This is a genomic window from Streptomyces sp. NPDC006610 (genome assembly GCF_040611575.1).
Taxonomy (GTDB): Bacteria; Actinomycetota; Actinomycetes; order Streptomycetales; family Streptomycetaceae; genus Streptomyces.
On record NZ_JBEXOP010000024.1, the window covers coordinates 1 to 114,160 of the forward strand.

Below are 114,160 nucleotides of genomic sequence, written 5' to 3' on the forward strand. Positions count from 1 at the left end.
CGTCGGTGTGGGGGCGGCCGTCGACCGTGCCGTGCACCGTCACCGTCAGGGGGCTGTCGAGTTTCAACTGGCCCCGGTCGGGCGAGGCGGGGCGGGGAGGTGCGGGCCAGGGCCGGCGCGGTCCGGGACCGGGTCAGCGCCGCCCCTGGCCGGCCGGGCCGGCCTTCGCCGTCGGCTCCCCCTCGGCTGCCGGGCCGGTCTCCGGACCGGCAGCCGCCGGGGCGGCCGGGACCGGTTCGGGCCGCCCCGCGCAGGAGGCGCGGCGGCCGGGCAGCCGGCCCTCCAGCAGGTAGGCGTCCAGATGGCCGTTGAGGCACCGGTTGGGGCCGCCCGCCAGGCCGTGGGTGCCGGCGTCCCGCTCCGTCACCAGCACCGACCCCGGCAGCCGCCGGTGCAGTTCGAGCGCCCCCTCGTACGGCGTCGCCGCGTCCCGCTCGGCGGCCAGGATCAGCGTCGGCGGCAGCTCGCCCGGCCCGGTCCGCACGTCCAGCGGCCGCTGCCGCGGCGCGGGCCAGAAGGCGCACGGCAGGTTCATCCACGCGTTGTCCCAGGTCTCGAACGGCGCGACGCGCGCGAGCCGCGTGTTGTCCCGGTCCCACACCCTCCAGTCCGTCGGCCAGGGCGCGTCGTTGCACTCGACGGCCGTGTAGACCGCGCTGGAGTTCTCCGCCTCGGCCGCCGCCTCCTCGACCGGAGCGGCGAGGTCGATCAGCGGCTGCGGATCGCCCTTCAGGTACGCCGACAGGGCCGCGGCGCGGTGCGGCCAGTAGTCGTCGTAGTACCCGGCCTGGAGGAACACGCCCTGCAGCTGCCCCGGCCCCACCTTCCCGCCCGCGGGCTCGGCGGCCAGACGTGCCCGCGCCCGGTCGTAACTGCGCTGCACCCCGCTCGCGGTGACGCCGAGCCCGTACACGTCGTCGTGCCCGGCGATCCACTCCTTCAGGTCCTCCCAGCGGTCCTCGAACGCGGCCGACTGGTCGAGGTTGTTGCGGTACCAGATCTTGGCGGGGTCCGGGTTCACCGCCGAGTCGAACACCATGCGCCGTACGTGCGACGGGAACAGCGTCGCGTAGAGCGCTCCGAAGTAGGTGCCGTACGACGCCCCGATGAACGTCAGCCGCTTCTCGCCGAGCGCTGCGCGCAGGACGTCCAGGTCGCGGGCGTTGTTCAGCGAGTGGTAGTGCCGCAGCGCGTCGCCCGACCGTTCGGCGCAGCCGCGCGCGTATGCCTTCGCCCGCGCGACGCGCTCCCGTTTGTACGCCTCGGTGGGGTGCGTCGGCGAGAGCGTCGGCGCCTTGAAGTGCAGCTTCGGGTCCTCGCAGGAGATCGGGGCCGAGCGGCCGACGCCGCGCGGGGCGTAGCCCACGAGGTCGTAGGCGGCGGCGAGGCGCTTCCACTCGGGCACCAGTCCGGCCAGCGGGAAGTAGAGGCCGGAGGCGCCCGGTCCGCCCGGGTTGTAGACCAGCGCGCCCTGCCTGGGGACGTTGCGCTTGCTGTTGCCGGGGTCGCGGTGGGTGGCCCGGGCGCGGCTGACGGCGAGGGTGATCTGCCGGCCGTTCGGGCGGGCGTAGTCGAGCGGGACGCGGACCGTGCCGCACTCCATGTGCCCGGGCAGATCCTGGGCGTCGGCGCACTTGCCGAAGGCGATCCCGGTCGCTGCGGCCCGCGCGGCGGCCACGGCGACGCCCCGCGCCTCGGCCGCCGGGACCGCCCGGCCGGCCGGCGCGGCCGGGACGGCGGCGAGGGTGGTCAGGAGCAGGGAACCGGCGGCCGTGTACAGGGCGGCAGCTCTCATCGCGTATCCCTTTCGGAGCTCGGCGGCGACAAAAGGGATGTTTGGTTCGGGTACGGGAGAAGACAAGCACCGTCGGCCGGTGTCGCCGCCGAGTGCTTCCGTGCGCCCCCGGGGCGCGTCAGCGGCGCGACAGGACCCGGCGCGCCCGCGCCGCCACTCCGGCCCGCGCGCGTGCCGCGATGCCCGAGCGGGAGCGCGCCGCCGGTCCCGACCGCTCCAGCCACCAGTCCCGCAGCTCCCCGCGCGCCCGCGCGTCCCGGACGCGGCCCGCCCGCAGCAGCCACTCGGCGAAGGCGAGCGCGTCGTGCCGGTAGCCGCCGGTCATGGGCCGGCCCTGCGCGTAGGCGAGGAAGGCCGCGCGGTAACCGGCGCCGAGGATCGCGGGCAGCTCCGGCGCGACCCTGGCGACGACGTCCGCCCGCTTGGCGGCCAGCGCCCGCGCCTGCACCCCCAGCCGCACCCGGTCGAACCCCTCGGGCACGGGCGTCCCGGCGACCAGGGCGGACAGCAGGGCGGCCTGCGCGAGGGCGACGCGCTGCCGGGTGGCGGCGGGGACGCGGGCATGAGCGGAGGCGGAGACGGCAGCGGCGACGGGGGCCGTCGGGCCGCCGGGCGTCTTTGCCCGCGCCTCCCCGGTTCCGGCGGCGGGCCGTTGCACTTCTTCGGTTCCTGCGGCGGCGGGCCGTGCTGCATCAGTTGCGGCGGCGGTGAGTTGCCGCGCTTCTCCGGTCCCGGCGTCCGTGGGGCGTCGCGGTTCTCCGGTCCCGGCGTCCGCGGGCCGTCGCGGTTCTCCGGTCCCGGCGTCCGCGGGCCGTCGCGCCTCCCCGGCCCCGGCGTCCGCGAGCCGTCGTCCCTCCGCCACGGCTGTCCGGATCGCCGTCAGCTCGCTCTCCAGTTCCTCGGGCCGGGGGAAGTTCTCGTCGCGCTCCAGCAGGACGCCCGGCGGTGCGACGCGTGCCGCCAGGTCGGTGAGGACGTCGAGCACCGGGCGCGGGACCGGGTGGGCGTGGCTGTCGTGCCAGACGCCGTCGCGCTCGAAGCCGCCCGCGACATGGACGTACGCGATGGCCTCCACGGGCAGGTCGGCCAGGGCCTTGGCCGGGTCCTCGCCGCGGTTGACGTGGTTGGTGTGGAGGTTGGCCACGTCGATGAGGAGACGTACGCCGGTGCGGTCGGCCAGGTCGTACAGGAACTGTCCCTCGGTCATCTCCTCGCCGGGCCAGGAGATCAGCGCGGCGATGTTCTCGACGGCCAGCGGGACGGGCAGCGCGGCCTGGGCGATGCGGACGTTCTCGCAGAGCACGTCGAGGGCGTCGCGGGTGCGCGGCACCGGGAGCAGGTGCCCGGCCTCCAGCGCGGGGGACGCGGTGAGCGCGCCGCCGGCCCGGACGAACGCGATGTGCTCGGTGACCAGCGGCGATTCCAGCGCCTCGGCCCGCTCGGCGAGCGCCGTCAGCCGCCCCTCGTCGGGCCGGTCGGCGCCGCCGAGGCCGAGGGAGACGCCGTGCGGGACGACGGTCACCCCGCGGGCGCGCAGCCGCCGCAGGGAGTCGGGGAGGTGGCCGGGGCAGACGTTCTCGGCGACGACCTCCACCCAGTCGACGCCCGCCATGGCCTCCACGGCGTCCGCGATCTCCGGCCGCCATCCGATGCCCGTGCCCAGTTCCCGTTGCTGTCCCGGTCGCTCCATGATCCCCCGCCTCCGTGTCCCCGCGTGAGGAGGGTATGGCCCCGCGCCCCGGCCCCGAACCCCGCGCCGACCGCCTTCAGAGCAACATTTGAGGTTGCGTCGGTGGGCGCCGTGTCACCGCAGCGCACCCTCCGAGTCCACCGGATCGGGGCGGCCGGTGTCGACGGTGCCGGGCTCGCCCGGCGAGGGCCGGGAGGTGGTGCCGATCTCGCCGCTCGGCTCGGCGGGAGGCGCCGACGGCGCGATCTGCCCGGGAACGGGCGGCGGCGGGCCGGTCGGGCTGGCGGTGGAGGCGTTCGCGGCGTCGTCGGCGATGGCGTCGAAGTCGACCTTGCCGGTCTTCTCCAGGACGGTGATGTGGTCCAGGACGGTCAGGTTGGCGTCCGAGGCGAGCTGGCGCACCAGCGTGTTGCGGGTGCTGTTCCGCACCGCGCCGATCGCCGGGAAGATCTTGCCGTGCGCCGCGCGCAGCAGGTTGGCGAACTTGTACTCGTACTCCTCGCCGGTCGCCGCGGTCAGCTCGTCCAGCCAGCCCTGCTGCTGCTCGTTCGGCTGGTTCGGCAGTTCGACGCCGAGCTGGGCGGCGACGATCCGCACCCGCTTGTCCAGGTCGGTGTGGCCGACGATCAGATGGTCCGCGGCCTCCTTGATCGCCTCGCTGGGCGCCCGCTCCATGGCCTGCTGACCGGCGGGCAGCTCCCACAGCCCCGCCAGCCGCACCCGCACGATGAGATCCCGGTCGGCCGCCGTCAACGGCCCCCACCGGGTGTTCACGGTCCCGGCGGCGACGTTCGCCTGTCCGGTGCCGGAGCGGTCGGCGTACGACCACACGGGGAACGCGAGCGCCGCAGCGGTGGCGACGAGGGCCGCGATGATCAGGGCCGTACCGTTGATACGCCGCAAAGGTGCCTCCCGGAGACTGCTGAGCGTGGGCGCGTTCGTGCCGCGTCGGCGCCAGGAGGTACGTACGGGAGGGGCGGGGCGTTCAGCGGGCGCGGCGCAGCGCCGGGTGGTCCGCGATCACCGTGGCCGAACCGGGGGCGATCTCCGTGAAGCCCGCGTCGCGGACCACCGGCAGGCCGGACGCGGTGAGCTCGCGCCAGCGGTCCGGGGCGGCCGTGCGCACCGAAAGGGGAAAGCCCGCTTTCCGCCAGGCGGCGCGGTTCTCGTCGGACAGGGCCCACCAGGCCAGCTGGGCGCCGTGCCCGGCCTGGGCCATGGCCTTGCCGGCCGACATGGACACCTCGGGGTTGAGCCACAGCACCGGCGCGGTGCGGTCCGCCTCGACCGGCGGCTCCGGGTCGTCGAGGTCGGTGCCGGAGACCTGGAGGCGGGCGAGGTCCTTGGGCCAGCCGTCCAGCGGCACGGGAGGAAAGACCCGTACCTCCGCGGATTCGCCGGTGACGGTGATGCCGGGCAGAGCCTCTGCCCGCCGCCACTCCGCCCCGCGCGCCCGGCGCACGACCTTGCGGATCCGGGCGTCCTGCCAGTCCCGCACGGCCCGCGCCCACGCGCCCTCGCCGACGGAGCGTTCGTCGGTGAGCAGCACCAGCACCGCGCGCGCCGCCGTCTCCAGGGCGTCCGTCCGGGCCGGGCGCGCGTCGCGCTCCATCCGGACCACCAGCGGGAGGACGAACTGCGGGGCGAGGTCGCGCACGGACTGCTCGGGAGATGCGTGGGTCACGCCCCAAGTCTGCCAGGCGGAAGATCCGTTCCGTTCCGCTCCTCCCGGCCGCCGGGGTCAGCCCGAACAGGCCGTCCGCTGCGCCTCCTGCCACTCGCAGACCGGGCAGAGCGTGATGCCCTTGTACGACTCCGGGTACTCCGTCGGCTCCCTGCACAGCACGCAGTCCGCGTACGGCGGCCCGTCGGCCCTGGGCGGGCGCGTGGCGTCGATCAGGCAGTAGCCGGTCGCCTCGTCGTCCTTCGCTTCGCTCATGTCTCCAGCGTAGGACCCCGTGGCCGGGTCCGGAGGGCTCCGAGGCCGGGCGCGCAGGGCTTCGTGGTCAGGTCCGCAGGGCTCCGCGGCCGGGGCTCAGAGACCGGCCCCGGGGCGGCCGGCCGCCGTCCCGATCAGCTCCGAGACCTTGACGAAGCGGTAGCCGCGGCGGCGCAGCTCGGGCACGATCGTGCGGATGGCCCGCTCGGTCGCCGGGGCCGCGCTGCGGGTGCAGTGCAGGACGACGACCGAGCCGGGCCGTACGCCGTCCAGCACCTGGCGGGCGACCGCGCCGGCGTCCGTGGCGAAGGCGTCGCCGCCCACCACGTCCCACTGGACCGCCGTCACCCCGGCGCCGCTCAGCGCGCGCAGCGCCCGGCGGTCGTAACATCCGCCGGGAAAGCGGAAGTACGGCTTCGGGTCCCGTACGCCCGCCCTGCGGAACGCCGCGAACGCCCGCTCCACGTCCGCCCGCATCCGCTCCTCGGGGACGGTGGGCAGCCCGTAGCAGTCCCCGGTGAAGGCGTGGTGGCTGTAGGAGTGGTTGGCGACCTCGAAGAGCGGGTCGCGGCCGATGGCGCGGGCCTGCACCGGGTACTCCTCCGCCCATCGGCCCGTCATGAACACGGTGGCAGGCACGCGCAGCGCCCGCAGTGCGGCGATCAGCTCCGGGTTGTCGAAGCGCTCGCCGGCGGCGGCCCGCGCGCCCTGGTCGGCGGTCATGTCGGCGTCGAAGGTGAGCGCCACCGTCCGGTCCGGCGTGCGCGCGCCGCGCTCGAAGACCGGGGTCAGACCCGCGGGGCCGGGCGCCAGGGTGGGCGGACGGGAGGAGACCTCGGCGGGCGTCGGGACCCGGTGCACGGCCCGCCGCGGAAGTTCGGGGGCGCCGCAGGCGGTGAGGGCGGCGCCGAGTGCGCAGAGCGCGGCGAGGCGTCGTACGGGAAGGATCACCGGACGAACCTAACGATGTAAAGCGGATGATCGGTGCGACCGTCGCGCCGGGTCCGCCGGAAGTCACCCGGCCGGACGGTCCGGGGCCCGCGCGACGCCGGGGGCGGGGGCGGGGAGATCCGCGGCGCCGGGGGTGGGCGCGGGCGCGGAGGCGGGGGTCTGGGGGACGGCGGGGGAAGGCGCGAGGTGCGGGGTCTGTGTGACGCCGGAGGAGGGCGGGCGGTCGGGGATCTCTGCGACGCCGGGGGCGGCAGCGCGGTCCGCGATCTTCGTGGCGTTCGGCGCGGGCGCGTGGTCCTGCGCGGGCGCCCGCTCCAGGAACCGCAGCAGTTCCACCGGGAAGGGCAGAACCAGCGTGGAGTTCTTCTCCGCGGCCACCGCCACCACCGTCTGCAGCAGCCTCAGCTGGAGCGCGGCGGGCTGCTCGGACATCGCCTGCGCCGCCTCGGCCAGTTTCTTCGACGCCTGGAGCTCGGCGTCCGCGTTGATGATCCGGGCCCGGCGCTCGCGGTCGGCCTCGGCCTGGCGGGCCATGGAGCGCTTCATCGTGTCCGGCAGCGACACGTCCTTGATCTCCACCCGGTCGATCTGCACGCCCCAGCCCACGGCGGGGCTGTCGATCATCAGCTCCAGGCCCTGGTTGAGCTGCTCGCGGTTGGACAACAGGTCGTCCAGGTCGCTCTTGCCGAAGATGGAGCGCAGCGACGTCTGCGCCATCTGGGAGACGGCGAACTTGTAGTCCTCGACCTTGACCAGCGCGCTCGCCGCGTCGACCACCCGGAAGTACACCACCGCGTCCACCCGCACCGTGACGTTGTCGCGGGTGATGCCCTCCTGGGCCGGCACCGGCAGGGTCACGATCTGCATGTTGACCTTGTGCATCCGGTCGACGAACGGCACCACCAGCGTGAACCCGGGCGACCGCGCGTCCCCGAGGAGCCGGCCCAGCCGGAAGACCACCCCGCGCTCGTACTGCTTGACGACCCGTGCCGCCGCCGCGAGGTACACCACCCCGGCGCAGCCGGCCGCCGCGCCCGCCGCCAGCAGTTCCTCGACCATGACGACCTCCTCACCCAGAGGTCTGATGCGTCCGCTCTGCCCGCTCCTGCAACGATATGCCCGGTGTCGTCTCCCTGGCCATGGGCGGACAGGGAGACGACACCGGGCGTCGTCCCGGACGCGGACGCGGTCAGGTACTGCTCAGCTGCCGGTCGGCGGGCGCGGCCGACGCGAGCATCAGTTTCACCGGGTCGATGCCGGAGGCGCTGTGCCGCTCGGCCCAGTTCTCCAGCGCCGTACGGCAGGCGTGGTCCAGGTGGTGCAGGCCCGACAGGTCCAGCTCGATGGGCCGGTCCTGCGGGAGGGCCTCCAGGCTGTCCAGTATCTTCGGCAGCCGCAGGAACGTGGCGTTGCCCGACAGATAGGCCTGGATCGGCCCTGCGCCCTTGTCCACGACCTCCAGTTTGACGTGCGAGGCCTCCCAGGCGGTCTTCACGACCGACAGGGCCAGACCGATCAGGACGCCCTCGAACATGTTCACCGCGACGATGGACACCGCGGTGACCACCAGGATCAGCGCCTCACCCCGGTGGCCCCGCCACATCGCGGCGATCTGCCGGAACGGGATCAGCTTCCAGCCGGCGTGGACCAGGATGCCGGCCAGCGCGGGCACCGGGATCAGCGCCAGCGCTCCGGGCAGCATCGCCGCGAAGAGCAGCAGCCAGACGCCGTGCATCACCCGGGACGCCTTGGTGCGGGCGCCCGCCCGGACGTTGGCCGAGCTGCGCACGATCACCGCGGTCATCGGCAGTGCGCCGAGCACGCCGCACACCGTGTTGCCCGCGCCCTGGGCCATCAGCTCCTTGTCGTACTGGGTGCGGGGCCCGTCGTGCAGCCGGTCCACGGCCGCCGCGCTGAACAGGCTCTCGGCGGAGGCGATCAGCGTGAACGCCAGGACCGTGCCGAGCAACGCCGGGGTCGCCAGCTCGCCGAACTCGCCGAGGCCGGGCGGCTGGATGGAGTCCAGCAGACCGTGCACCTCGACGGTGGCCACGTCCAGGTCGAGGACGAGCGTGCCGACGGTGGCCAGGACCACGGCGGCGAGCGCGCCGGGCACCGAGCGCAGCTTGTGCGGCAGCCGCGGCCACAGCACCATCACGGCCACGGTGACCGCTCCGACGGTGGCCGAGATCAGCGCCGTGCCGTCGCCTGCGGCGTCGACGATCGCGCCGGGCAGGCCGAGGATCTTGCCCAGGCCGGAGTCCGGAGCCTCCAGACCGGCCGCCGCGTAGACCTGGCCGGCGATGATCACCAGACCGATGCCGGCCAGCATGCCCTCGACCACCGCGATCGAGATGGCCCGGAAGTAGCGCCCCAGTCGCAGGGCGCCCATGGCCAGCTGGAGCAGCCCGGCGGCCAGCACGATCACACCGAGCGCCGGCAGCCCGAACTCCTGGACCGCCTCGAAGACCAGCACGGTCATCCCGGCGGCGGGACCGGACACCTGGAGGCTGCTGCCGGGCAGCAGTCCGGTGACGATGCCGCCCACGATGCCGGTGACCAGGCCCAGTTCGGCCGGGACGCCGGAGGCGACGGCCACGCCCACGCACAGCGGCAGGGCGACCAGGAACACCACGAGGGAGGCCGCGAAGTCCTGCTTGAGGTAGGGGAACTCGCGGGTGAGCCTGCGGGGGGACGAGTTCATCGCGGTCCTCACAGGGCCTCGAACGCGTCGGTGGCGGCGCGGTGTTCGAGCACGGCCCCGGTGTGCACCTCGTAGTACCAGCCGTGCAGCCGGAGACGGCCGTCCGCCAGTCTCTGCTCCACGCACGGGTAGGAGCGCAGCCGCAGCAGCTGGGACAGCACATGGTGCTGCACCGCGTCGGCGACGGTCGGGTCGGCCGGGTCGGCCGACTTGGGTTCGTCGGCCGCGTGCGCGAGCCAGTCGCGCACGGCGGGCACGGCCTCGAGGTCGTCGCCGCGCACCAGCGCGCCGACCGCGCCGCAGTGCGAGTGGCCGCAGACGACGACGTCCTGGACGCCGAGCACCTCCACGGCGTACTCGATCGTGGCGGCCTCGCCGGTGGGACGCCCGGCGGTGTAGGGCGGCACGATGTTGCCCGCGGTCCGCAGCTCGAACAGCTGGCCGGGGCGGGCGCCGGTGATCAGGGCGGGGACGACCCGGGAGTCGGAGCAGGTGATGAACAGGACGTCCGGGGACTGGCCCTGGGCGAGGCCGGCGAACTCCTCAGGGCGCTGTCCGAACGTGCGGGCGTTGTCGATGAGGGGCTGCATGATGTGTCGATTCCTCCTGGCGCGCGGTACGGCGCGTCGGGCGGTAGGGACAGTGGTGGGGGAGGGCCGTCGCATGGTTGCGGGCCGCTGGGCCGCGGCCCCGCGGTGGCGGGGCATGTGCGCGTCTGCGAAGGGAGCGTGCCGAGCGAAGGGCGGGCGGGTGCACGGGTCGGCGATGTGGCCCGGGATCGGGGCCTTGACCGTCGCACCTCGAAACATGAGCACCCTTCCGGTTTCTGCACGCCTCTAGTCCGCACCAACGGTTGGTCAACGGTTGGTCAAGAAAGACATTAACCCTGCAAAGTTCTTTGCAGGGTTAACTCAGTGTCACAGAGCGCAGACCGCCTGAAAACAGCGGGTGATTGGCGTGATCCATGCTGCGCCGAACGGGTTACGGGGCTCGTGTCGGCGGCTCGGGCTCAACCGGTTCACCGGGGCTCACGTCGACTGCCGGGGCCGGACCGGTTCACCGGGGCTCACGCCGACTGCCGGGGCCCGACCCGGTCGCTGAGGCTCGACCGGCCGCCGGGGCACCGCCGTCGGCTACCGGTGCTCGACGAGCCGCTGCGCGTCGCGGGCCAGGGCGGTCAGCCGCGAAATGGCCCGGAAGTACTTCTTCCGGTAGCCGCCCTGCAGCATCTCCTCGCTGAACAGGCGGTCGAAGGGCACGCCGGAGGCGAGGACCGGCACCTCGCGGTCGTAGAGCCGGTCGGCCAGCACCACGAGCCGCAGGGCCGTCGACTGGTCCGGGACGGGGCGCACGTCGGTCAGGCAGACCGCCTTCAGGTCGTCGGTCAGCGCGCCGTAACGGCTGGGGTGGACGCGGGCGAGGTGGTCCAGCAGGTCGGGGAAGGCGTCGAGCGAGGCGCCCTCGGTGGCGTGTGCCGCCCGGGTCACCCGGTCGGCGCCGTACGGCGCCGGGGCCTCGGGCAGGCCGCGGTGGCGGTAGTCCTCGCCGTCGATGCGCAGGGCGCGGAAGTGGGCGGACAGGCCCTGGATCTCGCGCAGGAAGTCGGCCGCCGCGAACCGGCCCTCGCCGAGCTTGCCCGGCAGCGTGTTCGAAGTGGCGGCGAGCGCGACGCCCGCCTCGACCAGCTTGCCGAGGAGCGTGGAGACCAGGACGGTGTCGCCCGGGTCGTCCAGCTCGAACTCGTCGATGCACAGCAGCCGGTGCCCGGACAGGGTCCGCACGGTCTGCTGGAAGCCGAGCGCGCCGACCAGGTTGGTCAGCTCCACGAAGGTGCCGAACGCCTTGAGCGCGGGCTCGGCCGGGGTCGCGTGCCACAGGGAGGCGAGCAGATGGGTCTTGCCGACGCCGTAGCCGCCGTCCAGGTAGACGCCGCGCGGGCCGGCCGGCGCCTTGGGCGCCCTGGCCCTGCCAAATCCGAACAAGCCCCGCCTGCCGCCGCCGTCCGGAGCGCCGCCGAGCCCGGCGGCGAACCCCTCCAGCACCCGTACGGCCTCGCTCTGGCTCGGCTGGTTCGGGTCCGGGATGTACGTGCCGAAGCGCACCGAGTCGAAGCGCGGCGGCGGCACCATCTCGGCGACCAGCCGCTCCGCGGGAACGTGCGGCTCGCGGGCGCACAGGGAGAGCGGAGCCGCGTCGGCTATCGGGTGGGCGCCGGATGCGGCGGGGGAGGACGACACGGTTACCCATGCTAAAGGGCGTGTCAGACTGCAGAACATGCGACGCCTGTTCCCTGTGACCGACCAGACAGCTGCCCCGGCCTGTGGCGGGACCCCGGGGGCGGACGAGGGCGCGCGGGAGTGGAGCCTGGCCGAGCTGGCCGCCGCCTACGCCTACCCCGAGACCCCGCCCGGCGAGCCGCGGCCCTGGCTGCGCGCCAACATGGTCTCCACGCTCGACGGCGCGGCCCAGCACGACGGCCGTTCCCACCCCATCTCCAACGCCGCCGACATGCGGATCTTCGGCACCCTGCGAGCCCTCGCGGACGTGGTCCTGGTCGGCGCGGAAACGGTTCGCCTGGAGGGGTACCGGCCCGCCCGCGAGCGCAAGGAGTTCGCGGACCTGCGCGAGGCCGCGGGGCAGGGGCCGGCCCCGGCGATCGCGGTGGTCAGCGCCGGTCTGGAGCTGGACTACTCGCTGCCGCTGTTCACCTCGCCCCTGGTCCCCACGCTGATCCTCACCGGCGCCGCCGCCGCGCCCGACCGGGTCGCGGCGGCCGAGAAGGCGGGCGCCCGGGTGGTGGTCGCGGGCGACGGCGTCGGTGTGGAGCCCGCCCGTGCGGTGCGCGCGCTCGCCGGGCTCGGCCACACCCGGCTGCTGACCGAGGGCGGCCCGCGGCTGCTGGGCCAGCTCGTGGCCGCGGAGGTGCTGGACGAGCTGTGCCTGACCGTGTCGCCGATGCTCGCCGCGGGTGGGGCGCAGCGCATCGCCGGGGGGCCGTCGGTGGCGGTGCCGCACCGGTTCGAACTGGCGTCCCTGCTGGAGGAGGACGGGTTCCTCTACTCCCGCTACCGGCGGGCCCGATGAAGCGGAATCTCTCCTTCCGTTTCTTCGGAATCTACCGTTCCGCTTCCCCTCGGCGGGGCACACTAGGACTCGCAGTACCCGTGCGATCACGGGGAAGGATGGTTTCCGCAGGGAGAAATGGGGCGCGGTGTTCACCAGCGTTTTGATGATCGAGAAGGCCCTGACGTCCGCCGACGTGGAGTTCGTCACCACCTTGCACGGGGACGAGCCGGTGGCCTTCCACGTGCTGCTGCAGCCCCGCGGGGAGCAGGCCGACCGGCTGCTGCGGGCCATCGACGACGTGGCCCTGGGCGAACTCGACGAGGCCGTCCGGGAGGGGGAGACCCCCGAGGGCGAGGAGGCCCTGAGCGTCGGGCAGCGGGCCCTCGAGGTGTCCCTCGTCGCGCTGCGGTCGGCCGGGGCCCAGGCCGTGGGGCGGCTGATCGAGGACCATCCGCTGGACGCGCTGAAGCGGCTGGTGGAGGAGACGGGGGCGGACGAGGTGATCGTGCTGACCGATCCGCACTACGTCGAGGAGTTCTTCCACCGCGACTGGGCGTCCCGTGCCCGGCACAAGGTGGGGGTGCCGGTGCTGAAGCTGTTCTCGCACAGCAAGGCGTAGTCCGGCGGGCGGACGGCAGGTCGCGCCCGCGCGTCGTGGCCCACGGCGGCCGGCACCGGGGCCGTGCGCCGGCAGGCCGCGCAGCGCGGCAGTCCGGACCCGGAGACGGTACGGCACAGGCGTCGGCACGGCCCCGTGCCCTTGGCGCCGTGCCCCCGCCGTACGCAATAGGCTGGGGCCGCTCATCGTCCTACGCACCGCACCCGGGGAGAAACACGCATGGCAGCCGGCCTTCCTACCGCCATGGACCGACCGCACTTCATCGGCATCGGCGGGGCCGGCATGTCGGGCATCGCCAAGATCCTCGCCCAGCGCGGCGCCAAGGTCGCCGGGAGCGACGCCAAGGACTCCGCCACCGCCGAGGCGCTGCGCGCGCTGGGTGCGACGGTGCACATCGGGCACGCGGCCGGGCACCTCGCCGACGACGCCAGCTGTGTCGTCGTGTCGTCGGCGATCCGCCAGGACAACCCCGAGCTGGTGCGCGCCGCCGAGCTGGGCATTCCCGTCGTCCACCGCTCCGACGCCCTCGCCGCGCTGATGGAGGGGCTGCGCGGGCTCGCGGTCGCCGGCACGCACGGCAAGACCACCACGACCTCGATGCTGGCCGTGTCGCTGACCGAGCTGGGCCTGGACCCGTCGTACGCGATCGGCGGCGACCTCGACGCGCCCGGCTCCAACGCCCTGCACGGCCGGGGCGACATCTTCGTCGCCGAGGCGGACGAAAGCGACCGCAGCTTCCACAAGTACGCGCCCGAAGTGGCGATCGTGCTCAACGTCGAGCTGGACCACCACGCCAACTACGCGTCCATGGAGGAGATCCACGACTCCTTCCGGACGTTCGCCGGGCGGATCGTGCCCGGCGGCACGCTGGTGATCTCCGCCGACCACGAGGGCGCGCGCGAGCTGACCCGGCGCGTGGAGGGCGTGCGGGTGGTGACGTACGGCGAGTCCGAGGACGCGGACGTGCGGATCCTGTCCGTCGTCGCGCAGGGCCTCAAGAGCGAGGTGACCGTCGTCCTGGACGGGAGCGAGCTGACCTTCACCGTCTCCGTGCCCGGCCGGCACTACGCCCACAACGCGGTCGCCGCGCTCGCCGCCGGCGCGGCGCTCGGCGTGCCGGCCGCCGAGCTGGCGCAGGCCCTGGCCGCCTACACCGGCGTGAAGCGGCGGCTGCAGCTCAAGGGCGAGGCGGCGGGCGTCCAGGTCATCGACTCGTACGCCCACCACCCGACCGAGATGACCGCCGACCTGGAGGCCATGCGGGCCGCCGCCGGCGACGCCCGGATCGTGGTCCTCTTCCAGCCGCACCTGTTCTCCCGGACCCAGGAGCTGGGCAAGGAGATGGGGCAGTCGCTGGCCCTCGCGGACGCCTCCGTGGTGCTCGACATCTACCCGGCCCGCGAGGACCCGATCCCCGGCGTGACCAGCGAGCTGATCATCGACGCGGCCCGCGCGGCGGGCGCGGACGTGACGGCGGTGCGCGACAAGGCCGAGGCTCCCGCGGTGATCGCGGGAATGGCACGGCCCGGCGATCTCGTTCTCACCATGGGCGCGGGCGACGTCACGGACCTCGGCCCGCTCATCCTGGACCGCCTGTCGAAGTGAGGGGCTGACGCACATGCCGTACGACGTCGAGAAGCCGGACGAGCAGTGGCGGGCGGAGCTGAGCCCGGCCGAGTACGCCGTACTGCGGCAGGCCGGCACCGAGCCCGCCTTCACCGGCGAGTACACCGACACCAAGACCAAGGGCGTCTACTCCTGCCGCGCCTGCGGAGCGGAACTGTTCACCTCGGACACCAAGTTCGAGTCGCACTGCGGCTGGCCGTCCTTCTACGACCCGAAGGACAGCGCGGCCGTCGAGCTGATCGAGGACCGCTCGCACGGCATGGTCCGCACGGAGGTGCGCTGCGCCCGCTGCGGCTCGCACCTCGGGCACGTCTTCGAGGGCGAGGGCTATCCGACTCCGACGGACCAGCGGTACTGCATCAACTCGATCTCCCTGCGCCTGGAGCCGGCCGGGGAGTGAAACGCGTCGATCTTTTTCGACGGACACGGCAACCTCCCCGCCCCCGGCGGCGACCAACGGGTGCATACGGGGGTTCGGAACGTGTCCAACGAGAGAGATCACGTGAGCGAGAACGCAAGCCCGCGCCGGTCGAGGCGCAGGAGCACCAAGGGTCGTAGAAGCATCGTGGTGGCCGTGCTGGCGACCGCGCTGACCGGTGGCGCGGTCGCCACCGGCGTGCTGATGTCGGCGTCCGCGTCCGGCCCCGGTGCGGGGACGTACCGGCTGGTCAACGGTGCCGACGACACCTGTCTGACCGCGCCGGCCGGTGGCGTGCAGCCCGGCGCCGCCGCCTGTGACGGAAGCGCCGCGCAGGTGTGGAAGCTGGCCGACGCCGAGGGCGGGTTCACCGTCACCAACGGCGCGCTGTGCCTGGGCGTGCAGGGCGACTCCACCTCGGCGGGCAAGCCCGTCGAGCGGCAGGACTGCGACGGCGGCGCCGCCCAGGTCTGGAAGCTCAGCGCGGTCGGCGAGGCCCACCACCTGGTCAACGGGCTCAGTGCCAAGTGCCTGAACCTCAAGGGCGGCCTGGCCCAGCAGAACTCCTGCGACAAGGCCGCCACGAAGTCCTGGACGCTCGCCGCGACCACTGCCGGCGCCCCGTCCGCCACCGCGTCGTCCACGTCACGTCCCGCCTCGCCGTCCGCGTCCCCCACCGCCACCGCCAGGCCGTCGGCGACCGCGACGCGGCCCGCCACGCCCACCGCGACGGCGACCTCCGCGCTCGGCGCCTGGCCCACCCCGGCCGGACAGCAGGCGGTGACCTCCACGATCCAGGTCTCCGGGACCTACGACGGTTCCCTCAAGCGCTTCTACGGCTCCGGCGCGCTCGGCGACGAGAGCCAGGACGAGGGCCAGGACCCCCTGTTCACCCTCGCCGACGGCGCGGTGCTGAAGAACGTGGTGCTGGGCACCCCCGCCGCCGACGGCGTCCACTGCCTCGGCAGCTGCACGCTGCAGAACGTGTGGTGGGAGAACGTCGGCGAGGACGCCGCCAGCTTCAAGGGCAAGTCGGCCTCCGCGGCGTACCTGGTCTCCGGCGGCGGCGCGAAGGGCGCGGACGACAAGGTCTTCCAGCACAACGGCGCCGGCACGCTGACGATCAGGGACTTCCAGGTCTCCGACTTCGGCAAGCTGTACCGCTCCTGCGGCAACTGCTCCACCCAGTACAAGCGCGCCGTGGTCGTCAGCAACGTCAAGGTGACCGCGCCCGGCAAGGTGCTCGCCGGCATCAACACCAACTACGGCGACACCGCGACGTTCTCGAACATCACGATCGTCGGCGACAGCAGCAAGAAGATCAAGGTCTGCGAGCGCTTCCGGGGCAACAGCAGCGGCGCCGAGCCGACCTCGCTGGGCAGCGGCCCCGACGGCACGTACTGCCGCTACAGCGCCTCGGACGTCACCTACTCCTGATCCCCGTCCCGGCCGCCGCCGAGCGGGAGCCGGACGGTGAACCGGGACCGCCCCGGCCGGGGCCGGGACCGCCACGCACGCCTCGGGCCCGGCCGGGCTGTGCGCGGCGGTCCCGGTCAGCACCCCGAACGCGCCGACCGCCGGGTGAGCGGGGCCGCCGGAGTGCCGTCGGCGCCCCGACCGCGACCGGCGATCTGGTTGAACCGGCGACGACACAACGGGTCTAGACTCTCCCCGCAACGGCCCGGCCGCCCCGGCGGGAGCGGGCAGGAACTGCCAAACCCGAAGGGTGTTCGGCGTTTTGATACGGATAGATTCAGTCACCAAGCGGTACCCCGACGGCACGGTGGCGGTCGACCGGCTGTCGCTGGAGATACCGGACCGTTCGATCACCGTCCTCGTCGGTCCCTCGGGCTGCGGCAAGACGACGACCCTGCGGATGATCAACCGGATGGTCGAGCCGAGCGAGGGCACGATCCTCATCGACGGCGTCGACAGCAGGCAGCAGCCGGTCAACACGCTTCGCCGGTCCATGGGTTACGTCATCCAGAACGCCGGACTCTTCCAGCACCGCACGATCGTCGACAACATCGCCACCGTCCCCCGGATGCTCGGCTGGGGCAAGGACCGGGCCCGCGCCCGGGCGCGCGAACTGATGGACCGCGTCGGCCTGGACGCCTCCCTGGCGGGGCGCTACCCCTACCAGCTCTCCGGCGGCCAGCAGCAACGCGTCGGCGTGGCACGGGCGCTGGCCGCCGACCCGCCCGTGCTGCTGATGGACGAGCCGTTCTCCGCCGTCGACCCCGTCGTCCGCAAGGGCCTCCAGGACGAACTTCTGCGCATTCAGGCGGAGTTGGGCAAGACCATCGTGTTCGTCACCCACGACATCGACGAGGCCGTCAAGCTCGGCACCATGGTCGCCGTGATGCGCACCGGCGGCCGGCTCGCCCAGTTCGCGCCGCCCGCCGAGCTGCTCTCCAGCCCCGCCGACGCCTTCGTGGAGGACTTCCTCGGCGCCGACCGCGGCATCCGCAGGCTGTCCTTCTTCCCCTCCGCCGGGCTGGAGTTGCTCACCTCGCCGATCGTCGCCGTCGACGCCACCGCCGAGCAGATCGCCGCCCGCGACACGGGCGAGGTCCCCTATCTCCTCGTCACGGACCTGGACGGCAGGCCGCTCGGCTGGGCCGAGCCGCGCGAGCTGACCGCCGGAAAGGCCGACCCCGGCCGGCTCCTGCCCTACGGCCGCCCGTTCGCGGCCGGCGCCGACTCGCTGCGCGCCGCGCTCGACTGCGCCGTGCTCTCCCCGACCGGCTGGGCCGTCGCGGTGGACGGCGAGGGCCGGGCGGCCGGAGTGGTCTCGCAGCAGACCATCGCCGAGGCCATCCGCGGCGCCCACGCCACGAGCGCGCGGACGGAGAAGGCCGCACGATGAGCGAACTCTTCGACATGCCGAGCTATCTCGAGTACAGCTACGCCGGCCTGGTCGCCCTCCATCTGCGCGAGGCGCTGATCCCGGTCCTGGCCGGTCTGGTGGTGGCGCTGCCGCTCGCCCAGCTGTGCGTGCGGGTGCGCTGGCTGTACCCGCCGGTGCTGTGGGTGACGACCGTCCTCTACGCGATCCCGTCGCTGGCGTTCTTCGTGGTCCTCATCGACTACACCGGTCTGAGCGAGACCACGGTGATGATCCCGCTGGCCGTCTACAGCCTGGTCGTCCTGGTCCCGGCCATCGTGGAGGGCGTGCGCGCGGTGCCGCAGGAGACGCTCGCGGCGGCCACCGCCATGGGGTTCGGCCCCGTACGCCGTTATCTCCAGGTGCAGTTGCCGATCGCGGCGCCCGCCATCATCGCGGGCCTGCGGGTGGCGTCCGTGTCGAGCATCTCCCTGGTCAGCGTCGGCATGCTGATCGGCAACCAGGGCGCCCTCGGCAACATGCTCGACGCCGGGATGAGGAACGACCAGCCGCGCCTGGTGTGGCTGTCCGTCGTGGGCACCGCCGTGCTCGCCACCGCCGTCGACGCCGCGCTCATCGGGCTGCGCCTGCTGCTGACGCCGTGGATGCCCCGCGGCTCGGCCACGCGCCGGCTCACCGTGAAGGAGGCCGCCCGGTGAACGTCCTCGACCACATGGGCGCCTTCCTCGGCGACGGCGCCCACTGGCAGGGCTACGACGGCATCCCCACCCGCGTCGCCGAGCACATCGAGTACACGCTGATGGCCCTCGGCATCGCCGCCGCCGTGGGACTCCCGGTCGGCCTGGTGACCGGCCACACCGGCAGGGGCGGCAACGCCCTCGCCCTGATCGCCACGATCGGCCGCGCCCTGCCCAGCTTCGGCCTGATGGTGCTGATGTTCCTGCTGCTCGGCCTGGGCATGGCCCCGGTGCTGATCCCCCTGGTGGTGCTGGCCGTCCCGCCGATCCTGGTCACCACCTACGAGGCCATGCGCTCGGTCGACCCCGCGCCGGTGGACGCCGCGCGCGGCATGGGCATGGCCGAGGCGGACGTCCTCTTCCGCGTGGAACTGCCGATGGCTCTGCCGCTGATCCTCAGCGGGCTGCGCTCGGCGGCCATCCAGATCGTGTCCACCGCCACCATCGCCGCCTACGTCAGCTTCGGCGGCCTCGGCCGCTACATCGTCGACGGCCTCTACCAGCACGACTACGAGAAGGTCGTGGGCGGCGCCACGCTGGTCGCCGCGATGGCGCTGACCACCCTCGCGGTGTTCTGGGCCGTGGCCCGCTGCACCGTCTCGCGCGGGGTGCGCGGCAACGGCTGAACGGCCCGTGCCGAACGGCGTACCACGAACGGCGTACGACGAGAGGCGCATGACGGGCGGCTGACGAGCGGCGTGCGCCGAACGTCCGCGGGGCGGGCGCCCGATCGCCCGCCCCGCAGCCGTACGCGAGCGATACGCTCAGCCCTCCGAGCGGGCCAGCGCCAGTTCCAGCACGACCAGCAGCGCGTCCCGCACCGAGCCCCGCTCACGGGCGTCGAACACCACCACCGGGACGTGCTCGGCGACGTCCAGCGCCCAGCGCACCTCCTCCAGCGCGTGCTCCACCGTCCCGTCGAAGGCGTTGACCGCCACGGCGAACGGGATCTCCCGGTGCTCGAAGTAGTCGACGGCCGCGTAGCAGTCGTCCAGCCGCCGGGTGTCGACGATGACCAGCGCGCCGACCGCGCCCTCCACGATGTCGTCCCACATGAACCCGAACCGGTCCTGGCCGGGCGTGCCGAACAGGTACAGCTTCAGCGTCGGGTCGATGGTGATGCACCCGAAGTCCATGGCGACGGTGGTCGTCGTCTTGGCCGGCGTGTGGGAAAGGTCGTCGACGCCCGCCGCGACCTCCGTGATGGCGGCCTCGGTGGTCAGCGGCTCGATCTCGGAGATGGCGCCGACGGCGGTGGTCTTGCCCACGCCGAAACCGCCCGCGATCACCATCTTGACCGGCAGCGGCGGCCGTACGGCGGGCTCCGCGGCCGTGCCGGCGGCGAGCGGTTCAGTCGATGTCACGGAGTACCCCCCGGGAGTCGGGGATGGCGCGCAGGCCATCGATAACCCTTCGCAGGACGGACGCGTCATGGGTGGCGGCCGTGTTCGGCACGTACACCGCCAGATGCCCCACGGCCCGCAGGTCCTCGGCGAGGACCCGGACGACGTTGAGGTGCAGCCGCAGCCGGGCCGCGATCTCGGCGATGGACTGCGGCTGCTTGCAGGCGGCGACGATGTCGTGCCGCTCGAAGACGAGACCGTCGAGCGCCGCGAGCCCTTCGGCCGTGGCGATCACCTGGGTCTCGACCGGGATCGGCCGGCCGGCCGCCGCCTCGTCCTTGCCCGCCACCCGGCCGGCGGTGACGAGGAACGGCCGTACGGCGGGGACGGGGCCGGCCACCGGGTCGGCACCCGGGGACGGCCCGAACCCGTCGCCGCCGCTCGGGATGCGGCCGTCCGCCATGGCTGGTCTCTCCCTCTCTCGACCGGGCCGCGACCGGTCAGCCCGTCGACGGGACGCCGACGTTGTTCTTCAGCTCCAGCACGAGCTGCGGGCTGAGCGCCGCGCCCGCGCGGTTGGCGAACAGCGTCATCTCGTACGCGATGTTGCCGAGCTTGGCCTCCTTGTCGGCGACCACGCCCAGCACCGCCCCGCTGCCGATCGCGGAGACCAGCACATGGCCGCCCTCCAGATCGATGATGACCTTGTTGAGGGCGCCCAGGCCGTAGTTGCCGGACGCACCGGCGGCCAGGCTGGTCAGGCCGGAGACGATCGCGGCCAGCCGCTCCGAGTGGGCGCGCTCCCGCAGTTGCGCGACGGCGATCAGCAGGCCGTCGGAGGACACCGCGATGGCGTCGACGACACCCGCGGTCTCGGTCGCGAAACGGTTGAGCAGCCAGGTGAAGTCGGCTGCGGCGGCCCGCAGTTCGTCCGGCGTGGCGTCTCCCGTCGGGGTACCACCTGTCGACGTGCTCACTGCTCCGCTCCTTCCGGGAGGTGGTTCTGGTCGTGCGGCTCCTTGCCGGCGCCGTCCGAATTCTGCGGGGCGTCCGGGGCGACGCTGTCGCGGTGGGCGCGCTCCACGGCCGCCTCGAACTCCTCCAGTGCGCTGCGCACCGCCTCCGCGTCGGCGGGCGGCGCGGCCGGGCGCGCGGCGTGCCGGTCGGCCTCCGTGGCCGTGTCGCGGAGGGTCGCGCCGCGCACCCGGCGGCGCAGCGGGCGCGGACCGCCCGCGTCCGGCTCGGTGCGGGCGCGCGGGATCAGCGGCTTGTCCTCGCCGCCTGCGGGGTCCCGGCGGGGGACCCGGCGTGGCAGGGGGCGCGCCTCGTCGGGCCGGTCGCCGTCCGCGGACCCGTCACGGTCGGAGGGCGGGGCGTCCGTCTTCCGTGCCGTGCCCACAGGGAGCGCGGGGCGGGTCGGGGCCGCCGGCACCGAACGGGCCGGGGCCGCGGCGATCGTGGGCGCGGTCCTCGCGGAGCCGGCCGGGCCGACCGGGCTCATCGTCAGCAGCAGCGTCGACGGGATGGCCACCTCGGCCGTCACACCGCCGCCGGGCGTACGGGAGAGGGTGACGCCGATGTCCCAGCGGCGGGCCAGGTTGCCCACCACGAACAGGCCGAGCACCTTCGTCGGCACCAGGTCCAGGCGCTCGCGGCGGATCAGCCGGGCGTTCTCCTCGGCCAGCCGCTCGGCGCTCATGCCGAGGCCGTGGTCGGCCACGGTGATCGTCGCGCCGTCGCCGCCGGAGCGCACCGTCACCTCGACGGGGCTGCCCTCGGGCGAGAACGACACGGCGTTCTCCAGGAGCTCGGCCACCATCAGCGTGAGGTCGCCGACGATGTCCGGCTCGACCATGATCTCGGTGCCCGCGTGCAGCTGGACCCGCTGATAGCCCTCGATCTGGCCGAGCGCGGCCCGCACCACGTTGGTGAGCGCGGTGGGACCGCCGTCCAGCACGGTCTCGCGGATGCCGGCCAGCAGCATCAGGCTGTCGGCGTTGCGGCGCAGGCGGACCGCGATGTGGTCGATGGAGTAGAGCCGTTCCAGCAGCGCGGGGTCGGTCTCGCCGCGCTCCACGGCGTCGATCAACGCGAGCTGACGGGTCGTCAGGTTGCTGACGCGGCGGCCGACGTTGCCGAACATCTCGGCGACGTTGCGGCGGCTGAGCACCTGGCGCTCCAGCAGCGCGGCGGCCGTGGTCTGCACGTGGTTGAACGCCTCGGCCAGATCGCCGATCTCGTCCCGCGCGGTGACCGGCATCTCCCGCAGCCGCGGCGGGGCGTCGTCCTCGGCGTCGTCGTCGGCGACCCGGGCCAGCTCGCGCTCGGCGACCTCGGCGACCTGCCGGGCGGCGCCGGTCAGCGCCTGCACCGGCCGCACCACGGAGCGCCGTACCGCCACCGAGAAGGCGCCCCAGAGCAGGAAGCCGGCCAGCGCGAGAGCGAGCAGCCAGGCCGCGTTCCACCAGGCGTCGGCGGAGGCGTCGTCGGCGCGGTCGGCGATCTGGTCGATGAGCGAGGAAGTGATCTCCAACCGTTCCCCGGCCTGCGCCCGGTAGGTGGGGTGCAGGGCGATGGCGGCGGTGAACCGCTCCCGGATCTCCTCCGGGGTGCCGGCCTGCAGGGCGCTCGGGTCGATCTGCAGTTCCGCGTACTGGCGCAGGATGGTCGCCTGGAAGGAGCTGTACTCGATCCCCCGCAGCTCCTTCGCCTGGGCCTCGGTGGCGAACCGGCTGAATCGTTCCGCCTGATGCTCGTAGAGCTCTCGGGAGCCGACGGCGCCGATGAACTCGATGAGCGCGTTGGAGTCCCCGGTCGTCGCGGAGAACACGCTGGTCTCGAAGGCGCTGTGGGCGGCGCTCGCGCGCAGCAGGGAGTCCAGCAGGTTGCCCGTGTAGGTGCCGGCGAGCACGGGGTCGGTGTCCAGGCCCAGGCCGGCGATCACGCTCTTGGCGGCGTTGGTGTAGGCCGGGTCGATGTTGTCGGCGGGCAGATAGCCCTGCTCGACGGTCAGCCGCAGGCTGCCCAGGCCGTTGATCTCCCGCAGCGCCTGCGCCTCGGTAGCGGGCAGGTCGTCGCCGAACGCCTCGCGCACCCGCTCGACCTGCTCGTCGACCGCCTTCTGCGCCTTGCGGTAGTCGGTCAGCGCGGGCGTGGCGCCGCTGCCGCCGGCCTCGTAGCGCACGGACAGCAGGATGGCTTCCTGGTGCTCGGTCTCCACCCGGTCCACCAACTCGGCGACCTGGGCGCTGTCGCGCACCAGCCGGGCGGCCGACGCCGCGTCGCGGGCCGCCTGCACCTGGTCGGCGATGAGATAGGTGAGCAGCAGCCCGAGGCCGGCGAGCGGCACGCCCACCAGGACGTTGAGCTTGCGGCGGAACGGCCAGCGGTCCGCGAAACCCCGGGTGCGCCCGCTGTCCGGCGGCGGCGCCGGCGGGGCGTGCTCGTTCCCGGACACCAGGCCTCCATTCATGGGGTGTCGTAGCTTCTCTCGCCGGCGGTGATGGTCGATGTCACCGCTGTGACCGGAGAGCGACTCCGGGGGAGACTATCTCTTCCGGTGCGGCCGGACCGCGCGGTCCCACGTCAAGAATCCGTTACAACCCGCGCCGCTTGGGCGCGGGTTCGTTCAATTTCCCTTCACAACCAGTCACGTATCGAAGCCAATTGGTGACCTGGGTTCTCTTGACTGACCGAGAAGCCGCTGGATTGGATCAGTGGGTGCGATGTGATCGATGTGTGCGTCCCGCGTACGTCGGCGCCTGCGCGCACCGCACCCGCGCGTCCCGGCCATTGCCCCGCAAGCTTCCTCGACACCCGAGCCCGGAACGGGAATTGTGACTTCTACCGTGAAGAGCAGCTGGTTCAGCACGAGACACCACCGCGTGGCCGCCGCCGCCCTCGCCGTCACGGCGGCGCTGGTCGTCACGGGGTGCGGTTCGTCCGACGACGACTCCGACAACCCGCTCGCGGAGGGCGGCAAGGCGGACGGCGGCACCGTCGTCGTCGGCTCCAACAACTTCAGCGAGAGCATCCTGCTCGCCGACATCTACGGCGAGGCCCTGAAGGCCAAGGGCATCAAGGTCACCTACAAGCCCAACATCGGCAGCCGCGAGACCACCTACGGCCTGCTCAAGAACGGCTCCGTGACCGTCCTGCCCGAGTACAACGGCTCGCTCCTGGCCTACCTCGAGCCCGACGCCGAGCAGAAGTCGGTCGAGGCGGTCAACGCCGCCGTCAAGGCCAAGCTCGACGCCAAGCTGACGCTGCTGGAGTCCGCGCCCGCCGAGGACAAGGACTCCGTCTCCGTCAACGCCGAGACGGCCGAGAAGTACGGTCTGTCCGCCGAGTCCACCCTCGCGGACCTCAAGGACATCGCCCCCGAGATGGTCATCGGCGGCTCCCCCGAGTTCCAGACCCGCCACCAGGGCCTGGTCGGGCTGGAGAAGGAATACGGCCTGAAGTTCAAGTCGTTCAAGGCCCTCGACGCCGGCGGCCCGCTCACCCAGGCGGCGCTGACCAAGAACACCGTCCAGGCCGCGGACATCTTCACCACCGACCCCACCATCACCAAGGAAGGGTTCGTCGTCCTCCAGGACCCGAAGAACCTCTTCGGCTTCGCCAACGTGACCCCGCTGGTCCACAAGAGCGACCTGCCCCAGGAGGGCGTCGACGCCCTCAACGCGGTCTCCGCCAAGCTGGACACCAAGACACTGCTCGACCTGGACTCCCAGGTGCAGCTGGAGAACAAGGACCCGCTCGACGTCGCCAAGGCCTGGCTGAAGTCGGTCGGCCTGTCCTGACGCCCCGTCCCCTCACGCCGTGAGCACCGCAGCCGACGATCCGACACGGGTGCCGCCCCGGCCCACCGGGACCACCCGCGTCACCCTCGACGGCACCGGACTCACCGTTGCCGGCCTGGTCCGCCTCGCCGACGGCGCCGCCACACCCGACGTGCCCCGCGCCGCCCTGGAGCGCGCGGGGCACGCCTGGCGCACCGCCCAGCGCCTCGCCGCCACCGGCCGGCTCTACGGCCGCGGCACCGGCGTCGGCGCGCAGCGCTCCGTCGCCGTCGACGCCGCCGACGAGACCGGCCACGGGCTGCGCCTGCTGCGCAGCCACGCGGGCGGCGCCGGCCGGCCCCTGCCCGCCCGCCAGATCCGCGCGATGCTCGCCGTCCGCGCCAACCAGCTCCTCGCCGGCGGCTCCGGCATCCACCCCGACTTCGTCCACGCCCTCACCGAGGCGCTGCGCCTGGGCGTCCACCCGGTCGTGCACGAGTACGGCGGCCTGGGCACCGGCGACCTGACCGCGCTCGCGGAGACGGGCCTCACCCTCATCGGGGAACGCGCCTGGGCGACGGACGACCCCACGACGCCGGCCGCCGAACCCCCCGGCCGCCTGCCCGCCCCCGTCACCCTGCGCCCCGGCGACGCCCTCGCCCTGCTGAGCAGCAACGCCCTCACCCTCGGCCAGGCCGGCCTCGGCTGCCACCGGCTCGACGTGCTGCTGCGCGCCACGCACGTCGTCGCCGCCCTCTCCCTCGCCGCCGTGTCCGGCTCGCCCGAGGCCTACGCCGCCCCCCTGCACGCCCTGCGCCCCCACCCCGGCGCCGCCCACGCCGCCGCCGAGGTCCGCCGCGTCCTCGGGCTGCCCGACCGGCCGCACGACGGGGGCGGACGGCGCGTCCAGGACCCGTACGGCTTCCGCGCCTTCCCGCAGGCTCACGGCTGCGCCCTCGACGCCGCCGCGCACCTGCGCCGGACCGTCGAGGCCGAGCTGAACAGCCCGTCGGAGAACCCGCTGATCGATACCGGAAGCGCCGCGGCCCACCACCACGGCGGCTTTTACGCCGCCCCCCTCGCCCTCGCCCTGGACGGCTGCGCCCTCGCCCTGCTGGGCACCGCCCGGCTGTCCGCGGCCCGTCTCGCCGCCCTGCTGCGGCCGGATCTCACCGGCCTGCCCGCCTTCCTCGCCACCGGCCCCGCCGGCAGCTCGGGCGCCATGATCCTGGAGTACACCGCCAACTCCGCGCTCGCGGAGCTGCGTTCCCAGGCCGCCGCGCCCGCCTCGGCCGGCCACGCCGTGCTCTCCCACGGCCTGGAGGAGGCCGCCAGCTTCGCCTCCCAGGCCGCCCGCCAGGCCCTGCGCGCCGCCGAGGCCTACACCACCGTCCTGGCCTGCGAACTCGTCGCCGCCGTCCGGGCGCTGCGGCTGCACCCGGCACCCCCGCCGATCCCCGCCTACGACACGGCCGCCGCGGATCTGCCGCCCGGCACGGAGGACCGCCCGCTGACGGCCGACGTGGCGCGGGCGGGCGAACTGCTGCCGAGGCTCGCGCAGTTGTAACCCGCCCAGGCAACCCCCCGGTCCTGCCGCCGGTTCGAGGGTGGGTTTCCGGCCGCTCCGAGGGTTTCCCCTGTATCGCACGAGGTTCCGGTTGCCTATCGTTCCTGCACAGCCGACCCACAGGTAACCCCTTCCCGGGTCGGTGTTCACGCCAGGCCGGCCGCAGCGCTTTTCGCATGAACCCCCCTCCGCTTCGACGCCGAAGCGCACCGACCGCCGCTCCGTGCTGTCCGGAGTACGGCCACGAAAGGCAATACCTTGCGAACCTCCCCAGCCGTCAGACGCAAGCTGATATCCGTCGCCGCGCTCTCCGCGGCGCTGTTCACGGCCGCCGGCGCCACGGTCGCCGTGGCCCAGGAGCCCGCCGCTCAGGACTCCCCGGCCGCCGTCCCCGCGGCGCGGACCGAGGCCGCCCCCGGCGCCCCGGCCGAGCGCCTCATCGTCGGCTACAAGTCCGGCGCGAGCGAGGCGAAGTCGAACAAGGCCGCCGAGGCGGACGCCCGTGCCAAGGGCGCGAAGGCCGGCGAGGACGTCGACTTCCAGCGCCGCCTGGGCACCGGCGCCGCCCTCGTCGACCTGGGCGCGGACCCCACCCGCGCGGACGTCGCCGACGTCGTCGCCGCCTACGAGGCCGACCCGCAGGTCGCCTACGTCGTCCCGGACCGCCTGAACACGCCGCAGGCCGACCCCAACGACACCGACTACGCCAAGCAGTGGGACCTGTTCGAGGCCACCGCGGGCATGAACGTGCCGGGCGCCTGGACCACCTCCACCGGCGCCGGCGTCACCGTCGCCGTCATCGACACCGGCTACGTCGCCCACTCCGACCTCGCCGCGAACGTCGTCGGCGGCTACGACTTCATCTCCGACACCGCCGTCGCCGTCGACGGCAACGGCCGCGACAGCAACCCGGCCGACCCGGGCGACTGGTACGCCGCCGGCGAGTGCGGGCAGGCCTCCGGCAGCAACTCCTCCTGGCACGGCACCCACGTCGCCGGCACCATCGCCGCCGTCACCGACAACGCCAAGGGCATGGCGGGCGTCGCCCACGGCGCCAAGATCTCCCCGGTGCGCGTGCTCGGCAAGTGCGGCGGCTACGACTCCGACATCATCGACGCCATCACCTGGGCGTCCGGCGGCACCGTCTCGGGCGTGCCCGCCAACACCAACGTCGCCAAGGTCATCAACATGAGCCTCGGCGGCAGCGGGGCCTGCACCAGCGCCACGCAGAGCGCCATCAACGCGGCCGTGAACCGCGGCACCACCGTCGTCGTGGCCGCCGGCAACTCCAACGCCAACGTGTCGGGCCACTCGCCGGGCAACTGCAACAACGTCATCTCGGTCGCCGCCACCAGCCGCACCGGCGCCAAGGCGTCCTACTCCAACTACGGCTCCCTGATCGACATCTCGGCACCCGGCGGCCAGACCAGCACCGGCACCGCCAACGGCATCTACTCCACGCTGAACTCCGGCACGAGGACGCCGTCCACCGAGTCGTACGCCTTCTACCAGGGCACCAGCATGGCCGCCCCGCACATCGCGGGCCTCGCCGCGCTGATGAAGTCGGCCAAGTCCACGCTGACCCCGGCCCAGATCGAGTCGGCGATCAAGGCCAACGCCCGTCCGCTGCCCGGCGCCTGCTCCGGCGGCTGCGGCGCGGGCCTGGCCGACGCCACCAAGACGGTCAAGGCGGTGACCGGCACCACGCCGACCGGCTCGACCTTCTCCAGCACCTCCGCCGTGGCCATCCCGGACGCGGGCTCGGCCGTCGAGTCACCGATCTCCGTCACCGGCCGCACCGGCAACGCGCCCTCCGCCCTCCAGGTGGCGGTGAACATCACCCACACCTACCGCGGCGACCTGGTCCTCGACCTCATCGCGCCGGACGGCACCGCCTACCGCCTGAAGTCCTCCAGTTCCTCGGACTCCGCGGACAACGTCAACACCACCTACACGGTGAACGCCTCGACCGAGGCGGCCAACGGCACCTGGAAGCTGCGCGTCCAGGACGTCGCCGCACAGGACTCGGGCACGGTCAACAGCTGGAGCCTGACGTTCTGAACCCCGAGCCCGTGAACCACGGGCATCTTCCGACGTGATTCAAGGGCGTCGCCTCAACGGGCGGGCCGGCCGGTGCGGATGGGCGCCGGCCGGCCCGCCTTTCGTCGTACCGGGAAAAACGGGAAACCTCCAGGACCCACGGGGACCGCACCGCGCGGACAGTCGAACGCAGTCGATACCGCCCGCGCGGTTTTGTCCGGTGCCCGATCCGCCCCCGTCTCTCCGTCACGCCCCCACTCCGCTCCGTGCGCCGGGCGACCCCGCCGGTGCCGGTTCGTCCTGTTCGGCGTACTGTTGACGCACCTCGAACTCCGGGCGCGGCGAAGGTCCTTGCACGGTTGGTGGGCCTCGTCACAGAGTGAGCTATCGTGTGCCTGGGGTAAGAACAAACGGCATAACCCGTTTTTAGGCCCGGGAGTGAGTCCAGCCGATGGCGAGGCAGTTACGAGCAGAGCAGACCCGCGCGACGATCATCACGGCCGCCGCTGACCTGTTCGACCGTCACGGCTACGAGTCGACCAGCCTGAGCGACATCGTCGAGCACGCCCAAGTCACCAAGGGCGCCCTCTACTTCCACTTCGCGGCGAAGGAGGACCTGGCGCACGCCATCATGGAAATCCAGTCGCAGGCCGCCCGGAGACTGGCCCGTGAGGTGGAGGACCGTGACTGTACCTCCCTGGAGGCGCTGATGCGCATCACCTTCGGGCTGGCCCGGCTCGCCGTCGAGGGCCCGGTCGCCCGTGCCGGACTGCGCCTCGCCACCGGAGGCGTGGGCATCCGCCCGCCGATGCCGCACCCCTTCACCGAGTGGCTGGACATCGCCACCCGCAAGCTCCTCGCCGCGGTCCGCGAGTGCGACATCCACGCGGACGTCGACGTCGAGGCCGTCGCGCACTCCCTGGTGAGCTTCTTCGTCGGCGTCCGCGTCACCGGCCGCACCCTCGAACCGGTCGTGCGACTGCCCCGCCGGATGTCCGAGATGTGGTACGTGATCATCCGGGGTCTGGTCCCGGTGACCCGTCGCCCGCGCTATCTGGGGCTCGCCGCGCAGCTCGAACGGGAGATCAGGACGGGGGAGATGCAGGGCAGCGCGCGCGCCGGAGGGAGGCCGGGCGGCGCGATACGGTGAGCGGCATGCCCGACCTCGCGCCCGCGCCCGTGCTCCGCGGCAACGAACCCGGCTCCTTCGCGCACGGGGTGCTCGCCGAACGCCATCCCGCGATCATCCGGCAGGTGCGGGAGTCCTTCCCGTTCGATCCCGACCGCCGCCGCGCCCTCGACGCGCTGCGGGACAGCTGTCTGCACGGCGTGATCGAGCCGCTGCCCGACGGCGCACCCGACCGGGACCGCTGGGCGGCCTGGGGGCTCGACGCGTACACCGGGCAGTCCTGGTACGACGTCCCCTGGCTCTGGTCCGAGAGTTACTTCTACCGCCGGCTGCTGGACGCCGTGGGCCACTTCGACCCGGACGGGCCCTGGCACGGCGTCGATCCCTTCCGCCCCGTCAAACTCGCCGAACTCCACGACCCGGCGACCGACGAGGAACTCGACGCGCTCGACGCCCTGGCGGACCGCCCGTCCGACGAGTGGGACCGGGCGCTGCTGCACGGCTCCCTCTGGGGCAACCGCGCCGACCTGAGCTTCCGCCTCTCCGCCGAAGCCGAAACCGTGGCCGCCACCGAAGCCGCAGCCGACGAGGGGACCGCCGCGCCCCGCCTGGTCGCCGACGACGGCGAGGCCCTGTGGACGCTCCTGCGCCCCGGCGCCACCCTCTGCCTGGTCGCCGACAACTCCGGCCGCGAACTCGTCCCCGACCTGCTGCTCATCGGCCACCTCCTCGCCGAGGGCCGCGTCGCCCGCGCGGTGCTGCACGTCAAACCGCACCCGTACTACGTCTCCGACGCCACCCCGGCCGACGTCCTCGACGCCCTGCGCCGCCTCATCGCCCACCCCGGCGCCGCCGGAACGTACGGACGCCGCCTGTGGGAGGCGATGACCGACGGCCGGCTCGCCCTGCGCGCCCACCCCTTCTCCTGCGCCCCGCTGCCCTACGCCGAGATGCCCGCCGACCTTCGCGCGGAGTTCGCCGCCGCCGGCCTCACCGTGGTCAAGGGCGACCTCAACTACCGGCGCCTGGTGGGCGACCGGAGCCGGCCCCCGACCACACCCTTCGCCGGCCCGACCGCGTACTTCCCCGGCCCGGTCGCCGCCCTGCGCACGCTGAAGTCCGACGTGGTCTGCGGCCTCGACCCGGACACGGAGGCCGCGCTGACCGCCGCCGAGGGACAGAGCTGGCGGACCGCGGGGACGCACGCCCTGATCCAGGTACGGGCGTGAGACGCGCGCCGGTGTGATCATCTCCGGTCCGCCCGGTCAGTCTCACTCGTTCGTGGCAGGTCGGCGGCCGGTGCGCCGGGTATGCACCCAGCCGGAGGCGAACGAACCATGGAACACACTGCGCTGCGACCCAAGCCCCTGCCCGGCGGCGACCCGGACGCCGACCGCGGCGACACCGGCGATCGCGTCGGCCCCGTCGCCCGGAGGACGGACCCGGGTCCGCGCCCGCACTCGGGGCCCGGGCGGGGCCGCCGGGTCGTCACGCTCCTGCTCGGCCTGCTGGCCGGCGTCGCGCTGGTGCTGGCGGGCGTCGGCCTCGGCACGGTGGGCGCGACGGTGATCGGCATGAGCAAGGTCGCGGAGCTGGAGCGGCTACAGGCCCCGGCGGAACGGGCAGGGCAGGAGGTGCAGCCCGGGCCGGCGGAGCGGGCGGAGCAGGCGGGTCGTGCGGCGCCGGTGCGGCCGGCCGCCGCCCCGTCCGCCACCGCCGTGCCGACCCGGGCGACCCTCGGCGTCGAGGTCACCGACGCCGAGAAGTACGGCGCCCTGGTCGTCGCCGTGCATGTGCCCGGCCCCGGCTCGGCGGCCGGGCTCGGGCGCGGCGACGTACTCCTGTCCTGCGCCGGTGCGCCGGTCGATTCCGCGGCCGGCCTCGTCCGCGCGCTCGACGCTGTCCGGCCGGGGGAGCGGATCACCGTCACCGTGCGCCGGGCGGACGGCGACCACCGGCAGGTGACGATCACCCCCGGCGTCGTCACCCGAGAACCGCGGGTCCCGTGCCACCCGCACCCCCGCGTGCCACCGCACCCCCGCGTGCCACCCCGCTGACCGCGTGACACCGCGGACCCGTGTGCACTGCGTGGGGCACGCGGGCCCGCGCGCCCGCGTGCCTCACGGGGCCTGCGAGCGCTCCGGCATCTTCGGCGCAAGGCCCGGGCATCTGCGGTGAATCGGCTCGCGCGGGCCCCGCGGGACGGGCAGGATGCTGCCCGTGGTTCCCGTACCGGTTCGAGGAGGCCCCGGATGAGCGGCAGCACGGCCGCGCCCTTCACCGTCGACGACTACCGGGCGCGCATGGACCGCGCCGCACGGGCCGCCGCCGACGCCGGACTCGCCGGCCTGCTGGTCGCGCCGGGCCCGGACCTGGTGTGGCTCACCGGCTACGCCCCCACCGCGGTCACCGAACGGCTCACCCTGCTGGTCCTCGCCCCCGGCCGGGACCCCGTCCTCGTGGTGCCCGCCCTGGAGGCCCCCGACGCCGCCCGGGCCGCCGGCGGGCCCGCGCTGACCCTGCGCGACTGGACCGACGGCAAGGACCCCTACGCCGCCACCGCCGGCCTGCTCGACGCGGGCGGCCGGTTCGGGATCAGCGACAACACCTGGGCCCTGCATCTGCTCGGCCTCCAGCGGGCGCTGCCCGGCTCGTCCTACGCGGCCCTCACCGACGCCCTGCCGATGCTGCGCGCGGTCAAGGACGCCGCCGAGCTGGAGCTGATGGCGGCGGCGGGCGCGGCGGCCGACGCGGCCTTCGAGGAGATCCGCGGCGTCCGCTTCTCCGGCCGCCGCGAGGCCGACGTCGCCCACGACCTGGCCCGGCTGCTGCGCCGCTTCGGCCACTCCCAGGTCGACTTCACCATCGTCGCCTCCGGCCCGAACGGCGCCGACCCGCACCACGAGGCCGACGAGCGGGTCATCGAACGCGGCGACATGGTCGTCCTCGACTTCGGCGGCCTGAAGGACGGCTACGGCTCCGACACCTCCCGCACCGTCCACGTCGGCCCGCCGACCGACGAGGAGCGGCGGGTGCACGACCTGGTGCGCGAGGCCCAGGAGGCCGGCTTCCGGGCGGTGCGGCCGGGCGCTGCCTGCCAGGACGTCGACCGGGCCGCCCGCGCGGTCATCACGGCGGCCGGTTACGGGGAGTTCTTCATCCACCGCACCGGGCACGGCATCGGCGTGACCACGCACGAGCCGCCGTACATGATCGAGGGCGAGGAGCGGCCTCTGGTGCCCGGCATGTGCTTCTCCGTCGAGCCCGGCGTCTATCTGCCCGGCCGGTTCGGGGTGCGCATCGAGGACATCGTGACCGTCACCGAGGACGGCGGCCGGAGGCTGAACGACACCACGCGCGAGATGGTCATAGTGGAGTAGGGAACCCGGACGCCAGGAGGCCCGCGGCAGCCCCGCCGCACCACTAAGACCCGAGTGACGACGATCCGATCATGACCCAGGCACCGACACCCACCGCGGAGACCGTCCGCCGACTGGTCCGCTCCCTGCTCAAGGAGGGCGCGGCGGACTCGGCGGGCCCCGAGGTCCGCCCCGTCGCGGACGACGGCGGCCACGCCGCCTGGTGGGTCGGCTCCCGCCATGTGCTGCGCCTCGCCCACGACCGCGAGGCCGCCGTCCGCCGCCGCCGCGAGCTGCGGCTGCGCGACCTGGTCCGCGCGCACGTCCCCGTCACCGTGCCGGTCAGCGTGGCCCACGGGGACTGGGCGCCCGGCCTGGGCTACACCCTCGACACCCGCGTCCCCGGGGCCTCGGCGGCCGAGCACGACGTGTCCGCCCTCGGCGAGGCCGACCTGGCCGGACTGCTCACCGGGCTGCGCGAGGTCCCCGCCCGGCAGGCCGAGGCGCTCGGCGTGCCCCGGGTCGCCGCGCGCTCCCTGGAGGCCCTGCGCCGGGCCGCCGGACGGGCCGCGCAACGCCTGGCCGCCGCCGACGAGTTCGACGCGGCGCGGCTCCAGCAGCTCGCCGCGCCGGCCGCGGCCCAGCTCGCCGCCCAGCCCGGCGCGGCCGTCCTCGTCCATCACGCGCTCACCGCCGAGCACCTCGTGGTCAGCGCCGACGGCCGGGTGCGCGGCGTGCTCGGCTGGGCCGACGCCGTCCTCGGCGACCCGGCCGAGGACATCGCGGGCCTCGCCCAGGCCGTCGGCTCCCCGGCCGCCGTCCGCGCCGCCACCCTCGCCGGCTACGCGGCCCGCCCGTGCCTGCGCGGCCTGTGGCTGGCCCGCTGCGACAGCGTCGTCGCCCTGGCCGAGGCCCTGGAAGCCCCGGTCCCCGCCGACCTGCCGCGACTGCGCCGCAGGCTGCGGAACGCCTGGGAGCCGATCCTCCTGGAACGGGTCACGGAGCTGCGCGAGGACGACGACGCGCAGTGACACCCGGCAAGGGCGGGGGCGCGCGCCCCCGCGCCCCCGGACCCCCTACGGCTGCGCCACCACCACGCACGACCGGCCGGGCACCCGCAGCACCCCGTCACCGTCCGGGCCCGCCACCGGCTCCCACGCCGCCAGCACCTCCACCGGCCGCGCCCCCAGCGGGACTTCCGCCTCCGACAGCCCGAAGTTCACGACCACGCACACGTCACCGCGCCGGAAGGCCAGCCACCGTGCCTCCTCGTCGTACGCCACCTTGATGTCCGAGAGGTCCGGGTCCGTCAGGTCGGGCTGCTCCCGGCGCAGCGCGACGAGCCGCCGGTACCAGTCCAGCAGGCGCGCGTGCGGCTCGCGCTCCGGCTCCGACCAGTCCAGGCACGACCGCTCCCGCGTCGCCGGGTCCTGCGGGTCGGGCACGTCCTCCTCCGCCCAGCCGTGCGCCGCGAACTCCCGCCGCCTGCCCCGCCGTACGGCCTCCGCCAGCTCCGGGTCGGTGTGGTCGGTGAAGAACTGCCACGGCGTGCCCGCGCCCCACTCCTCGCCCATGAACAGCATCGGCGTGAACGGCCCGGTCAGCGTCAGCGCGGCGGCACAGGCCAGCAGACCGGGGGAGACCAGGGCCGAAAGCCGGTCCCCCTGCGCCCGGTTGCCGATCTGGTCGTGGGTCTGGCTGTAGCCGAGCAGCCGGTGCGCGGCCACCCGCGAGCGGTCCAGCGGGCGTCCGTGCGCGCGCTCCCGGAAGCTGGAGTACGTGCCGTCGTGGAAGAAGCCGCCCGTCAGCGTCTTGGCGAGCGCCCGCAGCGGGGCGCGCGCGAAGTCCGCGTAGTAGCCCTGGGACTCGCCGGTCAGCGCCGTGTGCAGGGCGTGGTGGAGGTCGTCGTTCCACTGCGCGTGCACCCCGAGGCCGCCCTCCTCGCGGGCGGTGATCAGCCGCGGGTCGTTGAGGTCGGACTCGGCGACCAGGAACAGCGGGCGCCCGGTCTCGGCGGCGAGTTCGTCCACGGCCGCCGACAGCTCCTCCAGGAAGTGCAGGGCGCGCGTGTCGACCAGCGCGTGCACCGCGTCCAGCCGCAGCCCGTCGATCCGGTAGTCCCGCAGCCACGCCAGCGCGCTGCCGATCAGGAACGCCCGCACCTCGTCGGAGCCGGGCGCGTCCAGGTTGACGGCGACGCCCCAGGGGGTGTGGTGCCGGTCGGTGAAGTACGGGCCGAACGCGGGCAGGTAGTTCCCGGACGGACCGAGGTGGTTGTGCACCACGTCCAGCACCACGCCGAGCCCCAGCTCGTGCGCCCGGTCCACGAAACGCATGAGGGCCGCGGGGCCGCCGTACGGCTCGTGCACCGCCCACAGCGACACCCCCTCGTACCCCCAGCCGTGCCGTCCCGGGAACGGGCACAGCGGCATCAACTCGACGTGCGTCACTCCCAGTTCCACGAGGTGGTCGAGCCGCTCGGCCGCCGCGTCCAGGGTGCCCTCGCGGGTGTACGTGCCCACGTGCAGCTCGTAGAGGACCGCCCCCGGCAACGGACGTCCCGCCCAGTCGGCGCGCCAGGCGTGCCCGGCGTGGTCGACGACCGCGCTCAGCCCGTCCGGGCCGTCCGGCTGCCGGCGCGAGCGGGGGTCGGGCAGCACCGGCCCGTCGTCCACCGCGAAGCCGTACCGGCTGCCGTCGCCGGCCGGCGCCTGCCCGGTCCACCACCCCGGGCGCGCCGGATCGCGCTCCATCGCGCTCGTGACGCCGTCGCACTGGAGGGTCATGCGCTCGGCCTGCGGTGCCCACACCTCGAACTGCACGGACGGTTCCCCTTCGTCGCTCCACCGGGACACGGCCGGACGGCTTGCCGCCCGGCCGGACCATCGTCGTTCCCACACGATCAATGCGCTTGTGAATACCCCCTTTTGCGTCCGCTGTCGCCCGGTACGCGCGCGTGGCGGCCGATTCCCCGATTTCTGGACACCCGGCGTTCACTGACCGACAATCACCGGTGTGACGTCGTCCTTCGAGTTCCCGGTGCACCCCGCGCGGCTGTCCGACGCGGAGCGCGACAAGGCGCTGAAGGCGCTGCGCGACGGCGTCGCCATGGGGCGGCTGTCCCACGACACGTTCGTCCGGCGCATGGAACTGGCGCTCGCCGCCCGCCGGTCCGACGAACTGGCCCTCCTCACCGCCGACCTGCCCACCGAGTCGCGCGCCTCGCGGCTGGTGCTCGGCGCCGTGGGGGCGGTGGCGGCCGTGTCGGGCTTCGGCGAACGGGTGCGGCGCGCCTGGCGGGCCGAGCGGCTGCCCAAGCTGCTGCTGCCGCATCCGGCGGACGACCACCCGCTGCGCATAGGCCGCGACCCCGGCAACGGCCTGCGACTCGCCCACGAGACCGTCTCCCGCGTGCACGCCGAGCTGAGCCGCCGGGGCGGGGCATGGGTGCTGCGCGACCTCGGCTCGACCAACGGCACCACGGTCAACGGACGACGGGTCGTCGGCGCCGTCGTGGTGTGCGAGGGCGACCAGGTCGGCTTCGGGCAGGTCACGTACCGGCTGGCGGTGGCCTGAGCCGTTCGGGGGCCGGGGCGGGGTTCCGGACGGGCTCGCCGCGGAGCCGTTGACGCACGCCGGCGCCGCGTGACCGGCCGGACGGAGACCATCTGCACATGGACGGGCCGACCGGCACGAGGCGGGCCGACGGCGCCGCGGAGGCGTTGCCCCGCGGTCCCTCCCGCGCTGCCCCCGACCGTGGAGGAGCCGGGCCGCGGGCCGTCGCCGCCCGCGCGGCGTCCGGGTGCGTCCGGGTGCGTCCGGGCCGCCCACGGGCGAGCCGGTGGGCGGCGCCGTCGTGCGCCCGCCTCGGCCGGCCGGGTCGTCGTCCTCGCCGCGTGTCGTCCGCCGCCTGCGCGGCGTCCGGTTGTGCGTGGTCGCGTGTCCCGCGCGGGCGTGTCCCGCGCGGGCGCGTCCCGCGGCTGCCGCCCGCCGGCGGGACACGGCAGCCGCCGGGCCCGGTGCGGCCGGGCCGTCCACCGGGGAGCCGGTGGGCGGCGCCGCCGTGCGTCCGCGCCGGCCGGCTCAGGCCGACCGCTCCCGCGCGTGCAGCGCCGCCGCCACGACCGTACGGGACTGGTGTTCGATCTGGTGTTCCAGCGGGACCCAGCGCGCCCGGAAGCGCTCGGCGAAGGAGTCGCTCCACTCGGCGACGAGGCGCTCCAGGCGGGGCGCCGCGCGGTCGTCGGTCTCACGCAGGACGCGCAGCAGCATCGCCGCCGCCCGCAGCGGCAGCCGGCGCGCGAACGCGTCCACGCTGCCGACGTAGGCCATCGTGTCGTCGGCGGGCGGCGTGTCCCGCCAGTCCGCGGCCAGGCCCGGCGCCAGCTCCAGCACCCACCGCGCCGCCCGCAGCAGCGGACCGTCGGCGCCCTCCAGGCGCGGCAGGGCGTCGCGGAGCACCCGGTCCACCTCCCGGGCGTCCCGCACCAGCCGGGCCGCCAGACGCCGCATCGCCTCGGCCGGCGCCGGATGCGGAGCCACGTCGTCCACCAGGTCGCTCGCCCACATCGGCACCTCCACGACCGCCGTCAGACCGCCGTACCGGTGCGCGTGGTACCAGGTGCTGTGCCGCGCGTCGTCCGGCAGGCTCGGGTACGGCAGCCGTGAGCCCGGCGCGGGCATCACGTGCACGCCGGGACCCGACACGGGCCAGCCCGCGGCGTCCGAGGCGCCCGTCTCCACCGGGATGTGCAGCTCCGCCGCCGACTTGGCGAACGGCTCGGCCAGGCCCGGGATGTCCTCGGTCAGCTGCACCCAGCTGCCGCCCAGGTCGGTGCCGTGCAGGGTCACCTGGAGGTACGGGCGCAGTTCGTCGATGACGCCGGTCAGCGCCCGGGTCTCGGGCGGCAGCCGGTCCGGCGGGAGCACGGCCGGGGACCACTCCGGCTGCTCGGGGCCGGCGGGCCGGAAGAAGCCGCGGTGGTAGTCGAGCAGGCTGCGCGGCGCGGGTGTGACGTGCAGGCTCGCCCCGTCCGGGTCCGCGCACAGCAGGAAGTGCCAGGACGTGCCGTCCCGCAGCGGCCGCTCCTCCAGCACCCGCTCGGCGAGCGCGAGGAGGGTCGGGCCGCCGGCGGGCTCGTTGGCGTGGGCGCCCGCGACGACCAGCACCGCGCGCCGCGCGCGGCCCACGGACAGCAGGTGCAGGGGCCGTCCCGCTCGGGAGCGGCCGATCTGCCGCAGCGCGCACAGGGCGGGCTGCCGCGCGGCGAGCGCCCTGGCCGACGAGACCAGTTCCGGCACCGTGGGATAGCGCAGCTCCGCCAGCAGACTCACCCCCGTCGCGTTCCGCCCGGCCCTCGCACCCGCAGTACCCCACGGCTTCGCACCGCTGTCAACGCGGAAGCCCCGGTTCAGCCCGTCCGTTCCAGAAGTGAAACCGGCAGCCGCGCGAAAAGCTCCGCCACGCGCACCTCACCGGCGAACTCCCGCTCCCGGTCCAGTACGTCGGTCCACCGCCCCGGCGGCAGCGCCAGCCGCGCGTCCCGCCAGCCGCCCGCCCGCGCCAGCCGCAGCGACCAGCGCGTGACCGCGGTGACGACCTCGCCCGAGCGCGTGAACGCCACGCAGTGCCCCGCCGACGCGCCCTCCGCCGCCAGCGGGGCGTACGTCGCCGCGTCGCCGAACACCTCGGGCCGCCGCCGGCGCAGCCGCAGCGCCGCCGCGGTCACCGCCCCCTTGTCGCCGGGGGCCTCGGGCGGGTACCGCACGGGCCGCCGGTTGTCCGGGTCGACCAGCGCCCGGTACTCGGCCTCCGTGCCCTGGTACAGGTCGGGCACGCCCGGCATCGTCAGATGGACCAGCGCCGTGCCGAGCACGTTGGCGGCGATGTGCGGGGCCAGCTCCTCGCGCAGCGCGGCCACGTGCGCCGCCGGCGGCCCGCAGGGACCGTCCGCCACGAACGCCGTCACGGCGTCCTCGTACGGCGGCTCCTGCTCGGTCCAGCTCGTGTACAGGCCCGCCTCGCGCACATGCTTGAGCAGCGCCTGCTCCACCCGCCCGGGCTCCGCGGGTCCGAGCCCGAACACCGTCTGCCAGGCCGCCCACGCCAGCTGCGGGTCGGGCACGCCCTCGCCGGTGCGGGTGACCTCCGCCAGCACGTCCGCCCACCGCTGCGGGCACTCGGTGAGCACGGCCAGGGCGGCGCGCACGTCGGCGCTGCGCTTGGTGTCGTGGGTGGACACGACGGTCCCGGTGCCGGGCCAGTCGCGCTGCACGCGCGCGCAGTAGGCGTGGAAGTCCTCCACCGGGACGGCGGGCGCGCCGGGGTTCCCACCGACCTCGGTCGCCGACAGCAGCGGCACGTAGCGGTAGAACGCGGTGTCCTCGACGGACTTGGCGCGCAGCGCGGACGCGGTCTGCGCGAACCGGGTGCGGAACTCCGTGTGGTCCGGCCCGTCGCCGTACCGCCCGGCGAGCAGTCCGCGCACGACGTCGACCGCGCCGGCCTCCTCGGGCACGACGAAGGCCGCCCGGGCCTCGGCCGCGGCCTCCTCGGTGACGAGCCGCGCCGCGTCCTGCGCGGTGTAGGGGCGGTAGACCTCCATCCGGACGAGCAGCTCGCGCAGGGCGGTGCGCAGCGCCCAGGGGGCCCGGTCGCGCAGCGCGGGATCGGGAGCGGCGAGGCACAGCCGGTGCGCGACCCGCGTCAGCCGGTCCGTCTCGGCGGCCAGCTCGTGCTCCAGCACCCGGTACGCCGCCCGCCGCACCGTCGCCTCCCACTGCCCGCCCCGGTCCGTCTGCGGTGCCGCGAAACGCCGGTACTGGCCGAGGAGTTCCCCGGCGCCCGCGGGGTCCGTGAACAGCCCGTCGACGTGGCGCAGGGCGTCGTAGCCGGTGGTGCCCGCGACGGGCCAGGAGGCGGGCAGGCGCTCCCCGTCGGCGAGGATCTTCTCCACGACCGTCCAGCGGCCCCCGGTGGCCTCGTCCAGCCGCTGCAGGTACGTGGTCGGGTCGGCGAGTCCGTCGGGGTGGTCGACGCGCAGGCCGTCGATCACCCCGTCGTGCAGCAGCTGGAGAATCTTGCCGTGGGTGGCCTCGAACACCTCCGGGTCCTCCACGCGGACCCCGATCAGCTCCGAGATGCTGAAGAAGCGGCGGTAGTTCAGCTCGGTGCGGGCCAGCCGCCACCACACCGGGCGGTACCACTGGGCGTCCAGCAGCTGCGGCAGCGGCTGATCCTCGGTGCCCTCCCGCAGCGGGAAGGCGTGGTCGTGGTAGCGCAGGACGTCGCCGTCGACCTCCAGCTGGTCCAGCACCTCCCCGAGCGGCCCGCCGAGCACCGGCAGCAGCAGCTGCCCGCCCTGGGCCTCCCAGTCGACGTCGAACCACCGCGCGTACGGCGACTTCGGGCCCTCCCGCAGCACCTCCCACAGGGCCGGATTGTGCCGGGGCGCCATCGCCATGTGGTTGGGCACGATGTCCAGCACCAGCCCCAGACCGTGCTCCCGCGCGGTGGCGGACAGGGCGCGCAGCCCTTCCTCGCCGCCGAGTTCCGCGCGCACGCGCGCGTGGTCGGTGACGTCGTAGCCGTGCAGGGAACCCGGCACGGCCTCCAGGACGGGGGAGAGGTGCAGATGCGAGACGCCGAGCGAGGCCAGGTACGGCACGGCCGCCGCCGCGGCCCCGAAGGGGAACTCTGGCTGGAGCTGGAGCCGGTAGGTGGCCGTGGGCAGCACGGGGTGAGGACGCTCAGGTGTCATGTGAGGCTACGTACCCGCCCGGCCGCCTTTCCTGTCATCACACCCCCTTACGGGGTGACCGGCCGGGCTCCGGGACGACCGGACGGGGCGTGGACGACGTGAGGGGACGGGACGCGCACGAGGTGACCGGCCGGGGCGCATGCGGAGCGGTCGGCCGGGGCGCCGCGCACCCCGGCCGGCCGCCGCGTCAGACGGGCCGCTGAAGCACCGTCAGGCTGCGCTCGGGCAGGGTCAGCCGCTCCCCGCCCTGCACCTTCGGGCCCGTGCCCGGCGGAACGACGTCCGCGCGGGCGGTGTCGACGACCACCTGCCACTGCCGCCCGTGATCGGCCGGCACCAGGAAGTCCAGCGCCTTGTGGGTGGCGTTGAACATCAGCAGGAAGGAGTCGTCGGTGATGCGCTCCCCGCGCGGGCCGGGCTCGGAGATCGCGTTGCCGTTGAGGAACACCGACAGGGCGGACGCCCGCGCCGACTCCCAGTCCCGCTGGGTCATCTCCCGGCCCTCCGGGGTGAACCAGGCGATGTCCGACAGGTCGTCGTGCGTGCCTTCCACGGGCCGCCCGTGGAAGAAGCGCCGCCGCCGGAAGACGGGGTGGTCCCGGCGCAGCCACACCATCGCCCGGGTGAACTCCAGCAGCTCGTCCGCCGGCTGGCCGGGGTCCGGCCAGGGCACCCACGCCAGCTCGTTGTCCTGGCAGTAGGCGTTGTTGTTGCCGCGCTGGGTGCGGGCGAACTCGTCCCCGTGGCTGATCATCGGCACGCCCTGGGACAGCATCAGCGTGGCGATGAAGTTGCGCATCTGCCGGCGCCGCAGCTCCAGCACACCCGGATCGTCGGTGTCGCCCTCGACGCCGCAGTTCCAGGAGCGGTTGTGGCTCTCGCCGTCCCGGTTGTCCTCCCCGTTGGCCTCGTTGTGCTTGTCGTTGTACGCCACCAGGTCGTGCAGCGTGAACCCGTCGTGGCAGGTCACGAAGTTGATCGAGGCCAGCGGCCGGCGTCCGTCGTCCTGGTACAGGTCGGAGGAGCCGGTCAGCCGGGAGGCGAACTCCCCGACCGCGCGCGGCTCGCCCCGCCACAGGTCGCGCACGGTGTCGCGGTACTTGCCGTTCCACTCCGTCCACAGCGGCGGGAAGTTGCCCACCTGATAACCGCCCTCGCCCACGTCCCACGGCTCGGCGATCAGCTTCACCTGGGAGACGACCGGGTCCTGCTGCACCAGGTCGAAGAACGACGACAGCCGGTCCACCTCGTGGAACTGCCGCGCCAGCGTGGCCGCGAGGTCGAAGCGGAAGCCGTCGACGTGCATCTCGGTGACCCAGTACCGCAGCGAGTCCATGATCAGCTGGAGGACGTGCGGCGACCGCATCAGCAGCGAGTTGCCGGTCCCCGTGGTGTCCATGTAGTAGCGCGGGTCGTCCGCGAGGCGGTAGTAGGACGGGTTGTCCAGGCCCCGGAAGGACAGCGTCGGGCCCAGGTGGTTGCCCTCGGCGGTGTGGTTGTAGACCACGTCGAGGATGACCTCGATGCCCGCCTCGTGCAGCGCCCGCACCGCCGACTTGAACTCCAGCACCTGCTGCCCGCGGTCGCCCCAGGAGGCGTAGGCGTTGTGCGGGGCGAAGAAGCCGATCGTGTTGTAGCCCCAGTAGTTGTTGAGGCCCATGTCCACCAGACGGTGGTCGTTGACGAACTGGTGTACGGGCATCAGCTCCAGGGCCGTGACGCCGAGCTTCGTCAGATGCTCGATGACGGCCGGATGCGCGAGCGCCGCATAGGTGCCGCGCAGTTCCTCCGGCAGCTCCGGGTGGGTCATCGTCAGGCCCTTCACATGGGCCTCGTAGATCACCGTTTCGTGGTACTCGGTGCGGGGCGGCCGGTCGTCGCCCCAGTCGAAGTACGGGTTCACCACGACCGAGGTCATCGTGTGCGGGGCCGAGTCCAGGTCGTTGCGCTCGTCGGGCGAGCCGAAGGGGTAGCCGTACACCTCCTCACCCCAGTCGATGGAGCCGCTGATCGCACGCGCGTACGGATCGAGGAGCAGCTTCGCCGAATTGCAGCGCAGCCCGCGCTCCGGGGCGTACGGGCCGTGCACGCGGTAGCCGTACCGCTGTCCGGGCATGACGCCCGGCAGGTACGCGTGCCGCACGAACGCGTCGCTCTCGCGCAGCTCCACCGCGGTTTCCGAGCCGTCGTCGTGCAGCAGACACAGCTCTACTCGGTCGGCGGCCTCCGTGAAGACCGCGAAGTTCGTGCCGGCGCCGTCGTACGTCGCGCCGAGCGGATATGCCTCTCCAGGCCAGACCTGCATGGATACGACTCTCTCAGGTGTGCCGTGTCGGTGGGTGCGCCTTGGCTTCCGTCTGCCGCTTCGAGTCTGCCCAAAACTGAGGAAACCACCGCTGTGCCGCGCCCCGCGTGACGTCGCCGCCATGAATCCGCTCACTTCCTCCGCACCGGCGGACCGGAACGGTGCGCGCGAACGGGCAAGTTGGAAACGAGCCTGTGCATCCGGCTGCACCGCCCGCCGCTACCGGAGTAGGCTTCCTTGATCATTGACAAGGGGAGTGCTCGGGGGAGCGGAAGGCGGTGCGCGGGTGGGCTCGGGAGGCCTGGAGCTGCCCTCTGGTGACGACGGTCACGAGGGGAACGACTCCGCAGACGTCCCGCCCGGCACGGTGTCGTCCCTGGCCCGTCCGATGGAGACGCACTCCATCGGCCCGGAGCTCGACTGGGACGCCGACGCCTGGCACGAGGTCCGCACCCGCGCCCAGCGCGCAGGCCGCGCCTACATCTGGCTGAACCTGGTCGAGCAGCGGCTGCGCGCGGTCGTGGCCGCCGTGCTGCGCCCCATCTACGAACCCGTCCACGGCGACGACTGGGTGGTCGCAGCCGCCGGCCCGGCCGGCCAGGAGTGGGTGCAGCGCGCGGTCGCCGTACGCGAAGTCAGCCGCCGCAAGGGCTACTTGCTCGACCCGGCCGACGACAACGTCCTCAGCTTCCTCACCCTGCCCCAGCTGCGCGAGCTGATGGTGCAGCACTGGCCCTGCTTCGAGCCGTACGTGGACGAGCGCCGGGACGTCGAACTCGCCCTCGACGAACTGGAGGTCACCCGCAACGTCGTCTCGCGCAACCGGGCGCTGTCCGAGGCGGTGCTCGGCCAGGCCGAACGGGCCTCCGCGCGGCTGCTGGAGATCCTCGGCGCGGGCGGCGACGTGCCCTCCGCGCGCCGGCTGCCCGTGGACGCGGTCGAGGACCTGGTCGGCGACCGGTACGCGGACGTGGTGGCCGTCCACTCCGACCGGGTGCGGCTGCTGCGCCGGTTCCCGGCCGAGGACATCTTCGGCGGGGCCCGCCGGCTGGACGCGATCGGCATCGGCCTCAACCTGCTCGTGCAGAACTTCTCCGGACGCCGCCTGGTACGGCTCGCGGAGGCCGGCTGCCGGGTGCGGCTGCTGTTCCTCAACCCGGCCTCCGGCGCGGTGAAACGGCGCGAGCGCGAACTCGGGATCAAACGGGGCGAACTGAGCCGGGCCGTCGAGATGAACATCCTGCACATGCGCCGCGTGCGGGCCCGTCTGCGCGACCCCGGCGCCTTCGAGATCCAGGTCTACGACGAGACGCCGCGCTTCACCGCCTACCTGGTCGACGGCGACGGGGCCGACGGCGTGGCGGTCGTGCAGTCCTATCTGCGCCGGGCGCGGGGCATGGAGGCGCCCGTGCTGGTGCTGCGCAACGGCAGTCGGGTGCTCAAGTCGGGCGATGCGGAAGAAGGCGGGCTTTTCTCCACGTACCGCGAGGAGTTCGAGGTGGCGTGGGCTGATTCGCGTCCTGTGTCCTGAAATGGCGTCAGTGGGCGGGCGTGTCCGGGGGTTGAGCGGAACGCGATCCTCCGATTGTCAGTGGTGCGTGCGATCGTGGGAACCACTGGGGGAAAGCACCACAAGAAGGGGGACCGCCCATGGGCTGGAGCAGCGGGCCGCTGCTGGCCTTCGACCTGGAGACCACGGGCACCGATGTCGAGACCGACCGCATCGTCACGGCGGCGGTCGTGCGGCTGGATCCGGGCGGCGGCGTGGCTCAGGAGCGCACCTGGCTGCTCAATCCGGGGGTGGCGATACCGGAGCAGGCGTCGGCGATCCACGGCATCTCGACGGATCACGCCCGCGCGCGGGGAGCGTCGCCCGGCTCCGCGGTCGAGGAGATCGCGCGGGCCGTCGCCGAGGGCATGCGCTCGGGGATCCCGCTCGTGGTGATGAACGCCCGCTACGACCTGTCCCTGCTCGACCGTGAGTGCCGGCGGCACGGCGTCGCGTCGCTCAGCGAGCGGCTCGGCGACGGACCTCTGCCGGTCGTCGATCCGCTCGTGATCGACAAGCATGTGGACAAGTACCGGAAGGGCCGGCGGGCCCTGCACGCGCTGTGCGCCCACTACGGCGTGCCGCTCGACGACGCGCACGACGCGCGAGCCGATGCGGTGGCCGCCGCCCAGGTGGTGCGTCGCATGGCCGAGCGGCACCGGTCCGTGGCGGCCATGTCCCTGGAAGACCTCCACGACCTCCAGGTGCGCGCGGCGGCCGAGCAGTCGGCGTCCTTGCAGGCGTATCTGCGGCGTACCGCGGACCCGGCGGCCGTGGTCGAGTCGGCCTGGCCGCTCATCCCCAGAGCCGCGGGGGAGACGGACGCGGCGCACGCGGCCCCGGCGAAGACCGTCTGACCGGCCGCGGGGGAGCGGACCGTGGCCATGAGCGGCCACAGCCGGCGAGGGGAGCGCCTGCCCGGGACATAGGTATAGACCTTGCTGTCCGCAGGGCGGCATGGCCACCATGAGCGGTACCGGGCTCCGTGGGAGCCGTACCGAGCACTGGTGTTGGGGTGGGCACGTGGGACCCGTGGGGCGCGATGGCGCGGAGACCGAGCCGGGCGGCGCCGTGACCGAGAAGGCCGAGGCGGTGGGCCCGGCCGACCGGCCGACGGTGGACGGACGGCCGTTGTGGACGCGCAACTTCGCCCTCTACTTCGTGGCGCGCATCGCGTCGCTGCTCGGCGACGCGATGCTGCCCGTCACCCTGTCCGTGGCGATGCTGGCCCTCGGCTACGGGGTGAGCGCCGTGGGATACGCGCTCGGCGCCTGGATGGGGTCCTTCGCCCTGTTCGTGGTGTTCGGCGGCGTCCTCGCGGACCGCATCCATCCGCGGCCGGTGATGATCGGTGCGGACGCGGTGCGCTGCGCGCTCATCGGAGCGACCGCGCTCGCCTTCGCCGCCGGGCGCCCCGAACTGTGGTTCCTGATCGGCGTGACGGCGCTGGGCGGTCTGGCCACCGCGATGTTCCAGCCGGGCGTGAACGGCCTGGTCCCGCAGGTCGCCTCCGACGCGCAGCAGGCCAACGGGGTGCTGCGGGTGGCCCAGGGCGTCTCGACCATGGCCGGTCCCGCGCTCGCCGGGCTGCTCGCGGCGTTCTCGCCGGCGTGGGCGTTCGCGGTGGCCGCGGGCACGTTCGGGGCGAGCGGGCTGTGCCTGCTCGCGCTGCGGCTCGGGCCGTACACCGTCGACCGTTCGGCGTCGACTCTGGAGAACCTGCGGGTGGGCTGGCAGGAGTTCCGGTCCCGGTCCTGGCTGTGGGCCGTCATCCTCATCTGGTGGGTGCTCGGCGTGTTCGTCTGGGGCCCGGTCACGCCGCTCGGCGCGGCCTCGATCACCGGTGAGCACGGCAGCGCCGCCTTCGGTTACGCGGAGGGCGCGTTCGGCGCGGGCTGCGTGCTGGGCGGGCTGGCGGCGATCCGTGTCCGGCCCGCGCGGCCGCTGCTCGGCGGGGCCGTCGCGATGTTCCTCTTCCCGATGATGCCGCTGGCCGCGGGGCTCGCCCCGGACCTCGCGCTGTGGCCGGTGCTCCTCGGTTACGCGGTCGGCGGCATCGGCTGGGCGTTTTGGGGCGTGCAGTGGGCTACGACCGTGCAGACCCAGATCCCCGAGGACAAGCTCAACCGGATATCCGCGTACGAGATCGCGGGCTCGATCCTCGCCGTCCCGCTCGGGCAGGTCGTGGCCGGGCCGGCCAGCTCGGTCGTGGGCGTCCGGGAACTGCTGCTGCTCGCCGCCGTGATGAGCACCGGGTGCGCGGCGGCGCTGATCGCGACGGCTCCGGTCCGGCGGCTGCGGCGCACGGTCGCCGCGCCCGCGAGGGCGCAGTCGGCATCGCCCGTGTGACGCCGGTGCGGCTCGCCCCCGAGGTCCTTCGCAGGACGGCCGGCGGTTCCCCGAGGGAGTGCCCGAGGAACCGTCAGAAGGGATACCACCGCACCGTCGTGTCCCCGTCCCGCAGCGACGCCACCCGGCGTTCGAACTCGGCCAGCGCCTTGGGATTGCCCGGCGCGTGCTGGGCGACCCAGGCGCAGCTGGCCGTCTCGCGCGCGCCGCGCAGTACGGCGCAGCCCTCCCACGCGCGCACGTCCCAGCCGTAGGCCTCGGTGAAGGCGCCGTAGGCCTCGGCGGGCAGCCCGTAGCGGTCGTGGGAGAGGGCCATGACCACCAGGTCGTGCTCGCGCAGGTCGGCGGAGAAGGTCTCCAGGTCCACCAGGACCGGTCCGTCGGGCCCGACGTGGACGTTGCGGGGCAGCGCGTCGCCGTGGACGGGGCCCGGCGGCAGGTGCGGGACGAGAGCCGCCGCGGCCGCCGCGAAGCCGTCGCGCCGCTCGCGCAGATAGGCCGCGTCGGCCGGGTCGATCGCGTCCCCGGCGAGCCGCAGCCAGCGCTCCACCCCGCCCAGCAGCTCACGGGGCGGCAGGCCGAAGGAGGGTGAGGGCAGTGCGTGCACGATGCGCAGGAGCCCGGCGAGATCGCGGGGCCCGGCGGGGCGCACCGGGTCGGGGAGGCGGTGCCAGACCGTCACCGGGTGGCCCTCCACCAGCACCGGCTCGGGCTCGGCCGCCCGGACCGCGGGCACGCCCTCCTCGGCCAGCCACAGGGCGACGGCCAGTTCGCGGCGCGCGCGGTCGAGCAGCTCGGCGTCGCGGCCCACCTTGACGACCAGGTCGCCGGCGGCGAAGACCGCGTTCTCGCCGAGCGAGAGCAGCCGTGCGTCCCGCGCCGGGCCGGGCAGCACCCCGGCCCAGGCCAGCACGTCCCGCGCCCGTGCCTCGTCCATGCGTCCGCCTTTCCGTCCGGCGTCGGTCGTCCGTCGTCCGCCATGCGTCGGTCGCCCGTCCGCCGTCCGCCCCCTGTCCGTCCGACGTGCGTGTCGTCGGTCGTACGTCGGTCGTGCGGCGGCCGGCCGAGTCGTCCGTCGTGCGTCCGCCGGCCGTGTCGGCTGTCCGTCGTCTCCGTCGTCTCGGAAAGTCTGCCACCCCATTTACTGGACGAGACGTATCGTCTCGCATAGTCTCGACGGCATGACCACTCCCGCGCACATCGCCATGTTCTCCATCGCCGCGCACGGCCACGTCAACCCGAGCCTCGAGGTGATCCGCGAACTCGTCGCGCGCGGGCACCGGGTGACGTACGCCATCCCGCCCGCCTTCGCCGAGAAGGTCGCCGCGACCGGCGCCGAGCCCAGGCCGTGGCACTCGACCCTGCCCGGCCCCGACGACGACCCCTCGGCGTGGGGGACCACGCTGCTGGACAACGTCGAGCCGTTCCTCGACGACGCGATCCAGGCGCTGCCCCAGCTGCTCGCGGCGTACGACGGGGACGAGCCCGACCTCGTGCTGCACGACATCACCGCCTACCCGGCGCGGGTCCTCGCCCACCGCTGGGGCGTCCCCGCGATCTCCCTGTCGCCGAACCTGGTCGCCTGGGAGGGCTACGAGCAGGAGGTCGCCGAGCCGATGTGGGCGGAGCCGAAGAAGACCGAACGCGGCCGGGCCTACTACGCCCGCTTCCACGCCTGGCTGGAGGAGAACGGCATCACCGAGCACCCCGACCGGTTCGTCGCCCGGCCCGCCCGTTCGCTGGTCCTCATCCCGAGGGCGCTCCAGCCGCACGCCGACCGGGTGGACGAGAGGGTGTACACGTTCGTCGGCGCCTGCCAGGGCGACCGGAGCGCGGAGGGCGACTGGCGGCGGCCCGTCGGCGCGGAGAAGGTGGCGCTGGTGTCGCTCGGGTCCGCCTTCACCAAGCGGCCGGAGTTCTACCGCGCGTGCGTGCGGGCCTTCGGCGACCTGCCCGGCTGGCACACCGTGCTCCAGATCGGCCGGCATGTGGATCCGGCCGAGCTGGGGGAGGTGCCGGACGGCGTGGAGGTGCGGTCCTGGGTGCCGCAGCTCGCCGTCCTGCGCCGGGCCGACCTGTTCGTCACCCACGCCGGCGCGGGCGGCAGCCAGGAGGGACTGGCGACGGCGACCCCGATGGTGGCGGTCCCGCAGGCGGTCGACCAGTTCGGCAACGCCGACATGCTCCAGGCCCTCGGCGTCGCCCGCCACGTCCCGGCCGGCGAGGCCACCGCCGAGAACCTCCGTGCCGCCGCCCTCGCCCTGGTCGACGACCCGGAAGTGGCCCGCCGCCTGAAGGAGATTCAGGCCGAGATGGCCCGCGAGGGCGGCGCGCGGCGGGCGGCCGACCTGATCGAGGCGGAGCTGCCGGGGCGGTAGACGCCATGGGGGCGCCCCGCCGGGCGAGGCGCCCCCATGCGTACCGCCGGCCGCCCCGGACACGGCGAAGGGCTCGTCGATCCCCCCGGAACGACGAGCCCCTGCCGCATACGAGCCTCCGGCTCACCGGCCTTTCAGGTCACCAGTGCCGGGACCGGCGGGTGTCAGACGCCCACCCGTTCGCCCTCCACGGCCGGCGGGCGCCGCTCCTCGATCACGGCCTCGGCCGACTCGTCGTGGGTGAGGTCCGGCAGGCGGTTCATCCACTTCGGCAGGTACCAGTTGCGCTCGCCGAGCAGCGCCATCACCGCCGGCAGCAGCACACCGCGGATGACCGTCGCGTCGATCAGCACCGCCGCCGCCAGGCCCACGCCCATCTGCTTCATCGACTGCATGGACAGCGTGCCGAAGATCGCGAACACCGCGACCATGATCACCGCGGCGCTGGTCACGACGCCCGCGGTGGTCACGACGCCGTGCGTGATGGCGTCCCGCGTGGTCCGGCCCCGCAGCCGCGCCTCGCGGATCCGGGAGACCACGAAGACGTGGTAGTCCATCGACAGGCCGAACAGGATCACGAAGAGGAACAGCGGCAGCCAGCTGATGATGGCGCCGACGCCCTCCGCGCCCACCAGGGACGCGCCCCAGCCGTGCTGGAAGACGGCGACCAGGATGCCGTAGGCCGCGCCCACCGACAGCAGGTTCAGCACGATCGAGGTGACCGCGATCGTCAGCGAGCGGAAGGAGAGCAGCATCAGCAGGAAGGCGAACACCACGACGAAGGCGAACACCGGGACCACCGCGCCGGTCAGCTGGTCGTTGAAGTCGTGGGACCCGGCGACCTGACCGGTGATCGGCGCCTCGACGCCGTCGACCTTGCCGAGGGTGGCCGGCCGCACCTCGTCGCGCAGCTTGACCAGGCTCGCGCCCGCCTTGTCGAGGTCGGAGCCGCCGACCAGGGGGACGTAGACGAAGGCGACGTTCCGCTCGTCGTTCAGCTTGATCTCGACCGGGCCTTGCGAGGCGCCCGAACTGACCGCCTGCTCACGGAAGTCGGCGAGCGCCGACTGCACCTCGGGGGCGTTGATGTCGTCGGCCTTGACGACCACCTCGGCCGGCTCGGAGCCGCCCGGGAAGGCCTCGTTGACGCGGTTGTAGGTCTGCACGATGGGCAGCGAGTCGCCGAACTCCTGGTCCAGCGTGAGGTTCTGGGTCTTCATGCCGAGTGCCGGAGCGGCGATGGCGAGCAGCGCGCCGGCCGCGACCACGACGGAGATCACCGGGCGGGCGAGCACGCCCTTCAGCACGGCCGTCCAGAACCGGCTGCCGTTGTCCGTGCCCTGACGGCGGCGGCGCAGGAAGGGAATCCTGCCCTTCTCGACCCGCTCGCCCAGCAGCGACAGCAGCGCCGGGAGCACGGTGACGGAACCGACCATGGCGACGCCCACGACCATCAGCGACGCCAGGCCCATCGCCTCGAACTCGGCGATCCCGGTGAACAGCATGCCCGCCATCGCCACGATCACCGTGACGCCGGAGACCACGATGGCCCGGCCGCTGGTGGCGGCGGCGATCCGCAGCGCGGTCTGCGCGTCCCGGCCGGCCTCCCGCTCCTCGCGCTCACGGCGCAGGTAGAACAGGCAGTAGTCGACGCCGACGGCCAGACCGACCAGCAGCATCACCGAGTTGGCGGTGTCGCTCATCGGCATCACATGGCTGACCACGCCCATCAGGCCCATCGTCGCCATGATCGCGGTGATCGCCAGCAGCACCGGCAGCAGCGCCGCGACCAGCGCGCCGAAGGCGATCAGCAGGATGCCGAGGGCCACCGGCACGGCCGAGTACTCGGCCTGCTTGAAGTCGTCGCCGAACGCGTCGTCGAACGTCTTCATCATGCTCGCGCCGCCGATCTCCTCGATCCGCAGCGACTCGTGGCTCTTCTGGACCTTCTCGACGGCCTCCAGCACCGGCTCGACCCGCTCGCCGGCGGTGTCCGACTCCCCGCGGATGTCGAACTGGACGAGCGCGCTGAGCCCGTCCCGCGAAATGGTCTTGGTCTGGTACGGCGTGGTGACGTCGGCGACCTCGCCGGTCGCCTCCACGGCCTCGACGACGTCGGTGACGGCGGCCCGGAACTCGGGGTCCGTGGCCTTGACGCTGCCGTCCTTCGACTGGATGAGCACGGTCTCGCTGGCCGGCTCCTCGATCCCGGCGTCCTCGAGGATCTTGGCGGCGGTGTGTATCTCGCCGCTGAGCTGGTCGCTCTCCTTGACGTCGACCCGGCCGGCGGCCGAGCCGAGCCCCATTGCCAGAACGACGAAAAGCACCCAGATCCCGACGGCCGCCCAGCGGTGCCGGGCGCTCCATCCGCCGGCCCGGGCGGCGAATCCCCGCACGCGTGTGTTGCTGCCGTTCCCCATGACGGGCTGCCCCTCGTGAGCGGTGACAGCCCCCTGCCGTCACCTTCCTCTCCGAAGCTATGGCCCGCATAAAGGAATGGCGTCGTACCGTCCGGTGAAGCGGCCGGCCCCCGGGTCCTCTCATCGGCCCCCCTGACCTCCCCCTTGGGGAGGACGCCGGGCCGCCGGTCCCCTACATCTATCTGGGTACTCGGGCTCTAGGGTGGTCCCCATGACGACGACCTACGCGGCACTGCTGCGCGGCATCAACGTGGGCGGCAACCGCAAGGTTCCGATGGCCGAACTGCGCGTCCTCGTCGAAGGTCTCGGCCACACCGGCGTGCGCACCCACCTCCAGAGCGGCCAGGCCGTCTTCACCGCGGACCACGGCGACGAGGAGTCCCTCGCCGCCGGGCTGGAGCGGGCGATCGCGGAGCGGTTCGGATTCGCGGTCGACGTGATCGTGCGCAGCCACGCCTATCTGCGCGCGATCGCCGAGGCCTGCCCCTTCCCGGCCGCCGAACTCGAGGCCAAGCAACTCCACGTCACGTACTTCTCCGCGCCCGTCGAGGCGGCGCGCTTCGCGGAGATCGACCAGGCGGCCTTCCGGCCCGAGGAGTTCCGGCTCGGCGACCGCGCCCTGTACCTGTACGCGCCGAACGGCCTCGGCCGGTCCAGGCTCGCCGAGGCGCTCGCCAGGCCACGGGTGAACAAAGGCCTGATCGCCACCACCCGGAACTGGAACACGGTCGTCAAGCTGGTGGAGATGACGGGGGAGGCGGCGGGCTGAGAGGGTCGAAACTTTCGCCGCCTGGCCGAAAGTTTCTGGAACGGAAGGGCTCCGGACAGTCGTCCGAGAGCGATTTCAGGCTCGTCGTCGCTGGTGGCGGCGCACCCTTCGGCTTCCGGCGAACGATCGGAAAGAGCCAACCTGACGCGGCCCTGTCGGGTCTGTTGTCATGCCCAAGACCCCTTCCTAGCCTGGGAGCGCTCCCGCAACCCCGGCCTCTGGAGGTCCTCCATGCGCATGTCTCGATATCGGCCCTGGACATGGGCCGTCGCCGTCCTCGCGGCCGTCGCGAGCCTGGCGGCCGCCGTGCTGGTCCCGCGGGACCGGGGCGCCGACCGGCTGGTTGCCGTAGCGGCGGCGGCAGCGGGCGTCGAGGACGACGGCGCCGACTGCGCCGTGTCCTCCGGCTCGCCGGCCGCCAACTCCAAGCTGCCCGACCCCTTCACCCGGATGAACGGCACCCGCATCACCAGCACGTCGGACTGGCGGTGCCGCCGGGCGGAGATCCGGGAGCTGGCGGAGCGGTCCGTCTACGGGCAGAAGCCGGCGAAGCCCGGCAGCGTCACGGGCACGGTGTCGCGCACCGGCATCACCGTGAACGTCTCCGACCAGGGCCGGAGCGCGAGCTTCTCGGCGACCGTCGACCTGCCGAGCGGCACGGGCCCCTTCCCGGCCGTCGTCGTCCTCGGCGGGCTGGGCGCGGACACCGCCACCATCAAGGCCTCCGGCGCCGCCGTCGTCAGCTTCGATCCCACCACGGTCGGCCGGGAGGGCACCCCGCGCAGCAACAAGCAGGGCGCCTTCTACAGCATCTACGGCGCCTCCAGCAGCACCGGGCTGCTGATGGCGTGGTCGTGGGGCGTGAGCCGGATCATCGACGTCATCGAGCAGTCGGGCGGCGGCATCCTGCGGGCCGACGCCACCGGCGTCACGGGCTGCTCGCGTTACGGCAAGGGCGCGTTCGTGGCGGGGGCGTTCGACCAGCGCATCGCCCTGACCATGCCGATCGAGTCGGGCAGCGGCGGCACCAACATCTTCCGGGGCGTCCCCGGGGAGAGCGGCGCCCAGCCGCTGAGCAGCGCCTACTCCGAACAGCCGTGGCTCGGCGACGCGTTCGGCTCGTACACGGGCAACCCGGCCGGGCTCCCGGTGGACACGCACCAGATCGTCGCCATGGTCGCGCCGCGCGGGCTCCTCGTGATGGAGAACCCGCACATCGAGTGGCTGGGCGCGCGCTCCGGCAGCGTGGCGGCCCTCGGCGGCGCGGAGGTCTACAAGGCCCTCGGCGCGGGGAGCAACATCTCCTACTGGTCCGACGTCCAGGACGGCACCCACTGCGCGGTCCGGCCGGAGTGGCGGACGCCGCTGCAGCAGAGCATCGGCAAGTTCCTGCGCCAGACGGGCAGCGCACCCGGCGTGTTCCGCGTCGCCCCGTCGAAGTCGGGCTCGCTGTCCCAGTGGCGGGACTGGACCACGCCGACCCTGACGGACGGCGGCACGAGCGGTGGCACCACCACCGGCGGGACGACGACGGGCGGGACCACGACCGGCGGGACCACGACCGGCGGGACCACGACCGGCGGCACGACCACCGGAGGCACCACCACCGGCGGATCCACCGGCGGCACCGGCGACTCCTGCACCGCCGCCCACCGCATCGTCAACAGCTGGTCCGGCGGCTACCAGGGCGAGGTGACCGTCCGGAACACCTCCACCACCGCCCTCGGCGGCTGGAGCGTCGGCATGACCCTCGCCTCCGGCCAGACCCTCAGCCAGGTCTGGAACGGCCAGAACACGGGCACCAGCGGCACCGTCACGATCCGCAACACCGCCTGGAACGGCTCCGTCGCACCCGGCGCCGGCGCCACGTTCGGGTTCGTGGTCAGCGGCGGCTCGGCGGCGCCGGCGAACCTCACCTGCGCCGGCTCCTGAGCCTTCGGCCCTCCACCACGGCCCGAGCCCTCAAGCCCGGCTGTCCCGGGCCACGGCTGCGAGCCGTCAGGCGGCCACGACTGCGTGAGTCGTCAGGCCCCCACCACCGCCCGCAGCGGCGCCCGCGCCGCCTCGTAGCGGTCCAGCAGGACCCGCGCCACCTCCGGCGCGGGTCCGAGGACGTCGGCGAGCACGTCCGCACCGGCGGCGCCCCGTGCGATGCGGTCCGGCAGAAAGCCGGACGCCAGCACATACGGGGCGACCGCCACCCGCTCGCAGCCGAGGGCCCTCAGCAGGCGCACGGCGTCCTCGGTGCGCGGAAGGGATGCGGAGGCGAACGCAGGCCGCACGGCGCACCAACCGGTGTGCCGCCACTCCCGCGCGATTTCTGCGATCACTGCGATCGCCTCCGGGTCGGTGGACCCCGCCGAGGCCAGCACGACCCCGGTCGAGGACTTGTCGGCGGGCGTCAGCCCGGCCTCGTACAGCCGCCGGTCCAGCGCGGACAGCAGCAGCGGCGACGGTCCGAGCACCTCGGCCTGCCGGATTCGCAGCCGCGCCGGCGCCTCCCGCAGCACGGCGGGGATGTCCGCCTTGGCGTGGAAGGCGCGGGTCAGCAGCAGCGGCAGCGCGACGACGTCCCGGACGCCCACGGCCGCCAGCGACTCCAGCACGCCCCGCACGGAGGGGATGTTGAAGTCGAGGAAGCCCGTCTCGATCCGCAGGCCGGGGCGCAGCGACCGCACCTGCTGCACGAGGGCGTGCACGGTCGCGGCGTGCCGCGGGTCACGGCTGCCGTGGGCGATGACGAGGAGGACCGGACGGGACATGACGTACCTCGATCAGGCCTTGACCAGCAGGCCGCGGCTGCGCAGCACCCGCCGCTCCAGCGGGCTGAAGATGAGCAGGTCGATGGCGATGCCGACGATCAGGATGAGCAGGATGGCGAGGAACACCATCGACATCGAGCTGGTGTTGCGGCCGTTCTCCAGCAGCTGGCCGAGCCCCACGCCCAGTTCCGGGGAGGAGGCGATGATCTCGGCGGCCATCAGCGACCGCCAGGAGAACGCCCAGCCCTGCTTCAGTCCGGCGAGGTAGCCGGGCAGCGCGGCCGGCATCACGATGTGCCAGGTGCCCCGCAGCCCCGTCGCGCCCAGCGTGCGCCCGGCGCGCAGGAACAGCGGCGGCACCTGGTCCACGCCGGACACCAGGCCGTTGGCGATGGAGGGGACGGCGCCGAGCAGGATGACGGCGTACATCATCGAGTTGTTCAGGCCGAGCCAGATGACGGCCGGCGGCACCCACGCCACCGACGGCAGCGACTGCAGGCCGGACAGGATCGGCCCGATCGCCGCCCGCACGAACCGCACCCGCGCCACCAGCAGCCCGAGCGGCGTGCCGATGGCCAGCGCCAGCAGGAAGCCCAGCAGGCCGCGCGAGACGCTGGTCCAGATGTAGTCGAACAGCGTGCCCTGGAGCCAGGCGTGCTCCACCTCGCCCCACACGTCGGAGGGGGAGGGCAGCCTGCTCGGGTCGTCGACGACGCCGAACCCGACCAGCGCCTGCCACACCAGCAGCACCAGCGCGATCGCGGTGACCGGCGGCAGGACCTTCTGGACCAGGGTCGTGCGCAGTGGCGTACGGCTCGTCTGGACCGTCTCCAGCGCGTCGAGGCCCGCCTCCAGACCGGCGAGGTCGCCCGCGGCGCCGCCCTTGTCCTTGGCGGCGGGGGTGTCAGTGCTGGCCATGGCGGCGGATCTCCTCGCGCAGTTCCTCGGTGATCTCTCGGGACAGCTCCGCCACGGCGGTGTCCTCGATACGGCGCGGCTGCGGGATGTCCACCGTCCAGGTGCGCGCCACCCGGCCCGGCCGGGACGACAGCAGCACCACGCGCTGCGCGAGCCGCACCGCCTCGCGCACGTTGTGCGTCACGAACAGCACCGACAGCCGGGTCTCGCCCCAGATGCGGGTCAGCTCGTCGTGCAGGACGTCGCGGGTGATCGCGTCCAGCGCCGCGAACGGCTCGTCCATCAGCAGCAGCTTGCTGTCCTGCGCCAGTGCCCGGGCCATCGCCACCCGCTGGCGCATGCCGCCGGACAGCTCGTGCACCCGCTTGCCGTACGCGCCCTTGAGGCGGACCAGTTCGAGCAGTTCCTCGGCCCGGTCGCGGCGGTCGGCCTTGGGCACGCCGCGCAGCCGCAGCGCGAGTTCGATGTTCTTGCCGGCGGTCAGCCACGGGAACAGCGCGTGCTCCTGGAACATCAGCGCCGGGCGGCCGTCGGTGGTGATGGAGCCGGCGCTCGGCCGGTCCAGGCCCGCGACCAGGTTGAGCAGCGTGGACTTGCCGCAGCCGGACGCCCCGAGGAGGGTGACGAACTCGCCGGGAGCGACATCGAGGCTGATGTCGTCCAGCACGAGCTGCTGCCCGGCGGGGCCCGCGAACGACTTGGAGACGTGCTCGATGCGCGCGGCGTGCGTGACCGTCTCGGTGCCGTCGGCGGCCTTGGCGAGGGTGGTGGCCATGGTCGTCACCTCCTGTAACTGTCTTGGGGATCCGGGCTTACGACGCGACGCCGAGACCGGCGTCGTCCACGGTGGGTTCGCCCTCGGCGGCGAGCACCCTGTTCAGCGGCGTGAGGTCGTAGATGCCGGTCAGGTCGGTCTTCTCCAGCAGTCCGGCCTTCACCGCGTGCTCCGCCTGGGTTTCGAGGGTGGCGGCCAGCGGGTCGTCGGTGACCTCGATGGACTCCCACGCCGGGTCCAGGACCTCGGCCGGCAGCGGCTTGCCGGTGTCCGCCTCCAGCTGCCGGTTCGCCGACGCCTTGGCCTCGGCGGGGTGGGCGGTGATCCACCGGTTGGTCCGCACGGAGGCCCGCAGCACCGCCTCGACGGCCTTCGGGTGCTCTTGGAGGAACGTCTGCGACACGACGACGGTGGTGATCACGAACTTCCCGTCCGGCCACAGGTCCGCCTCGTCGAGCAGCACCTTCGCGCCCTCGGCGACCAGCTTGGAGGCGGTCGGCTCCGGCACCCAGGCCCCGTCGACGGAGCCGGACCTGTAGGCGTCCGGGGTGATCTTGTTGTCGGTGCGCACGACGGAGACGTCGCCCCGGCCGCTCTCCGCGTCGATCGTCCAGCCCTGTTCCCTCGCCCAGTTCAGGAACGCGACGTCCTGGGTGTTGCCGAGCTGCGGGGTGGCGATCCTCTTGCCCTTGACGTCCTCGACGGACCTGATCTTCTCCGGGTCGACGACCAGCCTGACGCCGCCGGACGCCGAACCGCCCACGATCCTGAGGTTCTTGCCGCCCGACTTGAGGTAGCCGTTGACGGCGGGGGAGGGGCCGATCCAGCCGATGTCGACGGACCCCGAGTTCAGCGCCTCGATCTCGGACGGACCCGCGTTGAACGTCGCGTACTCCGCCTTGGTCGCCCCCAGCTCCTTCTGGAAGAAGCCCCGCTCCCGGCCGACCAGCGCGGTCGCGTGGGTCAGGTTGCCGAAGTAGCCGATGCGGACGGAGTCCAGGCCGTCGGTCTTCTTCGCGCCCGGGGCGATCGCCTGCTGCGCGGGCACGTCCTGGGCCTGCGAGCCGTAGCCGCAGGCGGCGAGGGCGAGCAGGGGCAGGACGGCCACGGCCGCGAGGCCGCGGCGGAGGGCGGTGCTGGCAGGCACGGGAGGGTTTCCTCTCGTAGGCCCGGCGGTCACGTTCTGTCGGGTCGTGGCCGGGATGTCGGCGGATCTTCGCTGGCGCGGGGGCGCGGGCGGCGGGCGAGGGCGCGCGGGCGATGCGCGTGCGCCCTCACGCACATCGCAGGCATCGCGTGCCTTGCGCGCGTCGCGCCGCTCTCCTCCGCCCGCTGCCCCGGGCGTGGTGCGTGGTCAGAAGTCCCACCCGTCGTCCTCGGTCTCGTCCCGGACGGGTTCCGGGGAGGCGAAGGACTCGCCGACCATGCCGGCGGTGAGGGTGGTGCCGTCGGCGGGGTCGATCAGGATGAAGGAGCCGGTGCGGCGGGAGTCGGCGTAGGAGTCGACGGGGAGCGGTTCGGCGGTGCGGACCTTGACCCGGCCGATGTCGTTGGCGACGAGCTGTCCGGGGTGCGGGTGCAGGGACAGGTCGTCGAGGGTGAGCCGGGAGGGGATGTCCTTGACGATCGCCTTGACGGTGCGGGTGCCGTGCTTGAGGAGCACCCGGTGGCCGACGGTGAGCGGGGCGTCGGCGACGTGGCAGACGGTCGCCTCGATGTCCTGCGTGGTCGGCGGGGCGTCCTTGCTGGGCACGATCAGGTCGCCGCGGGAGATGTCGATGTCGTCCTCCAGCAGGAGGGTCACCGACTGCGGCGTCCACGCCACGTCGACCGGCTCGCCCAGCAGGTCGATGCCGGCGATCCTCGTCGCCCGCCCGGACGGCAGGACCGTCACGGACTCGCCGACGCGGAAGGTGCCGGCCGCGATCTGCCCGGCGTAGCCGCGGTAGTCGGGGTGGTCGGCGGTCTGCGGCCGGATCACGTACTGCACGGGCAGTCGCGCGTGGCAGTGCGTGAGGTCGTGCGCGGCCGGGACGGTCTCCAGGTGCTCCAGCACGGTGGGGCCGCCGTACCAGTCCATGTGCGCCGACGGCTCCACGACGTTGTCGCCCTCGAGCGCGGAGATCGGGATCGCGGTGACGTCGGGGACGCCCAGTTCGGTGGCGTACGCCGTGAACTCCTCGGCGATCGCCGCGAACACCTTCTCCTGGTAGCCGACGAGGTCCATCTTGTTGACGGCGAGGACGACGTGCGGGACGCGCAGGAGGGCGGCGATGGCGGCGTGGCGGCGGGTCTGCTCGACGACGCCGTTGCGCGCGTCGACCAGGATGACCGTCAGCTCGGCCGTGGAGGCGCCGGTGACCATGTTGCGGGTGTACTGCACGTGGCCCGGCGTGTCGGCGAGGATGAACCGCCGCCTGGGCGTGGCGAAGTAACGGTACGCCACGTCGATCGTGATGCCCTGCTCCCGCTCGGCGCGCAGGCCGTCGGTGAGCAGCGCGAGGTCGGGACCCTCCTGGCCGCGGCTGGCCGAGACCCGCTCGACGGCCTCCAGCTGGTCGGCGAGGACCGACTTGGAGTCGTGCAGCAGGCGGCCGACGAGGGTGGACTTGCCGTCGTCGACGGAGCCGGCGGTGGCGAACCGCAGCAGGGTGGTGGCCGAGAGCTCCTCGGTCGTGGTCGTGCTCATGGTTAGAAGTACCCCTCGCGCTTGCGGTCTTCCATCGCGGCCTCGGAGAGCTTGTCGTCGGCGCGGGTCGCGCCGCGCTCGGTCAGCCGGGAGGCGGCGATCTCGGCGATCACCTTCTCGATGGTGTCGGCGTCGGAGTCGACCGCGCCGGTGCAGGACATGTCGCCCACCGTCCGGTACCGCACGAGCCGCTTCTCGACGGTCTCGCCCTCCTTCGGCCCGCCCCACTCACCGGCGGTCAGCCACATCCCGCCGCGCCGGAACACCTCACGCTCGTGCGCGTAGTAGATGTCGGGCAGCTCGATGCCCTCGCGGGCGATGTACTGCCACACGTCCAGCTCGGTCCAGTTGGACAGCGGGAACACGCGGACGTGCTCACCGGGAGCGTGGCGGCCGTTGTAGAGGTTCCACAGCTCGGGCCGCTGGCGGCGCGGGTCCCACTGCGAGAACTCGTCCCGCAGCGAGAACACCCGCTCCTTGGCCCGCGCCTTCTCCTCGTCGCGGCGCCCGCCGCCGAACACGGCGTCGAACTTCTCGCTCTGGATCTTCTCCGTCAGCGGCAGCGTCTGCAGCGGGTTGCGGGTCCCGTCGGGGCGCTCACGCAGCACACCGCGGTCGATGTAGTCCTGCACGGACGCGACGTGCAGGCGCAGCCCGTGCCGGGCCACCGTGCGGTCGCGGTAGTCGAGGACCTCGGGGAAGTTGTGCCCGGTGTCCACGTGCAGCAGCGAGAACGGGATCGCCGCCGGCGCGAACGCCTTCAGCGCCAGATGCAGCATGACGATCGAGTCCTTGCCGCCGGAGAAGAGGATCACCGGCCGCTCGAACTCGCCCGCCACCTCGCGGAAGATGTGCACCGCCTCGGACTCGAGGGCGTCGAGGTGCGAGAGGGCGTACGGCGTGTCCGTACCCTCCCCGACCGTGGCGACGGTCGTCGTCATGCCAGTCCCCTTTCGCTGAGCAGGGCGTACACCGCGGCGGCGGACTCCTGGACGGTCTGGTGCTGCGACTCGATGCGCAGGTCGGGCGTCTCGGGCTCCTCGTACGGGTCGTCCACCCCGGTCAGCCCGGTCAGCTCGCCCGCGGCCTGCTTGGCGTACAGCCCCTTCACATCGCGCACGGAGCACACCTCGACCGGCGTGGCCACGTGCACCTCGAGGTACCCGGTGCCGTTCGCCTGGTGCCGCTTGCGTACCGCGTCGCGGCTGTCGGCGTACGGCGCGATCACCGGCACCAGCACCTTGACGCCGTTGCGGGCGAGCAGCTCGGCGACGAAGCCGATGCGCTGCACGTTGGTGTGCCGGTCCTCGCGGCTGAAGCCGAGGCCCGCCGAGATGAACTCGCGGATCTCGTCGCCGTCGAGCACCTCGACGAGGTGGCCCTCCGCGCGCAGCCGGCCGGCCAGCTCGTAGGCGATCGTGGTCTTGCCGGCGCTCGGCAGACCCGTGAGCCAGACGGTGGCTCCGGTCGTCACGTGTGTCTCCTGGGTCGCAGTGTTCGCATGGTGGACGGCGGTGACGGGCGCGGCCGCGGACGCCGTGCGCGCAGCCTCGGCGGCCGTCATCCGTGCAGCCCGCACTCGGTCTTGCCCCGCCCCGCCCAGCGGCCGGCGCGGGCGTCCTCGCCCTCCAGGACCCGGCGGGTGCAGGGGGCGCAGCCGATGGAGGCGTAGCCGTCCATGAGCAGCGGGTTGGTGAGCACGCCGTGCTCGGTGACGTAGGCGTCCACGTCGTCCTGGGTCCAGCGGGCGATCGGGGAGATCTTCACCTTCTGCCGCTTCTCGTCCCAGGCGACGACCGGGGTGTTGGCCCGGGTCGGGGACTCGTCGCGGCGCAGCCCCGTCGCCCAGGCGTCGAAGCGGGCGAGGCCCTGCTCCAGCGGCTTGACCTTGCGCAGGAAGCAGCACAGGTCGGGGTCGCGGTCGTGCAGCTTGGGCCCGTACTCGGCGTCCTGCTCGGCGACCGTCTGCGCGGGGGTGAGGGTGATGACGTTGACGTCCATCACGGCCTCGACCGCGTCGCGGGTGCCGATGGTCTCCTCGAAGTGGTAGCCCGTGTCGAGGAACACCACGTCGACGCCCTTCATCACCCGGGAGGCGAGATGGGCGACGACGGCGTCCTCCATCGAGGAGGTGACGCAGAAGCGCCGGCCGAAGGTGTCGGCCGCCCACTGGAGGATCTCCAGCGCGGAGGCGTCCTCCAGGTCGCGTCCCGCCCGCTCGGCGAGCGCCTTGAGGTCGGCGCCGGTGTGCCGGTCCTGAACCGTCGTCATGTCTCGTCCCCTCCCGTGGTGTCGTGCCGGGGCCCGCGGGCCAGCAGTCCGAGGAACTTCAGGCGGAAGGCGCGGCTGCACGCCCCGCATTCCCAGGAGCCCGGGCCCTCCTCGCTCGGCCGCAGGTCCTCGTCGCCGCAGTAGGGGCAGTAGAAGGGCGCGGCGCGTTCGCTCATGACAGGGCCTCCTCGGAGGCGCGGGCCACCCAGGCGGCGAAACGTTCGCCCTCCTCACGCTCGGCCCGGTAGCGCTTGAGGACCCGTTCCACGTAGTCGGGCAGTTCCTCGGAGGTGACCTTCAGACCGCGCACCTTGCGGCCGAAGCCGGCCTCCAGGCCGAGTGCGCCGCCCAGGTGCACCTGGTAGCCCTCGACCTGTTCGCCGCGGTCGTCCAGGACCAGCTGACCCTTGAGACCGATGTCCGCCACCTGGATACGGGCGCAGGCGTTGGGGCAGCCGTTGAGGTTGATGGTGATGGGCTCGTCGAAGTCCGGGATGCGGCGCTCCAGCTCGTCGATCAGCGCGGAGCCGCGTGCCTTGGTCTCGACGATGGCGAGCTTGCAGTACTCGATGCCGGTGCAGGCCATGGTGCCGCGCCGGAACGGGGAGGGGCTGACCGTGAGGTCCAGCGCTTCCAGGCCCTCGACCAGGGAGTCGACCCGCGACTCCTCGACGTCGAGGACGATCATCTTCTGCTCGACGGTGGTGCGCACCCGGCCCGAGCCGTGCGCCTCGGCCAGCTCGGCGATCTTCGTGAGGGTGGCGCCGTCGACGCGGCCGACGCGCGGGGCGAAGCCGACGTAGAAGCGGCCGTCCTGCTGACGGTGCACGCCGACATGGTCCCGCCAGCGCTCGACGGGCTGGGCGGGCGCGGGGCCGTCGACGAGCCCCCGCCCCAGGTACTCGTCCTCCAGCACCTGGCGGAACTTCTCCGGGCCCCAGTCGGCGACCAGGAACTTCAGCCGGGCGCGGTTGCGCAGCCGGCGGTAGCCGTAGTCGCGGAAGATGGAGATGACGCCCTCGTAGACGTCCGGGACCTCGGCCAGCGGGACCCAGGCGCCGAGCCGGACGCCGATCTTGGGGTTGGTGGACAGACCGCCGCCGACCCACAGGTCGAAGCCGGGACCGTGCTCGGGGTGGACCACGCCGACGAAGGCGACGTCGTTGATCTCGTGCGCCACGTCCAGCAGCGGGGAGCCGGAGATCGCGGACTTGAACTTGCGGGGCAGGTTGGAGAACGCCTTGTTGCCGATGACCCGGCGGTGGATCTCCTCGATGGCCGGGGTGCCGTCGATGATCTCGTCCTCGGCGATGCCCGCGACCGGCGAACCGATGATCACACGGGGTGTGTCGCCGCATGCCTCGGTGGTGGACAGGCCGACCGCCTCCAGGCGGTTCCAGATCTCGGGCACGTCCTCGATCCGGATCCAGTGGTACTGGACGTTCTGCCGGTCCGTGATGTCGGCGGTGCCGCGCGCGAACTCCTGGGAGATCTCGCCGATCACCCGCAGCTGCTCGGTGGTGAGCCGGCCGCCGTCGATGCGGACGCGCAGCATGAAGTACTCGTCGTCCAGCTCCTCCGGCTCCAGCACGGCCGTCTTGCCGCCGTCGATGCCGGGCTTGCGCTGGGTGTACAGGCCCCACCAGCGCATCCGCCCGCGCAGGTCGTTGGGGTCGATGGAGTGGAAACCGCGCTTGGAGTAGATCGTCTCAATGCGTGTCCGCACATTGAGACCGTCGTCGTCCTTCTTGAACTGTTCGTTGCCGTTGAGGGGGGTGAAGTGACCCACGGCCCACTGGCCCTCGCCGCGGTGACGGCTCACCTTGCGGCGGGGAGTCGCGGCGGCAGGGTTCTGCGGGTTGGCGGCCATGGTTTCTACGTCCTTCGGGACAGGCGGGAATGCGGCTCTGACCAGCGCATACGGGCGCATGGAGGCATACGTGCGCGTCATTGCGCAGGGAGGCTGTACGCGGGTTACGGCGATGCGGGCCCGTGGCTCAGAGCCACCGATGGGCGCAGCTCAGCTCGCCGGACAGATGGCGCTGGACATGCGGCCGAGGTCGACGTGCCGCCGACTCACCAAGGCAATTCCAGTTCCAGGCATGACGGCAGCGTGTCACGCCGATCTGAACACAGTCCAGCTTCGTCCGCGATGCGGACACCCTTGTCCCACATGGCGGGACAAGGGTGGTGTCGGTCACATGGCGTGAACGCCGTCTTGTCGTAGCAGGTCAGACGGGGTAGGCGCCCGGCCACGGGCCCGGCGTCGGCGCGTCCGTCTCCTCCTCGACCTTGGTGTCGAACAGGGTGAAGCCCCGGCGCCGGTAGTTCGCCAGCGCGTGCTCGCCGTCCTTGGTGCAGGTGTGCAGCCAGACCCGCTTGGTCGGCGTCAGCCCGGGCCACCGCTCGGCGAGGTCCCAGGCGCGCGCGGTCCCGTACGACAGCAGGTGCCCGCCGATGCGCCGGCCGCGGAAGGCCGGAATCAGGCCGAAGTAGACGATCTCCACCGCGCCCTCGTCCTGCGCCTCCAGCTCCACGTAGCCCGCGGGCGTGCCCCGGTCGTACGCCACCCAGGTCTCCACACCCGGCCGCTCCAGGTACTCCCGCCACCGCGCGTACGTCCAGCCCAGCCGGTCGGTCCAGCGGATGTCGCCGCCGACCGAGGCGTAGAGGTAGCGGCTCAGCTCCGGGGAGGGCACCTCGGCGCGCACGATCCGCACGTCGCCCTCGGGTGCGGCGGCCGGCAGCAGGTCGCTCGGCGCGGTCTGCTCCAGGGACCAGGTGGTCACGGGAATGTTGGTCATACCGGTCAGAGAATCATCTATCCCAGCGACCTGTCGATCCTGGCCAGCGGCAGAGAGAACAGCATCCGCCCCGACTGGGACCAGACCTCGCCCGTCTCGGCCCAGTACGACAGCGGCTGCGCGGGGCCGCTCCAGCACAGATACGTCTCGTCGGTCCCGCAGCGCGCCGCCCGCGCCCCCTCGGCGTCCTGCCGCCACAGCGTGCCGTTGCCGTCGTGCCCGTCGGCCGCGCGCGCCAGGTACCAGTCGGACCCGCGCGCGAGCACGCCCCGCACCCCGGCCGCCCGGGTCTCGTACGCATCCCTCGGGCTGGTGCTCAGCAGCCCGGCGCCCGAGGCGCCCTCGCGCAGGGAGTAGCGCCACAGCCGGGTGGGGCGGTCGCTGCCGGCCGGCACGGACTCGCTGGCGACCAGGGTGTCCGGCGTGGTGCTGCGGTCCAGGGACAGGCTGCCGATCCGGGCGTCCCCGCCGAGCCGGTACGTGGCGACGGCGGACAGCACGAACCGGTCGCCGCGCGCCGCGCCCACTCCGGTGCGCTCGATCCGGTCCAGGTCGTAGACGTGCAGCGCCTCACCGTCGCCACCGGTGACCAGCAGCTTGTCCTGGTACCAGACCATGCCGGACAGCCGTGACTCGAGCGGCCGGTACGCCCGCCCCTGTGCCGTCGGCACGACCAGCGGCACCAGCGTGTAGGCGAGCCTGCCCGGGGTGCCCGCGTCGACGAAGGCGACCCGGGCCGCGCCCTCGGCGTCGCTCCAGCCGGAGAGGATCACGCGGTCGGCGCCCCAGCGGCCGTCGTCGTCGGCGTCCCCCGAGGTGGTGACCGCGCCGGGCAGCCAGCCCTCGGTGTCGGCCTCGCCCCAGCACCAGGCGCGAGCGGCGGCGGGCTCGACGGGCAGCGCGGCGCGCTCGGCGCCGGTGCACTCCCCGTCGTTGCGCAGGGTGCGGTCGGCTTCCGCGAGGACGGCGCCGACGCCGACGGGCGCCACCGGCCGGGGGGCGGACCGCAGGGACGCCGGACGCAGTTCCAGCGCGCGCGTCTCGGCGGGCGAGGTCAGCGGCTGCAGGGCGCCGGGGTCGGTGCCGTTCGTGGCCTGGGAGGCGCTGATCAGGGTGGCCGCCGCGGTGAGCGCGAGCGCGGTCCCGGCCAGGGTCGCGCGCAGGGCCCGGCCGCGCCTGCGCCGACGGTGTCTGCCGCGATGCTTCATGACCTCGTCCTCCCGGTGCGGGCCAACTGCGCCCGACGGTTCGAGTGTTGAACCGAGGAACAGGTGGGGCGGCCCGTAGGGCGATGCTACGGCAGACGTATACGGTCGCGGACGCGGACTGCGCAAATATGCCGAAGACTCCGGCCCGTACCCGTACGCCCCATACGCGCGCCCCTGCGCGCTCCCCGTACGATCACCCGGTCATACCGGCGCGGCGGTCCGGGCCCTGCGCACCGCGGGGGCCGTCGAGTGGGGCAGCAGCTCCCGAGGGTCCGCCGGAAGGACGACCGCGATGTCGACGGCGTCGCAGAAACGATACGGCCGGTGTTCCAGGAACCCCCCGAGATACCGCCGCACCCGCGAGATCTCGGCCCGCACCGTCACCGTACGGGCCGGGTCGCCGAACATGTCGGCGGCGAGCTGCGCGGCGGTGCGGCCCTCGCGGTGCTCGGCGAGCAGGAACAGCAGCTCGCTGTGGCGCGGGCTCATCTCGTGGGTCCAGGAACCCGCGCTGCCCGAGACCGTCACCGAACAGCGGCGCGGCTGCGCGAGGTCCAGCACGATCCGGGTGGAACCGCCCGGCAGCGGCTCGTCCGTCGGCCGCACCAGCCACCCCTCGGCCAGCGGCTCCACCGCGCACACCCCCAGCCCGGGCACCCATCGCCGCCCCGGCGTCAGCGACTTGGGCATCGCCACCCGGTCGGTGTACGGCATCCCCGTCACCGCCGCCGTCCAGCCGTCCCGGTCCACCGCCAGCGCCCGCCCCGCCAGCCGGGCCAGCGCCGGGGCGGCCACCGCGCGCAGCCGCTCCAACGACGCCAGGTGCCGCTCCCGCAGCCGCGCCTCGGCGAGCTTGGCCACCGAGTCCACCCAGGCCAGCGTGGCCGGATGCACCGTCTCCAGCGGGCCGCTGACGTCGACCACGCCGAGCAGCCGACCGTCGCGCGGGTCCGTGATGGGCGCCCCGGCGCAGGTCCACGAGGCGTGCGCGCGCAGGAAGTGCTCGCCGGCGAAGACCTGCACGGGCCGGCGCAGCACCGCCGCCGTCCCCACCCCGTTGGTCCCGACGACGCTCTCCCGCCAGTCGGCGCCGAGCATGAACCCGAGCCCGTCCGCCTGCCGCAGCACCGCCGAACTGCCCTCGCGCCACAGCACCCTGCCGTCCGCGTCGGCCACGACCATGATGTGGTGCGCGGCGTCCGCGACCGAGACCAGCCCCTCCCTGAGCACCGGCAGCACATGCCGCAGCGGCGACTCCTCGCGCCGCCGCCGCACCTCGTCCGGCGTCAGCAGTCTCGACCGCGCCCCGCGCTCGGGGTCGACCCCGCCGCGCAGCATCCGGTCCCAGGACTGCTCGATCACCGGGCGCGGACCCGGCCGTGAGCGTCGTCCGGCGAGGGCGGCGTCGCGCATCTCCCGGACCATGCGCGCCGCCCGCGTGGCGTCGACGGCGGCGAGCTGCGACACGTCCAGCGGCGTCTGCGGCACAAGGTCCTCCCGGGATCGGCCAGTTGTGCGACCGGCTGTCAAGGCCGGGGGGCGTCTCATTCCGGTCGCTTCCCCATTGGTTGTCCCATACTGCCGCCCGTCCGTCACGGAGGGACACAGTCCGGTCACCGAGACCGGAAAGTTGCAACCCCCTGCAACCCTGGTGAACAGCCGTACGTTGTTTGAAGATTGACCGGCGTCGCCCGTGCGGCGCTCGTGGCCTCAACGGGCCAGTGGTGGCAGGGGTGGTGCCGTGTCGGCGCAGCACCACCCCTGTCGGCGTGCTCCCGGTCAGCCGGCGACCGGCCGCGCCCGCTCCACCACCGACGCCAGGTCCAGGGTGTGCGGCAGCGTCCCGAACGCCGCGCCCCAGTCGCCGCCCAGCCGCGAGGCGCAGAACGCGTCGGCCACCTCGGCGGGCGCGAACCGCACCAGCAGCGAGCCCTGCAGCACCGTCGCCAGCCGCTCGACCAGCCGCCGCGCGCGGGCCTCCACGCCCTCCAGATCGGCCAGTTCGGTCAGCAGCCCCTTGATCGCCGCGTCCAGCCGGTGGTCGGCGCCCCGAGCCAGGCCGACCTCGCGCAGGTAGGCGTCCAGCGCCTGCGGCTCCCGCCCCAGCGCCCGCAGCACGTCCAGCGCCTGGACGTTGCCCGCGCCCTCCCACACCGAGTTCAGCGGCGACTCGCGCACCAGCCGGGGCAGCCCCGACTCCTCCACGTAGCCGTTGCCGCCCAGGCACTCGGCGGCCTCCACCACCACGGGCGCGCACCGCTTGGTCACCCAGTACTTCGCGGCCGGCACCGCGAGGCGCAGGAAGGCCCGCTCCTGCTCGCTCCCGTCGTCGTAGGCGGCGGCCAGCCGCAGCGCCAGTGTCGTCGCCGCCTCCGACTCCAGCGCGAGATCGGCCAGAACGTTGCGCATCAGCGGCTTGTCGATCAGCTTCCCGCCGAACGCCGAGCGGTGCTCGCAGTGGTGCACGGCCTGCGCGACCGCCTGCCGCATCAGCCCCGCCGAGCCCAACGCGCAGTCCAGCCGGGTGGCCGCGACCATCTCGATGATGGTCCGCACCCCGCGCCCCTCCTCGCCGACCCGGCGCGCCCAGGTGCCGTCGAACTCGACCTCGGCGGAGGCGTTCGACCGGTTGCCGAGCTTGTCCTTGAGCCGCTGGATCAGGAACACGTTCCGCGTGCCGTCCGGCAGCACCCGCGGCACCAGGAAGCAGGTGAGCCCCTCCGGGGCCTGCGCCAGCACCAGGAAGCCGTCGGACATCGGCGCCGAGCAGAACCACTTGTGCCCGGTCAGCTCGTACGTCCCGGCCTCGGCGAGCGGCCGGGCGACGGTCGTGCCGGCCCGCACGTCGCTGCCGCCCTGCTTCTCCGTCATCCCCATCCCGAACAGCACGCCGGCCTTGGCGGGCGCCGGCCGCAGATCACGGTCGTAGATCATCGACGTCAGCCGCGGCTCCCACTCGGCCGCGAGGTCCGGGTCCGCGCGCAGGGCGGGCACCGCCGCGTGGGTCATCGACAGCGGGCAGCCGTTGCCGGCCTCGACCTGCGTCCACACCAGGAACCCGGCCGCCCGCCGCACATGACCGCCGGGCCGCCCCCAGGCCGCGGTCAGCCCGGCCGACACGCCCTTGCCCAGCAGCCGGTGCCACGCCGGGTGGAACTCCACCTCGTCGATCCGGTTGCCGTAGCGGTCGTGGGTGCGCAGGACCGGAGGGTTGGCGTTGGCCAGGGCGCCCCACTCCTGCACCTGCGCCGAGCCCGAGGTCCGCCCCAGGGCGCCCAGCTCGCTCATCGCCTCGTCCAGCAGGGCCGGATCCAGATGCCGTTCGACGGCGGCCACGAGGGCACGGTCGGCGCCGAAGACGTCGTAGCCGACCAGTGGCGGGGCCTGATTGGTCACCGTGTGGGTGCTGCGTGCCATGTCTGCGAACCTACCCCCACGGACGGGCGAAAGGCACCGGGCCCCCGCCCGCGGGCCCGGTCACCCGGACAACCGGAGTGACCAGGGTGAGCGCGGGCCCGCGCGGCGGATACCGTTGCCTCGTGCAGCCAGCAAGTCATCTCCCCGCGGGCCCCCCGGGCCGTCTCCACCGGGCACGTGCCCTCTATCGGAACGTCTCCAAGCGACGCACCGCCTGGCTGCTGCTGAAGGACACCGTCAACTCCTGCATCGAGTACCGCATCCTCGGCCTCGCCGCCGAGGCCGCGTTCTTCACCCTGCTGTCCGTGCCGCCGCTGCTGCTCAGCCTTATCGGCCTGCTCGGTTACGTCGACGACCTGACCGGCACCGACACCATCTCCAGCCTGGAGGCCAACCTCCTGGAGGCGTCCCGCACGGTCCTGTCCGAGAAGGGCGTGCGGCAGATAGCGCAGCCGATCCTCGACGACGTGATGAACGGCGGCCGGCCCGACGTCGTCTCCATAGGGTTCCTGTTCGCCCTGTGGTCGGGCTCCCGCGCGGTGAACGTCTTCATCGACACCATCACCGTCATGTACGGCCTCGACGGCGTCCGCGGCATCGTCAAGACCCGGCTGGTGGCGTTCGCCCTGTTCATCGTGGCCCTGCTGATCGGCTCGGTCGCGCTGCCGCTGATGGTGGCCGGACCCGACGCCGTGGTGCGGGTCGTGCCCTGGTCCACGACGGTCGTGCAGGTCCTGTACTGGCCCGTGGTGATCGTCCTGTCGATCGTCTTCCTCACCACGCTCTACCACGTGTCGGTACCGGTCCGCTCGCCCTGGGTGGAGGACGTCCCGGGCGCCCTGGTCGCGCTCGCCATGTGGGTGCTCGGCAGCTTCCTGCTGCGCATCTACCTGGCGAACACCATCGAGGGCGCCACCATCTACGGCTCGCTCGCCGCCGCCGTCGCCGTACTGCTGTGGATCGGCGTGTCCGCCTTCGCCGTGCTGGTCGGCGCGGCCGTCAACGCCGCCATCGACCGGGTCTGGCCGGCCGCCGCCACCGCCGCCGCCCGCGCCGCCAACGAGCGGATCCGCCAGGCCCAGGTCGCCGAGTACGTCGCCCGCGCCGCCGCCCTGCGCGAGGGCGACCCGGACCCCGACGACCCCGACATGCCGTCGGAGTTCCCCGAGCGCTGGTCCCGCTTCCTGCCCCCGGAGGACGTCACGTCCCGGCTGCGCGCCCAGGTCAAGAACCCGCCGCAGAAGACGAACGGGGAGTCCCGGCCGCCGCAGGAGTAGCCCACACGCCCGCCGCGGCGGCCTCGGCGGCGAACGCGGCGAAGTCCCGGGGCGCGCGGCCCAGCACCCGCTCCACCCCGTCCGACAGCCGCTCGTTGCGCCCGTCGAGCAGCGTCGCGAACACGTCCACGAGCAGCTCCACCTCCCGCGGCGGCACCCCGAACCCGGCCAGCCGCTCCCCGTACTCCCGCACCGGAACCGGCACGTACGACAGCTCCCGCCCCGCCGCCGCACCGATCTCCGCCACCGCCTCACCGAACGTCAGCAGCCGCGGCCCCGACACCTCCAGCACCCGCCCCGCATACCGTCCGCCCCCTGCCAGCACCCCGACGACCACGTCCGCGACGTCCGCCAGATCCACGAACGGCTCCCGCACCGCACCCCCGGGAAAGGCCAGCTCCCCACCCAGCCGCAACCCCTCCACCAGCGGTCCCTCGCTGAAGTTCTGCGCGAACCACGCCGCCCGTACGACCGTCCACTCGGCGCCGGACCCGCGCAGCGCCTCCTCGGCCGGCAGCGCCTGGTCCTCCCCGCGCGCCGACAGCAGCACCAGCCGCCGTACCCCCAGCGCGACCGCCTCCCGCGCGAGCAGCCCCACGCCCTCGGCCGCCGCCGGGGAGCCGACGTCCCCGGGGTGGACCAGATACGCGGCGTCCGCGCCGCGCAGCGTGCCCGCCCAGGTGGACCGGTCCGCCCAGTCGAAGCCCGTCGTCCGCGACGCCGGCCGCACCGTCATCCCCGCCGCCCGCGCGGCCCGCGCCACCCGGCTCCCGCTGCGACCGGACGCCCCGGTCACCACCACCGTCATGCCCGCCACACCCGTCGTTCCCCTTGTGTCCCGCTCACCCGTCGTGTTCCTCATGACGCCCAGTCAATCGCCGCCCCGTCCACCGGCCCATGCCCGAGCGGCTCACCCGCATACGCGCGCGTCTACGCTTCTGCCATGGACGCTCTCGCAGGCCTGCTGGCGGGCCCCCGCGCGCGGGGCGCCTTCCTGATCCGGGCGTGTCTGGAACCGCCGTGGGCCGTGCGCGTCGAGGACCGCGCCCCGCTGTCGGTGATGCTGATGGTGCGCGGTGACGCCTGGCTCCTCCCGGACACCGCGGAGCCCGTACGACTGCGCCCCGGCGACGTCGCCATCGCGCGCGGCCCAGACCCCTACACCTGCGCCGACGACCCCGCCACCGCCCCCCAGGCCCTGATCCTGCCGGGCGACGAGTGCCGCTACCCCGACGGGACGTCCCTGCGTGGCTCCATGGACCTCGGCGTGCGCACCTGGGGCGACCGGCTCGACGGCTCCGCGGTCATGCTGATCGGCTCCTACCTGTGGCCCGGCGAGATCGGAGCCCCGCTGCTGGAGGCCCTTCCGCCGCTGCTGAGCCTGACCGCGGACGCCTGGCGCTGCCCGCTGACCCCCGTCCTCATGGAGGAGATCACCCGTGACGAACCCGGCCAGGAGGTGGTCCTGGACCGGCTGCTCGACCTGCTGGTCATCGCCGCGCTGCGTGCCTGGTTCGCGCGCCCCGAGGCGGCGGCGCCCGCCTGGTACCGGGCGCTGTCCGACCCGATCGTGGGCCGCGCCCTGCGCCTGCTCCAGGACGACCCCGCCCGCCCCTGGACCGTGGCGTCCCTCGCCGCCGGGACCGGCGTCTCCCGGGCCGCGCTCGCCCGCCGCTTCACCGACCTGGTCGGCGAACCCCCGATGACCCACCTCACCGCCTGGCGCCTCGCCCTGGCCGCGGACCGGCTGCGCGACACCGGCGACACCCTGGAGGCCATCGCCCGCCGCGTCGGCTACAGCAGCGCCTTCGCCCTGTCGACCGCGTTCAAACGGCGGTACGGCGTGAGCCCCCAGGAGCACCGGACGCGGGCGGCGCACCCGACGGCGGGGGCGGTGGCCGAGTAGGGGCCTCACCGGGCTCGACCGGGCGTCGCCGGGCCTTGCCGGGCTTCACCGGGCAGCCTCGCCCGGTCTCCGTGGCGTCGGCTCCGAGGACCACGCACGCGGGAGGCCCGCCCGGCAGCGGGGCCGGTGCCCGAGCAGGGGGACCGGCTCCGCCGCCGTGGTGCCGCCCTCAAGACCACCCGCCCGCCGACAGCGCGCCCGGCACCGGGGCGAGCCGGTGGGGAGCGGGGCCCTCGCCGGGCCGCGGTTCCGTACGCTGGCGGCATGCGCATGCGCCCCACCCTGAGCTGGACCCCCGACGAGGACCTGCCGCCGGCCACCACGGACCTGGAGCCGGTCGCCGACGCGCTGCGCGCCGGCCGTGTGCTGGTGCTCAGCGGGGCCGGCATCTCCACGGAGTCGGGCATCCCCGACTACCGGGGGGAGGGCGGAAGCCTGAGCCGGCACACTCCGATGACCTACCAGGACTTCGTCGCCGACGCCGGCGCCCGCCGCCGCTACTGGGCGCGCAGCCATCTGGGCTGGCGCACCTTCGGCCGCGCCCGCCCCAACGCCGGGCACCTGGCCGTGGCCGCGTTCGAGCGGCACGGCCTGCTGTCGGGGCTGATCACCCAGAACGTCGACGGACTGCACCAGGCCGCCGGCAGCGAGAACGTCGTGGAACTCCACGGGAACCTCGGCCGGGTCGTCTGTTTGTCCTGTGGCGCCCCCGGCCCGCGCGCCGAACTGGCCCGGCGGCTGCAGGAGGCCAACGCGGGCTTCGCGCCGGTGGCCGCGGGCATCAACCCGGACGGCGACGCCGAACTCACCGACGCGCAGGTGGTGGACTTCCGCGTCGTGCCCTGCGCGGTCTGCGGCGGCGTCCTCAAGCCGGACGTGGTGTTCTTCGGCGAGAACGTCCCGCCCCAGCGGGTCGAGCACTGCCGCTCCCTGGTCCGCGAGGCGGCCTCCGTGCTGGTCCTCGGCTCCTCGCTGACGGTGATGTCCGGTCTGCGCTTCGTCCGCCAGGCGGCCGAGGCCGGCAAGCCGGTCCTGATCGTCAATCGCGACCCGACCCGCGGCGACCGGCACGCCCGCACCCGCGTCGCCCTCCCGCTCGGAGAGGCCCTCACCGCCGTGGCCGGCCGGCTGGACATCCCCGTGGACGGGCAGGCGGCGGCCTGACGGCTCGACGGCCCCGTGGGACGGCCGGGGCGGAGCCGGTCGCAACCCCCCGGCCGCCCCACGGGACCGCGCCGGACCGCCGCGCGGCTCATCCCTGCGGGTCAGGACCCCTCGCGGTCCCGCTCCTCGTAGTCCTCGGGCCTGACGCCGGCGTCCTGCAGGGCCTCCCTGATGGTCGACCCCTCACCACCGGCGCGCTCGTCGTCGGCGCCCGGCGCGGCCTCGCGGATCACCTCGTCGGTCGTGTCGGTCTTCCGGCGGCTCTCCTCGGGAACGGTCACCGGCTTCTCCCTCCTCGTCGTGCAGGTTCGTACGCGGCACGAGTTCCCCACGGTCCCCCACCGTCACACCCCGCCCCTCGCACCACAGATCGCCGTCCGGCCCCGGTGTCCCGGCCCCGCCCCGTCGGCACCCCAGCCGGCCCTACCGCCCCGCCCGGGTGCCACGGCGCAGCGGGCCCACCGTCCGCGCGGTCACGGCGATGGCGAGCAGCGCGCAGGCCGCCCCGCTGTACGCCCACCCCTGTGTGCCGCGCACCGCGCCGACGACGCTCCACGCCGCCCACAGCGCGAGCACCGCGCACAGCGCCGTCAGGGCGATGTCGGTGACGCGCGCGCGCAACTGGGCGCGCTGACGCGTGCCCGGTTCCAGATCGCCGAGTTCCCGGCCGCCGTGCCCCTGGCGTACTCCCATGGCTGGTGTCCCTTCGCGTCTGTGTCCGGTCGGTCTGCGGGCCGGTCTGCGGGGCTCGGCCGCCTCGTACGCCGCCCCGCCCGCTCTCTTCGGCTGTCTCGAGCCTCCGTGGGGTTCGTCCCGGCAGACCGGAAGACTTCCCGGTTACCCCGGGTGAAGGCCGCCAAGCGAAGGGTGGGACGGTTCACGCCGTACGGCTCGCCGCCACCCGTCGTAACCTGGGCCGCATGTACGCGGAACGGGCCTCGCGGCTGGCCGGGGCGGTGGTGTGGACGCACACACCTGCCGGGCCCGGCGCCGGGCGGGTCCTGCCCGACGGCTGCATGGACCTGCTGTGGCACGACGGCCGGCTGCTGGTCGCCGGCCCGGACACGCGTGCGTACCTCACCGACGGCGCGGCCGGCCCCTGGGCGGGCGTCCGCTTCCACCCGGGCACGGCGCCCGGCCTGCTCGGCGTCCCGGCACACGCCCTGCGCGACCGCCGGGTGGAACTGGCCGACCTGTGGCCGGCCGCGCGGGTGCGGCGGCTGACGGACCGGGTGAACGCCGCCGCCGACCCCGCCGCGGGCCTGGACGCCCTCGCCGTGGACCTGGCGACCGAGTCCGGGCCGCCCGACCCCCTGCTGCGGCAGGTCGTCGCCGCCCTCGACGCGGGCCGCCCGGTCGCCGCGACCGCCGACCGACTCGGCCTGAGCGCACGGCAGTTGCACCGCCGCGCGCTGCACGCCTTCGGCTACGGCCCCAAGACCCTGGCCCGTGTGCTGCGTCTGCAGCGGGCCCTCGCCCTCGCCCGCTCCGGCGCTCCCCACGCCGACACGGCGGCCCGGTGCGGCTACGCCGACCAGGCCCATCTGGCGCGCGAGGTCCGGCAGTTGGCGGGCGTCACGCTGGGCGAGCTACTGCGGGGCTGACGGCAGCGGGGCGAACAGGTCGACGCCGTTGCCGTCGGGGTCGTGCAGGACGGCGTACCGCTGCCCCCAGAACGCGTCCCACGGCTTCAGCTCGCCGTGGTGCCCCGCGCCCACCATCTCCTCGTACACCGCGTCGACCTCCGCGGGCCCCGCGCAGCGCAGCGCGATCGCGGACCGGGAGCCGGCGTCCGGGGGCCGCCAGCCGGGGTGGAAGGAGCGGACGGTGTCCTCGGTGTCCAGCAGCAGCCGGCCCCCGCCGGGCAGCGCCGCCTCCGCGTGCGGCTGGTCCTCGGACCCTTCCGGGAAGGCGAACCCGAGACGGCGGTAGAAGGCGACGGAGGCGGCCATGTCGGAGACCACCAGACCGATGGCGTCGAAACGTGGAGTCATGCCGTCACGGTAGGAAGGGCGGGCGGCGGGCGTCTTGAAGGAATCGGACGGTGATCTCCTGCCCAGAGCTGGACATCTGTCCCATTGCGCCGTGATGTCCGCACTCTTGCGGTTTTGCTGCGCGCACATTGCTGACCTGCGGCTTTTGCCTGACAGTGACGTTTCTGTTCCGTTATCACACCCCTGGGGTGCGCGCGGACGACTGCACCCATTTGCCCGGAACATTGCCGGAAAGCGTGATGCTCCGTTTCCGGCGGGCAGCCCCCGCGGTTACCTGTGTGTCCACACCGTGATGGACACCGGCTCGGTCGGGGTTGCGAGCCGGGAGTGCAGGAAACAGAAAGGAAAAATCTCACATGTCGAAGATCAGCTTCGAGGAGCTCGACGTTCTCGCCGGCGAGATGCTGCCCGAGCGTGCCGTGCTGTCCACCGTCGTTCCCTTCAACAACTGGGGTGGCGGCGGCTCCGAGGGCGGCTCCTCGTCGTCTGCTGCTGCCGTCGCCGGTGGTGGTCACGGCGGTGACCAGAACGGCATCAGCAGCTCGGCCTGCCACGTCCAGGAGACGGACGGCACGCCGGGTCTGCTGGGCTCGCTGGGCCTGGGCTCCAACAACCCGAGCCAGAGCATGACCTGCATGCCGAGCCAGGTCGCGGTGTTCTAGTCGTACACCCCCTGTCTGCGGCTGGGGATGGCGTTTCCGCCACCACGGAAATCGCCATCCCCGGCCGTTCGGGTTTCCGCGTCCCGACCGTGAGTGCCGGCAGGAAACGAACGGCACGTAACGGGCGCAGAGCCGGTATGAGGGTAACCCGAGGAAGGAAGCCATGGACGAGATCGGTTACCACGAACTCAATGTGCTCGCTGGGGAGTTCCTTCCGCCGCGGAACATGCTGTCGCTGATCACGATCGACAACAGCTCCACGACGTATCACTACGACTTCCCGCAGGGCGGCAACGGCGACGGCAACTCGACGGTCGCCTTCGCCTGCCAGGCCGAGCGTACGCACGGCACCCCCGGCCTGCTGGGCTCGCTGGGACTCGGTTCCAACAACCCGAGTTCGAGCGTGACCTGCGTGCCGGCCGCGGTCACCACCAGCTGACCGCTCCACCGCGACGAGGGGCCCGGCAGGGTGTGCCGGGCCCCGTCGTCTCACCGGGAGATCCGCATGCCTTCCCCTTCTGTCCGGGAGAACCTGCCGGCCCTCGCCGACGGCACCGAACTCGTCGGCGAGTACGCGGGCTCGGGCTACCGCAAGCCCCCGCACATGGTCCAGCGCCGCGACGGCCAGGTCATCCACCTCCCCGACCTGCTCTACCGCACGGTCAAGGAACTCCACCGCCACAGCGGCACCGTGGACACCGCCGAGGCGCTCCTCGGACGGGTCGCCGAGGCCATGTCCAAGGCCACCGGACGGGGTTTCGCCGCCGAGCACATCGCCTACCTGCTGGACGAGAAGCTCGCCCCGCTCGGCATCACCACCCGCAGCGACGGCACCGCACCCGTGGTCACCAAGTCGGAGCACGCGGTGCTCGGCCTGCGCACCCGTGCCGCCCTCGTCTCCGAGCAGACGACCTGGGTGATCGCCGGGCTGTTCGCCTGGCTGTTCCATCCCGCCGCCGTGATCCCCGTGCTCGCCGCGCTGCTGGCCGCCGAGACCTGGCTGTTCACCACCCAGGACACCGGCGGCGCGATGATCGGCGTGATGGCCGAGCCCGTCGGCGTCCTGGTCACCGTCGGACTCACCCTGCTGTCCGCCGCCTTCCACGAGATCGGCCACGCCTCCGCCTGCCGCTACGGCAAGGTGCGCCCCGGCGCGATGGGCTGCGGCATCTACGTCGTCTGGCCCGCCTTCTACACCGACGTCACCAACTCCTACCGGCTCGGCCGGGCCGGACGGCTGCGCACCGACCTCGGCGGCGTCTACTTCAACGGCCTGTTCATCCTCGGCCTCACCGCCGTCTACGCGCAGCATCCGACGCCGGTCCTGCTCGCCGCGATCCTGCTGATCAACCTGGAAGTGGTGCAGCAGCTGCTGCCGACGCTCCGGTTCGACGGGTACTACATCATGTCGGACCTGGTCGGCATCCCCGACCTGTTCAAGTACATCGGCCCCATCCTGCGGCACAAGATCCTGCGCCGCCCCCCGGAGCCGAGGCTGCGTGAGCTGAAACCGTGGCCGCAGACCGTCGTCACCCTCTGGGTGCTGCTCGTCCTGCCCGCGCTCGTGCTCCAGCTGGGCGTCGTGGTGCTGCGGCTGCCGGACATGCTCGTGCAGGCCTGGGACACGGCCGGCGGGCTGATCGGCTCCGCGGCCTCACCGCTCGGCATCGCCGCGTCCGTCCTGCAGATGCTCTTCCTGCTGCTGCCGATCATCGGCGTCGGGCTGGTGCTGTGGTCGCTGGTGCGGACCGTGGTGCGGCTGGCCGCCAACAAGATGCACACCGCGGGCGGCCTGCCGACGCCGTCCGCGGTGCTGTGGGGCGCGCTGCACATGCTGCTCGCCCTGACCGTGGCCTATCTGCTGTGGATGATGAGCAGGATCAGCGTGCGCCGCGCCGAGGCCGAGGGCGCCGCCGCACCCCGGCCCGTCATCGCCTGCGAGTTCCGCCCCTTCGAGGGCGGCCGGGGGCGGGCGGGCACCCCCATCGGGGCGACCACCTTCGGCTACGGCTCCAATCCCGCCGGCGACTCCGGATCCGCGACCGCGGACGGGCCGGCGGCGCAGGGCACGCCCGTGAAGCTGACGCCGAGGAGCACTAGCGTCGTGCCATGACCGGTACGACCTTCGCCGGCGCCCTCGCCGCCGGCGCCCCCCTCGTCCTCGACGGCGGCATGTCCAACCAACTGGAGTCCGCCGGGCACGACCTGAGCGACGCCCTGTGGTCGGCGCGGCTGCTCGCCGAGCGGCCCGAGGCGGTCGCCGAGGCACATCTCGCCTACTTCCGCGCCGGGGCGGACGTCGCGATCACCGCGAGCTACCAGGCCACGTTCGAAGGGTTCGCCCGGCGCGGCATCGACCGGCGGCGGGCCGCAGAACTCATGCGGCTCAGCGTCGACTTGGCGCGCGAGGCCGCCGGCCGGGCGCACGCCGAGGGGATCGGCCGCCCGCTGTGGACGGCCGCCTCCGCCGGACCCTACGGCGCCATGCTCGCGGACGGCTCCGAGTACCGCGGCCGCTACGGCCTCACCGTGGACGAACTGGAGCGCTTCCACCGGCCCCGGCTGGAGGTGCTCGCCTCCGCCGGGCCGGACGTGCTGGCGCTGGAGACGGTTCCGGACACCGACGAGGCGAGGGCCCTGCTGCGGGCGGTGCGCGGGCTCGGCACGCCGGCCTGGCTGTCGTACACCATCGCGGGCGACCGCACCCGTGCCGGGCAGCCGCTGGAGGAGGCGTTCGCCCTGGCCGCCGGCGCCGACGACGTGATCGCGGTCGGCGTCAACTGCTGCGCGCCCCAGGACGCGGAGCGGGCCGTGCGCATCGCCGCGCGGGTCGGCGGCGGCAAGCCGGTCGTCGTCTACCCCAACAGCGGGGAGAGATGGGACGCCGGCGCCCGGGCCTGGGACGGGGCCGGGACCTTCACGCCCGCCCTGGTCGAGTGCTGGCGCGCCGCCGGGGCTCGGCTGATCGGCGGGTGCTGCCGGGTGGGCCCCGAAACCATCGCGACGGTACGGCGATTGACCGGCGGTCCGCGGCGAACCTACGGTGAAGGCGCGTAGAAAACGCTTGTGCGCCGCTTGTCCACCGCTCGCGCACGCCTGCACATCGCCTGCCCATCGCTTCCGCACGGTCAGAGGAGAGCAATGCCCAGTGCGCCGCCGCCCAGAGCCGTCTTCGCGATGGACCCGGTCCATCTGCCGGGGCTCTTCCCCGAGCGTCTCATGGCACGGCTGCGGCGGACGGCCGAGATCGACCCCGGCGTCGTGGTCCAGGACGTCGCCGACCCGGCCGCCGCGGACACGCTGGCCGGGGCGGAGGTGCTGATCACCGGCTGGGGCTGCCCGCGCCTGGACGACGGCGTGCTGGCCGCGGCGCCGGCGCTGCGTGCGGTCCTGCACGCCGCCGGGTCCGTGCGCCACCTGGCCGGCGAGGCGGTCTGGCAGCGGGGGATCGCCGTGTCCAGCGCGGTCGAGGCCAACGCGCTGCCGGTCGCCGAGTACACCCTCGGGATGATCCTGCTCGCCGGGAAGGACGTCTTCGCCCACCGCGAGCGCTACCGCGCCACGCACGCTCTCCCGGTCCCCGCCGAGTCCGCCGCGACCGGCAACTTCGGCCGGCGGGTCGGTGTCGTCGGCGCCTCGCGCGTCGGCCGCCGGCTCCTCGAACTGCTGCGGCCGCACGACTTCGAGGTCCTGCTGCACGACCCGTACGTGGACGCCGCCGGGGCCGCCGCGCTCGGCGCCCGGCCGGTGTCCCTGGAGGACCTGCTGCGGCAGAGCGACATCGTCACCCTGCACGCCCCCGCCCTCCCCGGGACGCGCCACCTGCTCGACCGCGCGCGGCTCGCGCTGGTCCGGGACGGCGGCGTCGTCGTCAACACCTCGCGGGGCGCGCTCATCGACCAGCCGGCCCTCACCGACGAACTGGTCTCCGGGCGGCTGAGCGCGATCCTCGACGTCACCGACCCCGAGCCGCTGCCCGCCGGCTCGCCGCTCTACGGCCTCCCCAACGTCTTCCTCACCCCGCACGTCGCGGGCTCGCTCGGCAACGAGCTGGAGCGGCTCGGCCGCACGGTCGTGGAGGAACTGGAGCGGCTGGCCGCGGGCCTGCCGCTCGCCCACGAGGTGCGGCACGCGGACCTGGTCCGGGTCGCCTGAGTCTTCACGTCCACCGGCCGTCCGCCTACTGTAGAAAACCGCTGTCGACAGGAAGCGCTTTCTACGGGCCCTCGGGCGGGCCGGAGGGGTGGTGTGGTCCGATGGGCCGTACGGCTAACGCGGGGCTGACGGCCGGGCCGACGCTCGCGGTGGTGGCACGGGAGGCCGGCGTGTCCGTGCCGACCGCGTCCAAGGTGGTCAACGGCCGCCAGGACGTGGCCCCGGAGACGCGACGCCGGGTCACCGAGGCGCTGGACCGGCTCGGTTACGTCCGCAGGCCCCGGTTCGACACCGCGCGCACTCCGGCGCTGGTGGACCTGGTGCTGCACTCCCTGGACAGCGCCTCGTCGGGCGCGGTGCTGCGGGGCGTGGAGGAGGAGGCGTACGAGGCCGGTCTCGACGTCGTCGTGTCGGCCGTCGGCGATCGGGGGCGGGCCGGGCTGCCGCGGCGGGGCTGGCTGGACAGGCTGACCGCGCGCGGCTCGGCGGGGGTGCTGTTCGGCCCGGCCGAGCGGGCGGAGTCGCAGTACGCGTGGCTGACGCAGCAGCAGATCCCGTTCGTGCTGATCGACCCGGTCCAGGAACCGCCGCCCGGCGTGATCTCGGTGGGCACGGCCGACTGGCAGGGCGGGGTGAGCGCGACGGAGCATCTGATCGGCCTGGGCCACGAGCGCATCGCGGTGATCACCGGGCGGCGGCGCTCGGTGTGCGGCGGCGCGCGGCTGGCGGGCTACCGTTCGGCGCTGGCCTCGGCGGGCCTGGAGGAGCGTCCCGAGTACGTCGTGAACGGCGGCTTCGACGAGGCGACGGCCCGGCAGCGCATGCGCGCGCTCCTCGATCTGGCCGCGCCGCCGACCGCCGTGTTCGTCTGCTCGGACGCGATGGCGCCGGGCGTGTACGAGGCCGTGGCCGAGCGGGGCCTGCGCATCCCGGACGACGTCAGCGTGGTCGGCTTCGACGACCTGCCCGAGGCCCGCTGGGCGACCCCGGCGCTGACGACGGTCCGCCGGCCGCTGGGCGAGATGGCGGCGACGGCCCTGCGGCTGCTGGTCCGCATGATGGACGGCCACTGCCCGGAGAGCACGCGCACCGAGCTGTCGACCCGTGTGGTGGAACGGGCGAGCACGGCGCCGCCGCCGTCGCGGTAGGGGCGCCGCCGCCGCACGTCAGGCGCCCGTCGCCCAGGTGATGCCGCCCAGCAGGTGGGCCCGGAAGGCGGGGTCGGCGTAGGCCGCGGGGGCGTGGCCGAGGGCGGTGTAGAAGACGCGGCCGGCGCCCTGTTCGCGGCACCAGACCAGGGGGTGGTCCTCGCCCATGCCGCCGCCCTCGTACGAGGACTCGTCGGCGGACGCCAGGACGTGCACGCTGCCGCGCGGGCTGGCGTCGAAGTCGTACCACTCGTCGGTGAACTCCCAGACGGGCGGCAGATGGCGGGTCGCCGGGTGGTCGCGGTCCTCGATCACGGCCCGGCCCGGCTGGTACGCGGGGTGACGGGTGAAGCGGGCGCCGAGCAGGTCGCGGTAGTACGGCCAGCCGTACTCGGTGTCGGCCGCCGCGTGCACGCCGGCGAAGCCGCCGCCGGACTCGACGTAGGTCGCGAGCCGCTGCCGGCCGGCGTCGGTCAGGACGTCGCCGCTGGTGGAGAGGAAGACCACGGCCGCGTAGCCGTCGAGCGGGCCCTCCAGGGCGGTCGGGTCCTCGCTGTGCTCGACGTGGAACGCGCCGAGCCCGCGCAGGGCGGCCACGCCGTCGGGGATGGAGTCGTGGCGGTAGCCGGTGGTACGGGTGAAGACGAGAAGTCGGGGTGCCATGGCTCCCGACCTTAGATCCTCCGGCCCCAGCCTCAGCCGCCGGCCGCCCGGCCCCTCCGCTCGGCTGCCGATGCCCCGGCCCCGGTCCCTGCCTCAGCCGCCGACGCCCGGCTCGTTGTCCGGGGCGCCGTCGCCCACCGTGGGGAGGTCGCCGCGTTCGACCGGGCTGCCGTCGAAGTCGGGGGCGTCGGAGAAGAGTTCGTCGAGTTCGGCGGGGGAGGGGCGGCGGGCGCCGAGGGCGGCCTCGCGCAGGACGTCGCGGGGGACGTCGGGGCCGCCGGTGACGTGGACGACGTGTCCGTCCTTCGGCACGGCGTACTCGCGCCGGTCGCCCGTGGCGCGGTACCAGGCGTCGCCGTCGCGCGTGCACCGGGTCGTGCCGGACGTGCCGGCCACGGGCTGTTCGGCGCAGTCGGCGTCCGTCAAGGCGCCTCGGTCGACGCGCAGGTGGAGTTGTCCGCCGGTGCCCTGAGAGACGTAGTGGGCGGAGAAGCCGTCGTCGCCGGAGACGCCCACGGACTGTTCGGCGACGTCGAAGCCGTCCGCCTCGATCACGTAGACGTGCTCGGGCGCGATGCCCATCGGGTCGGCGCGGGCGGCGATCTCGGCGGGGCCGGCCGGGTCCGCCGTCTCGCTGCCGCAGCCGGCGAGCAGCAGGGGCGCGGCGAGCAGCAGCAGCGGCGGCGGCAGCAGGCGGCGCAGGGAAAGACGCGTCATGCGGCCATCCTGTCGCACAGCTGTTCCACAGTGGGCGGCGCAGTGCGTAGCCTCGGCGGGGATGGACACGATTCCCGCACATCTCGACCACCTCGTCCTCGCGACCCCCGACCTGGCGGCCACGGTCGCCGACTTCACCCGCCGTACGGGAGTGCGGCCGGCCCTCGGGGGCACGCACGTCGGGCTGGGCACGCGCAACCATCTGGTCGGGCTGGGCGGGACGGCCTACCTGGAGATCATCGGCCCGGACCCGGAGCAGACCGACCCGGAGGGTCCGCGCCCGTTCGGCGTGGGCCTGCTGCCCGCGCCGCGCACCGTGACCTGGGCGATCAGCCCGCCCGACCTCGACGCGGCGGTGGCGGCGGCGCGGGCGCGGGGCTACGACCCCGGGGACGCGGAGCCGATGAGCCGGCGCACCCCGGACGGCGCCCTGCTGCGGTGGCGGCTGACGAACGGCGGCGCGGCGCACCCCTCGGGCCTGGTGCCGTTCCTCATCGACTGGGGTTCCTCGCCCCACCCCACCGACTCCGGCCTGCCGGTCACGCCGCTGCTGTCGGTGTCCGCGACCGCCCCCGACCCCGACGGCATCCGCCCGCTGCTGGCCGCCCTGGACACCGAACTCGCCCTGGCGCGCGGCCCGGTGGGCATGAGCTTCACGGTGGACACGCCACGGGGGCCGGTGACGTTCGACTGAGGCGGAGGGGCGGGGCGTCGCCGGCGAGGGGCCGGTGCGCCCGGCTCAGGGGCGCCAGCCGTACTGCGGGGGAATCCGTACCTCGGCGCCGAGTTCGCGGGCGGCACGCCGGGCCCACGTGGGCTCGCGCAGCAGCTGACGGCCGATCAGGATCGCGTCCGCGTCGCCGGCGGCGAGGATCTTCTCCGCGTGCCCAGGGTCGGTGATGTCGCCGACAGCCGCCACCGGCATGTCCGTCTCGCGCCGGATGCGGGCGGCGAACGGCACCTGGTAGCCGGGGCCGACGGGGATGGCGACGCCGGCCGCGTTGCCGCCGGTGGAGACGTCCATCAGGTCCACGCCGTGCTCGGTGAGGACGCGGGCGAGGGCGACGGACTCGTCGGGGGTCCAGCCGTTCCCGTCCAGCCACTCGGTCGCCGACAGCCGGAAGAACAGCGGGAGTTCGTCCGGCCAGACCTCGCGCACGGCGTCCACGATCTCCACGGCGAGGCGGATGCGGTTGTCGAAGCCGCCGCCGTAGGCGTCGGTGCGGCGGTTGCTGTGCGGGGAGAGGAAGTTGCCGATCAGGTAGCCGTGGGCGCCGTGGATCTCGATCACCTGGAAGCCGGCGGCGAGGGCGAGGCGTGCGGAGGCGCGCCACTGGGCGACGATGCCGCGGATCTCCTCGACGGTCAGTTCGTGCGGGACCTTCAGCCCCGGGTACGGCTCCGGGCTCGGGCCGACGGGCTGCCAGCCGTGCTCCTCCGGGCCGACCGGGACGTCGCCCTTCCACGGCTGGCTGGTCGACGCCTTCCGCCCGGCGTGGCCGAGCTGGATGCCCGGGACGGTGCCCTGGCTCTTGAGGAAGTCGGTGATCCGGCGCAGGCCGCCCGCCTGGGTCTCGTTCCACAGGCCGAGGTCGTGGGGGGAGATCCGGCCCTCCGGGGACACCCCGGTCGCCTCCACGATGATCAGCCCGGTGCCGCCCGCCGCCCGGGCGCCGTAGTGCTGGAAGTGCCAGTCCGTGGCCACGCCCCGGGCGAGCCCGTCGGGGGCGGCCGAGTACTGGCACATCGGGGGCATCCACACGCGGTTCGGGAAGGTCACCGACCGCAGGGTGTACGGCTGGAAAAGGGCACTCACGCTCACAGGTCACTCCGATGGTGCGTCGACACACGTCCGGTACGCGGACGTCGGACAGCCAGGTAGTAGCGTATCGAAGATAACCGCTTCCGCAATAGACGGCGTGTGCAAATACTGCAGACGCTTGGTTCTGTCCCGGCCTGTCGGCTGCGCCGTCGCCTCTATGGGCGCGATCGGCCCCGGCGGCGGCGCGCCAGGTCGACGGCGGCCTCCGGCCAGTGCGGGTGGGCGAAGTCGAAGCCGGCGTCGAGCAGTCGGCCGGGGTCCACCCGTCGGCTCTTGAGCAGGAGTTCCGTGTCCGAGCGGAGCGCGAAGGCGCCCAGCTCGGCCATCCAGCGCGTCGCGGGCAGACCCACGGGCATGCTCCAGGCCCTGCGCAGGTCACGCATGAAGACGCGTTGCGGAACCGGATGGGGGGCCGCCAGGTTCACCGGGCCGGCGAGGTCGTCCCGGCTGATCAGAAACTCGACCGCGCGAACGAAGTCGTGGTCGTGAATCCATGACACGTACTGCGCACCGCCTGCGACGGGCCCGCCCAGGCCGACTCGGGCCAGCCACGACATGACGTCGAAGACGCCGCCCCGGTCGGGGCTCATCACCATTGCGGTGCGCAGGGCCACCTTGCGGGTGTGCGGAGTGGCGGCCCGTTCCTGCTCCTGCTCCCAAGCCTTGGCGATGTCGACGCTGTAGGACCAGTAGCCCGGTACGCCGGGTTCCGTTCCGCCGATCAGGCCGGTGGTCTCGTCGTTGGGGGCGTCGAAGCGATGGGCGTAAAGGGTGGCGGTGCTCATCTGGAGCCAGACCCGCGGAGGGCGCGCGGCGGCACCGATCACCTCGCCCACGATCCGGGTGGACAGCACCCGCGAGTCCATCATGGCTTGGAGATTGGCGCGGGTGTAGCGACAGCTCACACTGCGGCCGGCCAGGTTGATCACGACGTCGCTGCCCTCGACTGCGTCGACCCAGGGCCCCGGGGTCCTGCCGTCCCAGTACACCTCGTCCGGCGCTCCCGGCCGTCTGGTCAGCACCACGACCTCGTGCCCGGCCGCGCTCAGCGCGCGGTTCAGCACCGTGCCCACTTGCCCGGTGCCCCCGGGGATCACGATCTTCATCAGCACTGCCCTCCTTGTGCGGCCAACCTATCCCAGATTTGAACATGTTCAAATCTGGCTGCAGCAGCAGGGGGCAGGTCGGTTCGGATGGCCGCCCTTCCCGGGGCACGGGGCTCTGCCGGGGAGGGCGGCGTCAGAAGGGGGCCGGCGCCACGCACGGTACGCCGGGCCCGCGGTGCTGCCCCTCTCTGCAGGGCTTCCGTCGGCCGGTGTCCCGTGTCACCCGCTTCGGTGGCAGGGGCGCCGGCCTGTCGCGTGCCTGGGGTGCGCGTGACCTGCCGCACCCTGCGGCAATGGGCGGCGTGTGCGAATGGCCGGCGACGCCTCGCTTCCTTCCGAACCGTTGACCTCCTCGTTCCACGCCCATACCTTTTCGGCGTTCGGGATGGCAGGTCCTGTCCGAAATTTCGAATCATCCTCCTGTGCCGCATCGCACCGCATCGCACCGCGCCTGCCGCAGGCGGCACGCGACGCGGCACAGGCGTCCTCGCGCACCACGCCCCGTCCGCACCAGCGGACCGACGGCGCACCGCTGCACGACCCTGCACGCCCTGCACGACCCCAACCGCCACCCCGTGGCCCCCGCCCGGCCGGACATCACGCCCGCGGCCCGGCGTCCCGGTGGCCGACACGGGAGAAGGGAACGCTCGATGACCCGTGCCCGCGCAGTACTGTTCGCCCTCGCCCTCTGCCTGACCGGAGTGCTGGCCACGGCCGGCCCCGCGAGTGCCGCGCCCCAGACCGTGCCCAACGGCGTCCAGTTCACGACGACTTCGGGAAGCCCGGTGCACGCCCACGGTGGCGGCGTCCTCAAGGTCGGCGCGTACTACTACTGGTTCGGCGAGCACCGCAACGCCGACAACACCTTCCGCTCGGTCGACGCCTACCGCTCGACGGACCTGAGGAACTGGGAGTTCCGCAACCGCGTCCTGACCCAGTCCAGCCACTCCGAGCTGGCGGTCGCCAACATCGAGCGGCCGAAGGTCATGTACAACGCGTCCACCGGCAAGTTCGTGATGTGGATGCACAAGGAGAACGGCTCCGACTACGGCGAGGCGCGTGCCGCGGTCGCCGTCTCCGACACGGTCGACGGCGCCTACGCCTGGCGGGGCAGCTTCCGCCCGCTCGGCCACATGTCGCGGGACATCACGGTCTTCACCGACGCCGACGGCGCCGGATACATGGTCTCCGCCGCCCGCGAGAACTACGACCTGCACATCTACCGGCTCACCGCCGACTACACCGGCGTCGCGAGCCTGGTCGCCAACCCGTGGCCGGGCGGACACCGCGAGGCGCCCGCGTTGTTCAAGCGGGGCGGCGTCTACTTCATGCTGACGTCGGGTGCGACCGGCTGGAGCCCCAACCAGCAGCGCTACGCCACCGCCACCAGCCTCGGAGGGCCGTGGAGCGCCATGACGAACGTCGGCGACTCCACGGCCTACGGCTCCCAGACGACGTATGTCCTACCCGTGCAGGGGAGTTCAGGAACGTCCTACCTTTACCTGGGCGACCGCTGGGGCAACTCCTTCGGCGGGACCGTCAACGACTCCCGCTACGTGTGGCTGCCGTTGACCTTCCCGACGTCCACCAGCATGTCGATGTCCTGGACTCCCGAGGTGACGATCGACACCGCCGCCGGGACCGTGACCGGGGTCTCGGCGACGTACAGCACGCTGACCGCACGGCACTCCGGCAAGTGCGCCGACGTGACGAGCCAGTCGCTGTGGGCGGGCGCGCAGATCAAGCAGTACGCCTGCAACGGCGGCGCCAACCAGAGGTTCTGGTTCAAGCCCCTCGCCGGCGGCTACCACCAACTGGTCGCGCGGGGCAGTTCGCTGTGCGTGCGGGAGAACGCCGGCACCGTCACGCAGGAGAACTGCGACGCCTCCGCCGCCGACCAGCAGTGGCAGCTCACGACTTCGGGGTCGTACGTCACCGTGCGCTCCCGCGCCACCGGCGAATGCCTCGACGTGAACGGCGGATCCACCGCGGACTCCGCCGCGGTCATCACCCACGCCTGCAACGGAGGAACCAACCAGCAGTGGGCACGGGGGAGTTGATCGCGCGATCTGTGGGATCCGCGGGAGTCGATCCGCGGAGACTGATCCGGCCCGCAGTCTAGAAAGCGCTTGCCCCCGCGCGGTACGGTCCACCGCGCCAGGTCATGCCGTCGGGCCCGAGGAGCCGTGAATGACGTCCCGCACCAGACGCACCCACCGTCGCAGCGCTGTCGCCGTGCTGGTGGCGGCCACGCTGGGCAGCGCCCTGTCCGCCGTGCCCGCCCACGCCCGGCAGGAGCGCGTGACCCCGCTCGGCATCGAGAACTGCACGGCCACGGCCTGCGACTTCGACGTCCCGCCCGGCGTCTACGAGGTGCGCGTGCTGCTCGGCGGTGACGCCCCGTCCAGCACGGCCGTGCACGGCGAGGCGCGGCGCGCCCTGCTCCCCGAGACCGCCGTCCCGGCCGGGGAGCGGGTCGCCCGCAGCTTCACCGTGGACGTCCGCGTGCCCGAGGGCGAGCCGACCCAGGCGGACGGCGCCCCGGGACTCGACCTGGTCCTCGGCGGAGACGCCCCCGCGCTCGCCGCCATCAGCGTCACCCCCGCCCGGCACGCCCGGCAGATCCTCCTCGTCGGCGACTCCACCGTCTGCGACCAGGCCGTCGCCCCCTACGCCGGCTGGGGCCAGGAACTGCCGCAGTTCCTGCGCAAGGGCCTGTCCGTCGCCAACCACGCCGACTCCGGTGAGAGCACCGTCAGCTACCTCCAGGACCCGAGGCTCTGGGCGACCGTCGAACCCCGCATCCACCCCGGCGACCTGGTCCTCGTCCAACTCGCCCACAACGACAAGACCACCGACGGGCCCACCTACCGGGCCAACCTCGAAACGCTGGTCGACAGGATCAGCGCCCGCGGGGGCGAGCCCGTCCTCGTCACCCCCGTCGTGCGACGCTGGTTCAACGCCGACGGCACCCTGGACAACGGCACCGCGCTCCTGGTCAACGGCCTCGGCGTCGACCACCCGGCCGTCGTCCGCTCGGTCGCCGCCGAGCGGGGCGTCCCGTTGATCGACCTGACCGCGAAGACCAAGGCCCTGGTCGAGTCGCTCGGCCCGGAGGCGTCCAAGGCGCTGTATCTCCACAACGAGAAGCGTGACAACACCCACACGTCCGTCCACGGCGCGACCGTGTACGCCGGCCTGGTCCGCGACGAACTCGTCGTCCAGGGTCTGGTGCCGGAGGGCAAGGTCAGGGTGGGATGAGAACGCCTGGGGCGCCCCGACCGGAACCGGGGCGTCCCAGGTTCGCTTCGCTCGGCGTTCCGGCCGTCGCCCCGTTGAGCGAGCCCACGTTGCCGGCCTGAATCACCGGGCCGTGCTGCACGCCCCCGTTGATCGCACTGCGGACATCGGCCACTTGCCGATTCCCCCCGATCGGTCGCCAACTGCTTGCGCGACCCCCGAAGTTCGGCGGCGGCGGCCGGCTGGGCCGGCAAGGTACGCCGCACCGAGCACGCCACTGCGCCCCGACGTCCGAGGCGGTCCGCTCGTCGCCGGACTCCATCGCCGCCGCCACTTCTCCGCGACCGCATCGTCTCCTACCAGTCCACAATCTCCTGTGGGAGCGGCGTGCCGATATGGGCCGGCCGGTGGCGCGGTGCTTACGGGGGCGCGGTGGGTGGGATGAGTACGGCTGGGGCGTGCCGGGCGGAGGAGGGGCGCTCCGGGTCCGATTCGTTCGGCAGGAGCGAGGAAACGATGCAGTTGCCCGCGGACGACCGTGCGCACAGTCCGTACACCGGTTACACCCGCGCCCACTGGGAGGCGGCGGCCGACGCGCTGCTCGCCGCCGTGGAGCCCTACGCCACCGAGGACTTCGCCCTTTATCACCTTCCCGGCGACCGGGTCAGCTGGTCGGGGCGGCTCTCCGACGGGCTGGAGGGGTACGCCCGCACGCTGCTCCCGGCGGCCTTCCGGCGGGACGGGAAGGTTCTGGAGCGCTACGCCGCCGGGCTGGCCGCCGGTACGGCGGGTGTCTGGCCCCGTGTCACCGATCGCGGGCAGCCGATGGTGGAGGCCGCGTCCATCGCCCTGGCCCTGCGACTGACCCGGGATCTGCTCTGGGACCGACTGGACGACTCCGTGCGGCAACGGGCGGCGGACTGGCTCGCCGACACGCTGACCGCCGAACCCTGGCCCTGCAATTGGGAGTTGTTCCCCGTCACGGTCGGCGACTTTCTCGCCGAGGTCGGTTGCGCGACGCGGGCCTCCCGGGCGGCGGTGGAGCGCGGTCTCGCCCGCATCGAGGAGTGGTACGTCGGCGACGGCTGGTACTCCGACGGGGCGAACCGCGCCTTCGACTACTACAACGGCTGGGCGATGCACCTGTATCCGGTGCTCCACGCCTGGCTGGCGAAGGACGCCCGGCTGCTCGACCTCTACGGCGCCCGGCTGTCGGCCCATCTCGCCGACTACGCGCGGCTGTTCGGCGGCGACGGCGGCCCGGTGCGCCAGGGCCGCTCCCTCACCTACCGCTTCGCCACGACCGCCCCGCTGTGGCTGGGCGCGCTCACCGGCCACACCCCCCTCGCACCGGGCGAGACCCGGCGGCTGGCGTCCGGCGCGCTGCGCCACTTCCTGGAGCGGGGCGCGGTGGACGAGCGCGGCCTGCTCACCCTCGGCTGGCACGGCCCCGACGCCTCGGTGCTCCAGGGCTACTCGGGCCCGGCGTCGCCCTACTGGGCCGGCAAGGGTTTCCTGGGCCTGCTGCTGCCGCCCGACCACGCGGTGTGGACGGCCACGGAGGAACCCGCCCCGGTCGAGCGCGCCGACGCGGTGACGCCCGTCGGACCGCCCAACTGGCTGCTGCAGTCCACCCGTTCCGACGGCCTGGTCCGCCTGCACAACCACGGCAGCGAGGACGTCCGCTACGACCCGTTCTACACACGCCTCGCCTACTCGACGGCGACGTGGCCCTCGTCGTCGTACGACAACAGCGTGATCGTCGGCGGCGACGCGAGCCGGACCGGGATCGTGCCGCTGGGCGTGGGGGAGGGGTGGGCCGCCTCCCGGCACACCGTGGGCGACGGCGGCGTGCGGGTGACGAACCTCGTCGTCGCCGAGGGCGCGGTCGAGGTGCGGGCGCACCTGGTCGACGGGGCCGCCGCCGGGACGCGGGTGCGGGTCACCGGGTGGGAGGCGCCGGTGCGGGAAGGCGGACCGCGGGCGGAGGTCGCGCCCGTGGCCGGGTTGGACACCCGGCTGACCGGGACCGTCGGTGAGGCGCCGGGGCTGTTCGTCGTCCTGGCCCGGCTCACGGCGCAGGAGGACCCCGCCCCCCTCGGCGACCTGGTCTCGGTCGACGTGGAGGACGGGGTGCGGCTGGTGGTGCGGTGGAGCGGCGGCGGGCTTCGCCGGTTCCGGTTCGCGCCGTCGCGGGACGGGCTCTGGACCGTCAGCGCAGAGTGAGCGGCGTCTCCGACTCCACGTGGGACAGCTTGGCCGGGTCGCGGACGAAGTACAGGCCGCTGATCAGGGAGTCCTCCACACGGAGGGCGAGGACGCCGTCGATCTCGTCGTCGATCAGCATCAGCAGCGCCGGATTGCCGTTGACCATGGTCGGCACGATGCGGAGCCGGTCCGCGGCCTTGCCCGTCACGCCCATGACGTAACGGCTCACCTTCTCCGCTCCCGCCACCGGGTGCAGCGCCGCGAGCTTGACCCCGCCGCCGTCGCCGACGAGCACGACGTGCGGGGCGAGCACGTCGAGCACCCCTTGCAGGTCGCCCGTCTCCAACGCGCGCCGGAACGAGTCCAGCGCCGCCCGGGTCTGGGCCGGGGAGGCCGGCCGGCGCGGGCGGCGGGCGTCGACGTGCCGGCGGGCCCGGTGGGCGATCTGCCGGACGGCCGCCGGAGTCTTGTCCACGGCCGCCGCGATCTCGTCGTAGTCCAGGCCGAACGCCTCGCGCAGGACGAACACGGCCCGCTCCGTCGGCGACAGCGTCTCCAGCACGAGCATCAGCGCCATCGACACGTTCTCCGTCAGCTCCGCGTCCTGCGCCACGTCCGGCGCCGTCAGCATCGGCTCGGGCAGCCACGAGCCGACGTACGCCTCCCGCCGGCGGCGCACCGTGCGCAGCCGGTTGAGCGCCTGCCGGGTCGTGATCCGGACCAGATACGCCCGCCGGTCCCGCACCTGCTCCAGGTCGACCTCGACCCAGCGCAGCCAGGTCTCCTGAAGGACGTCCTCGGCGTCGGCCGCCGAGCCGAGCATCTCGTAGGCCACGGTGAACAGCAGATTGCGGTGGGCGACGAAGGCATCGGTCGCCGGGTCGGTGGTGCGGTCGTCGCTGTCGCTCACGTCTCGACTCCTCATCTCACGCCGCCGGTCCGGACGCCGGTGTCCCGCCGGGCGTCCGGACCGGCCGCCAACGCCGGGGCTAGGCCGTCCGTTCGGAGCCGGCCGTCGCCAGCTGCCGCCGTTTCTCGTTCTTGGCCCAGGTGTGCGAACCGGGCTTGCGCGCCTCTTCCACCATCTGCTTGACGGTCACCTTGCACACGAACTCCTTGAGCCGCGCCCCCGTCCAGCCGTCCAGGTAGAACCCCTTCGGGGTGTCGTCCTTGTGGGCGAACTGGAAGATGCCGGCCTTGCGGCCCAGGCTCAGGCACTGACCGGTGAAGCCGACGGTGATGGTGGCCGGCTCCTCGCCGGCGAGGCGGCTGAGCACCGTGTCGGCGGCCTGCGCGCCCAGCGGACCCGCGGCCTGGCAGCTCATCCGCAGCGGCCGGTCCGACGGCGCCGCGCAGTCCCCGGCCGCGAGGACGCGCTCGTCGTCCACGCTCGTCAGCGTCTCGTCCGTGCGCAGCCGGCCCACCGAGTCGGTGCTCAGCCCGCTGCGGGCGGCCAGGTCCGGCACGCTGAACCCGGCGGCCCAGATCGTCACCGCGCTCGCCACCTCACGCCCGTCGGCGAGCCGTACGGCCTCCCGCGACACCGCCGTCACCCTGGCGTCGGTGCCCTCGAGGACGGTCACCCCGAGGTCGGCCAGCCGGCCCGCCACCGCACTGCGGGCCTTCGGGTGCAGATAGGGGCCGAGCACCCCGCCGCAGACCAGCGTCACGGCACGGCCCTGCTCCGCCAGCTCGGCGGCGATCTCGATACCGCTCGGGCCCGCCCCCACGACCGTCACCGGGGCCGTCGGCGCCGCGGCGTCCAGCACCGGCCGCAGCCGGTCGGCCTCTTCCAGGGACGTCAGCGGACGGGCGAACTCGGCCGCCCCGGGCACCCGGTCCACCGAACTGCCGCTTCCGGCCGCGTAGATGAGATAGTCGTAGCGAAGCGTGCCGCCGCTCGCCAGCGTGACGGTGCGCCCCGCCCTGTCGATCCCGGTGACGGTGTCGACCACCAGCCGGACGTCCTCGCTCAGGACCTCCCGGTAGTCCACCGTCGCGTCGTGGGACCCGCCCACCCGCTGGTGCAGACGGATCCGCTCCACGAAGGCGGGGCGCGGGTTGACGAGCGTCACGGTCACGTCGTCGCGCTGCATCAGCCGGTTGGCGGCCGTCACGCCGGCGTATCCACCACCGATCACGACGACTTCGGTGTTCTCAGTCATGGTGCCTCCTGTTTTTCCAGGGGTTCGACCTCAAGACACCGGCTGTAGGCGGCTCGTGACAGGATGTGACGCAGCTCACTTTCCGCCGCTGCGGCTGCTCTCGAACCGTGTCGCTTCACTCATGATGCTCCTCGCGTGCGCTTCAGCAGGCTCCGGGACTCGTCCGGGCGGAGAGCCTGTGAGCGCAGTTTCGCATGGCGCGGTGGAGCGCACTGCTCGTCTTCTCCGGCTGCGCCCAGGACCTCCTCCGCCTTGTCCACGAGCTGGCGGGGAGGGCCTTGTGGACGGCGCCGAATGCCTTGAGGCCGGCGGTCATGGCCGGTACGGCTACGGGAACGACGTCAACGACGCCGTGACGCTCGCCGTCGGCGAGCCGGCCGGCAACGCCGTGCGGCACGGCGCGGTACGGGGGCGGACTTCCGCGTACGGCTGCGGGCGGCCGGGGACCTGTGGCGGGTGGAGGCGCCGGACGCCCGGGCCGAGCGGCCGGCGGCCCTGGCGGACTGCCCGCACGGCGAGGCGGGCGCGGGCTGCTGCTGGCGGCGGCGGAGAAGTGGGGAGCCGAGACCCGGCCGGGCGCGGCGCACAAGGTCGTACGGGCGCAGCCGCGGCTCACCGCGCCGATCAGCTGTGTCAACTGAGGCTCCATACAAGGCGGGTTGGGAAAACTGTGGACGATGTGACGAGCGGCCGTGTCGGCGCCGCCTGACGCTCACCCCTGAGTCGTTCATTTTTCATCTTCTGCCTTGATCCTCCTCACGCGACGCAGCAGCGTCACGGAGAGCGGCCGCGGTCGGCAGCGGCATCAGGAGGCACACCATGGGTCACAGCCACGGTCCCGGTCACGGGCACCATCACCACCACGGTCACGGTCACAGCCACGACCACGACCACGAGCAGAAGGCGCTGCCCGCCGCCTTCGACACCTCGGTGCCGGACGAGGCCCTGACCCCCGAGCAGCAGTCCCGCCGCTCGCTGCTGCGCCGCGCCGGCCTGCTGGGAGCGGGCCTGGCCGCGGGCGGCGTGCTCGCGGGCGCCGCGCCCGCCGCTGCCGCCCCCGCCGCGGGCGGCCGGCGCAGCAACGGCTTCCTGTGGCTGGCCGGCGACCACCACATCCACACCCAGTACAGCAGCGACGGCAAGTACCGGGTCGTGGACCAGGTCCGCCAGGGCGCGATGTACGGCATGGACTGGCTGGTCATCACCGACCACGGCAGCGCCACGCACGCCAGGATCGGCGTGGAGAAGGTCAACCCGGACATCCAGGAAGCGCGCGCCGCGTACGAGGACACGCTGGTCTTCCAGGGCCTGGAGTGGAACATCCCGGCCGCCGAGCACGGCACGGTGTTCGTGCACCCCGGCAAGAACGAGGTGTCGGTCCTCAAGCAGTTCGAGACGGACTACGACGGCAGCGTCAGGGGCGCCTCCGACTCGACGCCGGCCAACGAGGCCCTCGCCGTCGCCGGTCTGGCGTTCCTCGGCGAGCAGGTGCGCCGCCGGAAGGTCAAGGACGCGCTGATGCTCGCCAACCACCCGGCGCGCCGCGGCGTCGACTCCCCGCACGAGATCCGTGCCTGGCGCGACGCGACGCCCGCGAGCCACCAGATCGCCGTCGGCTTCGAGGGCGCGCCGGGCCACCAGGCCGCCGGCCTGCCCGCGCCGCTGGGCCCCGGCCGGGCGCGCGGCATCTACGACAACAACCCGAGCGCCAACTCCTTCGCCGGCTACCCGCCGGAGAGCTACCGCACCTGGGGCGGCTTCGACTGGATGACCGCCACGGTCGGCGGCCTGTGGGACAGCCTCCTCGCCGAGGGCAAGGCGTGGTGGATCACCGCCAACTCCGACTCCCACCAGGTCTACGCCGACACCGCGGTGCGCGGCCCCGGCGGCGACTTCAACGCCAACGGCCGGTACGAGGACCCGGTCTACGGCGGCAAGATCGACATCACGCAGGGCGACTACTGGCCCGGCTACTACAGCCGTACCCACGTCGGCGCCGACGGCTTCTCCTACGCCGCCGTCATGGACGGCATCCGCGCCGGCCGCATCTGGGTGGACCACGGCCAGCTGATCAGCGGCCTCGACGTGCGGGTCTCGGGCGGCAGCCGCTGGGCCACCCTCGGCGGCGCGCTGCACGTCAAGAAGGGCACGCACGTCAAGCTGACGGCCGACGTGGCGCTGGCCGGCGGGCCGAACTTCGCCGGGTTCCTGCCGTCGCTGGCCCGCGTCGACGTCATCCAGGGCGACGTCACCGGCCCGGTGTCCGACCCGGACACGTTCACCGCGCCGACGGCGAGGGTCGTCCAGTCGTACGAGGTCAACAAGGCGACCGGCACCGTCCGCCTCACCTTCGACCTCGGTCGCGTGGACCGTCCGGTGTACCTGCGGCTGCGCGGCACCGACGGCAACCGCAACGGCGTCGGCCCGAACGGGGCGGCCGTCGACCCCAACGGCCCGCTCCTCGACGTCGTCGGCGACGCCGACCCGTGGCGCGACCTGTGGTTCTACTCCAACCCGGTGTGGGTCCTGCCGTCGTGACCCGTTTCACCGTGACGGTCGACCCGGGGAACCTGAAGGACCTCGGGCCGGCCGACCACCTGCTGCGGACGCTGGCCGCGGAACTGGACCTGCCCGTCGACACGTTCGGCTGCACCCACCTGATCAGGGACGAACGCCCGCGGGTGGCGGTGTCGTTGTCGGCCGCCTCGGACGTGCTCGGGGCGGTGCGCGAGCAACTGGGGGACCGGGGCTACGAGGTGACGGACGGGGCTCCCGACGGGGCGGGCCGGGCGGTCCTGTTCCCGGGCGCGGGCGAGCTGACCGGCACCCTGACGATCGCGGAGATTCTGTCCCGCTCCGCCATCGACGCGGTGCAGGTGCTGGGCTCCCCGGCCCCGCCGCCCCCGGAGACCCGCCTCGCCACCCAGGACCACGTCAGGCCGCAGTGGCAGGCGGGCGAGCTGGTCCTGAAGGCGATGCCCGCGGTGGGCGGCGTCCTGGTGCCTTTCGAGTTCCCCTCCCCGACACCGTGCTGCGCGGACCACTGAGCGTCGGTGCACCGCCTGCTCTCGACGGACCCGCTTTGAGGTGCAGCGAGCTGGCCAGGTGGTCGATCCACACGTTCCGGTCGGTGGGGATGTGAAGCGTCTGCTGGGGCAGGGCGGACGGTGCCGTGTGCTCGACAGAACGGATTTCGGGCATGGCGAATCTCCTCGTGCTGTGGGGTTGGGTTCCCGGCGTGCGCCGCCTGGGGGTACGGCCGTCACGGACCGCATGCAATGGAGATCCCCCTCGTCACTGACAGCGACACGCGCCTTCGCCGGAAAGAGGGACATAAGTGGTATGAGCGTCAGCGTGGCGGCCTTGACGGGCGGTGTGCGCCCTGCCGGCGAGCGGCCAGAAGGCGCGCAGCGCCTCGTGCTCCGGGGCCCCTTCACGCCCCTGACCGGCCCGGCCCGCGAAAGGCTCGGGGCCGGCCGGTGGAGCGAGTTCGTGACGGGGCAGGCCGTGCTGCCGGAGGCGTGGGCACGGATCACGGCGCCCCGGTGAGGCCGGGGCGCCGTGCGCGGGTTGGCCGTGAGGCCGGGGCGCCCGCGGGGGCGGTCGCCCGCGTACCGGGTCGGGTGTCAGGCGTCCGCGGGCGAGAACACGAAGGCGAACTCCGTCGGCTCGGCGCGCAGTCGGTACCGGGGCAGCACGCCCGGCCCGCAGGACTGGGAGCCGATGCCCATCAGGCCGTGGTCGAGGTTGACCCACACCGTGTCGCCGGGGGCCAGGTCCGTGCGGTGGGTCGCCGCGTCCAGTTCCTCCGTGGTCCAGCGGCGGGCCGTGAGCCAGAACTCCGGGTCGCCCTGGACGCGCAGGCCGCCCAGCTCCGCCCACCGCACGTCGGGGCGGGCGCCGTTCTCCTGCGGGCGCACGTACGGGGTCTGCAGGGCGTCCACCGTGGACGTCCAACGGCCCAGCCGCGTCGCCGACTTGGTGTCCGGGTAGCCCTCGCCCGGACCCCCGCCGAACCACGTCACCGCGTCCGCCGCGTCGAGCCCGAAGCGCACGCCCAGCCGCGGCAGGGGCAGCCTCCACTCGCCCTCCGGGGTCACCGACACCGCCAGCCTCAGCCGTTCGCCGTCCGACGTCCAGCGGTACGTCGTCCGCAGCCCCGCCTCCGTCCCGGCCGGCGCCACCCGCGTCCGCACGGTCAGCGCGCCCTCGTCCGTCTCCACGGCGTCCAGCCGGTGCCGCATCCGGTGCAGGCCCAGTTTGCGCCAGAGCAGCCCGTAGCGTGCGTCCGGCTGCCAGGGGGCGCCGTCGTCGTTGTCGGTCGTCGCCCGCCACACGTCCAGGCGCAGCCCCGTGACGGGCACACCGGCGAGGGTGCGCGGGGCGCCGGTGCGGGCGTCGAAGGACGATCCCGGGCCCAGATGGATCAGGCCGCCGACGCGGGCCGGGCGGGCGGTCGCCGCCACGGTGACCGGTCGCCGGGCCGTCGCCGGACGCCGGTCCGTGGCCGGGAGCTGCGCCCACGCCACCTCGTGGCCCCGCTCCGCCCACAGCGCGTCCTGCGCCAGCACCGCCCGCACCAGCCACTGCCGCTCCCCGTCGCCCCCCGGCGACGGCGCCGGCGGCAGTTTCACCTCCGCCGACTCGCCGGGGCCCAGCAGCGGCACCGACAGCGGTCCCGAGTCCACCGTCTCGCCGTCCACCTGGAACGACCACTCGAACGACAGCGCCGACAGGTCGGCGAAGTCGTACGCGTTGCGCACCCGCACCGTGCCCGTCGCACCGTCGCCCTCCATGCGGACGGGCTCGATCACCTTCTTGTACTCGACCAGGCCGGGGGAGGGAGCACGGTCCGGGAACACCAGGCCGTCGCAGACGAAGTTGCCGTCGTGCAACTCCTCGCCGAAGTCGCCGCCGTACGCGAATTCCAGCTCCGGGTGGCGGACGCCGTGGTCGATCCACTCCCAGACGAAGCCGCCCTGGAGCCGGTCGTACGACTCGAACAGGCGCTGGTAGTCGGCCAGGCCGCCGGGGCCGTTGCCCATCGCGTGGGCGTACTCGCAGAGGATCAGGGGCAGTTCGCGGCGTCCCCGCGGTCCGCCGTCCAGTCCGCGGGCGATGCGCTCGACCTCCTCGTGGAAGGGGTACATCCGCGAGTACATGTCGGTGTCACGGCAGGTGGCGTCGCCCTCGTAGTGGATCGGGCGGGAGGAGTCGCGGGCCCGGATCCACTGGGCCATCGCCGTCAGGCCCCGGCCCGTCCCGGCCTCGTTGCCCAGCGACCAGATGATCACCGACGGATGGTTCTTGTCCCGCTCCACCATCCGCGCCGCGCGGTCCAGCAGCGCCGGCGTCCAGGCGTCGTCGTCGACCGGGTTGTCCCGCCAGCCCTGCTCGGTGAAGCCGTGGGTCTCCAGATCGCACTCGTCGATCACCCACAGGCCGTACTCGTCGCACAGATCCAGGAACGCCGGATGCGGGGGATAGTGCGACGTCCGCACGGCGTTGACGTTGTGCCGCTTCATCAGCAGCACGTCCGTCCGCATCGTCTCCAGGTCCAGGGCGCGCCCCCGCTCGGGGTGCCACTCGTGCCGGTTGACGCCCTTGAACAGCAGCGGCCTGCCGTTGACCTTGATCAGGCCGTCCTCCAGGGCGACCGTCCGGAAGCCGATCCGCAGCGGCACCCGCTCGCCGCCGGTGTCCAGTACGGCGTCGTACAGCCTCGGCGTCTCCGCCGTCCACGGCCGCACCGGGACCGTCACCGCCTCCCCGGTCGCCACGTCGACGCCCAGCTCGGGCACCGTGACCCGGCCGGCCGCCTCGGAGTCGACGCGCAGCGTGCCCTCGCCGGTCAGGTGGTCGTACGACGCGTGCACGAAGAAGTCGCCCGCGCAGTCCGCCGGGCGGTGCAGCAGGGTGACGTCCCGGAAGATGCCCGGCAGCCACCACTGGTCCTGGTCCTCCAGGTACGAGCCCGCCGACCACTGGTGGACCCGGACCGCGAGGACGTTCCCGGCCGGCCTCAGCAACCGCCCGACGGCGAACTCGTGCGGCAGCCGCGAGCCCGTGAACCCGCCCAGCTCCGTGCCGTTCAGCCAGACCCGCGCGCAGGACTCCACGCCGTCGAACCGCAGCACCGCGTCGCCGCCGGACGCCGGCCAGTCGGGCGGCAGGTCGAAGACGCGCAGGTGGTCGCCGGTGGGGTTCTCGGTCGGGACGCGCGGCGGGTCGACGGGGAAGGGGTAGAGGTGGTTGGTGTAGACGGGCCCGCCGAACGCCCCGTCGCCCTGGAGGACCCAGTGGCCGGGCACGGTCACCCGCGCCCAGTCCGCGGCGTCGTACCCCTCCTGGGCGAACGACTCGTCCTCGGCGTCGGCCGTCGGCGACAGCCGGAAGAGCCAGTCGCCGTTCAGGGACAGGGAGGCGGCGTCCGAGGACGCGTACCGGGCGCGGGGCGGCAGGACCCCGCGGCCCGGGGACACGTCCTCGACGTAGTGGCCCGTGGTGCGCAAAGACATCGGTCTCCTTGTTCAGCCCTTGATGCCGGTCTGTGCGACGCCCTGCACCAGCCAGCGCTGGAGGAACAGGAACACGAGGACCAGGGGCAGGATCGAGATGGCGGTGGCCATGAAGATCAGATGGAAGTTCACGGTCTGGTTGGTCATGTACGAGGACAGCGCCACCTGCACCGTCCAGAACTCCTCGTCCTGGCCGATGACCAGCGGCCACAGGAAGGCGTTCCAGCCGCTGATGAAGGTGATGGTGGCCATGGCGGCGAAGAAGTTCAGCGAGTTCGGCACGACGATGCGCCAGTACGCGCCCCAGTAGCCGAGTCCGTCCATCCGCGCCGCCTCCTCCAGTTCCTTGGGAAACCCCAGGAAGTACTGCCGGAAGAGGAAGCAGGTGAAACCGCTGAACAGCCCCGGTATGACCAGTCCGCGCAGGCTCGACACCCACCCGAGTGACGACACCAGCACGAAACTGGGCACGAAGGTGACCGCCGTCGGCACCATCAGCGTCACCAGAACGGCGTAGAAGATCCTGTCGGCGTGCCGGTAGGGAATCCTCGCCAGCCCGTAGCCGGCCAGCGAGCAGACCAGCAGCGTGCCGGCCGTGTGCAGCACGCCGACGACCGCGCTGTTCCACAGCGAGCGGGCGAACGGGACCGTCGGGTCGTCGAACAGCTCGCCGATGTTGCCCCACTGGACGTCGGTGGGGAACAGCTTCCAGTTCTCCCCGGTGATCTCGGCGTCCGTGGACAGGGCGTTGCGGACGATCAGGTAGAAGGGAACGAGGAAGAGGAGGGCGGCGACGCAGGTGGCGGCGTAGAGGCCGGTGGAGGCGAGGACGCCGCCGCCGCGCCGGATCCGCCGCGGGGCACCGGCGGAGGGCTTGGCGGTCGGTCCGGCGGTCGGTCCGGTGACGGGCCCGGGTGCTGGTCCGGCGGTCGGTCCCGTGCTCGGTCCCGTGCTTGGTCCGGTGGCGGTCATCTGGTCTCCTCCGCGCGGCCGAAGCCCATGATCCGGCCCTGGAGCAGGGTGACCACGCAGATCAGCAGGGTCAGGATCATCGCGCCCGCGCTGCCGGCGCCGTAGTCCTGGTTCTCGCCCAGAGCCGTGTAGTACAGCTCGACCAGCGGCGGCCGGCCCCACGTCGTCTTGGCGAGCAGGTTGAAGAACTCGTCGAAGGCCTGGTACGCCGCGACGAGCAGCAGCAGGATCACGGCGGTGGACGTGGCCCGCAGCTGGGGCAGGGTGACGTACCAGAACGTCTGCCGGCCGGGCTTCGCCCCGTCGATCGCGGCGGCCTCGTACAGCTCCGGCGGGATGTTCTGCAGGGCGGCGAGGAACAGGATCATGTAGAAGCCTGCCTGGAGCCAGAGCCGTACGGTGACGATGACCAGCCAGTACCAGGGCGGGCTGGGGTCGGCCAGCCAGGCGATGTTCTCGACGCCGAACCAGCTCAGGACGGTGTTGGCGAGGCCGAAGCGGACGCCGCTGAAGATGGACATCTTCCAGATCAGCGAGGCGGCGACGAAGCTGACCGCGGTCGGCAGGAAGAACACCGAGCGGAAGAAGGCCCGCAGGAAGCGCAGCCGGTGCACCATCAGCGCCAGGCCGAGGGAGAGGGCCCAGGTGACCGGCACGACGATGGCCGCGAAGACGGTGAACGTGACGAGCGACTCGGTGAACCTGTCGTTCGTCAGCATGTGGCGGTAGTTGTCGAGGCCGGCGAAGTCGCTGGGGGTGACCGTGTAGCGGGCCTCGAAGAACGAGAGGTAGGCGCTCCAGCCGATCGGGACGTAGACGAAGATCACCAGGCCCAGGAGGAACGGACCGGTGAAGAGCCAGAAACTGAGGGTGCGGCCGCGGACGGCGGTGCCGGTGGGATAGGCGCGCCGGGTGGTCTCAGGGGTCCTGGGGGACTTGGGGGACTTGGCGTTCGCGGAGGTCTCCGCGGTCTCGGAGGTCGACATGGCGTCCGTCCGCCGGCCTATCCGAACAGCTTCTTCAGCTCGCGGTTCACCGTCGTGTCGGCCTTGTCCAGCGCCGCCTCCGGGTCACCGCCCTTGCGCACCGTGTCGGCGACCACGCCCTCCAGGGCGACGATCATCGCCTGGGTCCAGGCGGGGTTGTCGAAGTGGCCGAACTCGTTGAACAGCCGTACGCCCTCGGCGGCCAGGCCCGACTTCAGCTTCTCGGCGGACTCGGCGAGCGAGGTCCGCGGCGGGATGTGGAAGCCGTACGACAGCGCCCAGTCCTCCTGGTACTCCTTCTGGTCGATCCACAGCCACTTCACGTACTCCTTCGCCTCGTCGACGTGCTCGGACTTGGCGTTGACGAACATCGACCAGCCGCCGTTGGTCACGGACGGCCGGCCGCCCTGCGCCGCCGTCGGGAACGGGATGATGCCGACGTCGTCCCCGAGCGCCTTCTGGATCACCGGCATCGCCCACATGCCGCACCACTGGATCGCCGTCAGGCCCTGGGTGAGCGCCGACGGGTCCCACCAGTCGGCCGGCGCGTCCAGCAGCAGATGGCCGTCCGCGAACATCGACCGCAGCTTCCCGAGGCCCTCGGCCACGGCGTCCGTGTGGTACGCGATCCGGTTGCCCTCGTCGAGGGTGTCGGCGCCCGTCGACCAGATCAGCGGATTCATCACGGGGGTGACGGAGTTGCCGAGGAAGACGCCCTTGACCTTGTCGGTGGTGAGCTTCGCCGCCGCCTCGACCAACTCGTCCAGCGTCGCGGGCGGTTCGATGCCCGCCTCCTCCAGCATCGACCTGCGGTAGTAGAAGAACTGCGGGTCGTCGATCATGCGGACGCCCCAGATCTTGCCGTCGATGGTGTGCGAGGCGATGTCGGCCTGGTTGAAGTCGTCCTTCACCGGCTCGACCAGGTCGGTGAGGTCGGCGACCTGACCGCTTCTGACGAGCTGGATCTGCGGGTGGAACTCGAAGACGTCCGGCGCGTTGTCGGTGAGCAGCGCGGAGAACAGTTTGCTCTCGAAGTTCGCGCCGGTGATCCATTGGGTGCCGACGTTCGCCCGGTCGTAGGCCTTGGCGTACCGCTTGATGGCCTGCTCGGTGCCCGCCTCGCCGTACGCGTGGAAGTACTGCACGAGGTTCGTGCCCGAACCCGACCCGCCGCCGCGCCCGTTGTTGCCGCCGCACGCCGACAGCCCGCCGGCCGCGGCCAATCCCATCGCGGCGCGGAGCACGGAGCGGCGGTTCCAGGCGGCGGGGTTCCCGGTGCTGGGGTTCCCCGTGCCGCGATTCCCGGTCAGGGGGTTCCAAGGGCTGCTGTTCCAGGTGCTGTTGCGGTGTGCCGACATCTGACGTCCTTGTCTGTCGTACGGCTACGGCCCGAACTCGCAGTGCGGTGCGGGACGTTAACCTTCGAATAAGGCTTCGGCAAGGGGTCGGACGAAGTCTGTTGCAAGCGGACCGTCACGTACGGCGCACCGGACGTGACGAACCCGTGCCCGGCGAGCGGCCGGTGCTACGCCCGAGCCGCGCGCCGTGCCGTCCGCCGGCCGCCCGACTGCAGCGCCCCCTCCAGGGCGAACGTCGCCGCGCCCAGCGACACGGGGTCGGTGGGGATGGGGGAGAGCACGATCTCGGTGGCCGCCAGCGGGCGGTGCAGCGCGCGCCGGGCGACGGCCTCGCGCACCTCGGCGAGCAGCGGCTCGCCCAGCGTGGCCGCCACCCAGCTGCTGAGCACGACCACCTCCGGGTTGAACAGGTTGACCAGGTCGGCGATCCCGGCGCCCAGGTAACGGGCGGTGCTCCTGACGACGTCGACGGCCACCGGATCGCCCGCGGCGACCGCGCGGGCCAGCGCGTCGATGGTGGCGGTCTGGTCCTCGGGGTGCAACAGGGCGCTCCCCGGGCTCAGTTCGCGCAGGTTGAGCATGATGCCGGGCGCGCCGACGTACGTCTCCACGCAGCCGTGGTTGCCGCAGTGGCACAGCCGCCCGTCCAGCACCAGGGTGGTGTGGCCCCACTCGCCGGCGCTGTTGCTGACGCCCCGGTGCACCCCTCCGCCGAGCACGAGTCCGGCGCCCACGCCGGTGCCGAGGTTGACCACGACGGCGTCCCCGCGCCCACGCGCCGCCCCGAACCACAACTCGGCGACGGCGCAGGCTCGCAGGGGGTTGTCGAGATACAGCGGGTAGGCGATGTGCTCGGCGAGCAGGTCGAGCAGGGGCACGTCGTGCCAGTCCCAGTTGGGCGCGTACGCGGAGACGCCGCTGTCGCGGTCCACCTGGCCCGGCACGCTCACCCCGACGCCCAGCACCCGCGTGCCCTCCACCCCCGCCTGCGCCACCACCGAGCCGACGGCGGCGGCGACATGGCCGACCACCTGCTCGGGGCGGCTCTCTCCGGGGCGCATGTCCTCGTCGGCGCGGGCGAGGACGTTCAGCGCGAGGTCGAACAGCTCGACATGGACGTACGTCTCCGCGATGTCGACGCCGATCAGCGCGCCCCCCGGCGCGTTCACGGCGACGAGTCCGCGCGGCCGGCCGCCCGCCGAGTCCTCGAAGCCGACCTCGGTGATCATGCCCAGTTCGAGCAGCTCACCGACGAGCGTGGCCACCGTGGCGAGGCTCAGCCCGGTCGCCGCGGCCAGCTCCTGCCGGGAGGTGGGCGACGCGGCGATGATCTGGCGCAGCACCTCGTAGCGGTTCGCGGTGCGGATGTCGCGTGAGGTGCGCTTCACCGGGTCCCCATCCCTTCGGTCCGGCCGGTGCGGGAGCGGGGTCCGGCACCGGCGCGGCGCAAGGCTATGGTCTGCGGCGGCTTTCGACAAGGGCTTAGGAAAGGGGGTGGAGAAAGGGGGGCCGGGTGCTGGGGGCGGGTGTACGGGGTCGGCGTCCCGGCCGTCTCAGTCGTCCAGGACCGCCCGCACGAAGTCGTTGGCGAACGTGCCGCGCGGGTCCAGTTCGCGGGCCAGCGCCCGGAAGTCGGCCCAGCGCGGATACCGCTCCCGCAGCACAGCCCCCGGCACGGTGAACACCTTGCCCCAGTGCGGGCGCGCGTCGAACGCGTCCAGCGCCGCCTCCACCCGGCGCACCGCGGGCAGAACCGCCGCGGTGTCCGCGATCCAGGTGAAGTGGACGGCCACGCTGTCCCGGCCGTGACTCGGGCTCAGCCACTGGGCGTCGCCCGCGATGGTGCGCACCTCGCAGGTCTGCAGCACGGGCGCCACCTGCGCGCGGATCGCGTCGAGCGCGTGCAGCGCGTCCAGGGCGTGCTCGCGGGGCATCAGGTACTCGGACTGCAGCTCCTCGCCGCTGCTCGGGGTGAACTCCGCCCGGAAGTGCGGCAGCCGCTCGTGCCAGGGACCCGGCAGGCCGGACTGCTCCGTGCAGTTGACGGCGGGCATGCCCGGCACCGGGTGCTGCGGCGTCGTCGCGGGCGCCGCCCAGGGGAAGCCGGTCTCCGGCTGGTCGGTGCGGCGTTTGACCCACACCTGCCGGAAGCCCGGCTCACGCCAGTCGGTGAACAGGCTGACGCTGTACGCCGCCGCCATCACCGTCTCGAAGTCGAGGCCCTCCAGGGGGAGTTCGGTGTAGACGCGCTGCTCGACGTCGAAGGCGGGCAGCAGGTCGAGGGTGAGCGCGGTGACGACGCCGAGCGCGCCCAGGGAGGTGACCGCGCCGCCGAACCGCCCGTCGCCGCGGGCGATCGTCACGGTCGTGCCGTCGGCGGTCACCAGCTCGACCTCGCGCACGGCGTCGGACAGCGGGCCGTTGCCGACGCCCGAGCCGTGCGTGCCGGTGGCCACCGAGCCGGCGACCGAGATGTGCGGGAGGGAGGCCATGTTGGGCAGCGCGAACCCGTGCGCGTGGACCCGGCGGGCCAGCTCGGCGTACCGCACCCCGGCGGACACCCGGACCGTACGGGCCCGCGCGTCGACGTCGACGACGGGCGGCAGGGCGTCGAGCGCGACCAGCACGCCGCCGGGGCCGGGCTCGGCTATCTCGTTGAACGAGTGCCCGCTGCCCAGGACCCGCACCCGGTCGCTCCCCGCGACGAGCGCCCGCAGCGCGTCGGCCGTGCGCGGACGGTGCAGCTCCTTGGCGGTGTACGTGATGTTGCCCGCCCAGTTGCGCACGGGGCCGGCCTCGGCGGTCTCGGTCATGCGGTCGCCCTTTCGGAAGGAAATGAGGTGGATGGCCGGGCTCAGCTAATCACCGCGGTGAGGGCGCGGGCGGCCGAGATGACGCAGATCACGTCCGGGGCGGGCGATCAGGAGCGGTCGGCGGGCGGCAGGCCCGCCACGACCAGGCCGACCAGGCGGCGCGGCCGTCGGCGCAGGACGTCCGGGGCGCCCTCCGAGCGGCCGGTGCCGGCGGTCGAGGCGAGCAGGGCGACGGCCGTCTCCCGCGGGTCGGGCGCCGCGGACTCCTCGGCCAGCAGCCGGGCGAGGACGTCGACCAGCCGGTCGTCCGCGCGGCCGGTCCCCGCCGGGGCGTCCGCGACCGGCTCCTGCCGGTGGCGCGCCTGCGCGCCCCAGCCCTCGCCGCCGCCCGCGTCGAGCTCGACCCGCGGCACCCCGTGGACCCGGTCGGCGAGGTCCCCCTCCGCCTCGCGGGCGCGCCGGGGCGGCCGTGTGCTCCGTGACCGCGGCGAACACGTCCTGCTTGTTGCGGAAGTACTGGTAGAGCGCGGGCCGGGACACCCCGGCGGCCCGTGCGACCAGGTCCATCGAGGTGTGCCGGAAGCCGTGCCGCCCGAAGACCTCGACGGCCGCCGCCACGATGTCGTCCCGCCTGCCCATCTGACGACCCTGACGACATGTGTCAGGATCGTCGACGGGTGTCAGGGGTGACCCGGCTGCACGCCCGTGGAGGCGCGGGGCATACCGTGAGGAGTCGAACGCCGGACCAGGGAGGAGAACACGGATGGGCAGCCGCACCGCGCTCGTCGAGGATCTGATGGAGCGCTTCCCGCACGTTCCCCGGGAGGCCGTCTTCAAGGAGGACCTCCTTCGCGGGGGCGTGGCCTTCGATCCCTCCGCGCTGAGCGACAACGAGGGCGGCGAGGTCAAGCCGAAGTCGTACTTCATCTTCTCCTTCGACCACGGCACCCTCCCGGAGCTGGGCGAGGCCGCGCTGCGCCGCCCGCCCGAGGAGATCATCCTCACGGGCGGCCCCTACGACCTGCGCCGCACGGTCGTCTCCGTGCGCGTGAACCCGTCCTCCCCGTACCGCGTCGCCGCCGACGAGGACGGCATGCTCGGCCTCTACCTCGACGGCCGGCGGATCTCCGACGTCGGCGTGCCCCCGATGCCGGAGTACTACCGGCACACGCTCTCCAACGGGAAGTCGGTCATGGAGGTGGCCCCCACCATCCAGTGGGGCTACCTGATCTACCTCACCGTCTTCCGGGTGTGCCAGTACTTCGGCGCCAAGGAGGAGTGCCAGTACTGCGACATCAACCACAACTGGCGCCAGCACAAGGCCGCCGGACGCCCCTACACCGGCGTCAAGGACGTCGAGGAGGTCCTGGAGGCGCTGGAGATCATCGACCGGTACGACACCCAGAGGACGTCCACCGCCTACACGCTCACCGGCGGCGCGATCACCAAGACCGTCGCCGGGCGCGACGAGGCCGACTTCTACGGCCACTACGCCAAGGCCATCGAGGAGCGCTTCCCCGGCCGCTGGATCGGCAAGGTCGTCGCGCAGGCGCTGCCCAGGGACGACGTCCAGCGGTTCAAGGACTACGGCGTGCAGATCTACCACCCCAACTACGAGGTGTGGGACCGCCGTCTGTTCGAGCTGTACTGCCCCGGCAAGGAGCGCTACGTCGGCCGCGACGAGTGGCACCGGCGCATCCTTGACTCGGCGGAGGTCTTCGGCCCGCGCAACGTCATCCCCAACTTCGTCGCCGGCGTGGAGATGGCCGAGCCCTTCGGCTTCACCACCGTCGACGAGGCCATCGCGTCGACCACCGAGGGCCTGCGCTTCTTCATGTCGCACGGCATCACGCCCCGGTTCACCACCTGGTGCCCCGAGCCCACCACCCCGCTGGGCAAGGCCAACCCGCAGGGCGCGCCGCTGGAGTACCACATCCGCCTGCTGGAGGCCTACCGCGCCACCATGGACGACTTCGGCCTCACCTCCCCGCCCGGCTACGGCCCGCCCGGCCCCGGCCGCGCGGTGTTCTCGGTCAGCTCCTTCATGGACAGCCTGTCGGCGGAGGAGCCGGTGGAGGTCTGAAGCGCCGGGGCGCCGGCCGAGGGGCCGGCGGACGGCGCGGCCCCCGGGACGCCCGCGGAGGTCCGATCCCTCGGGAATGAAACGCGGATTCGGGGGCACCCGTCGGACGAGCGGTGGGTTCGAAAACGTCGCTTGTCAGTCGTGGCGAGCCCGTGAAAGGCTCGTGCACCACTCCGAGGTCGCCTCAACTCCCATGGCCTTATGGTGAGTTGACCTCGCAGGTGACCTCGCATGTGGATGCAGGAGACCGATGCCCGACCTGCCGACGCCCCGGGACGCGACCGAGGCCGCGCTGTTCACCGAGTGCTGGGACACGGTGCTCTCGTACGCCGACCTGTGCACGTCCGGGTCCGCCGCGGCGACCCGGCTCGCCCGGGAGGCGTTCGCGCACGGGATGCGGCAACTGCGCGCCGCCGACGCCGCCGCACCGCGCGGCGCGGGCCGGCGTGCCGCCCGGCTGCCCCGGATCCCCCTGCTGCTGACGGCCGTCCGCACCACGGCGGCCGACTGGGAGGACCGGGGCGAGGGCCACCGGCTCGACCCGGAGCTGCGGCTGTGGCTGGGCTCCGAGCAGGCCGCCCGCTTCACCGGCCCTCCGTCGCGTCGCCCGCTCGCGCTGCGCGCCCTGCGCGACATGCAGGCCGCCGACGCGGAACTGCTGTGGCTGACCGAGGTGGAGGCCCTGCCGCTGCCCGTCGCGGCCCGCCGCCTCGGCCTCGCCCCCGAGGTCGCCGCGGACGAACTGGCCGACGTGCGCGGCCTGTTCCGGGACCGGTGCCTGCGCAATCACCTCGACACCCCGATGGACCCCGAGTGCGGCAGATATGCCCGGCTGCTCGACGCGGTCACCCGCTCCCCGGTCACCGAGACCCCCGACGACCTCTCCCGGCACCTCGCCCAGTGCCTGAGCTGCGGGGAGACGGCGGCCTGCCTGCGGCTGCACGGCGGCGGCCTGCCCGGCGCGCTCGCCACCGGCGTCGTCGGCTGGGGCGGCCTCGCCTACCTTGAACGCCGCCGCCGGGCGGCCGACGTCCGCCTCGGCGCCGGCCGCCCCGACCAGGACGACGGCAGCCCCCTCCAGGGCGGCACCGGCCGCACACGGGTGCTGCGCAACGGTCTCCTGGTCGCCGCCGTCCTGGTCTCCGTGCTGGCCCTCGCCGTCACCCTGGTGCCGTCCGGCGACCCCGCGGACGAGGCGGCGCCTCCCGGCGACACCGCCGACCGCCAGCCGGTGGCCGACCCGTGGTCGTCGCCGGCCGAGGAGAGCACCCCCGCCCGGCCCTCGCCGTCCGGTGCACGGCCGGGGACGCCCGCCCCCGCACCCCAGGGCGCCCGCCCCACCACACCCGGGCCGACGCCGACACCGACCCCCACGCCCACCCCGGCGGCGTCCTGCCGGGCCGACTACCGCCTGGTCGGCCAGTGGCCCGACGGCTTCCAGGCCACCGTGAAGATCACCACCGACCGCGCCCTGGACGACTGGCGCGTCGGCTGGACCTTCCGCGACGGCCAGCACGTCAACCAGATGTGGGACGCGACCTTCACCCAGACCGGCGCCGACGTCACGGCCCGCGCCGCCGACTACAACAAGGCGGTTCCCGAGGGCGGCGCCCTGTCCCTCGGCTTCCTCGCCTCCTGGAAGGGCGCCAACTCCCCGGCGTACGACTTCACGCTGAACGGGCGGGTGTGCGCGACGTCGTGAACGTCCGCCCATGAGGGCCCGCCGCAAGGGCCGACCCGTGCACGCCCGCTCCTGAATATTCGGTGGCGCCCCGCGCGGGCGCCGCTCTAGGCTGGGCACCGACTTCGCGTGAGGCCCTCGCGTCTCCCGTGAGGCCCTCACGTTTCGAGCGAGAACAGATCCGAGTGAAGAACAGGAGGTGTCGACCGATGGCTGTCACTGCGCCGGGCGCTGCCCGCATCCAGGAACTCCTCACGTCCACCTCCGTGGCCGCCGGCTGACCTTCCTCGACTTCCTTCACGCCGGGGCCGCCCCTTCCGAAGGGTCACCCTGTTGTCCTCGTGGTCTTCCACCACCGTTTCCTCCGTCCTCGCCCCCTACGGCTGGGACGACGCCTGGGCGGCCGAGTTCGCCCCGTACGCCTCCGACGGGCTGCTGCCCGGGCGGGTCCTGCGCGTCGACCGGGGGCAGTGCGACGTCGTCACCGCCGGCGGAGTGCTGCGCGCCGACACCGCGTTCGTCACCCCGCACGACCCCCTGCGGGTCGTGTGCACCGGCGACTGGGTCGCCGTCGAACCCGGCGGCAACCCGCGCTACGTGCGCGCGTACCTCCCGCGCCGCACCGCCTTCGTGCGCTCCACCTCCTCCCAGCGGTCAGAGGGCCAGATCCTCGCCGCCAACGTCGACCACGCCGTCGTCGCCGTGTCCCTCGCCGTCGAGCTCGACCTCGGCCGCATCGAGCGCTTCCTCGCCCTGGCCTGGGAGTCCGGGGCGCAGCCCGTGGTCGTGCTGACCAAGGCCGACCTGGTGCCGGACCCGGCGACGCTCGCGCACCTCGTCCAGGACGTCGAGACCAGCGCGCCCGGCGTGCCCGTGCTCACGGTCAGCGCCCGGGACGGGGACGGGCTCGACGTCCTCGCCGCCGTCGTCGGGCACGGCACCTCCGTGCTGCTCGGGCAGTCCGGCGCAGGCAAGTCCACGCTCGCGAACGCCCTGCTCGGCGAGGACGTGATGGACGTCCGGGCCACCCGTGACGTGGACGGCAAGGGGCGGCACACCACCACCACCCGCAATCTGCTGCTCCTGCCCGGCGGCGGCGTGCTCATCGACACGCCGGGCCTGCGCGGCGTGGGGCTGTGGGACGCCGGAACCGGCGTCGGGCAGGTCTTCGCCGAGATCGAGGAGCTGGCCGCGGAGTGCCGGTTCCACGACTGCGCCCACGAGTCCGAGCCGGGCTGCGCGGTGCGGGCCGCCATCGAAGCGGGCGAGCTTCCGGTGCGGCGGCTGGAGAGCTACCGCAAGCTGTTGCGGGAGAACCAGCGCATCGTCGCCAAGACGGACGCCCGGCTGCGCGCCGAGATCCGCAAGGACTGGAAGCGCAAGGGCGCCGAGGGCCGTGCGGCCATGGAGGCCAAGCGCAACGGCTGGAGGTGACGGCCCGCAGGGCGTGGCCGGGGAGCCCTCAACGCCATGTCCGATTTCCGCCAGCCGCGTGCCCCGCCGTGGCGGAGACTGGAACGCGTGAGGGAACGTCTGCGGGACGAGGACAGCAGGTACGAGGCCGTGCGCAGCAGGGACGGCCGCTTCGACGGCGTGTTCTTCTTCGCCGTCGTCACGACCGGCGTCTACTGCCGTCCCAGCTGCCCCGCCGTGACGCCCAGGCGGCACAACGTGCGGTTCTTCGCGACGGCCGCCGCCGCGCAGGCCTCGGGTTTCCGGGCCTGCCGGCGGTGCCGTCCGGACGCCGTGCCCGGCTCGGCCGAGTGGAACGTCCGCGCCGACGTCGTCGGCCGCGCCATGCGGCTGATCGCCGACGGCGTGATCGACCGGGAGGGCGTCGCCGGCCTCGCCGCGCGGCTCGGGTACAGCGCACGGCAGGTGCAGCGGCAGCTCACCGCCGAAGTCGGCGCCGGCCCCGTGGCACTGGCCCGCACCCAGCGGGCGCACACCGCGCGCGTGCTGCTGCGCACCACCGACCTGCCCGTCACGCAGATCGCGTTCGCCTCCGGCTTCGCCAGCGTCCGGCAGTTCAACGACACCGTCCGCGCGGTGTACGGCCTGACGCCCACCGCCCTGCGCGCCGCCGCCCCGGGAGGCCGGAGCCGGCGCGTGGACTGCCGGGGCGCCGGGATACCGCTCAGGCTCGCCCACCGCGGCCCCTACCACGCCGCGTCCGTCTTCGACCTGCTCCAGCGCGAGGCCGTCCCCGGCGTCGAGGAGGTGCGCGGCCCGGCCGGCGCGCGCACCTACCGCCGTACCCTGCGCCTCCCGTACGGCACCGGAGTCGTCGCCGTCGGCGAACGCTCCCGCGCCTCCGGCTCCGCCACCCGGCGCGGTGGCCGGCTCGAAGCCCGCCTGCACCTGACCGACCCGCGCGACCTCACCACCGCCGTGCAGCGGCTGCGCCGGCTGTTCGACCTGGACGCCGATCCGTACGCCGTCGACGAGCGGCTCGGCGCCGATCCGCGGCTCGCCCCGCTGGTCGCGGCCCGGCCAGGGCTGCGCTCGCCGGGCACGACGGACCCGGAGGAGCTGGCGGTACGGGCGGTGGCGGGGCGCGCGGAGGCGGAGCGGCTGGTACGGCGGTACGGCAAGGTCCTCGACGCGCCCAGCGGCGCCCTCACCCACCTCTTCCCCGAGCCCGCCGTCCTCGCCGAGGCCGAGCCCGCCGGACCCCTGGGCGCGCTCACCGCCGCCCTCGCCGACGGCGTCGTACGGCTGGACCCGGGCGCCGACCGGGACGCGGCGCACGACGCGCTGCTCGCCCTGCCCGGCCTCGGCCCCGCCACCGTCGGCGTCATCCGCACCCGTGCCCTCGGCGACCCCGACGTCGCGCCGCCCGGCACGCACGCCCCCGACAGCTGGCGCCCCTGGCGCTCCTACGCCCTGCTGCACCTGAAGCACGCACGACCTCTGGAGCACGCATGACCTACTGGACGAGCCTCGACAGCCCTCTCGGCGCGCTGCTCCTCACCGCCGACGCCGACGGCGCGCTGACCTCCGTCTCCGTCCCCGGCCAGAAGGCAGGCCGCGGCGCGCTCGACGACCGGCGGCACGACCCCGCGCCCTTCCGCGCGGCCCGGGAACAGCTCGCCGCCTACTTCGCCGGCGAGTTGAAGGAGTTCCACCTGCCGCTGCGCGCCCACGGCACCGCCTTCCGCGAGCGGGTCTGGGAGGCGCTGGACACGCTGCCGTACGGGGCGACGACGACGTACGGCGAGATCGCCGCACGGGTCGGCGCGCCCCGGGCCGCCGTGCGCGCGGTCGGCGGGGCGATCGGCGCGAACCCGCTGCTGATCGTCCGCCCCTGCCACCGGGTCATCGGCGCGAACGGCTCCCTCACCGGCTACGCGGGCGGCCTGGACCGCAAGGTGCGGCTGCTGACGCTGGAGGGCGTCCTGAACGGCACGAAGGGGGGTATGTGAGGTCAGCCCCACAGCACCGCCCCGGCCCACGCCCCCGTGATCAGCAGGCAGGTGAACAGCTCCACCAGCATGCTCGACCCGCCCGAGCGCATCACCGAGCGCAGCGCCGCCCGTGCCTCTCCGTGCCGGCCCAGGCGCCGTCGCTCGGAGAGGTAGACGCCCGCCATGAAGCCGGGGATCGCGCCGACGACCGGCAGCAGGAAGAAGCCGACGAGGGCGCCCGCGCCGGCGTACGCCGTCATCCGCGGCGGCGCCCCGCCCGCCCGCAGCCTCCGCGGCGGCAGCGCCCAGCGCACCGCCTCCGACAGCAGCAGCACGACGGTGGCGCCCACCAGCACGAACCACGCCACCGGCCGGGGGTCCTCCAGCGCCCACCACAGGACCGCGGCCCACACCAGCCACGCCCCGGGCACCCCCGGCACCAGCACTCCGCACAGGCCGAGCAGGATGACCAGACCGACCAGCAGGAGCTCCCACACTCCCATCAGTCCAGCCTGCCGGACCCGGGCCCGGCCCGCAGTCCGGCCCGCTCGCATGACCGTTCGGTGGGTGGCGGCGGGCGCGGATTTTCCGGATGCCCCGTTTTCATCCGCCCCGAGCGGTGGACAATTGGCGGCATGAGCCAGCCTGGGGGAAGGCCCACCGGTCGCGCCGACGACTGGTGGGGGCAGCTGTACGACGACTCCACCGACGACACGGGTCCCGCGCGCACGCCCGACTCGCTGGACGACCGGTTCGCGTCCGCGTCCACGGCGGTGAGCGGCGGCGGGACGGCGGACGTCCCCGGACCGCGCACCCCGCCGGCGGACCCGTCGCCGCCCCTCACCCCGCGTGGCCCGACCGCCTCGACGACCGGCGCCCCCGCCGTCGACCCCCCGCCCCCGCCCCGCCCCGGCCCCCTCCACCACGTCGGCTCCGGACCGCCCACCTACGAACCGGAACCCACCGCCTTGCCCGCGGCAGACCCCGACGACCTCGGCGACCTGGTCCCCGACACCGTGCTGGACGGCGCCCGCTACGGCGCCTGCGTTCTGCGCGCGGCCTCCGTGCGCGGGGACTCCGCCCGCTACCGCGGCGAGCCGCGCCGCGACGCGCTGCTCACCGCCCGGTT

The 114,160-nt window shown here is 73.6% G+C and carries 96 protein-coding genes and 4 pseudogenes (1 of these 100 cut by a window edge); 46 read left to right on the top strand and 54 right to left on the bottom strand.

Features of this window, described 5'->3' with window-relative positions; genetic code table 11:
- Nucleotides 1-133: 133 nt before the first annotated feature.
- The 10 genes from ABZY13_RS20065 to zapE form a co-directional block, all read right to left on the bottom strand.
- The gene (locus ABZY13_RS20065) at nt 134-1,795 is read right to left on the bottom strand and encodes an alpha/beta hydrolase (RefSeq protein ID WP_356632509.1); all 1,662 of its coding nucleotides are present in this window, start codon (nt 1,793-1,795) and stop codon (nt 134-136) included.
- Nucleotides 1,796-1,913: 118 nt separating this feature from the next.
- The gene (locus ABZY13_RS20070) at nt 1,914-3,485 is read right to left on the bottom strand and encodes a DUF692 domain-containing protein (RefSeq protein WP_356632511.1); all 1,572 of its coding nucleotides are present in this window, start codon (nt 3,483-3,485) and stop codon (nt 1,914-1,916) included.
- A 114-nt stretch (nt 3,486-3,599) separates the two neighbouring features.
- On the bottom strand, nt 3,600-4,388 hold the full coding sequence (locus ABZY13_RS20075; protein WP_356632513.1) for a DUF4142 domain-containing protein: 789 nt from the start codon (nt 4,386-4,388) through the stop codon (nt 3,600-3,602).
- An 82-nt stretch (nt 4,389-4,470) separates the two neighbouring features.
- Nucleotides 4,471-5,169: an aminoacyl-tRNA hydrolase gene (locus ABZY13_RS20080; RefSeq protein WP_356632515.1), complete on the bottom strand. Its 699-nt coding sequence runs from the start codon at nt 5,167-5,169 to the stop codon at nt 4,471-4,473.
- A gap of 57 nt (nt 5,170-5,226) precedes the next feature.
- Nucleotides 5,227-5,424 carry a hypothetical protein gene (locus ABZY13_RS20085; protein ID WP_356632517.1) on the bottom strand — a complete coding sequence of 66 codons (198 nt, stop codon included), beginning with the start codon at nt 5,422-5,424 and terminating at the stop codon, nt 5,227-5,229.
- A gap of 96 nt (nt 5,425-5,520) precedes the next feature.
- Nucleotides 5,521-6,375 (bottom strand): polysaccharide deacetylase family protein, encoded by an 855-nt coding sequence (locus tag ABZY13_RS20090; protein WP_356632519.1) that lies wholly within the window; start codon nt 6,373-6,375, stop codon nt 5,521-5,523.
- A 63-nt stretch (nt 6,376-6,438) separates the two neighbouring features.
- Nucleotides 6,439-7,434 (bottom strand): SPFH domain-containing protein, encoded by a 996-nt coding sequence (locus tag ABZY13_RS20095; protein WP_356632521.1) that lies wholly within the window; start codon nt 7,432-7,434, stop codon nt 6,439-6,441.
- Nucleotides 7,435-7,564: 130 nt separating this feature from the next.
- Complete coding sequence (locus ABZY13_RS20100) at nt 7,565-9,079, bottom strand: SulP family inorganic anion transporter (RefSeq protein ID WP_356632523.1); 1,515 nt, start codon at nt 9,077-9,079, stop codon at nt 7,565-7,567.
- An 8-nt stretch (nt 9,080-9,087) separates the two neighbouring features.
- The gene (locus tag ABZY13_RS20105) at nt 9,088-9,669 is read right to left on the bottom strand and encodes a carbonic anhydrase (protein ID WP_356632525.1); all 582 of its coding nucleotides are present in this window, start codon (nt 9,667-9,669) and stop codon (nt 9,088-9,090) included.
- Nucleotides 9,670-10,212: 543 nt separating this feature from the next.
- Nucleotides 10,213-11,316 carry a cell division protein ZapE gene (zapE, locus tag ABZY13_RS20110; RefSeq protein ID WP_356632527.1) on the bottom strand — a complete coding sequence of 368 codons (1,104 nt, stop codon included), beginning with the start codon at nt 11,314-11,316 and terminating at the stop codon, nt 10,213-10,215.
- 37 nt (nt 11,317-11,353) lie between these two features.
- On the opposite strand from zapE, the gene ABZY13_RS20115 reads away from it, so the two are divergent.
- The 9 genes and pseudogenes from ABZY13_RS20115 (at nt 11,354) to ABZY13_RS20155 (ending at nt 19,019) form a co-directional block, all read left to right on the top strand.
- Complete coding sequence (locus ABZY13_RS20115; protein ID WP_356632529.1) at nt 11,354-12,163, top strand: pyrimidine reductase family protein; 810 nt, start codon at nt 11,354-11,356, stop codon at nt 12,161-12,163.
- A gap of 127 nt (nt 12,164-12,290) precedes the next feature.
- Nucleotides 12,291-12,764: an indole-3-glycerol phosphate synthase gene (locus ABZY13_RS20120; protein ID WP_356632531.1), complete on the top strand. Its 474-nt coding sequence runs from the start codon at nt 12,291-12,293 to the stop codon at nt 12,762-12,764.
- Between the two features lie 219 nt (nt 12,765-12,983).
- Nucleotides 12,984-14,369: a UDP-N-acetylmuramate--L-alanine ligase gene (gene murC / locus ABZY13_RS20125; RefSeq protein ID WP_356632533.1), complete on the top strand. Its 1,386-nt coding sequence runs from the start codon at nt 12,984-12,986 to the stop codon at nt 14,367-14,369.
- 13 nt (nt 14,370-14,382) lie between these two features.
- Nucleotides 14,383-14,790: a peptide-methionine (R)-S-oxide reductase MsrB gene (msrB, locus tag ABZY13_RS20130; protein WP_356632535.1), complete on the top strand. Its 408-nt coding sequence runs from the start codon at nt 14,383-14,385 to the stop codon at nt 14,788-14,790.
- A 222-nt stretch (nt 14,791-15,012) separates the two neighbouring features.
- A pseudogene (locus ABZY13_RS20135) lies at nt 15,013-15,372 on the top strand (RICIN domain-containing protein); the annotation flags it as partial.
- 171 nt (nt 15,373-15,543) lie between these two features.
- Nucleotides 15,544-16,245: pseudogene (locus tag ABZY13_RS20140) on the top strand (pectate lyase); the annotation flags it as partial.
- A gap of 301 nt (nt 16,246-16,546) precedes the next feature.
- Nucleotides 16,547-17,677 carry an ABC transporter ATP-binding protein gene (locus ABZY13_RS20145; protein WP_356632697.1) on the top strand — a complete coding sequence of 377 codons (1,131 nt, stop codon included), beginning with the start codon at nt 16,547-16,549 and terminating at the stop codon, nt 17,675-17,677.
- On the top strand, nt 17,674-18,354 hold the full coding sequence (locus tag ABZY13_RS20150; RefSeq protein ID WP_356632537.1) for an ABC transporter permease subunit: 681 nt from the start codon (nt 17,674-17,676) through the stop codon (nt 18,352-18,354). Before ABZY13_RS20145 ends, ABZY13_RS20150 begins: the two co-directional genes overlap by 4 nt.
- Complete coding sequence (locus ABZY13_RS20155; RefSeq protein ID WP_356632540.1) at nt 18,351-19,019, top strand: ABC transporter permease; 669 nt, start codon at nt 18,351-18,353, stop codon at nt 19,017-19,019. Before ABZY13_RS20150 ends, ABZY13_RS20155 begins: the two co-directional genes overlap by 4 nt.
- A 138-nt stretch (nt 19,020-19,157) precedes the next feature.
- Here the strand turns inward: ABZY13_RS20155 and ABZY13_RS20160 are convergent, their stop codons facing one another.
- Genes ABZY13_RS20160 through ABZY13_RS20175 form a run of 4 tightly spaced genes read right to left on the bottom strand, consistent with a single transcriptional unit; the run spans nt 19,158 to nt 23,193 of the window.
- The gene (locus ABZY13_RS20160) at nt 19,158-19,757 is read right to left on the bottom strand and encodes an ATP/GTP-binding protein (RefSeq protein WP_356632542.1); all 600 of its coding nucleotides are present in this window, start codon (nt 19,755-19,757) and stop codon (nt 19,158-19,160) included.
- Nucleotides 19,744-20,199, bottom strand: a complete 456-nt coding sequence (locus ABZY13_RS20165; protein WP_356632544.1) for a DUF742 domain-containing protein — start codon at nt 20,197-20,199, stop codon at nt 19,744-19,746. Before ABZY13_RS20165 ends, ABZY13_RS20160 begins: the two co-directional genes overlap by 14 nt.
- A gap of 37 nt (nt 20,200-20,236) precedes the next feature.
- Nucleotides 20,237-20,713 carry a roadblock/LC7 domain-containing protein gene (locus ABZY13_RS20170; protein WP_356632546.1) on the bottom strand — a complete coding sequence of 159 codons (477 nt, stop codon included), beginning with the start codon at nt 20,711-20,713 and terminating at the stop codon, nt 20,237-20,239.
- Entirely contained in the window at nt 20,710-23,193 is a 2,484-nt protein-coding gene (locus tag ABZY13_RS20175) for an ATP-binding protein (RefSeq protein WP_356632548.1), read from the bottom strand. Before ABZY13_RS20175 ends, ABZY13_RS20170 begins: the two co-directional genes overlap by 4 nt.
- A 379-nt stretch (nt 23,194-23,572) precedes the next feature.
- Here ABZY13_RS20175 and ABZY13_RS20180 point away from each other — a divergent pair, with 379 nt between their 5' ends.
- The 8 genes from ABZY13_RS20180 (at nt 23,573) to ABZY13_RS20215 (ending at nt 33,643) form a co-directional block, all read left to right on the top strand.
- A complete protein-coding gene (locus ABZY13_RS20180; protein WP_356632550.1) occupies nt 23,573-24,538 on the top strand; it encodes an ABC transporter substrate-binding protein in 966 nt (321 codons plus the stop codon).
- A 19-nt stretch (nt 24,539-24,557) separates the two neighbouring features.
- The gene (locus ABZY13_RS20185) at nt 24,558-26,084 is read left to right on the top strand and encodes an aromatic amino acid lyase (protein WP_356632552.1); all 1,527 of its coding nucleotides are present in this window, start codon (nt 24,558-24,560) and stop codon (nt 26,082-26,084) included.
- Between the two features lie 258 nt (nt 26,085-26,342).
- Nucleotides 26,343-28,145, top strand: coding sequence for a S8 family serine peptidase (locus ABZY13_RS20190; RefSeq protein ID WP_356632554.1), 1,803 nt, complete (start codon nt 26,343-26,345; stop codon nt 28,143-28,145).
- A 430-nt stretch (nt 28,146-28,575) separates the two neighbouring features.
- The gene (locus ABZY13_RS20195) at nt 28,576-29,274 is read left to right on the top strand and encodes a ScbR family autoregulator-binding transcription factor (RefSeq protein ID WP_356632556.1); all 699 of its coding nucleotides are present in this window, start codon (nt 28,576-28,578) and stop codon (nt 29,272-29,274) included.
- Between the two features lie 5 nt (nt 29,275-29,279).
- Nucleotides 29,280-30,482, top strand: a complete 1,203-nt coding sequence (locus tag ABZY13_RS20200) for a damage-control phosphatase ARMT1 family protein (RefSeq protein ID WP_356632558.1) — start codon at nt 29,280-29,282, stop codon at nt 30,480-30,482.
- A gap of 108 nt (nt 30,483-30,590) precedes the next feature.
- On the top strand, nt 30,591-31,310 hold the full coding sequence (locus tag ABZY13_RS20205; RefSeq protein ID WP_356632560.1) for a PDZ domain-containing protein: 720 nt from the start codon (nt 30,591-30,593) through the stop codon (nt 31,308-31,310).
- 195 nt (nt 31,311-31,505) lie between these two features.
- Nucleotides 31,506-32,633, top strand: coding sequence for an aminopeptidase P family protein (locus ABZY13_RS20210; protein ID WP_356632562.1), 1,128 nt, complete (start codon nt 31,506-31,508; stop codon nt 32,631-32,633).
- A gap of 71 nt (nt 32,634-32,704) precedes the next feature.
- Nucleotides 32,705-33,643: an aminoglycoside phosphotransferase family protein gene (locus ABZY13_RS20215; protein ID WP_356632564.1), complete on the top strand. Its 939-nt coding sequence runs from the start codon at nt 32,705-32,707 to the stop codon at nt 33,641-33,643.
- A 45-nt stretch (nt 33,644-33,688) separates the two neighbouring features.
- Here the strand turns inward: ABZY13_RS20215 and treZ are convergent, their stop codons facing one another.
- Nucleotides 33,689-35,434 carry a malto-oligosyltrehalose trehalohydrolase gene (treZ, locus tag ABZY13_RS20220; RefSeq protein WP_356632566.1) on the bottom strand — a complete coding sequence of 582 codons (1,746 nt, stop codon included), beginning with the start codon at nt 35,432-35,434 and terminating at the stop codon, nt 33,689-33,691.
- Nucleotides 35,435-35,627: 193 nt separating this feature from the next.
- On the opposite strand from treZ, the gene ABZY13_RS20225 reads away from it, so the two are divergent.
- Nucleotides 35,628-36,188 carry a DUF1707 and FHA domain-containing protein gene (locus ABZY13_RS20225; protein ID WP_356632568.1) on the top strand — a complete coding sequence of 187 codons (561 nt, stop codon included), beginning with the start codon at nt 35,628-35,630 and terminating at the stop codon, nt 36,186-36,188.
- A gap of 507 nt (nt 36,189-36,695) precedes the next feature.
- Here the strand turns inward: ABZY13_RS20225 and ABZY13_RS20230 are convergent.
- The 3 genes from ABZY13_RS20230 to glgX form a co-directional block, all read right to left on the bottom strand.
- Nucleotides 36,696-37,946 carry a M14 family zinc carboxypeptidase gene (locus tag ABZY13_RS20230; RefSeq protein WP_356632570.1) on the bottom strand — a complete coding sequence of 417 codons (1,251 nt, stop codon included), beginning with the start codon at nt 37,944-37,946 and terminating at the stop codon, nt 36,696-36,698.
- A gap of 77 nt (nt 37,947-38,023) precedes the next feature.
- Nucleotides 38,024-40,372: a malto-oligosyltrehalose synthase gene (treY, locus tag ABZY13_RS20235; protein ID WP_356632572.1), complete on the bottom strand. Its 2,349-nt coding sequence runs from the start codon at nt 40,370-40,372 to the stop codon at nt 38,024-38,026.
- Between the two features lie 187 nt (nt 40,373-40,559).
- Nucleotides 40,560-42,677, bottom strand: coding sequence for a glycogen debranching protein GlgX (gene glgX, locus ABZY13_RS20240; protein WP_356632574.1), 2,118 nt, complete (start codon nt 42,675-42,677; stop codon nt 40,560-40,562).
- A gap of 286 nt (nt 42,678-42,963) precedes the next feature.
- Between glgX and ABZY13_RS20245 the strand changes: the two genes are divergently transcribed.
- The 3 genes from ABZY13_RS20245 to ABZY13_RS20255 all read left to right on the top strand — a co-directional run bounded on the left by ABZY13_RS20245 (nt 42,964) and on the right by ABZY13_RS20255 (nt 46,575).
- A complete protein-coding gene (locus tag ABZY13_RS20245; protein ID WP_356632576.1) occupies nt 42,964-44,208 on the top strand; it encodes an SAV2148 family HEPN domain-containing protein in 1,245 nt (414 codons plus the stop codon).
- 119 nt (nt 44,209-44,327) lie between these two features.
- Nucleotides 44,328-45,083: a 3'-5' exonuclease gene (locus ABZY13_RS20250; protein ID WP_356632578.1), complete on the top strand. Its 756-nt coding sequence runs from the start codon at nt 44,328-44,330 to the stop codon at nt 45,081-45,083.
- Nucleotides 45,084-45,258: 175 nt separating this feature from the next.
- Entirely contained in the window at nt 45,259-46,575 is a 1,317-nt protein-coding gene (locus ABZY13_RS20255; RefSeq protein ID WP_356632580.1) for an MFS transporter, read from the top strand.
- A gap of 73 nt (nt 46,576-46,648) precedes the next feature.
- On the opposite strand, the gene ABZY13_RS20260 is transcribed toward ABZY13_RS20255, so the two are convergent.
- Nucleotides 46,649-47,512, bottom strand: a complete 864-nt coding sequence (locus ABZY13_RS20260) for an aminoglycoside phosphotransferase family protein (protein ID WP_356632582.1) — start codon at nt 47,510-47,512, stop codon at nt 46,649-46,651.
- 244 nt (nt 47,513-47,756) lie between these two features.
- Here ABZY13_RS20260 and mgt point away from each other — a divergent pair, with 244 nt between their 5' ends.
- Entirely contained in the window at nt 47,757-48,953 is a 1,197-nt protein-coding gene (gene mgt, locus ABZY13_RS20265) for a macrolide-inactivating glycosyltransferase (RefSeq protein ID WP_356632584.1), read from the top strand.
- Between the two features lie 164 nt (nt 48,954-49,117).
- Here mgt and ABZY13_RS20270 read toward each other — a convergent pair whose 3' ends face one another.
- On the bottom strand, nt 49,118-51,373 hold the full coding sequence (locus ABZY13_RS20270) for an MMPL family transporter (protein ID WP_356632586.1): 2,256 nt from the start codon (nt 51,371-51,373) through the stop codon (nt 49,118-49,120).
- 211 nt (nt 51,374-51,584) lie between these two features.
- Here ABZY13_RS20270 and ABZY13_RS20275 point away from each other — a divergent pair, with 211 nt between their 5' ends.
- Both ABZY13_RS20275 and ABZY13_RS20280 read left to right on the top strand, forming a co-directional pair.
- Nucleotides 51,585-52,142: a DUF1697 domain-containing protein gene (locus ABZY13_RS20275; RefSeq protein WP_356632588.1), complete on the top strand. Its 558-nt coding sequence runs from the start codon at nt 51,585-51,587 to the stop codon at nt 52,140-52,142.
- Nucleotides 52,143-52,373: 231 nt separating this feature from the next.
- Nucleotides 52,374-54,074: a cellulose binding domain-containing protein gene (locus ABZY13_RS20280; protein WP_356632590.1), complete on the top strand. Its 1,701-nt coding sequence runs from the start codon at nt 52,374-52,376 to the stop codon at nt 54,072-54,074.
- 92 nt (nt 54,075-54,166) lie between these two features.
- Here the strand turns inward: ABZY13_RS20280 and ABZY13_RS20285 are convergent, their stop codons facing one another.
- From ABZY13_RS20285 to ABZY13_RS20355, 15 genes and pseudogenes are all read right to left on the bottom strand, one after another.
- The gene (locus ABZY13_RS20285) at nt 54,167-54,904 is read right to left on the bottom strand and encodes a sirohydrochlorin chelatase (protein ID WP_356632592.1); all 738 of its coding nucleotides are present in this window, start codon (nt 54,902-54,904) and stop codon (nt 54,167-54,169) included.
- Nucleotides 54,905-54,916: 12 nt separating this feature from the next.
- Complete coding sequence (locus ABZY13_RS20290) at nt 54,917-55,822, bottom strand: ABC transporter permease (RefSeq protein WP_356632594.1); 906 nt, start codon at nt 55,820-55,822, stop codon at nt 54,917-54,919.
- The gene (locus ABZY13_RS20295; RefSeq protein ID WP_356632596.1) at nt 55,809-56,597 is read right to left on the bottom strand and encodes an ABC transporter ATP-binding protein; all 789 of its coding nucleotides are present in this window, start codon (nt 56,595-56,597) and stop codon (nt 55,809-55,811) included. Before ABZY13_RS20295 ends, ABZY13_RS20290 begins: the two co-directional genes overlap by 14 nt.
- Nucleotides 56,598-56,634: 37 nt before the next feature.
- Nucleotides 56,635-57,744, bottom strand: a complete 1,110-nt coding sequence (locus tag ABZY13_RS20300) for an aliphatic sulfonate ABC transporter substrate-binding protein (protein ID WP_356632598.1) — start codon at nt 57,742-57,744, stop codon at nt 56,635-56,637.
- Between the two features lie 207 nt (nt 57,745-57,951).
- Nucleotides 57,952-59,286 (bottom strand): GTP-binding protein, encoded by a 1,335-nt coding sequence (locus ABZY13_RS20305; protein WP_356632600.1) that lies wholly within the window; start codon nt 59,284-59,286, stop codon nt 57,952-57,954.
- A gap of 2 nt (nt 59,287-59,288) precedes the next feature.
- On the bottom strand, nt 59,289-60,227 hold the full coding sequence (cysD, locus tag ABZY13_RS20310) for a sulfate adenylyltransferase subunit CysD (protein ID WP_356632602.1): 939 nt from the start codon (nt 60,225-60,227) through the stop codon (nt 59,289-59,291).
- Nucleotides 60,224-60,763: pseudogene (gene cysC, locus ABZY13_RS20315) on the bottom strand (adenylyl-sulfate kinase); the annotation flags it as partial. The pseudogene cysC and the gene cysD, both read right to left, overlap by 4 nt.
- Before the next feature lie 83 nt (nt 60,764-60,846).
- On the bottom strand, nt 60,847-61,557 hold the full coding sequence (locus ABZY13_RS20320) for a phosphoadenylyl-sulfate reductase (RefSeq protein ID WP_356632604.1): 711 nt from the start codon (nt 61,555-61,557) through the stop codon (nt 60,847-60,849).
- On the bottom strand, nt 61,554-61,733 hold the full coding sequence (locus tag ABZY13_RS20325; RefSeq protein ID WP_356632606.1) for a hypothetical protein: 180 nt from the start codon (nt 61,731-61,733) through the stop codon (nt 61,554-61,556). The genes ABZY13_RS20320 and ABZY13_RS20325 overlap by 4 nt, the downstream gene beginning before the upstream one ends.
- Nucleotides 61,730-63,427, bottom strand: a complete 1,698-nt coding sequence (locus tag ABZY13_RS20330) for a nitrite/sulfite reductase (RefSeq protein WP_356632608.1) — start codon at nt 63,425-63,427, stop codon at nt 61,730-61,732. Before ABZY13_RS20330 ends, ABZY13_RS20325 begins: the two co-directional genes overlap by 4 nt.
- A gap of 150 nt (nt 63,428-63,577) precedes the next feature.
- Nucleotides 63,578-63,661 carry a putative leader peptide gene (locus tag ABZY13_RS20335; protein ID WP_310739661.1) on the bottom strand — a complete coding sequence of 28 codons (84 nt, stop codon included), beginning with the start codon at nt 63,659-63,661 and terminating at the stop codon, nt 63,578-63,580.
- 127 nt (nt 63,662-63,788) lie between these two features.
- Entirely contained in the window at nt 63,789-64,361 is a 573-nt protein-coding gene (locus ABZY13_RS20340) for a GNAT family N-acetyltransferase (RefSeq protein ID WP_356632610.1), read from the bottom strand.
- Between the two features lie 17 nt (nt 64,362-64,378).
- Nucleotides 64,379-65,569, bottom strand: coding sequence for a hypothetical protein (locus ABZY13_RS20345; protein ID WP_356632612.1), 1,191 nt, complete (start codon nt 65,567-65,569; stop codon nt 64,379-64,381).
- Between the two features lie 201 nt (nt 65,570-65,770).
- On the bottom strand, nt 65,771-67,057 hold the full coding sequence (locus tag ABZY13_RS20350; protein ID WP_356632614.1) for a GAF domain-containing protein: 1,287 nt from the start codon (nt 67,055-67,057) through the stop codon (nt 65,771-65,773).
- Nucleotides 67,058-67,348: 291 nt separating this feature from the next.
- Entirely contained in the window at nt 67,349-68,986 is a 1,638-nt protein-coding gene (locus ABZY13_RS20355) for an acyl-CoA dehydrogenase family protein (RefSeq protein WP_356632616.1), read from the bottom strand.
- A gap of 122 nt (nt 68,987-69,108) precedes the next feature.
- On the opposite strand from ABZY13_RS20355, the gene ABZY13_RS20360 reads away from it, so the two are divergent.
- Complete coding sequence (locus tag ABZY13_RS20360; RefSeq protein WP_356632618.1) at nt 69,109-70,263, top strand: YihY/virulence factor BrkB family protein; 1,155 nt, start codon at nt 69,109-69,111, stop codon at nt 70,261-70,263.
- Here the strand turns inward: ABZY13_RS20360 and ABZY13_RS20365 are convergent.
- Nucleotides 70,211-71,125, bottom strand: coding sequence for an NmrA family transcriptional regulator (locus ABZY13_RS20365; protein ID WP_356632620.1), 915 nt, complete (start codon nt 71,123-71,125; stop codon nt 70,211-70,213). The two genes, ABZY13_RS20360 and ABZY13_RS20365, sit on opposite strands and share 53 nt — an antisense overlap.
- A gap of 81 nt (nt 71,126-71,206) precedes the next feature.
- Here ABZY13_RS20365 and ABZY13_RS20370 point away from each other — a divergent pair, with 81 nt between their 5' ends.
- Both ABZY13_RS20370 and ABZY13_RS20375 read left to right on the top strand, forming a co-directional pair.
- The gene (locus ABZY13_RS20370) at nt 71,207-72,169 is read left to right on the top strand and encodes an AraC family transcriptional regulator (protein ID WP_356632622.1); all 963 of its coding nucleotides are present in this window, start codon (nt 71,207-71,209) and stop codon (nt 72,167-72,169) included.
- Between the two features lie 264 nt (nt 72,170-72,433).
- The gene (locus ABZY13_RS20375) at nt 72,434-73,333 is read left to right on the top strand and encodes an NAD-dependent protein deacetylase (RefSeq protein ID WP_356632624.1); all 900 of its coding nucleotides are present in this window, start codon (nt 72,434-72,436) and stop codon (nt 73,331-73,333) included.
- A 101-nt stretch (nt 73,334-73,434) separates the two neighbouring features.
- On the opposite strand, the gene ABZY13_RS20380 is transcribed toward ABZY13_RS20375, so the two are convergent.
- Together ABZY13_RS20380 and ABZY13_RS20385 are read right to left on the bottom strand one after the other, a co-directional pair.
- Nucleotides 73,435-73,614, bottom strand: a complete 180-nt coding sequence (locus tag ABZY13_RS20380) for a hypothetical protein (protein WP_356632626.1) — start codon at nt 73,612-73,614, stop codon at nt 73,435-73,437.
- 142 nt (nt 73,615-73,756) lie between these two features.
- Nucleotides 73,757-74,026, bottom strand: coding sequence for a hypothetical protein (locus ABZY13_RS20385; RefSeq protein WP_356632628.1), 270 nt, complete (start codon nt 74,024-74,026; stop codon nt 73,757-73,759).
- 227 nt (nt 74,027-74,253) lie between these two features.
- Between ABZY13_RS20385 and ABZY13_RS20390 the strand changes: the two genes are divergently transcribed.
- A complete protein-coding gene (locus ABZY13_RS20390; RefSeq protein WP_356632630.1) occupies nt 74,254-74,937 on the top strand; it encodes a helix-turn-helix transcriptional regulator in 684 nt (227 codons plus the stop codon).
- On the opposite strand, the gene ABZY13_RS20395 is transcribed toward ABZY13_RS20390, so the two are convergent.
- Nucleotides 74,923-75,327, bottom strand: a complete 405-nt coding sequence (locus tag ABZY13_RS20395) for a VOC family protein (protein ID WP_356632633.1) — start codon at nt 75,325-75,327, stop codon at nt 74,923-74,925. The genes ABZY13_RS20390 and ABZY13_RS20395 overlap by 15 nt on opposite strands.
- A gap of 356 nt (nt 75,328-75,683) precedes the next feature.
- On the opposite strand from ABZY13_RS20395, the gene ABZY13_RS20400 reads away from it, so the two are divergent.
- The 6 genes from ABZY13_RS20400 to ABZY13_RS20425 all read left to right on the top strand — a co-directional run bounded on the left by ABZY13_RS20400 (nt 75,684) and on the right by ABZY13_RS20425 (nt 81,292).
- Nucleotides 75,684-75,989, top strand: coding sequence for a hypothetical protein (locus ABZY13_RS20400; protein ID WP_356632635.1), 306 nt, complete (start codon nt 75,684-75,686; stop codon nt 75,987-75,989).
- Between the two features lie 163 nt (nt 75,990-76,152).
- Nucleotides 76,153-76,428 carry a hypothetical protein gene (locus ABZY13_RS20405; RefSeq protein WP_356632637.1) on the top strand — a complete coding sequence of 92 codons (276 nt, stop codon included), beginning with the start codon at nt 76,153-76,155 and terminating at the stop codon, nt 76,426-76,428.
- Between the two features lie 66 nt (nt 76,429-76,494).
- A complete protein-coding gene (locus ABZY13_RS20410; RefSeq protein WP_356632639.1) occupies nt 76,495-78,102 on the top strand; it encodes a hypothetical protein in 1,608 nt (535 codons plus the stop codon).
- Nucleotides 78,099-79,046, top strand: coding sequence for a homocysteine S-methyltransferase (gene mmuM / locus ABZY13_RS20415; protein ID WP_356632641.1), 948 nt, complete (start codon nt 78,099-78,101; stop codon nt 79,044-79,046). Before ABZY13_RS20410 ends, mmuM begins: the two co-directional genes overlap by 4 nt.
- An 84-nt stretch (nt 79,047-79,130) precedes the next feature.
- Complete coding sequence (locus ABZY13_RS20420) at nt 79,131-80,144, top strand: hydroxyacid dehydrogenase (protein WP_356632643.1); 1,014 nt, start codon at nt 79,131-79,133, stop codon at nt 80,142-80,144.
- A gap of 101 nt (nt 80,145-80,245) precedes the next feature.
- A complete protein-coding gene (locus ABZY13_RS20425; RefSeq protein WP_356632645.1) occupies nt 80,246-81,292 on the top strand; it encodes a LacI family DNA-binding transcriptional regulator in 1,047 nt (348 codons plus the stop codon).
- A gap of 18 nt (nt 81,293-81,310) precedes the next feature.
- Here the strand turns inward: ABZY13_RS20425 and ABZY13_RS20430 are convergent, their stop codons facing one another.
- Nucleotides 81,311-81,955, bottom strand: a complete 645-nt coding sequence (locus ABZY13_RS20430; RefSeq protein WP_356632647.1) for a ThuA domain-containing protein — start codon at nt 81,953-81,955, stop codon at nt 81,311-81,313.
- Between the two features lie 93 nt (nt 81,956-82,048).
- On the bottom strand, nt 82,049-82,672 hold the full coding sequence (locus ABZY13_RS20435) for a hypothetical protein (protein WP_356632649.1): 624 nt from the start codon (nt 82,670-82,672) through the stop codon (nt 82,049-82,051).
- Nucleotides 82,673-82,733: 61 nt separating this feature from the next.
- On the opposite strand from ABZY13_RS20435, the gene ABZY13_RS20440 reads away from it, so the two are divergent.
- Nucleotides 82,734-83,366 carry a VOC family protein gene (locus tag ABZY13_RS20440; RefSeq protein WP_356632651.1) on the top strand — a complete coding sequence of 211 codons (633 nt, stop codon included), beginning with the start codon at nt 82,734-82,736 and terminating at the stop codon, nt 83,364-83,366.
- A gap of 45 nt (nt 83,367-83,411) precedes the next feature.
- Here the strand turns inward: ABZY13_RS20440 and ABZY13_RS20445 are convergent, their stop codons facing one another.
- Nucleotides 83,412-84,488, bottom strand: a complete 1,077-nt coding sequence (locus tag ABZY13_RS20445; RefSeq protein WP_356632653.1) for an NADH:flavin oxidoreductase/NADH oxidase — start codon at nt 84,486-84,488, stop codon at nt 83,412-83,414.
- Between the two features lie 161 nt (nt 84,489-84,649).
- Complete coding sequence (locus ABZY13_RS20450) at nt 84,650-85,600, bottom strand: TIGR01777 family oxidoreductase (protein ID WP_356632655.1); 951 nt, start codon at nt 85,598-85,600, stop codon at nt 84,650-84,652.
- A gap of 650 nt (nt 85,601-86,250) precedes the next feature.
- Here ABZY13_RS20450 and ABZY13_RS20455 point away from each other — a divergent pair.
- From ABZY13_RS20455 to ABZY13_RS20465, 3 genes are all read left to right on the top strand, one after another.
- Nucleotides 86,251-87,660, top strand: a complete 1,410-nt coding sequence (locus ABZY13_RS20455) for an RICIN domain-containing protein (protein ID WP_356632657.1) — start codon at nt 86,251-86,253, stop codon at nt 87,658-87,660.
- Between the two features lie 130 nt (nt 87,661-87,790).
- Entirely contained in the window at nt 87,791-88,861 is a 1,071-nt protein-coding gene (locus ABZY13_RS20460; protein ID WP_356632659.1) for a rhamnogalacturonan acetylesterase, read from the top strand.
- Between the two features lie 495 nt (nt 88,862-89,356).
- Complete coding sequence (locus ABZY13_RS20465) at nt 89,357-91,066, top strand: DUF2264 domain-containing protein (RefSeq protein ID WP_356632661.1); 1,710 nt, start codon at nt 89,357-89,359, stop codon at nt 91,064-91,066.
- Here ABZY13_RS20465 and ABZY13_RS20470 read toward each other — a convergent pair.
- Complete coding sequence (locus ABZY13_RS20470; RefSeq protein ID WP_356632663.1) at nt 91,053-91,973, bottom strand: RNA polymerase sigma-70 factor; 921 nt, start codon at nt 91,971-91,973, stop codon at nt 91,053-91,055. The two genes, ABZY13_RS20465 and ABZY13_RS20470, sit on opposite strands and share 14 nt — an antisense overlap.
- Nucleotides 91,974-92,037: 64 nt before the next feature.
- The gene (locus tag ABZY13_RS20475) at nt 92,038-93,213 is read right to left on the bottom strand and encodes an FAD-dependent oxidoreductase (protein ID WP_356632665.1); all 1,176 of its coding nucleotides are present in this window, start codon (nt 93,211-93,213) and stop codon (nt 92,038-92,040) included.
- A gap of 819 nt (nt 93,214-94,032) precedes the next feature.
- On the opposite strand from ABZY13_RS20475, the gene ABZY13_RS20480 reads away from it, so the two are divergent.
- Both ABZY13_RS20480 and ABZY13_RS20485 read left to right on the top strand, forming a co-directional pair.
- A complete protein-coding gene (locus tag ABZY13_RS20480; protein ID WP_356632667.1) occupies nt 94,033-95,751 on the top strand; it encodes a PHP domain-containing protein in 1,719 nt (572 codons plus the stop codon).
- Entirely contained in the window at nt 95,748-96,260 is a 513-nt protein-coding gene (locus tag ABZY13_RS20485; RefSeq protein WP_356632669.1) for a hypothetical protein, read from the top strand. The genes ABZY13_RS20480 and ABZY13_RS20485 overlap by 4 nt, the downstream gene beginning before the upstream one ends.
- A 579-nt stretch (nt 96,261-96,839) precedes the next feature.
- On the opposite strand, the gene ABZY13_RS20490 is transcribed toward ABZY13_RS20485, so the two are convergent.
- From ABZY13_RS20490 to ABZY13_RS20525, 8 genes and pseudogenes are all read right to left on the bottom strand, one after another.
- Nucleotides 96,840-99,731, bottom strand: a complete 2,892-nt coding sequence (locus ABZY13_RS20490) for a glycoside hydrolase family 2 TIM barrel-domain containing protein (RefSeq protein WP_356632671.1) — start codon at nt 99,729-99,731, stop codon at nt 96,840-96,842.
- Between the two features lie 12 nt (nt 99,732-99,743).
- Nucleotides 99,744-100,703, bottom strand: a complete 960-nt coding sequence (locus ABZY13_RS20495; protein ID WP_356632673.1) for an ABC transporter permease subunit — start codon at nt 100,701-100,703, stop codon at nt 99,744-99,746.
- Nucleotides 100,700-101,689, bottom strand: coding sequence for a sugar ABC transporter permease (locus tag ABZY13_RS20500; RefSeq protein WP_356632675.1), 990 nt, complete (start codon nt 101,687-101,689; stop codon nt 100,700-100,702). The genes ABZY13_RS20495 and ABZY13_RS20500 overlap by 4 nt, the downstream gene beginning before the upstream one ends.
- 17 nt (nt 101,690-101,706) lie before the next feature.
- On the bottom strand, nt 101,707-102,918 hold the full coding sequence (locus tag ABZY13_RS20505) for a sugar ABC transporter substrate-binding protein (protein ID WP_356632699.1): 1,212 nt from the start codon (nt 102,916-102,918) through the stop codon (nt 101,707-101,709).
- 296 nt (nt 102,919-103,214) lie between these two features.
- Complete coding sequence (locus ABZY13_RS20510; protein ID WP_356632677.1) at nt 103,215-104,435, bottom strand: ROK family transcriptional regulator; 1,221 nt, start codon at nt 104,433-104,435, stop codon at nt 103,215-103,217.
- Nucleotides 104,436-104,600: 165 nt separating this feature from the next.
- The gene (locus ABZY13_RS20515) at nt 104,601-105,860 is read right to left on the bottom strand and encodes an FAD-binding protein (protein WP_356632679.1); all 1,260 of its coding nucleotides are present in this window, start codon (nt 105,858-105,860) and stop codon (nt 104,601-104,603) included.
- Between the two features lie 107 nt (nt 105,861-105,967).
- The gene (locus tag ABZY13_RS20520; RefSeq protein ID WP_356632703.1) at nt 105,968-106,273 is read right to left on the bottom strand and encodes a hypothetical protein; all 306 of its coding nucleotides are present in this window, start codon (nt 106,271-106,273) and stop codon (nt 105,968-105,970) included.
- Nucleotides 106,274-106,352: 79 nt separating this feature from the next.
- Nucleotides 106,353-106,499: pseudogene (locus ABZY13_RS20525) on the bottom strand (helix-turn-helix domain-containing protein); the annotation flags it as partial.
- A 124-nt stretch (nt 106,500-106,623) separates the two neighbouring features.
- Between ABZY13_RS20525 and ABZY13_RS20530 the strand changes: the two are divergent.
- The 5 genes from ABZY13_RS20530 (at nt 106,624) to ABZY13_RS20550 (ending at nt 113,049) form a co-directional block, all read left to right on the top strand.
- Nucleotides 106,624-107,943 (top strand): radical SAM protein, encoded by a 1,320-nt coding sequence (locus ABZY13_RS20530; RefSeq protein WP_356632681.1) that lies wholly within the window; start codon nt 106,624-106,626, stop codon nt 107,941-107,943.
- A 250-nt stretch (nt 107,944-108,193) separates the two neighbouring features.
- On the top strand, nt 108,194-109,645 hold the full coding sequence (locus ABZY13_RS20535) for a cellulose-binding domain-containing protein (RefSeq protein ID WP_356632683.1): 1,452 nt from the start codon (nt 108,194-108,196) through the stop codon (nt 109,643-109,645).
- Between the two features lie 312 nt (nt 109,646-109,957).
- Nucleotides 109,958-111,058 (top strand): ribosome small subunit-dependent GTPase A, encoded by a 1,101-nt coding sequence (gene rsgA / locus ABZY13_RS20540; protein WP_356632685.1) that lies wholly within the window; start codon nt 109,958-109,960, stop codon nt 111,056-111,058.
- A 99-nt stretch (nt 111,059-111,157) separates the two neighbouring features.
- Nucleotides 111,158-112,552 (top strand): AlkA N-terminal domain-containing protein, encoded by a 1,395-nt coding sequence (locus tag ABZY13_RS20545; protein WP_356632701.1) that lies wholly within the window; start codon nt 111,158-111,160, stop codon nt 112,550-112,552.
- Nucleotides 112,549-113,049, top strand: coding sequence for a methylated-DNA--[protein]-cysteine S-methyltransferase (locus ABZY13_RS20550; RefSeq protein WP_356632687.1), 501 nt, complete (start codon nt 112,549-112,551; stop codon nt 113,047-113,049). The genes ABZY13_RS20545 and ABZY13_RS20550 overlap by 4 nt, the downstream gene beginning before the upstream one ends.
- A gap of 2 nt (nt 113,050-113,051) precedes the next feature.
- Here the strand turns inward: ABZY13_RS20550 and ABZY13_RS20555 are convergent, their stop codons facing one another.
- Entirely contained in the window at nt 113,052-113,534 is a 483-nt protein-coding gene (locus tag ABZY13_RS20555) for a DUF456 domain-containing protein (RefSeq protein ID WP_356632689.1), read from the bottom strand.
- A 132-nt stretch (nt 113,535-113,666) separates the two neighbouring features.
- On the opposite strand from ABZY13_RS20555, the gene ABZY13_RS20560 reads away from it, so the two are divergent.
- Nucleotides 113,667-114,160, top strand: the beginning of a protein-coding gene (locus ABZY13_RS20560; RefSeq protein ID WP_356632691.1) for a protein phosphatase 2C domain-containing protein. Its footprint extends 748 nt past the window's final position; only the first 494 of its 1,242 coding nucleotides appear in the window; it begins with the start codon at nt 113,667-113,669; its stop codon lies off the right edge, out of view.

What these genes read in the sequence shown, in the direction of transcription:
- ABZY13_RS20065 (WP_356632509.1), bottom strand. Translation starts at nt 1,795, where the DNA reads ATGAGAGCTGCCGCCCTGTACACGGCCGCCGGTTCCCTGCTCCTGACC.
- ABZY13_RS20070 (WP_356632511.1), bottom strand. Translation starts at nt 3,485, where the DNA reads ATGGAGCGACCGGGACAGCAACGGGAACTGGGCACGGGCATCGGATGG.
- ABZY13_RS20085 (WP_356632517.1), bottom strand. Translation starts at nt 5,424, where the DNA reads ATGAGCGAAGCGAAGGACGACGAGGCGACCGGCTACTGCCTGATCGAC.
- ABZY13_RS20095 (WP_356632521.1), bottom strand. Translation starts at nt 7,434, where the DNA reads ATGGTCGAGGAACTGCTGGCGGCGGGCGCGGCGGCCGGCTGCGCCGGG.
- ABZY13_RS20100 (WP_356632523.1), bottom strand. Translation starts at nt 9,079, where the DNA reads ATGAACTCGTCCCCCCGCAGGCTCACCCGCGAGTTCCCCTACCTCAAG.
- ABZY13_RS20105 (WP_356632525.1), bottom strand. Translation starts at nt 9,669, where the DNA reads ATGCAGCCCCTCATCGACAACGCCCGCACGTTCGGACAGCGCCCTGAG.
- ABZY13_RS20115 (WP_356632529.1), top strand. Translation starts at nt 11,354, where the DNA reads ATGCGACGCCTGTTCCCTGTGACCGACCAGACAGCTGCCCCGGCCTGT.
- murC (WP_356632533.1), top strand. Translation starts at nt 12,984, where the DNA reads ATGGCAGCCGGCCTTCCTACCGCCATGGACCGACCGCACTTCATCGGC.
- msrB (WP_356632535.1), top strand. Translation starts at nt 14,383, where the DNA reads ATGCCGTACGACGTCGAGAAGCCGGACGAGCAGTGGCGGGCGGAGCTG.
- ABZY13_RS20150 (WP_356632537.1), top strand. Translation starts at nt 17,674, where the DNA reads ATGAGCGAACTCTTCGACATGCCGAGCTATCTCGAGTACAGCTACGCC.
- ABZY13_RS20165 (WP_356632544.1), bottom strand. Translation starts at nt 20,199, where the DNA reads ATGGCGGACGGCCGCATCCCGAGCGGCGGCGACGGGTTCGGGCCGTCC.
- ABZY13_RS20195 (WP_356632556.1), top strand. Translation starts at nt 28,576, where the DNA reads ATGGCGAGGCAGTTACGAGCAGAGCAGACCCGCGCGACGATCATCACG.
- ABZY13_RS20200 (WP_356632558.1), top strand. Translation starts at nt 29,280, where the DNA reads ATGCCCGACCTCGCGCCCGCGCCCGTGCTCCGCGGCAACGAACCCGGC.
- ABZY13_RS20205 (WP_356632560.1), top strand. Translation starts at nt 30,591, where the DNA reads ATGGAACACACTGCGCTGCGACCCAAGCCCCTGCCCGGCGGCGACCCG.
- ABZY13_RS20210 (WP_356632562.1), top strand. Translation starts at nt 31,506, where the DNA reads ATGAGCGGCAGCACGGCCGCGCCCTTCACCGTCGACGACTACCGGGCG.
- ABZY13_RS20215 (WP_356632564.1), top strand. Translation starts at nt 32,705, where the DNA reads ATGACCCAGGCACCGACACCCACCGCGGAGACCGTCCGCCGACTGGTC.
- treY (WP_356632572.1), bottom strand. Translation starts at nt 40,372, where the DNA reads ATGACACCTGAGCGTCCTCACCCCGTGCTGCCCACGGCCACCTACCGG.
- glgX (WP_356632574.1), bottom strand. Translation starts at nt 42,677, where the DNA reads ATGCAGGTCTGGCCTGGAGAGGCATATCCGCTCGGCGCGACGTACGAC.
- ABZY13_RS20250 (WP_356632578.1), top strand. Translation starts at nt 44,328, where the DNA reads ATGGGCTGGAGCAGCGGGCCGCTGCTGGCCTTCGACCTGGAGACCACG.
- ABZY13_RS20260 (WP_356632582.1), bottom strand. Translation starts at nt 47,512, where the DNA reads ATGGACGAGGCACGGGCGCGGGACGTGCTGGCCTGGGCCGGGGTGCTG.
- mgt (WP_356632584.1), top strand. Translation starts at nt 47,757, where the DNA reads ATGACCACTCCCGCGCACATCGCCATGTTCTCCATCGCCGCGCACGGC.
- ABZY13_RS20270 (WP_356632586.1), bottom strand. Translation starts at nt 51,373, where the DNA reads ATGGGGAACGGCAGCAACACACGCGTGCGGGGATTCGCCGCCCGGGCC.
- ABZY13_RS20275 (WP_356632588.1), top strand. Translation starts at nt 51,585, where the DNA reads ATGACGACGACCTACGCGGCACTGCTGCGCGGCATCAACGTGGGCGGC.
- ABZY13_RS20280 (WP_356632590.1), top strand. Translation starts at nt 52,374, where the DNA reads ATGCGCATGTCTCGATATCGGCCCTGGACATGGGCCGTCGCCGTCCTC.
- ABZY13_RS20285 (WP_356632592.1), bottom strand. Translation starts at nt 54,904, where the DNA reads ATGTCCCGTCCGGTCCTCCTCGTCATCGCCCACGGCAGCCGTGACCCG.
- ABZY13_RS20290 (WP_356632594.1), bottom strand. Translation starts at nt 55,822, where the DNA reads ATGGCCAGCACTGACACCCCCGCCGCCAAGGACAAGGGCGGCGCCGCG.
- ABZY13_RS20295 (WP_356632596.1), bottom strand. Translation starts at nt 56,597, where the DNA reads ATGGCCACCACCCTCGCCAAGGCCGCCGACGGCACCGAGACGGTCACG.
- ABZY13_RS20305 (WP_356632600.1), bottom strand. Translation starts at nt 59,286, where the DNA reads ATGAGCACGACCACGACCGAGGAGCTCTCGGCCACCACCCTGCTGCGG.
- cysD (WP_356632602.1), bottom strand. Translation starts at nt 60,227, where the DNA reads ATGACGACGACCGTCGCCACGGTCGGGGAGGGTACGGACACGCCGTAC.
- ABZY13_RS20320 (WP_356632604.1), bottom strand. Translation starts at nt 61,557, where the DNA reads ATGACGACGGTTCAGGACCGGCACACCGGCGCCGACCTCAAGGCGCTC.
- ABZY13_RS20325 (WP_356632606.1), bottom strand. Translation starts at nt 61,733, where the DNA reads ATGAGCGAACGCGCCGCGCCCTTCTACTGCCCCTACTGCGGCGACGAG.
- ABZY13_RS20330 (WP_356632608.1), bottom strand. Translation starts at nt 63,427, where the DNA reads ATGGCCGCCAACCCGCAGAACCCTGCCGCCGCGACTCCCCGCCGCAAG.
- ABZY13_RS20335 (WP_310739661.1), bottom strand. Translation starts at nt 63,661, where the DNA reads ATGCCTGGAACTGGAATTGCCTTGGTGAGTCGGCGGCACGTCGACCTC.
- ABZY13_RS20340 (WP_356632610.1), bottom strand. Translation starts at nt 64,361, where the DNA reads ATGACCAACATTCCCGTGACCACCTGGTCCCTGGAGCAGACCGCGCCG.
- ABZY13_RS20345 (WP_356632612.1), bottom strand. Translation starts at nt 65,569, where the DNA reads ATGAAGCATCGCGGCAGACACCGTCGGCGCAGGCGCGGCCGGGCCCTG.
- ABZY13_RS20355 (WP_356632616.1), bottom strand. Translation starts at nt 68,986, where the DNA reads ATGGCACGCAGCACCCACACGGTGACCAATCAGGCCCCGCCACTGGTC.
- ABZY13_RS20365 (WP_356632620.1), bottom strand. Translation starts at nt 71,125, where the DNA reads ATGAGGAACACGACGGGTGAGCGGGACACAAGGGGAACGACGGGTGTG.
- ABZY13_RS20370 (WP_356632622.1), top strand. Translation starts at nt 71,207, where the DNA reads ATGGACGCTCTCGCAGGCCTGCTGGCGGGCCCCCGCGCGCGGGGCGCC.
- ABZY13_RS20375 (WP_356632624.1), top strand. Translation starts at nt 72,434, where the DNA reads ATGCGCATGCGCCCCACCCTGAGCTGGACCCCCGACGAGGACCTGCCG.
- ABZY13_RS20385 (WP_356632628.1), bottom strand. Translation starts at nt 74,026, where the DNA reads ATGGGAGTACGCCAGGGGCACGGCGGCCGGGAACTCGGCGATCTGGAA.
- ABZY13_RS20390 (WP_356632630.1), top strand. Translation starts at nt 74,254, where the DNA reads ATGTACGCGGAACGGGCCTCGCGGCTGGCCGGGGCGGTGGTGTGGACG.
- ABZY13_RS20395 (WP_356632633.1), bottom strand. Translation starts at nt 75,327, where the DNA reads ATGACTCCACGTTTCGACGCCATCGGTCTGGTGGTCTCCGACATGGCC.
- ABZY13_RS20400 (WP_356632635.1), top strand. Translation starts at nt 75,684, where the DNA reads ATGTCGAAGATCAGCTTCGAGGAGCTCGACGTTCTCGCCGGCGAGATG.
- ABZY13_RS20405 (WP_356632637.1), top strand. Translation starts at nt 76,153, where the DNA reads ATGGACGAGATCGGTTACCACGAACTCAATGTGCTCGCTGGGGAGTTC.
- ABZY13_RS20410 (WP_356632639.1), top strand. Translation starts at nt 76,495, where the DNA reads ATGCCTTCCCCTTCTGTCCGGGAGAACCTGCCGGCCCTCGCCGACGGC.
- mmuM (WP_356632641.1), top strand. Translation starts at nt 78,099, where the DNA reads ATGACCGGTACGACCTTCGCCGGCGCCCTCGCCGCCGGCGCCCCCCTC.
- ABZY13_RS20420 (WP_356632643.1), top strand. Translation starts at nt 79,131, where the DNA reads ATGCCCAGTGCGCCGCCGCCCAGAGCCGTCTTCGCGATGGACCCGGTC.
- ABZY13_RS20425 (WP_356632645.1), top strand. Translation starts at nt 80,246, where the DNA reads ATGGGCCGTACGGCTAACGCGGGGCTGACGGCCGGGCCGACGCTCGCG.
- ABZY13_RS20430 (WP_356632647.1), bottom strand. Translation starts at nt 81,955, where the DNA reads ATGGCACCCCGACTTCTCGTCTTCACCCGTACCACCGGCTACCGCCAC.
- ABZY13_RS20435 (WP_356632649.1), bottom strand. Translation starts at nt 82,672, where the DNA reads ATGACGCGTCTTTCCCTGCGCCGCCTGCTGCCGCCGCCGCTGCTGCTG.
- ABZY13_RS20440 (WP_356632651.1), top strand. Translation starts at nt 82,734, where the DNA reads ATGGACACGATTCCCGCACATCTCGACCACCTCGTCCTCGCGACCCCC.
- ABZY13_RS20450 (WP_356632655.1), bottom strand. Translation starts at nt 85,600, where the DNA reads ATGAAGATCGTGATCCCCGGGGGCACCGGGCAAGTGGGCACGGTGCTG.
- ABZY13_RS20455 (WP_356632657.1), top strand. Translation starts at nt 86,251, where the DNA reads ATGACCCGTGCCCGCGCAGTACTGTTCGCCCTCGCCCTCTGCCTGACC.
- ABZY13_RS20460 (WP_356632659.1), top strand. Translation starts at nt 87,791, where the DNA reads ATGACGTCCCGCACCAGACGCACCCACCGTCGCAGCGCTGTCGCCGTG.
- ABZY13_RS20465 (WP_356632661.1), top strand. Translation starts at nt 89,357, where the DNA reads ATGCAGTTGCCCGCGGACGACCGTGCGCACAGTCCGTACACCGGTTAC.
- ABZY13_RS20470 (WP_356632663.1), bottom strand. Translation starts at nt 91,973, where the DNA reads ATGAGGAGTCGAGACGTGAGCGACAGCGACGACCGCACCACCGACCCG.
- ABZY13_RS20475 (WP_356632665.1), bottom strand. Translation starts at nt 93,213, where the DNA reads ATGACTGAGAACACCGAAGTCGTCGTGATCGGTGGTGGATACGCCGGC.
- ABZY13_RS20480 (WP_356632667.1), top strand. Translation starts at nt 94,033, where the DNA reads ATGGGTCACAGCCACGGTCCCGGTCACGGGCACCATCACCACCACGGT.
- ABZY13_RS20490 (WP_356632671.1), bottom strand. Translation starts at nt 99,731, where the DNA reads ATGTCTTTGCGCACCACGGGCCACTACGTCGAGGACGTGTCCCCGGGC.
- ABZY13_RS20495 (WP_356632673.1), bottom strand. Translation starts at nt 100,703, where the DNA reads ATGACCGCCACCGGACCAAGCACGGGACCGAGCACGGGACCGACCGCC.
- ABZY13_RS20500 (WP_356632675.1), bottom strand. Translation starts at nt 101,689, where the DNA reads ATGTCGACCTCCGAGACCGCGGAGACCTCCGCGAACGCCAAGTCCCCC.
- ABZY13_RS20505 (WP_356632699.1), bottom strand. Translation starts at nt 102,918, where the DNA reads ATGGGATTGGCCGCGGCCGGCGGGCTGTCGGCGTGCGGCGGCAACAAC.
- ABZY13_RS20515 (WP_356632679.1), bottom strand. Translation starts at nt 105,860, where the DNA reads ATGACCGAGACCGCCGAGGCCGGCCCCGTGCGCAACTGGGCGGGCAAC.
- ABZY13_RS20530 (WP_356632681.1), top strand. Translation starts at nt 106,624, where the DNA reads ATGGGCAGCCGCACCGCGCTCGTCGAGGATCTGATGGAGCGCTTCCCG.
- ABZY13_RS20535 (WP_356632683.1), top strand. Translation starts at nt 108,194, where the DNA reads ATGCCCGACCTGCCGACGCCCCGGGACGCGACCGAGGCCGCGCTGTTC.
- ABZY13_RS20550 (WP_356632687.1), top strand. Translation starts at nt 112,549, where the DNA reads ATGACCTACTGGACGAGCCTCGACAGCCCTCTCGGCGCGCTGCTCCTC.
- ABZY13_RS20555 (WP_356632689.1), bottom strand. Translation starts at nt 113,534, where the DNA reads ATGGGAGTGTGGGAGCTCCTGCTGGTCGGTCTGGTCATCCTGCTCGGC.